Raw genomic sequence first — 115,343 nt, forward strand, 5'->3', positions numbered from 1 at the left:
CTTCGCCACCGCATACATCGCCACAACCAGATCCACCGACCGACGCAACGCCAGCGCCACCCGCGACTCCGGACCAACACCCAACGAAATCAGGTGCCGCGCAAGACGATTCACCCGCACATCGAGTTCGGCGTAGGTGATCGACTCGCCGTCCTCGGTGACGAGCGCGACTTCCTTCGGCCCGGCCGCCACGGTCGCGTCCAGCAGCGACACCAGCGTGGCGGAGGTGTCCACCGGCTGGTCGGTCGCGTTGCGCGCGGTGAGCAGCTGGGTCCGCTCGGCGGCGTCGAGCAGCTCGAGGTCGCCGACCGGGGTGCGCGGCGCGGCGACGATCTCGCCGAGCAAGCGCGCGAACCGGTCCACGAAGCCCTGCACCGTCGAGCGATCGAACATGTCGGTCGCGTAGGTGAAGAAGCCGGTGATGCCCTCGGGCGCGCCGGCGTCGTCGTATCGGTCGGTCGCGATCAGGTGCAGGTCGAACTGGGACAGCTCGGTGTCGATGTCCAGACCGGACACGCTCAGGCCGGGCAGTTCCAGCGCCGACTGCGCCAGGTTCTGGAACGACAGACCCACCTGGAACAGCGGGTGCCGCGCGGTCGAACGCACCGGGTTGAGCACCTCGACCAAGCGCTCGAACGGCACGTCGGCGTTGGCGAACGCCTGGATGTCGATCTCGCGCTGACGGCCGAGCAGATCGGTGAACGCCTCGCCCGCGTCCACCCGGGTGCGGAACACCAGGGTGTTGACGAACATGCCGATCAGATCGTCCAGCGCGGCCTCGCCACGGCCCGCCATCGGCGTGCCGATCGCGATGTCGTCGGTGCCGGACAACCTGGCCAGCAGGACCGCCAGCGCGGTGTGCACGACCATGAACAGCGTCGCGCCCTCGGCACGCGCCAGTTCGATCAGCGCCTGATGGGTCTGCGCGTCCACCCGCAGTTCGACCTTGCCGCCCGCGAACGACTGCACCGCGGGGCGCGGCCGATCCGAGGGCAGGTCCAGCTGATCGGGCAGATCGGCCAACGCCTGCTTCCAGTAGGCGACCTGCTTGGCGGCCAGCGATTCCGGATCGTTCTCGTCGCCGAGCAGTTCGCGCTGCCAGATGCTGTAGTCCGCGTACTGGACCTCCAGCGGCGCCCAGTTCGGCGCCTCGCCGGCCGACCTGGCGGCGTAGGCGATCATCAGGTCCCTGGTCAGCGGGCCGACCGAGGAGCCGTCACCGGAGATGTGGTGCACGACCATGGCCAGCACGTAGTCCACCGACCCGTCCGCCGGAGTCTGCGCGCCCTCCCCGGCGACCTGGAACAGCGCGACCTTCACTGGCACCTCGGTGGTGACGTCGAAGATCGTCGAGGTCAGCGCCACCACGGCGGCCTCGATCTGCGACGGCGCGACCACCCGCACCTCCAGCCGCGGCACGGCCTGGGCGGGCGGGAGGATGACCTGCACCGGCCCCGCCTCGGTCTGCGGGTAGACCGTCCGCAAGATCTCGTGCCTGCTCACCAGGTCCGCGATCGCGGCACGCAGCGCGGCCACGTCCAGCGCGCCGGACAAGCGCACCGCGATCGGCACGTTGTAGGCCGCCGACTGGGTATCGAACCGGTTGAGGAACCACATGCGCTGCTGCGCCAGCGACAGCGGGATGTGCTCCGGACGCGGTCCCGCGGTCAGCGCGCGGCGACCGCCCATGTCGGCGTGCTGCTCCACCCGCACCGCCAGCGCGGCCACGGTGGACGCCTCGAACAGCAGGCGCACCGGCACCCGCGTGTTGAGCGCCTCGCCCAGCCGGGCGGCGACCTGCGTGGCCAGCAGCGAGTTGCCGCCCCACGCGAAGAAGTCGTCGTCCAGACCGAGCCGCTTGGACCCGCCGGAGCCGCCGTCGCGATCGGAGATCCGCAGCACCTCGGCGAAGGTGTTCGCCACGATCTGCTCGATCGGCGTGACCGGCGCGCGGAACACCGCCTTCTCGAAGGTGGGCTCAGGCAGCGCCTTGCGGTCCAGCTTGCCGTTGGCGTTGAGCGGCAACGCGTCCAGCTGGATCAGCATCGACGGCACCATGTACGACGGCAGCTCGGCCGACAGGGCGGACTGCAGCGCGCGCTTGTCGAGCGCGCCCGTGCGGGTCACCACGTAGGCGACCAGCCGGTCACCGATGTTCGGATCGGTGTGCGCGACGACGGCAGCGGCGCTCACCGCGTCCTGCCGCAGCAGCGCGGCCTCGATCTCGCCGAGTTCGATGCGGAAACCACGGATCTTCACCTGGAAGTCGGTGCGGCCGCGGTAGTCCAGCTCGCCGGTGGCGCTCCAGGCCACCAGGTCGCCGGTGCGGTACATCCGCTGGCCCGGCGCGCCGAACGGGTCGGCGACGAACCGGTCCGCGGTCAGGTCCGGGCGGCCGAAGTATCCACGCGCCAGCTGCGCACCGGCCAGGTACAGCTCACCCGACACGCCGACCGGAACCGGCCGTAGGCGCGAGTCGAGCACGTAGACGCGGCTGTTCCACTCCGGCGCGCCGATCGACACCGACGCCTCGTCGGCGTCGGTGACCAGGTGGCTGGTGATCGACACCGCCGCCTCGGTCGGGCCGTAGAGGTTGTGCAGTTCGGCGGCGTTGTTGCGGCGCAACCGCTGGGCGGTCGCCGCGGGCAGCGCCTCGCCGATGGCCAGCACTCGCCGCAGCGAATCCGACAGGCGGCCACCGGATTCGGTGAGCAGCGCGTCCAGCATGGACGGCACCACATGCAGGGTGGTGACGCCGGTGGCACGCATCAGCTCGTTCAGGTACGCCGGGTCGCGGTGTCCGTCGGCGGAGGCGATCACCAGGCGGCCACCGGAGACCGCGGCCGACCAGAACTCCCAGACCGAGAGGTCGAAGGTCGCCGCCGTCTTCAGCAGCACCGCGTCGGCCGCGCCGAGCTCGAAGACGGAGGTCTCCCACTGCAACTGGTTGGCGATCGCGGCGTGCGGGACCGCGACGCCCTTCGGCTGGCCGGTGGAACCGGACGTGAAGATCACGTACGCGGTGTTCGCCGGGGTCAGCGCGCCCCTGCGCTCGGCAGCGGTCACCGGGGCGGTCGGGTGGTCGGTCAGGTCGATGGCGTCGATCTGCACGACGTCGGCCGCCGCGGTGTGGAACCCGTCGCGGCCGGTGGTCAGCACGCACACCGGCGCGGCGGTGCCGAGGATGTAGTCGGTGCGCTCCGCGGGCTGATCCGGATCGATCGGCACGTAGGCAGCACCGGCCTTGGCGACCGCGTACATGGCGATCACGAGATCGCTGCTGCGGCGGATCGCCAGCGCGACCCGGTCCTCCGGGCCGACGCCGCGGCCGATCAGGTACCGGGCCAGGCGGTTGACCCGGGCGTCCAGCCCGGCGTAGGTCAGCTCGCGGCGGCCGGTCGGCTCGTCGGCGACCAGCGCCACCGCCGCCGGGGTCGCGGCCACCGTGGCATCCAGCAGGGACACCAGCGTCGCGGTCGTGTCCACCTCGTGCTCGGTGGCGTTCCACGCGGTGAGGATGCGCTCGCTCTCCTCGGCCGCGAGCAGATCGATCTCGCCGACCCGCACCGTGGCGTCGGCCAGCACGGCGTCGAGCACCCGCAGGAACCGGTCGGCGAAGCCCTGCACCGTGTCCTCGTCGAACAGGTCGGTGGCGTAGCCGAATTCGGTGATGATCTCGGCGGGCGTGCCGTCCTCGGCGTACCGGTCGTAGAGCGTGACGTGCAGGTCGGTCTTGGCCAGCTGTGAGTCGAAGTTGACCGCGCTCACCGTCAGGCCGGGCAGCTCGAAGGTGGTCTCGGCCAGGTTCTGGAACGACAGGCCCACCTGGAAAAGCGGGTTGCGCGCGGTCGAGCGCACCGGGTTGAGCACCTCGACCAGGCGCTCGAACGGCACGTCGGCGTTGGCGAACGCCTCCAGGTCGCGTTCCTTGACGTCGCCGAGCAGAGCGGCGAACGAGTCACCGGCCTTCACTTCGGTCCGGAACACCAGGGTGTTGACGAACATGCCGATCAGGTCGTCGAGTTCGCGCTCGCCGCGACCGGCGATCGGGGTGCCGACCGCGATGTCGTCGGTACCCGACAACCGCGACAGCAGCACCGCGAGCGCCGCGTGCACCACCATGAACAGCGACGCGTTGTGCGCGCGCGCCAGCTCGTGCAGGCGGGCGTGCCGCTGCGGGTCGATCTCGAAGCGGATCGCCTTGCCCTGGAACGACTGCGCGGGCGGGCGCGGCCGGTCGGCGGGCAGTTCCAGTTGATCGGGCAGGCCGGCCAGCGCCTGCTTCCAGTACGCCACCTGCTGGGCGGCCAGCGATTCCGGATCGTCCTCCGACCCGAGCACCGCGCGCTGCCACAGCGCGTAGTCGGCGTACTGCACCGGCAGCGGCTGCCACTGCGGCGCCTCGCCCTGCACGCGGGCCACGTACGCGGCCATCACGTCGCGGGCCAGCGGGCCCATCGACGAGCCGTCGGCCGCTACGTGATGCACGGTGAACGCCAGCACATGTTCGTTGTCGGCGATCCGGAACAGCGCCACCGCCAACGGCACCTCCACGGTGACGTCGAAGGTGGTGAGCGCGAACCCGATGACGGCGCCGAGCAGGTCGTCCTCGGTGACGTCGATCGGGGTGAGCGCCGCCGCGGACCGGTCGGCCGGGCGGATCACCTGGTGCGGGCCCTCCGCCGAGCGCGGGTAGGTGGTGCGCAGCACCTCGTGGCGGGCGAACACGTCGCCGATGGCCTGCTCCAGCGCGGCCACGTCGAGCGTGCCGGACAACCGGACGGCCAGCGGGATGTTGTCCACCGCCGAGGTGGCCGTGTCGAACTGGTTGAGGAACCAGTACCGCTGCTGCGCGGGCGACAGCGGGATGCGCTCCGGGCGCTCCCCCGCCTCCAGGCGCGGCCGGGCCCGGCCGGACCCGGCGTTGCGCTCCACCCGGGCGGCCAGCGCCGTCACGGTGGACGCCTCGAACAGGTCGCGCACCGCCAGCTGGGTGTCCAGCGCGGCGCCGAGCCGCGCGGTCACCTGGGTGGCCAGCAGCGAGTTGCCGCCGAGTTCGAAGAAGTCGTCGTCCAGGCCGACCCGCGCGACGCCGAGCACGTCGCCGAAGGTGCCCGCCACGATCTCCTCGATCGGGGTGGACGGCGCCCGGAACACCTTGGCCTCGAACACCGGAGCGGGCAGCGCCTTGCGGTCCAGCTTGCCGGAGGCGTTCAACGGGAACGCGTCCAGCACGACGAACGCCGACGGCACCATGTACGCGGGCAGTTCGCCGCCGAGTTCCGCGCGCACGCCCTCGATGTCCACCGAGCGTCCCGCCGTCGCGATGACGTACGCGACCAGCTGATCGCCAAGCCGCTCGTCCGAACGCACCACCACCACGGCCTGGGCGATCGAGTCCAGCGCGGTGAGCGCCGACTCGATCTCGCCGAGCTCGATGCGCAGACCGCGCAGCTTCACCTGGAAGTCGGTGCGGCCCAGATATTCCAGCTCGCCCTTGTCGGTCCAGGAGACGAGGTCGCCGGTGCGGTACATCCGCTCGCCCGGCCGGCCGAACGGGTTGGCCACGAACCGGTCGGCGGTCAGGTCGGGGCGCGCGACGTAGCCGCGGGCCAGTTGGACGCCCGCGAGATACAGCTCACCCGCGACACCCACCGGCACCGGGTGCAGGCGCGAATCCAGCACGTACACCTGCGTGTTGAACACCGGAGCGCCGATCGGCACCGACACCGCGTCGTCCTCGGTCACCTCGTGATAGGTGACGTCGACGGCGGCCTCGGTCGGGCCGTACAGGTTGTGCAGGCGCGCGCCGGTCAGCTCGACGAGCTTCTGCGCCGTCTGCGCGGGCAGCGCCTCACCGGAGGCGAAGACGTTGCGCAGGCTGGTGCACTCGTCGGCGCGTTCCTCGGCGACGAACACCGACAGCATCGACGGCACGAAGTGCGCCGTGGTGACCCGCTCGCCGGTGATGACCTGCACGAGGTAGGCCGGGTCGCGATGCCCGTCCGGCTTCGCGACCACCAGGCGCGCGCCGACCTGCAACGGCCAGAAGAATTCCCACACCGACACGTCGAACGTGGCCGGGGTCTTCTGCAACACCACGTCGGTGTCGTCCAAGCCGTATTCGTCCTGCATCCACACCAGGCGGTTGACGATCGCGGCGTGCGAGACCGCCACGCCCTTCGGGCGGCCGGTCGAACCGGAGGTGAAGATCACGTAGGCGGTGTTCGACGGGCGCAGCGGCGCACGGCGGTCCGCGTCGGTGACCGGTTCGTCGGAGTAGCCGGCCAGCGAGACCACATCGATCTCGACGGCCTTGGTCGCGCCCGCGTCGAACCCGTCGCGCGAGGTGGTGAGCACGCACACCGGCTGTGCGGTGTCGAGCACGTAGCGGGTGCGGTCGGCCGGATGGTCCGGATCCAGCGGCACGTACGCGCCACCGGCGACGCTCACCGCGTACATGCCGACCACCAGGTCGATCGAGCGGCGCATGCCGAGCGCGACCATCGAGTCCGGGCCGACGCCCAGCGAGATCAGATGGCGGGCGAGGCGGTTCACCCTGGCAGCGAACTCGGCGTAGGACAGACTCGTCCCCTCGAACGTCACCGCGGTCGCGTCCGGAGTCCGCGCCAGCTGCGCGGCGAACATCGACACCAGGGTGGCGTCCGGGTCGACCAGGTGCGCGGTGTCGTTCCACCGCTCCAGCACCTCGGTGCGCTCGACGCTGTCGAGCAGCTCGACATCGCCGATGGCCACCGACGGATCGGCGGCGATCGCGGTCAGCAGCCGCACCAGCCGCGCCGCGACGCCCGCGATGGTGTCGGGGTCGAACATGTCGGTGGCGTAGGCGAATTCGGCGGTCATGCCGTCGGCCGAGCCCGAGGCGTCGAACCGGTCGGCGAGGTTGAGGTGCAGGTCGAACTTGGCGGTCACCACGTCCAGCGGCACCCCGGCCACTTCCAGGCCGGGCAGCTCGAAGGTGGCCTCGCCGGTGTTCTGGAACGACAGCATCACCTGGAACAGCGGATGCCGCGCCTGCGAACGCGCCGGGTTCAGGATCTCCACCAGCCGCTCGAACGGCAGGTCCGCGTGCGCGAACGCCGCGAGGTCGGTGTCCTTGGTGCGCGCGAGCAGTTCGGTGAACGCGAGGGCGGGATCGACCGCGCTGCGCAGCACCAGAGTGTTGACGAACATGCCGATGGCGTCGTCGAGCACCGCCTCGCCGCGGCCGGCGACCGCGGTGCCGATGGCGATGTCGTCGCTGCCGGACAACCGCGCCAGCAGCGCGGCGAACGCGGCGTGCACCACCATGAACAGGCTGGCGCCGTTCGCGCGGGCCAGCGCGTTCAGCTCCCGCAACAGCTGCGCGTCGAGCGAGAACTCGTACACGCCGCCGCGGTTGGACGCCACCGCCGGACGCGAGCGGTCCGACGGCAGGTCCAGCTGGTCGGGCAGCCCGGCCAGGGTGTCGGACCAGAACGCGACCTGCTGGGCGATCAGCGAGGCGGGATCGCCCTCGGAGCCGAGGGTTTCGCGCTGCCACAGCGCGTAGTCGGCGTACTGCACCGGCAGCGGAGCCCACGCGGGCGCCTCGCCGCGCGAACGCGCCGAGTAGGCCACCATCACGTCGCGCGCCAGCGGGCGCACCGACCAGCCGTCGCCGGAGATGTGGTGCACCACGAACACCAGCACGTGGGTGTCGGGCTGGGAGCCGTCCATCGAGCCCGCGATGCGGAACAGCTGTGCGCGCACCGGGACCTCGGCGGTGACGTCGAAGCCGGTCAGCACCAGTTCGCTGATCCGATCGGAGATCTCGGCCTCGGACACCTCGATCGGGGTGAGATCGATGGCGCTGTGCCCGGCGGGCAGCACCACCTGCACGCCTTGGCCGTCGGCGGTCTCCGGGTAGACCGTCCGCAGCACCTCGTGCCGGTCGACCACGTCGGCGACAGCTTGGCGCAGCGCCTCGGTGTCCAGGGTGCCGGTGAGCCGGACCGCGAGCGGGATGTTGTTCACCGCGGTCTGGTTGTCGAACCGGTTCAGGAACCACATGCGCTGCTGGGCCAGCGACAGCGGGATCTTCGGCGGGCGCGGTCCGGCGACCAGCTCGCGGCGGCGGCCGGTGCCCTGGTGCGTCTCCACCCGCGCGGCCAGCGCGGCCACGGTCGGCGCCTCGAACAGCGTGCGCACCGGGATCCTGGTGTCCAGCGCGGCGCCGAGGCGGGCCACCACCTGGGTGGCGATCAGCGAATTGCCGCCCAGGTCGAAGAAGTCGTCGTCCAGGCCGACGGCGCGTTCGGCCGTTGCCAGGCCGAGCACTTCGGCGAAGACGTCGGCGACGATCTCCTCCACCGGCGTCGAAGGCGCGCGGAATTCCCGCGCCTCGAAGACCGGTTCGGGCAGCGCGCGGCGATCCAGCTTGCCGTTCGGGCTCAGCGGCATGGCGTCGAGCACCACGATCGCGGCGGGCACCATGTACGACGGCAGCTGCGCGGCCAAGTGCGCGCGCAACGCCTCGACGTCCACGGTCGCGCCGTTCGCGGGCACCACGTAACCCACCAACTGGTCGCCGGTGCGCGCGTCGGAACGCACCAGCGCGACCGACTGGGCGACCGATTCGTGCGCCGTGAGCGCGGTCTCGATCTCGCCGAGTTCGATGCGCAGACCGCGCAGCTTCACCTGGAAGTCGGTGCGGCCCAAGTACTCGATGGCGCCAGTTGCGTCCCGGCGCACCAAGTCGCCGGTGCGGTACATCCGCGCACCCGGCGCGCCGTACGGGTTGGCCACGAAGCGGTCGGCGGTCAGGTCGGCGCGGCCGAAGTAGCCGCGCGCCAGCTGGTCGCCCGCGAGGTACAGCTCGCCCGCGACGTTCGCCGGTACAGGGTGCAGCCGCGAATCCAGCACGTACGCCTGCGCGTTCCACACCGGAAGGCCGATCGGGACAGCACCGTCCACCTGGTCGGCGACCGGACCGTGCGTGGCGTGCACGGTGAACTCGGTGGGGCCGTACAGGTTGTACAGCGCGGCGTCGCTGACGCGGCGGATCGCGACCACTGCGTCGGCGGTGAACGCCTCACCGGCGACGAACAGCGTGCGCAGCGAGGCGAGCACGTCGGCGTCGGCCGGGTCGATGGCGCCGGCGAAGACGGTCAGCATCGACGGCACGAACGAGGTCATGGTGACCCGCTCGGCCGCGATCACCTCGGCCAGGTACTGCGGGTCGCGGTGCCCGTCCGGGCTCGCGACCACGATCCGCCCGCCGGTGCTCAGCGGGCCGAACAGCTCCCACACCGACACGTCGAAGGTGGCGGGGGTCTTGAACAGCACCACGTCACCCGAGCCGATGCCGTATTCACCGGTGATCCAGCGGATCTGGTTGACGACCGCCGAATGCGGCACCGCGACGCCCTTGGGGCGTCCGGTGGAGCCGGAGGTGAAGATCACGTACGCCGGGTGCTGCGGGCGCAACGGCGCGATGCGCTCGGCGTCGGTGACCGGGGCGTCCGCGTAGCCGGACAGCTCCAGCTCGTCGATGCGCAGCGTCGGGCGGCCAGCGCCGTCGAACGCGTCGCGCGCGGTGGTCAGCACGCAGACCGGGTCGGCCGAGTCGAGCACGTAGTGCACGCGGTCGGCGGGCTGGTCCAGATCCAGCGGCACATAACCGCCGCCCGCCGCGTGCACCGCGTAGGCGGCCACGACCAGGTCCACCGAGCGGCGCAGGCCCAGGGCGACCAGGGTCTCCGGGCCGACGCCCGCCTCGATGAGGCGACGCGCGAGCCGCCGCACGCGGGCGGCGAATTCGGCGTAGGTCAGGTGCGTCCCGGTGGCCGGGTCGATCACCGCGACCGCGTCCGGCGTGGCCGCGGCCTGCGCGGCGAACTCGTCGACCAGCGTGCTCGCCGGGCCGAGGTCGCGCGCGGTGTCGTTCCAGCCGCGCAGCGCCTGCTCGGTCTCCGGCTCGTCCAGCAGGACGATATCGCCGATCGGCCGGTCCGGCGCGGCGACGACGGCCTTCAGCAGCCGGCCGAAGCGCCGCCCGAACTCGGCCATGGTGGCCGGGTCGAACAGGTCGGTGGCGTAGATCAGCTCGGCCGCGATGCCCGCGGGAGCCGAGCCTGCGCCGGTTTCGGCGTCGCGTTCGGAGAGCACCAGTTGCAGGTCGAACTTGGCGACGTCGATGGGCAGCTCGACACCGCTCACCGTCAGGCCGGGCAGCTCCAAGCTGTTCTGGCCGGTGTTCTGGAACGACAGCATCACCTGGAACAGCGGATGCCGCGCCTGCGAACGCGCCGGGTTCAGGATCTCCACCAGCCGCTCGAACGGCAGGTCCGCGTGCCCGAAGGCGGCGATGTCGGTGGCGCGCACCGCACGCAGCAGTTCGGTGAACGTCGCACCGGACTCGATCGGGGTCCGCAGCACGAGGGTGTTGACGAACATGCCGATCAGATCGTCGAGCGCGCGCTCACCGCGTCCGGCGACCGGCGTGCCGATCGCGATGTCCTCCTCGCCGGACAGCCGCGACAGCAGCACGGCCAGCGCGGTGTGCGCGACCATGAACAGCGTCGCGCCCCTGGTGCGGGCGAGTTCGGTGAGCTGGGCGTGGGTCTGCGCGTCGATCTCGAAGACGTGCGTGGCGCCGCGGCCGGAGGCCACCGCGGGACGCGGCCGGTCCGACGGCAGGTCCAGCTGCTCGGGCACCCCGCGCAGCGTGTCCGACCAGAACGAGATCTGTTCGGAGATCACCGAAGCCGGATCGTCCTCGGCGCCGAGCACTTGGCGCTGCCACAGCGCGAAGTCGGCGTACTGGACCTCCAGCGGACGCCAGGCCGGTTCGCCGCCGTCGACGCGGGCGCCGTAGGCGGTCATCACGTCGCGGGTCAGCGGGCCCATGGAGAAACCGTCGGCCGAGATGTGGTGCACCACCAGGGCGAGCACGTGCTCGGTGGGGCTGATCTCGAACAGCCTGGCGCGGAAGGGCACCTCGGCGGTGACGTCGAAGGCCGTGCCGATCAGCTGCGAAAGGCGCTCGGGCAGTTCGGCTTCGGTGACGTCGATCGGCGTCAGGTCCGGGATGACCTTGGCCGTGGCCACGATCTGCTGATGCGCGGCGCCGTCCACCTCGGGGTAGAAGGTGCGCAGCGACTCGTGGCGGGCCAGCACGTCGGCGACGGCGATCTGCAGCGCCTGCCGGTCCAGCAGGCCCGACAGCCGCACCGCGGCCGGGATGTTGTCCACCGCCGAGTCGGGGTCGAAGCGGTTGAGGAACCACATGCGCTGCTGGGCAAGCGACAGCGGCACCAGCTCGGGCCGCTGCTGCGGCGCCAGCGGCGCACGGCCGCCCGCGCCCGCCTTGGTCTCCGCGCGCGCCGCCAGCGCGACCACGGTGGAGGCCTCGAACAGCTCGCGCACGCCGAGATCGGTGTCCAGCGCGGCCGACAGCCTGGCCGCGACCTGGGTGGCCGACAGCGAGTTGCCGCCGAGGGCGAAGAAATCGTCGTCCAGGCCGACCCGCTCGAGGCCGAGCACGTCGGCGAAGGTGGCGGCGACGATCTCCTCGACCGGCGTGGTCGGGGCGCGGAACACCGCGGCCTCGAACACCGGCGCGGGCAGCGCCTTGCGGTCCAGCTTGCCGGAGGCGTTGAGCGGGAATTCGTCGAGCGTCATCACGATCGACGGCACCATGTAGGCGGGCAGCTGACGGCCCAGGTCCTCGCGGACCAGGTCGGTGTCCAGCGCGGCGTCCGGCGCGGGGATGACGTAGGCCACCAGCTGGTCGCCCGCGTGCGGGTCGGAGCGCACCACGACGACGGCTTGAGCGATTTCGTCCAAGCCGGTCAGCGCCTGTTCGATCTCGCCGAGCTCGATACGCAGACCACGCAACTTCACCTGGAAGTCGGTACGGCCCAAGTACTCGAGCTCACCGTGCTCGGTCCAGACCACCAGGTCGCCGGTGCGGTACATCCGCGCGCCGGGCTCCCCGTAGGGGTTGGCGACGAACCGGTCACCGGTCAGGTCCGGGCGCGCGACATAGCCACGGGCGAGCTGGACGCCCGCGAGGTACAGCTCACCCGCGACACCCACGGGAACCGGGCGCAACCGAGCATCCAGCACGAACACCTGCGTGTTGAACACCGGAGCACCGATCGGCACCGTCTCGACATCGGCATCCACGACCTCGTGGAAGGTGACGTCGACCGCCGCTTCGGTCGGACCGTACAAGTTGTGCAAGGACGCGCCGGTCAACTCCCGCAAACGATGCGCGGGCTTGGGCGGCAACGCCTCACCCGAGGCGAACACCAACCGCAACGAACCACACTGCGCCGCAGCCACATCAGCAACGAACACCGCGAGCATCGACGGCACGAAGTGGGTAACCGTCACCCGCTCGGCGCTGATGACCTCTGCCAGGTAGGCCGGGTCACGATGCCCATCCGGCTTCGCCACCACCAACCGCGCACCGATCTGCAACGGCCAGAAGAACTCCCACACCGACACATCGAACGTCGCGGGCGTCTTCTGCAACACCACATCAGCCGGCGTCAACCGGTAGGCAGTCTGCATCCACACCAGGCGGTTGACGATCGCCGAATGCGGAACCGCCACACCCTTCGGACGACCCGTCGAACCCGACGTGAAGATCACGTAGGCGGTATTCGACGGACGCAGCGGCGCACGACGGTCCGCGTCGGTGACCGGCGCCTCGGACAGGCCCTTCAGATCGAGCAGATCGATCCGCACCTGCGCGGTATCGATGTCCAGATCGCTGCCGGAGGTCAGCACACACACCGGATCGGCCGTGGCGAGGATGTACTCGGTGCGCTCGGCCGGGTGATCCGGGTCCAGCGGCACGTACGAGCCACCGGCCACGGCGACGGCGTACATGCCGACCACCAGATCGATCGAGCGGCGCATACCCAGCGCCACATACGATTCCGCGCCGACGCCGCGCGCGATCAGCCAGCGCGCCAGCTGGTTCACCCGCCAAGAGAACTCGGCGTAGGACAAACTTGTCCCCTCGAACGTGATCGCGGTCGCGTCCGGAGTGCGTTCGACCTGGTCGTAGAACATCGAGACCAGAGTCGCGCCGGTGTTGTCCACCGGGTGCGCGGTGTCGTTCCAGCCCGACACCACCAGCTCGCGCTCGGCGGCATCCAGCAACTCGATGTCGCCGACCACCGCGTCGGGCTCGGCGGTGATCGCGGTCAGCACCCGGATCAGGCGGTCGGCGATGCGGCGCACCGTTTGCTCGTCGAACAGGTCGCGCAGGTAGCCCGCGCGCACCCGCAACCGCGAATCCAGCTGCGCGATCAAGGTCAGCGGGTAGTGCGTGGCGTCGGCCGCGTCCAGGCCGACCACGGCCATGCCGTCGATGTCCGCCGCCTGCGCCTGCAAGCCCGCGGCGTCGACCGGGTAGGACTCGAACACCACCAGGGTGTCGAACAGGCCGCCGATGCCCGCGACCGCTTGGATGTCGGCCAGGCCCACGTAGTGGTGGTCGAGCAGATCGGCCTGCTCGCCCTGGGTCCGCGTCAGCAGGTCGCGCACCGACTCCGACGAGTCGAAACGCACCCGCACCGGCACGGTGTTGATGAACAGGCCGACCATCGCCTCCACGCCGGACAGCTGCGCGGGACGACCGGAGACGGTGGTGCCGAACAGCACGTCGTCACGGCTGGTCATGCGGCCGACGAGGATGCCCCAGGCGGTCTGCAGCACCGTGTTCGGCGTGACGCCCAGCGAGCCGGCCAGCGCGGTCAGCCGCGCGGTGGTCGCCTCGTCCAGCTCGAAGAAGTACTCGCCGGACAGCGAGGTGATCTCGCGACCGGCGTCCGGCCGCGCCAGCAGGGTCGGCTCGCCGACGCCACGCAGCGCGCGCGCCCACGCGGCCAGCGACGCCGCGTGATCCTGCTGCCGGGTCCAGTCCAGGAAGTGGCGGTAGGACCGCACCGCGGGCAGCGCGGAGACGTCCGCGTGCGCGGCGTAGAGCACCAGCAGATCCCGCATGAGCAGCGGCATCGACCAGCCGTCGAGCAGGATGTGGTGGTTGGACACCACGAACTGCCAGCGGGCCCCTCCTTCCGCCGAAGAGTCTGCCACCTGGATCAGCGTGAAGCGGATCAGCGGCGGCTCGGCCAGGTCGAACCGGCGCATGCGGTCGGCCTCGATCAGGTCTTCGGCCGAACCGGATTCGATCCGGTCGTGCTCGGCCCACGCCACCCGGACGCTGTCCAGCACGATCTGCACCGGGTTGCCGTCGTGGTCGGTGACGAACGCGGTGCGTAGGTTCTCATAGCGGTCCACCAGCGCCTGCGCGGCCGCGCGCAACCGGGCGGCGTCCACCCGGCCGGTGAGCGTCAGCACCGCCTGGGCGGTGTACACATCCACCGAGCTCGCCGCGAGGCGGGCGTGGAACAGCAGACCGGCCTGCAGCGCCGACAGCGGCCACACGTCGGCCAGCGCCGGGAAGCGCCGCTCCCAGACGTCGATATCCCGCTGGGTGCTGCGCACGAGCGTGAAGTCCGACGGGGTGTGCCCACCCACGCCCGCCGAATTGGCATGCCGGGCCACGGCTTCCAGCGCGGCGGTCCACAGCTCGCCGAACTCGCGCACGTCGTCGGCCGACAGCAGGGTGGACGGGTAGCCGATGTTCGCGGTCAGCTTGTCGCCCACCACGATCGCGTTCACGTCCAGCGGCGCCATCGCGGGCATGTCCGCGTCGTAGGCGCCGCCCAGCGCGCCGAGTTCCGGCGCGGGAATCCAGCCGAAGCCGCGCAGCGACTCCGGCACGTCGCCCTCGGAGACGCGACCGAGGTAGTTGAAGCTCACCTGACCGGGCAGTTCGCGCGGCAGCTCGGCCGCGGTCTCGGCGTTCAGGTAGCGCAGCAGTCCGTAGCCGATGCCTTTGTCCGGCACCGCGAGCAGTTGTTCCTTGACCGCCTTCAGGGTCGCGCCCAGCGCGGGGCCGCCGGTGAACGCGGCGTCCACGTCGATGCCGGACAGGTCGAAGGCGACCGGGTAGATCGCGGTGAACCAGCCGACGGTGCGCGACAGATCCGCACCGGGCACCACGTCTTCCTCGCGGCCGTGACCCTCTAGGCGCAGCAGCAGCGCGTCCCCGGCGTCCGCGGCCACCCGGCGCGCCCGCCACTTGGCGGTGGCCAGCGCCAGCGCGGTGAGCAGACCGTCGTTCACACCGCCGTGGAACAGCGCCGGAACCGTGGTGAGCAGCGCCTTGGTGACCTCGGCGGACACCTCGACCTGATGCTTGGCGATGACGCCGGAGGTGTCGACGGCCGGGTCCATCGGACGCTCGGTCAGCAGCGGATCGGCGGTAGCGACCACCGAACGCCAGTAGTCGAGTTCGGCCACCCGCTCCGGGCTGGCCGCCTCGCGCTCCAGCGCGTGCGCCCAGGCGCGCATCGACGTGGCCGGAGCCACCAGCTCGGGCGTCTGCCCGGCGGTGCGCTGCCCCCACGCGGTGACGAAGTCCGGCACCAGGATGCGCCAGGAGACGCCGTCCACCACCAAGTGGTGGGCGACGACGATCAGGCGTCCGGCGCGCTCGGCGGAGTCGGGCTCGAGCCAGACGAACCGGATGACCACGCCGGCGGCCGGATCGAGCCGGTCCAGCGACTCGTCCAGCGCGGCCGAGGCGATCTCGACCAGTTCGACGTCGGTGACGCCCGCGGCGAACTCGGTGCGGTCGATCAGCGCATCCACCTCGACCGTGCCCGGCGCGGCGGTCTCGACGACCCAGTCGTCACCGTCGCGGCGCAGGCTCGCGCGCAGCATGTCGTGGCGATCGATGACAGCGCCGACCGTCGCGGCGATGCCCGCGCGGTCGATGCCGACCGGCAGTTCCAGCGCCAGCGTCTGGTTGAACCGGCCGAACGAGCCGCGCCGCTCGGCCATGAACCGCACCACCGGCGTCAGCGGCATGACGCCGACGCCTCCGCCCGGCGGCTCGGCCAGCGTCGTCGCCGACGCCTCGGCCGCCTCGGTGGTCTCGGCGACCGACGCCAGACCCGCCACCGTGCGCTGCTCGAAGACGTGCCGCGGGGTGAACACCACGCCGCGCGCCTTGGCCCGCGACACCAGCTGGATGGAGACGATGCTGTCGCCGCCGAGCGCGAAGAAGGAGTCGTCCACGCCGACCCGCTCCACGCCAAGCACCTCGGCGAACACTTCCGCGATGGTCTGCTCGAGCGGGGTGCGCGCCGCGCGGAACACGACCTCGGTCGCGAACACCGGCTCCGGCAACGCCTTTCGGTCCAGCTTGCCCACCGGGGTGAGCGGCACGTGGTCGATCACCATGATCGACGAGGGCACCATGTAGGCGGGCAGGCGCTCCTCGACGTGCGCGGTCAGCGCCGCCACGTCGATCGACTGTCCTTGCGCGGCAACGACGTACGACACCAGCGACACCGCGCCCGCGGCGCTCTTGTGGCCGACGGTGACGGCGAAGTCGACGGTCTCGTGCGAGGCCAGCGCGGCGTCGATCTCGCCGAGTTCGATGCGGAAACCGCGGACCTTCACCTGGAAGTCGGAGCGGCCTACGTATTCGACGACAAGCGACTCGACTCCTCCAACGGGCGCGGAGCCTGCGGAGTGCCCGACCCGGGTCCAGCGCACCACGTCACCGGTGCGGTACATCCGCGCTCCGGGCACGTACGGGTTGGCGACGAAACGCTCCGCCGACAGGCCGGGGCGGGCGTGGTAGCCGCGCGCCAGCTGGACGCCCGACAGATACAGCTCACCTGCGACACCCACCGGAACGGGCCTGAGCTGGGCGTCCAGGATCAGCGACTGCATGCCACGGGTCGGGCCACCGATGGTGACCCGGTCGCCCGGCGTGAGCGCGTCGCTGATGTTGGTCATGATCGTGGTCTCGGTCGGACCGTAACCGTTGTGGAAACGGCGGCCAGAACCGTCGGGAGCGCCACCCCACTTGGCGACCAGATCGGCGGGCACCGCCTCGCCGCCCGCAACGATCACCCGCATCCCGGCCAGCGCGGCCGAATCCAGCGAGGCGAGCACCGATGGGGTGATGAAGGCGTGCGTGACCCGCTCGGCGCGGATCAGCTCGGACAGTTCCTCGCCGCCGTACACGCCGGGCGGGCAGACCACGAGCGCGCCGCCGCGACCGATCGCCAGCAGGAATTCCAGGATCGATGCGTCGAAGCTGGGCGAGGCGAAATGCAGTGCGCGCGTGTCGGAATCGACGTCGTAGCGCTCGTTCTGCTCGTCGCGGAAGTTGGCAAGGCCCGCGTGGGTGACCACGACGCCCTTGGGCACGCCGGTGGAACCGGAGGTGTAGATGACGTAGGCCGGGTGCTCCGGCCGCACCGGGCGCACCCGGTCGGCGTCGGTGATCGCGGCGGCGTCGAACCCGTCGAGATCCAGCTCGTCGAGCACCAGCCACTCGACCGACTCGGGCAGCTCGGCGCGCACCGACGCCACGGTCAGACCGATCGGGGAGCCGGAGTCGGTGACCATGTGCGCGATGCGGTCGGCCGGATAGGTCGGGTCGATCGGCACGAACGCGCCACCGGACTTCGACACCGCCCACTCGGCGAAGTACGACTCGTCCGATCGCGGCACGGCGACCGCCACCAGATCCTCGGTGCCGATGCCGCGCTCGATCAGCAAGCGGGCCAGGCGGTTCGACCGCGCGTCCAGCTCGCCGTAGGACACACTTCTCCCCTGGAACACCACGGCGGGCGCTTCGGGATTCATGGCGGCGGCCTCGGCGATCAGGTCGGGCAGCGTCCGCGCGGGTGTGGCGGGGGCGCCGGTGCGCGCGACCAGGTCGGCGCGCTCGGCGGCGTCGAGCACGTCGATCGCGCCGACGGTCACCGACGGATCGGCCGCCACCGCCGCGAGCACACGCTCCCAGCGGTCCACGATGGCCGCCGCTGTGGTCTCGTCGAACAGCTCGGTGGCGTAGGTCAGCGCCAGCGCCATGGCGCCGGAACCGGTTTCGCCGCGCTCGGCGAGGGTGAACTGCAAGTCGAAGCGCGCGACGTTCTCTTCCAGGTCCAGCGCGGACACCGAGAGGCCGGGCAGCTCGAGGGTGGTGCGCTCCAGGTTCTGGAACGCCAGCATCACCTGGAACAGCGGGTTGCGGGCCTGCGAGCGCTCCGGCGCGAGCAGTTCCACCAGCCGCTCGAACGGCACGTCGGCGTTGCCGTAGGCGTCCAGGTCGGTGCGGCGCACCCGGTCGAGCAGATCGGCGAACGACTCGCCCGGCGCGATGCCCGTGCGCAGTACCAGCGTGTTGACGAACATGCCGACCAGGTCGTCCAGCGCGGCCTCGCCACGTCCTGCGACCGGCGTGCCGACCGCGACGTCGTCGCTGCCGGACAGCCGCGCCAGCAGCACCGCCAGCGCGCCGTGCATCACCATGAACAGCGACGCGCCGCGCTGCCGCGCGATCTCCTCCAGCGCGGCGACCAGGTCACCGGACAGCTCGCGGTGCAGCGTCGCGCCGCGGTGCGAGGCGACGGCAGGCCGCGGGCGGTCGGTGGGCAGGGCCAGCTCGTCGGGGATGTCGTCGAGGGCGTGCCGCCAGTAGGCGACCTGCTTCGCCAGCAGCGAATCGGGATCGTCTTCCGAGCCCAGGATCTCGCGCTGCCAGACCGCGAAGTCGGCGTACTGCACCGCCAGTGGCGCCCAACCGGGGGCGCTGCCGGTGCTGCGCGCGGTGTAGGCGGCCATCACGTCGCGGGTCAGCGGGCCCATCGAGAAGCCGTCGGCCGCGATGTGGTGCACCACGACGACGAGCACGTGCTCGTCCGGGCCGGCCGCGTAGAGCCGGGTGCGCAGCGGAACCTGTTCGGCCACATCGAAACCGGTGGTGACGAACTCGGTGACGGTCTCGATCAGCCGCGCCGGATCGACCGGCTCGGGATGCAGATCCAGCGCGATGTCCTCGGCGGGCACGATCACCTGGACCGGGGTGCCGCCGTGCTCGGGGTAGCGGGTGCGCAGCGATTCGTGCCTGCGCACCACATCGGCCACCGCCAACCGCAGCGCCTCCACGTCCAGCGCGCCGGTGAGCCGGATGGCGATCGGCAGGTTGTAGGCCGCCGAGGAGGTGTCGTACTTGTTCAGGAACCACATGCGCTGCTGCGCGAACGACAGCGGCACCAGTTCGCCCGCCGCGCGCTCGCGGGCGACGAGACGAGCCCGCGCCGCGCCGTCGGCGTGCGATTCCACCCGCGCGGCGAGCGCTTCCACCGTCGAGGCCTCGAACAGGGTGCGCACCGCCACGGTCGTGCCGAGCGCGGAGCCGATGCGGGCGACGACCCTGGTGGCGATCAGCGAGTTGCCGCCGAGGTCGAAGAAGTCGTCGTCCACGCCGACCCGGTCCAGGCCGAGCACGTCGGCGAACACCGCCGCCACGGTCTCCTGCACCGGGGTGACCGGCGCGCGGAACGCACGGGACTGCGCGGTCGGGGCGGGCAGCGCACGACGGTCCAGTTTCCCGTTGACCGTCAGCGGGATCCACTCCAGCCGCACCACGGCCGAGGGCACCATGTAGGCGGGCAGCTGCGCGGCCGCGCCGTCGCGCACCGCGTCCAGCGCGGGCTCGGCGCCCGGCTCGGACACCACGTACGCGACGATCCGCTGATCGCCGGGCTGGTCCTCGCGCACGATGACCGCGGCCTGGGCGATGCCGGGCTGGGCCAGGATCGCGGATTCGATCTCGCCGAGCTCGATGCGGAAACCGCGCACCTTCACCTGATCGTCGGCGCGGCCCAGGTACTCGAGCTCGCCGAAGCGGTTCCAGCGGGCGAGGTCGCCGGAGCGATACAGTCGCCCACCCGGCGTGTCGCCCATCGGGTCGGCGACGAAACGGGTCGCCGACAGGTCGGGGCGTCCGAGGTAGCCGCGCGCCAATTGCGGGCCTGCCACGTACATCTCACCCGCGACGCCGACCGGCACCGGGCGCAGCCTGCTGTCGAGCACGTACACCCGCAGCCCGGCGATGGCGCGGCCGACCACGCTGCCGGAGGCGGCGGCGATGGTCGCGGCGTCCAGCGCGCGGTAGGACACGTGCACCGTGGTCTCGGTGATGCCGTACATGTTGACCAGAAGCGGCCCGGTGGAGGCACCGGTGCCGTCGCCGTGGCGCGCCACCCACTCCGACAGCCTGCGCAGCTCCAGCGCCTCACCGCCGAACACCACGTACCGCAGCGCCAGCGGCGCGGCGTCGGCCGCGGCGTTCCGGTCGGCTTCGGCCAGCTGGTAGAACGCCGACGGGGTCTGGTTGAGCACCGTGACGCGTTCGGCGCGCAGCAGTTCCAGGAACTGCTCCGGCGAGCGCGAGGTGTAGTAGTCGACCACCACGAGGGTGCCGCCGAACAGCAGCGGACCCCACAGCTCCCACACCGAGAAGTCGAAGGCGTAGCTGTGGAACAGCGTCCACACGTCCTCGGGGCCGAAACCGAAGTCGCGGTCGGTGTTGGCGAACAGCCGCACCACGTTCCGGTGCGCGACCGCGACGCCCTTCGGGCGGCCGGTCGAGCCGGAGGTGTAGATCACGTACGCGACGTTGTCCGGCGTGAGCGCGGAGTTGCGGTCGGCGTTGGTGATCGGGGCGTCGTCGGCGTCCTCGATGTTGCCGGTCTCCACCGCGAACCCGTCCAGCACGACCGACGGCAGCCCGGCGGGCACCTCGACCTGCACCGTGGAGTCGAGCACCACGCTGGTCGGCCGGGAATCGGCGAGCACGTAGGCGATGCGCTCGGCCGGGTAGGTCGGGTCGACCGGCACGTAACCCGCGCCGGTCTTCACCACGGCCAGCAGCGCGACCACCAGGTCCAGCGAGCGCGGCAGGATCACCGCGACCAGCGTCTCCGGCCCGGCGCCGTCGCTGATCAGCCTGCGCGCCAGCACATTCGCGCGCCGGTCCAGCTCGGCGTAGGTCAGCGTCTCCACGCCGAAGCGGGCGGCCACGCGGTGCGGGTGCGCGGCCACGGCCGCGTCGAACAATCCGACCAGGGTGATGTCCGGATCGGCGAACAGGCCCGCGACGCTCTCGGAGCCCGACGACACCCAGCGCTGGGCGACGTCCAGCCGCTCGCCCTCGCCGAGCAGATCGATGTCGCCGATCACGACTCGCGGATCCTCGGCGACGCCGCGCAGGATGCGCACGAAACGATCGGCGAACGCGGCCACCGTCTCGGGATCGAACAGTTCGGTGGCGTAGTTCCACGACAGCGTCAGCCCGCCGTCGGCGGCCTCGCCCACGGTGAGCTGCACATCGAATTTCGCGGTCCCGGGGTCGAATTCGACCGCGGCGACCTCGAGGCCGCCGGGCAGCGCGACCGCACCCAGATCGGCCGCCGAGGCCGCCTCGAAGGTCAGCGCGACCTGGAACAGCGGATGGTGCGCCTGCGAGCGCGCCGGGCTGAGCACGTCCACCAGCCGCTCGAACGGCACGTCGGCGTTGGCGAACGCGGCCAGATCGGTGCGGCGCACCTGCTCGAGCAGCTCGTCGAAGCCCGCGCCCGGCTCCACCTGGCTGCGCAGCACGAGCGTGTTGACGAACATGCCCACCACGTCGTCGAGCGCGCGTTCACCACGGCCCGCGATCGGCGTGCCGATCGCGATGTCGGTGCTGCCCGACAACCGGCCCGCCCACACCGCCAGCGCGGCGTGCACCACCATGAACAGCGTCACGCCGCGAGCGCGCGCCAGCTCCGCCAGCGCTTCGTGCACCTGCGCGTCCACCGCGAAGTCGTGCGTGCCGCCTGCGTTCGAGGCGATCTCGGGCCGGGGCCGATCGGCGGGCAGCTCGATCTGGTCGGGCAGGTCACGCAGCTGCTCGGTCCAGTAGGCGATCTGCCTGGCTGCCACGGAGTCCGCGTCGTCCTCGGCGCCGAGCACCTCGCGCTGCCACAGCGCGTAGTCGGCGTACTGCACCTCGAGCGGGGCCCACGAGGGAACCTCGCCGCGAGCGCGCTCGGTGTAGGCGAGCACGACATCGCGCAGCAGCGGCCGCAGCGAGAAGCCGTCCGCGCTGATGTGATGCATCACCAGCACCGCGACGTGCTCGGTCGCCGACAGCGACAGCAGGCTCGCCCGGAACGGGATCTCGGCGGTCACGTCGAAACCGACGCTCGCCAGCTCGACGATCCGCGCGGGCAGTTCCTCCGCGGCGACCGGCTCGGCGACCAGGTCGAAGCCGACCTCGCCTGCCGGGAGCACGCGCTGATACCCGGTGCCCTCCACCTCGGGGTAGATGGTGCGCAGCGCCTCGTGCCGCGCGAGCACGTCACCGATGGCCGCGCCCAGCGCGGCGACGTCCAGCGCACCGGTCAGCCGCAGCGCGACCGGGATGTTGTTCACCGCGGTGCGGTTGTCGAACCGGTTGAGGAACCACATCCGCTGCTGCGCGAGCGACAACGGCACCAGCTCGGGCCGCTCCCGCGCCACCAGCGGCGTGCGGCCGCCCTCGTCCGCGACGGATTCCACCTTCGCCGCCAGCGCGGCCACGGTCGACGCCTCGAACAGTGTGCGCACCGGGACCTGCGTGTTCAGCGCCTCGCCCAGCCGCGCCGCCACCTGGGTGGCGACCAGCGAGTTGCCGCCGAGTTCGAAGAAGTCGTCGTCCAGGCCGACCCGCTCCACGCCGAGCACCTCGGCGAAGGTCTCGGCCACGATCTCCTGCACCGGCGTCGTGGCCGCGCGGAACACCTTGGCCTCGAACACCGGCTCCGGCAGCGCCTTGCGATCCAGCTTGCCGGAAGCGTTCAGCGGGAACTCGTCGAGCACCACGTAGGCCGCGGGCACCATGTACCCGGGCAGCCGCGCGCCGAGTTCGGCCTTGACCGACTCGACGTCCACCACCCGGTCCGGGTCCGTCACCAAGTAGGCGACCAGTTGGTCACCCGTCCGCTCGTCGGTGCGCACCACGACCACCGCTTGCGCCACCGAATCCAGCGCCGTGAGCGCCGACTCGATCTCGCCCAGCTCGATGCGCAGACCGCGCACCTTCACCTGGAAGTCGGTGCGGCCCAGGTACTCCAGCTCACCGTCTTCGGTCCAGGCCACCAGGTCGCCGGTGCGGTACATCCGCTCCGCGTCGCCGAAGGGGTTGGCCACGAAACGTTCGGTGGTCAGGTCGGGGCGGCCCACATAGCCGTGCGCCAGCTGCGCGCCCGCGAGGTACAGCTCGCCGGGCACGCCGACCGGAACCGGCCGCAGCCGCGAATCCAGCACGTACGCCTGGGTGTTGAACACCGGGGCGCCGATCGGCACCGACACGGTGTCGTGGTCGGTCACCTCGTGGAAGGTGACATCGACCGCGGCCTCGGTGGGGCCGTACAGGTTGTGCAGCCGCGCGCCGGTCAGCTCGCGCAGCTTCTGCGCGGTCACCGCGGGCAGCGCCTCACCGGAGGCGAAAACGTTGCGCAGGCTGGTGCATTCGGCCGCACGCTCCTCGGCGACGAACACCGACAGCATCGACGGCACGAAGTGCACCGTGGTGACCTGCTCGTCGACGATCAGCCGCGCCAGGTACGCGGGATCGCGATGCCCGTCCGGCTTGGCCACCACCAGGCGCGCGCCGACCTGCAACGGCCAGAAGAACTCCCACACCGACACGTCGAAGGTCGCGGGCGTCTTCTGCAACACCACGTCGTAGGCCGCCAAGCCGTACTCGGCGTGCATCCACACCAGACGGTTGACGATCGCGGCGTGCGAGACCGCGACGCCCTTCGGGCGGCCGGTCGAACCGGAGGTGAAGATCACGTACGCGGTGTTGGCCGGACGCAGCGGCTTGTGCCGGTCGGCGTCGGTCAGCGGCTGGTCGGAGAACTCCGACAGGTCGAGCTGATCGATGCGCACCTGGCGGGAGACGGTGGTCTCCAGATCGGAACCGGAGGTCAGCACGCACACCGGGCGCGCGGTCTCCAGGATGTAGTCGATGCGCTCGGCCGGATGGTCCGGATCCAGCGGCACGTACGCGCCGCCCGCGGCGTTCACCGCGTACATGCCGACCACCAGGTCGATCGAGCGGCGCATCCCCAGCGCCACATACGATTCCGGCCCGACGCCGTTGACCTTCAGCCAGCGCGCCAGCTGGTGGACCCGGCGGGCGAACTCGGCGTAGGAGAGACTTGTCCCCTCGAACGTCACGGCGGGACTGTCCGGGGTCCGCGCGACCTGGGCTTCGAACAGCGAGACCAGCGTCGCGGCGGCGTCGCCGACCGGCGAGGTGAGCGCGGCGTCGACCGCGAATTCGGTGGCGTTCCACCGCTCGATGACCAGGGCCCGCTCGGCGTCGTCGAGCAGATCGATGTCGCCGACGGTGACCGACGGATCGGCGGCGATGCCGCGCAGCACGCGCACGAAGCGCTCGGCGAACGTCCCGGCGAACACCCCGTCGAAAAGATCGGTGGCGTAGACGAGTTCGGCGTCCATCGCCGTCTCCGCGCCGGGGACCTCGCTGAGCGTGAGCTGCAGGTCGAACTTCGCCGTCGGCTGGTCGATGCCCAGCTCGGAGACGGTGAGGCCGGGCAGCTCCAGCGCGGTGCGGCCGAGGTTCTGGAACGACAGCATCACCTGGAACAGCGGGTGGCGCGCCTGCGAGCGCGCCGGGTTGAGCACCTCGACCAGCCGCTCGAACGGCACGTCGGCGTGCGCGAACGCCTGCAGGTCGCGTTCGCGGACCCGGCCGAGCAGCTCGGCGAACGACTCGGCGGTGTCCACCTGAGCGCGCAGCACCAAGGTGTTGACGAACATGCCGACCAGATCGTCGAGCGCCTGCTCGCCACGACCGGCGACCGGGATGCCGATGGCGATGTCCTCGGAGCCGCTCAACCGCGCCAGCAGGGCGGCGAACGCGCCGTGCACCACCATGAACAGCGTGCTGCCGTGCGTCTGCGCGACCCGGTTCAGGTCCTCGATCAGCTCGCCCGGCACGCGGAACCGGTAGGTGCCCGCACCGTAGGAGGCGACCGCGGGGCGCGGGCGACCGGCCAGGCGCAGTTCGTCGGGCAGTCCGGCCAGCGTTTCGCGCCAGTAGTCGAGCTGCTCGGAGATCAGCGAGGTCGGGTCCTCCTCGGAGCCGAGCGTGTCGCGCTGCCACAGCGCGAAGTCCACGTACTGCACCGCCAGCGGCGGCCAGCCGGGCTCGGCCGCGGAGGTGCGCGCCACGTAGGCGGTCATCAGGTCGCGGACCAGCGGACGCATGGAGAAGCCGTCCGCGGCGATGTGGTGCACCACGACGACCAGCACGTAGTCGTCGGGGGCGAGCCGGTAGGCGCGCAGGCGCACCGGCGGCTGGGTGGTCACGTCGAAACCGCGCTCGACGAACTCGTAGAGCACGCCCAGCAATTGGCCCTCGGCCACCTCGACCACGTCGAGTTCGGGGATCGCCCTGGTGGCGTTCAGCACGCGCTGGTAGGCCACACCGTCGCGGGACGGGTAGATGGTCCGCAGCGATTCGTGGCGGCCGACCACGTCGGCGATCGCTCCGCGCAGCGCGTCCAGATCCAGCGCGCCTTCCAGCCGCACCGCGGCCGGGATGTTGTTCGCGGCGGAGTCGGCGTCGAAGCGGTTGAGGAACCACATGCGCTGCTGCGCCAGCGACAGCGGCGGGTGCTCGGGACGCACCTGTGCCGTGAGCGCCTGGCGCGCACCGCTTCCCGCGTGCGACTCGATCCGCGCGGCGAGCGCGCCGACGGTCGGCGCCTCGAACAGCACACGCACGCCGACCTCGGTGTTCAGCGCGGCGCTGACCCGGGCGACCACCTGCGTTGCGACCAGCGAGTTGCCGCCGAGCTCGAAGAAGTCGTCGTCCACGCCGACGCGCGGCACGCCGAGCAGGTCGGCGAAGATCTCCGCGACGATCTCCTCGATCGGAGTCGACGGCGCGCGGAACACCCTGGCCTCGAACACCGGCGCGGGCAGCGCCTTGCGATCCAGCTTGCCGGAGGCGTTGACCGGGAAGGCGTCCAGCACGACCAGCGCGGCCGGGACCATGTAGCCGGGCAGCGCCCCGGCCAGCGCGGTCTTCACCTCGTCGATGTCGACGGCCACATACGGTTCGCAGACCAGGTAACCCACCAGCTGGTCGCCGGCGTGCGCGTCGGAGCGCAGCACGACCACCGCCTGCGCGATCCCGGGCTGCGCCAGCAGCGCGGCCTCGATCTCGCCCAGCTCGATGCGCAGACCGCGCAGCTTCACCTGGAAGTCGGTGCGGCCCAGGTAGTCCAGCTCGCCGTGCGGCGTCCAGGCCACCAGGTCGCCGGTGCGGTACATCCGCTCGCCCGGCGCGCCGTAGGGGTTGGCCACGAACCGGTCGGCGGTCAGGTCGGTGCGGCCGAGGTAGCCCAGCGCCAGCTGTTCGCCCGCGAGATACAGCTCACCCGCGACACCCGGCGCGACCGGGTGCAGGCGGCTGTCGAGCACGAAGACGCGGGTGTTCCACACCGGGCGTCCGATCGGCACCGACACCGTGTCGGCGTCCGTCGCCTCGTGATAGGTCACGTCGACGGCGGCCTCGGTCGGGCCGTACAAGTTGTGCAGGCGCGCGCCGGTCAGCTCGCGCAAACGCTGCGCGGTCTGCGCGGGCAGCGCCTCGCCGGAGGCGAAGACCTGCCGCAGCCGCGGCGACGGCAGTCCGTCGCCGTTCTCGTTGCCCAGCGTGGAGACGAACACCGACAGCATGGACGGCACGAAATGCGCCGTGGTGATCTGCTTCTCGGCGATGATCTGGGACAGGTACACCGGGTCGCGGTGACCGTCCGGGCGCGCGACGACCAGCCTTGCGCCGGTCTGCAACGGCCAGAAGAACTCCCACACCGACACGTCGAACGTGGCGGGCGTCTTCTGCAGCACCGCGTCGTCGCGGCCGATCGGGTACTCGTGCTGCATCCACAGCAGCCGGTTCACGATCGCGGCGTGGCTGACCGCCACGCCCTTCGGACGACCGGTGGAACCGGAGGTGAAGATCACGTACGCGGTGTTCTCCGGCCGCAGCGGGCGCGTGCGCTCGGCGTCGGTGATCGGCGCGCCGCTGGTCTCGGCGAACCCGGGCACGCCCTCGATGCCCTCCACCGACAGCGCGGTCACTTCCGGCTGCGGGTCGAGGCCGAATCCGTCCGCCGAGCGGTACAGGATCATCCGCGGGCGCGCGGTCTCGATGATGTAGTTGATCCGCTCGGCGGGCTGGTCCGGGTCCAGCGGCACATAGGCCGCGCCGGTCTGCACCACCGCGTACATCGCGACCACCAGTTCGGTGGAACGCCGCAGCGCCAGCGCCACCAGCGATTCCGGGCCGACGCCCGCGCCGATGAGCTGGCGGGCGATGCGGTTGGCCCGCTCCTGGAACTGACGGTAGGTCAGCCGCTCGCCCTCGAAGTCCAGCGCGATCGCGTCCGGCGTCGCCGCCGCCTGCGCGTCGAACAGCGAGACCAGCGTCGCGACCTGATCCACCGGGTGTCCGGTGTCGTTCCAATCGACCAGCACCCGAGCGCGTTCCTCGGACGCCAGCAACTCGATGTCGCCGATCGGGACGTCCGGGTCGGCGGTCACGGCCGCGAGGATGCGGTCGAGGCGCCGGGCGAACGCCGCGACGGTGGGCTCGTCGAAAAGATCGAGGGCGTAGGAGAACTCGGCCGACATGCCCGCCGAATCGCCTTGCTCGTCCTGGGTCTCCGACAGCGTCAGCTGCAGGTCGAACTTGGCCAGCCGCGCGTCGTAGTCGATGCCGTTGACGGAGAGACCGGGCAGCTCCAGGCTGGCCTGCCTGGTGTTCTGGAAGGTCAGCATGACCTGGAACAGCGGGTGGCGCGCCTGCGAGCGCGCCGGGTTGAGCACCTCGACCAGACGCTCGAACGGCACGTCGGCGTGCGCGAACGCGTGCAGGTCGGTCTCGCGGGCGCGGGCGAGCAGGTCGGCGAAGCTCATCGCGCCGTCCACCTCGGTGCGCAGCACCAGGGTGTTGACGAACATGCCGATCAGGTCGTCCAGCGCGGCTTCACCGCGACCGGCGACCGGGGTGCCGATCGCGATGTCGCTGGTGCCGCTCGCGCGCGCCAGCAGCACCGCCAGCGCGCTGTGCAGCACCATGAACAGCGAGGCGTTGTGCTTGCGGCCCAGCTCGATCAGCGCGCGCTGGGTCTCGCCGGAGATCACGAACGGGTAGGTGCCGCCGCGGTAGGACGCCACGGCGGGGCGCGGCCGATCCGACGGCAGCGTCAATTCGTCGGGCAGGTCGGCCAGTTCGCGCGTCCAGTACCGGATCTGATTGGAGATCAGCGAACTCGGGTCGTCCTCGGAGCCGAGCACCTCGCGCTGCCACAGCGCGTAGTCGGCGTACTGCACCGGCAGCGCCGACCAGGCGGGCGCCTCCCACGACGTGCGCGCGGCGTAGGCCACCATCACGTCGCGGGCCAGCGGGCCCATCGACCAGCCGTCGGCCGAGATGTGGTGCACCACCATGCCGAGCACGTACTCGGTCTCGCTGATCTCGAACAGCCGCGCGTGCAGCGGCACTTCGCTGGTCACGTCGAACGCCATCGACGCCAGCTCGACCAAGTGATCGATCAGGTTGTGCTCGGTCACCGGCACCGGGGTCAGGTCCGGCACGATCTGCGCCGCGTCCAGCACCACCTGCACCGGGCCGGTCTTGGTCTCCGGGAACACCGTCCGCAGCGACTCGTGCCTGTCGATCACGTCGATGACCGCGACCTGCAACGCGGCGATGTCCAGATCGCCGGACAACCGGATCGCGACCGGGATGTTGTTGACCGCCGACGAGGTGTCGAACCGGTTGAGGAACCACATGCGCTGCTGCGCCAGCGACAGCGGCACCTGCTCCGGGCGCTGCCTGGCGACCAGCGCCTTGCGCGCGCCGTCACCGGCGTGCGACTCCACCCGCGCGGCCAGCGCCTCGACCGTGGACGCCTCGAACAGCATGCGCACCGGCACCCTGGTGTCCAGCGCGATGCCGAGGCGGGAGGCCACCTGGGTGGCGATCAGCGAGTTGCCGCCCAGCTCGAAGAAGTCGTCGTCGACGCCGACGCGGGAGATGCCGAGCACCTCGCCGAAGATCTGCGCGACGATCTCCTCGATCGGCGTGGTGGGCGCGCGGAATTCGCGCACCTCGAACACCGGCGCGGGCAGCGCCTTGCGGTCCAGCTTGCCGGAGGCGTTCAGCGGGAACGCCTCGAGCACCACGATGGCCGAGGGCACCATGTACGCGGGCAGCGTGCGGTGCAGGGCGTTCTTGATGTTGTCGATGTCGACCGGGCCGCCGGTGCTCACCACGTAGGCGACCAGCTGATCACCCGCGACGGTCTCCATGACCAGCACCACGGCCTGGGTGACGGCCGGGTGGTCGAGCAGGGCGGTCTCGATCTCGCCGAGCTCGATGCGCTGACCGCGGAACTTCACCTGGAAGTCGGTGCGGCCGATGTACTCCAGCACACCGGCGCTGCCCACTTCGGGATCGCGCGGCCGCACCCAGCGCACCAGGTCGCCGGTGCGGTACAGGCGGGAGCCGGGCGGGCCGAACGGGTCGGCGACGAAGCGTTCCGCGGACAGGTCGGCGCGGCCGTGGTAACCGCGGGCGGTCTGCACGCCGCCGAGGTACAACTCGCCGGGCACGCCGACCGGCACCGGAGCAAGGCCCTCGTCGAGCACGTAGGTCTGCGCGTTCCACACCGGGCGGCCGATCGGCACCGACGTCGGCGCGACCTCGTTGAGGTGCCAGGCGGTGGCGTGCACGGTGAACTCGGTCGGACCGTACAGGTTGTGCACCGCGGCGGTGGAGAACTGCCGGAACGCGGTGACGGTCGCGGGCGGCAGCGCCTCACCGGCGACCAGAACCGCACGCAGCGAAGCGCATTCGGCGGTGTCCGCGGCCCCCGCGAACACCGAGAGCATGGACGGCACGAACGAGGTCATGGTGACCCGGTGCCGACCGATGATCTCCGACAGGTAGATCGGATCGCGATGACCGTCCGGCGCGGCGATCAGCATGCGGGCGCCGACGGCCAGCGTGCCGAACAACTCCCACACCGACACGTCGAAGGTGACCGGCGTCTTCTGCAGAATCACGTCGGCCGGGCCGATCCGGTATTCGGCGGTGATCCAGGCGATCTGGTTGACCACCGACGCGTGGCTGACCGCGACGCCCTTGGGGCGGCCGGTGGAACCGGAGGTGTAGAGCACGTACGCGGTGTTCGCCGGGCGCAGCGGGGCGCGGCGCTCCGCGTCGGTGACCGGGCCCTCGTCGAACCCGCTCAGGTCGAGGGTGTCCAGCGTCAGCACCGGGATGTCCGCGGCGGTGATGTTGTCGGCGGTGGTGGTAAGCACGCACACCGGCGAGGAACTGTCGAGCACGTACTCGGTGCGCTCGGCCGGGTGGTCGGGGTCGATCGGCACGTAGCCGCCGCCCGCGGTCAGCGTGGCGTAGATCGCCACCAGCATGTCCACCGAGCGGCGGATGCCGACGGCGACCAACGTCTCCGGGCCGACGCCCGCTTCGATCAGCTTGCGCGCCAGGCTGTTCACTCGCGCGGCGAACTCGGCGTAGGTCAGCTCGACCGGCGCGCCGAACTCCTCCGCGCCGCGGGAGCCGCCGTCGAACACCACGGCCGGATCGTCCGGCCTGCCCCGCACCTGCTCTTCGAACAGGTCGAGCACGGTGGCGGCGGGCACGTCGTGGCGAGTGTGGTTCCACTCGGTCAGCACCCGGGCGCGCTCGGCCTCGTCGAGGATCTCGATGTCGCGCACCGTGGTTCCCGGCGCGGCGACCGCGGCTTCCAGCACACGCAGGTAGCGGCGGCCGAATTCGGCGACGGTGGGCGCGTCGAACAGGTCGGTGGCGAAGGAGATGACCGCGCCCATGCCCGCGGGCTCGCCGTTCGCGCCGCGCTCCTCGGTGACCGTCCACTGCAGGTCGAATTTGGCGATGTCCACCTCGAGCTCGTCGGCGGTGACCGAGAGACCGGGCAGTTCCAGCGTCGCGTGCGACATCTCCTGGAACGACAGCATCACCTGGAACAGCGGGTGGCGCGCCTGCGAGCGGGTCGGGTTGAGCACCTCGACCAGCCGCTCGAACGGCACGTCCGCGAACGCGAACGCGGCGAGGTCGGTTTCCCTGGTGCGGCCGAGGAATTCGGCGAACGACTCGCTGCCGTCCACCTCCGAGCGCAGCACGAGGGTGTTGACGAACATGCCGATCAGGTCGTCGAGCGCCTGCTCGCCGCGCCCGGCCACCGGGGTGCCGATCGCGATGTCGCTGGTGCCGGACAACCGGGCCAGCAGCACGGCCAGCGAGGCGTGCATGACCATGAACAGGCTGACGCCCTGCGCGCGGGCCAGCGCGACCAGCCGCCGGTGCAGCTCGGCGTCGATGTCGAAGCTCACCCGGCTGCCGTGGAAGCTCTGCACCGGCGGACGCGGGCGGTCCGCGGGCAGGTCGAGCTGATCCGGCAGGCCCGCCAGCGCCCTGCGCCAGTAGGCGATCTCGCGCGCCGCCATGGACGCGGGATCGGATTCCGCGCCGAGCAGTTCACGCTGCCAGACGCTGAAGTCCTGGTACTGCACCGGCAGCGGCGCCCAGCTCGGCGCCTCGCCCGCGGCGCGGGACAGGTAGGCGGCGGCCACGTCGCGCGCGAGCGGTCCGAAGGAGAAGCCGTCGGCCGCGATGTGGTGCACCACGAACGCCACCGCGTAGTCGGCCGCGCCGTTGCCGCGCCCGCCGGTGACCGCGAAGACCCGCACCCGGATCGGCAGCTCGCGCGAGACGTCGAACCCGCGCGCGGCGAATTCGGCCAGCGCGCCGTGCAGTTCGGCCTCGTCGATCGGCTGCACCTCGATGCCGAGATCGACCTGATCCACCGGCAGCACCTGCTGGTAGCCGCCGTCGCCGGACTCGGGGAAGACCGTGCGCAGCGACTGCTGTCGCTCCACCACGTCCAGCAGCGCCGACTGCAACGCGTCCAGGTCCACCTGGCCGCGCAACCGCACCACGAACGGCAGGTTGTAGGTCGGCACGGTCGGGTCGAACTGGTTGATGAACCACATGCGCTGCTGCGCCAGCGACAGCGGCACCCGCTCCGGCAACTGCTGGGCCACCAGCGGCGGACGCGATTCGCCCACGGGAGCGGCGTTCTCGGCGCGCGCGGCGATACCGGCGACGGTCGGGGTCTCGAACAGCGCGCGCACCCCGATCTGGGTGCCGAACGCGGCGCCGATGCGCGCCACCACCTGGGTGGCGACCAGCGAGTTGCCGCCGAGGTCGAAGAAGTTGTCGTCGATGCCGATGCGGTCCTGGCTGAGCACGTCGGCGAAGATGCCCGCCACGATCTGCTCGGCCTGGGTGCGCGGCGCGCGGAAGTCACCGGCGTCGGCGCTGAACACCGGCTCCGGCAGGGCCTTGCGGTCCAGCTTGCCGCTGGTGTTGAGCGGGAAGGCGTCCAGCACCATGATCGATGCGGGCACCATGTAGCTGGGCAGCTGCTCGGCGGCGAACCTGGTCAGCTCGACCGGCTCGACGGTGTGGCCGGGAGCGGGCACGACGTAGGCCACCAACTGCTGACCGGTCGCGGTGTCCACCACCAGCACCACGGCCTGGCTGACCGCGGGATGGGCGAGCAGATCGGTCTCGATCTCGCCGAGCTCGATGCGCTGGCCGCGGAACTTCACCTGGAAGTCGGTGCGGCCGATGTATTCCAGCGTGCCCGCCTCGTTCCAGCGCACGAGGTCGCCGGTGCGGTACATCCGCTCACCGGTGGTCGACAGCGGGTTCGCGACGAAGCGGTCGGAAGTCAGGTCGGGACGGCCGCGGTAACCCCGCGCGAGCTGACGCCCGCCGAGGTACAGTTCGCCCGGCGCGCCGATCGCGGCCGGGCGCAGCCGCGAATCCAGCACGTAGACCTGGACGTTCCACTCCGGGATACCGATCGGCACGGTCACCGTGTCGGCGGCCGTCGCCTCCCAGTAGGTCACCGAGACCGCGGCCTCGGTCGGGCCGTACAGGTTGTGCAGCCCCGCGTCGGTGATCGCGCGGAAACCAGCCGCGGTCTCCGGCGGCAACGCCTCGCCGATCACGAAAACCGCCCGCAGCGTGGCGCATTGGGCCCGCGTGGCGTGCGCGACGAACACCGTGAGCATGGACGGGACGAAGTCGGTGACGGTCACCCCGTGCCGCTGGATCATCTCCGCCACGTACAGCGGGTCGCGGTGCCCGTCGGGCGAGGCGATGACCAGCTTCGCGCCCACCAGCAACGGCAGGAAGTAGCCCCACAGCGACACGTCGAACGTGGTCGCGGTCTTCTGCAGATACACGTCCGCCGCGGTCAGCCGGTACTCGTCGAGCATCCACAGCTGCTGGTTGACGATCGCGTGATGGGTGACCGCGACGCCCTTGGGGCGACCGGTCGAACCCGAGGTGTAGATGACGTAGGCGGTGTTGTCCGGGCGCAACGGCGCGAGGCGGTCGGCGTCGGTCACCGGGTCGGCGGAGTACGCCGAGGTGTCCAGGGTGTCGATCTCCACCCGTCGCACCGAATCCGGCAGCTCCAGCTCGTCGGCCGACAGCGTCAGCACGCACACCGGCGCGGCGCTGTCGAGGATGTAGGCGGTGCGCTCGGCCGGATGGTCCGGATCGATCGGCACGTACGCGCCACCGGCCTTCAGCACGGCGTGCATGCCGATCACCAGTTCCAGCGAACGGCGCATGCCCAGCGCGACCAGCGACTCCGGGCCGACGCCGTCGGCGATCAGGAAGCGGGCCAGCCGGTTGACCCGCGCGTCGAACTCCGCGTAGGTGAGCGTGGCGCCCTCGAAATCGAGCGCGACGTTGTCCGGGGTCAGCGCCATCTGCGCGTCCAGCAGCGCGGCGAGCGTGGTGTCCGGGACATCCTGCTCGGAGTCGTTCCACTCCAGCAGCGTCCGCTCGCGCTCGTCGGCGGTGGTGACCGGAAGCGCCCATACCGTGGCGTCCGCTTCCGCGGCGAGGAAGCGATCGAAGAACTCCAGGAAGCGGCCGTGGTGACGACGCGCCTCGTCCTCGGTGTAGAGGTTGGGGTTGGTCTCGAAATCGATGTGCGAGCGGGTGCCCGCGACCGACTGGTAGAAGTTGACGCCCAGATCCTCGATGCTGCCGGTGGACAGCACGTGCATCTGGCCGACCACCGAGCCGAGCGCGATCTCGTCGTGGAACAGCATGATGTTGACCCACGGACCGAAGAACTCCGTGGTCACCACGCCGTCACCGGCCGCGTCGCGGCGGATGTCCTCGTGCCGGTAGCGCTGGTGCCGCAGCGCGCCGGACACCTCGACCTGCACCTGCTTGAGCAGCTCAGCCACCGTCGTGTCGTGGCCGACGCGCAACCGCAACGGCACGATGTTCGACGACGCGCCACCCGAGCGGCGCATCGCCGCGGTGGTGCGCGCGGTCACCGGCAGGCTCAGGATGACGTCCTCGACGCCGTTCCACTGCGCCAGATACGCCGCGAAGCCGGCCAGCAGCAGCCCGGCGGGCGAGGAATCGTGTCGCGCGACCGCCGCGTCCAGCGCGGCGTTCTGCTCGTCCGACAGCGCCGCGCTGGCGATGCCGTTGATCGCCGCGGGCGGCGCGGAGCGGCCGGTCAGGCTGGTGCCTTCCTCCAGCCCCGCCACCCGCTGGGCCCAGTACTCCTTGTCGGAGGTGAAGCGCGAGCTCTCCCGGTAGGCGATCTCCTGCTCGAACAGCGTGCGCAGGTCCGTCGCCTTCGACGGCGCGGGCTCGACGCCTTCGGCGTACGCGGTGTACAGCTCGGCGATCCGGTTGACGTTCGTCATGGCGCCGAAGCCGTCGAGCGCGATGTGGTGCGAGCGGCTGTACCAGTACCAGTGATCGTCGGCCAGTTGCAGCGCGGCCGCCTTGATCAGGCGGTCGGTGGTCAGATCGAGCGGGCGGCTGTATTCCGCGCGCATCCACGCCAGCGCGGCGGCCTCCGGATCGGCCTCCGCGCGCAGATCGACGTACTCGACCCGGTCGTAGTCGGCGATCGAGTGGTCGACGAACTGCAACGGCTCGCCGTCACGCTCGACGATCCGCAGGAAACCCGAACCCAGCTCGTGCGAGGCGTCGATGCTGGCCCGGTTGAGCAGCTCGACGTCCAGCTCCCCGCGCAGGTCGACGTACTGCGCGATGTTGACCGGCACCTGCGGGTCGACATGCTGCGCGTACCAGATACCCAGCTGAGCAGGGGACAACGGGAAAGCGCCGGACAAGCCGGGGTCAACCCCTGCACCAGCGTCCGTCCGTTCGCCACCAGTTTCGCCGTTTCCGCCGAAATCCAGCCGGTCCAACCGTAACCTCGCTTCCGGAACACCACGCAAGCGCTCCCCGACCACACCCGGAGAGGGCGCCCACCTATCCGAGCGTGGCGCCTGCGTCTCCAGGTTCAGTTCTCACATCAAATCAGGCAAAAAATGTTCATTTGAACTATCTGTCCAACCGGCCGGGCTCGTTACATGGGCTCGACCGCGCCCAGAACCCACCGACCGGCTCCGCCGGGACCTTCTTTGCGAATCACCGGATCAATCTACCGTCGCCCCCGGCGGGCAACCAACCAACGGTCATAGCTGATAAACATCAGTGCTGGTTACCGCCCTGGAAAAGGTTTGCCAGGAGGATGTTGCGGTTCTCACATGAGTCACCCGCGTATCAAACCGGCACTTTCGCGCCGAGGGAGGCGGGCGCCTACGGCAGCTGCCGTCACCGGACGGGGGCACCGTGGACCAGGATCGCCGCGCGCCGCCGCCTGGGTTCCCGAGCCACGCCTACCCAGCCGATCCCGCGACGACCCCCTGCCCACCGACCACGCTGTCCGCCCTGCCCGCCGACCGCACTACTCCGACCGCCCTGCCCGCCGACCGCACTACTCCGACCGCACTGCCCCGCCGACCGCACTACTCCGACCGCACTGCCCCGCCGACTGCTGCCCGCCGACCAGGGCAGATGGGCGGCCGCCACGACTAATCGCGCGATGCGCCCGCCGGCCCACGCACGCGCGCCGGGTCGTAGAGGTGGGACTGCGCGCACGACACCGCGGGCGTGAGCGCGCGGCCCACCAGGATCACCGCGGCCTGCCGCAGTCCGGCGGCCTCGACCTGGTCGGCGATGTCGTTCAGGGTGCCGCGCAGTATCAGCTGCTCGGGCTGGCTGGCCCGGTAGACGACGGCGACCGGGCAGTCCGGCCCGTAATCGGCGGCCAGTTCGGCGGCCAAGACGCGGATGCGGGTGATAGCCAGGTGCAGCGCGAGCGTGGCGCCGGTGGCCGCGAAGTTCGCCAGCGCTTCGGACTCGGGCATCGCGGTGGAGCGTGCCTGCGCGCGGGTCAGCACGACCGACTGGACCAGCTCCGGCACCGTCAGCTCCGCACCGAGCACCGCCGCCGCGGCGGCATAGGCGGGCACGCCCGGTGTGACGTCCCAAGGAACCCCGAGCGCGTCCAGCCTGCGGGTCTGCTCGGTCAGCGCCGAATACAGCGACGGGTCGCCCGAGCACAGGCGGGCCGCGTCCCGGCCGTCCCGGTGCGCCCGCAGCAGATGCTCGGTGATCTGGTCGAGGTCCAAGTGCTGGGTATCCACCAGCTCTGCGTCCGGCGCGCAGTGCGCCAGCACGTCCGGATCCAGATACGTCCCCGCGTACAGGCACACCGGCGACGCGCGCAGCAACTCGACCGCGCGCACCGTCAACAAATCGGCCGCGCCCGGCCCGGCCCCGATGAAGTGCACGGTCATGGGCGCGAGTGTATTGACCACCGGGCATCGCTCCTTCGGCGACCGAGCGCCGGAGTGCGCCCGATCCCTCCGGAGCGGCGGGAACACCGGAAGCCGATGTCCGGTGGGCGCGGCGGTCTCACCCGCAGCCCAGTCGATCTTCTCGCCCCACCCCGTTCCAGCGCGTCAGCGCTCAGGAGGCCCGGCAATCGAGCGGCGCGCGGACGCGCCGGTCAGGCGGTGGCGTCGAAGTGGGCGATCACCTTGTCCGGGCGGAGGCGGACGACGAGTTCGCCCGGCACGCCGTTGCGCTTGCCGAATTCCTCGGCGCGGTCGGCACCCATGTAGCGGCCGCCGATCTCGGTGGCGGTGCGCAGCAGTTCGTCCGGGTCTTCCGAGAGGGTGACCGTGCCCCGCAGCTGGACCGACGCGTAGGGCGGCTCTTCCAGGTCGACACACACCGCGACGCGCCCGTCCCTGGCGAACGCCTTGCCCTTCACGGTGGACTTGCCGGTGTTGAAGACCAGGTCGTCCCCCTCGACGACGAACCACACCGGCGTCACCATCGGCGTGCCGTCGGCGGCCACGAACGCCACCTTGCCGGTGCGGGTGCCGTGGGTGAGAAACTCGCGCACTTCGGGATCGGAAAGAGAAGCCATCCGCTCACCCTAGGTGTCGCTTCGCGATCGCTCGGCACGGTTGATCAGATCGGCACCGTTCGGCTGATGGGGGTCGTTCGATCCGCCGCGGACCGCGGATGAGCTGCCTCGACGCGGTAAGGGCCCGTAGGCGAAGCCTGGCGGTCGATGCGCGGGATGCCTCGGTGTCGCGCGTACGCCGGGTCAGCGCTGCCAATTGGTGTCGGTCGGGTTGGGGGCCGGCGGCTGGGGCCACTGCGCGCCCGGAGCGGGGTGCTGGTACTGGGCGTTCTCGGCGCCTGCGCGGGCGAGCAGGTCGGCGACCTGCGGTCCTGCGATCGGCGACGACGCGCCGCACCAGGTGCAATCCAAGTGGTGCTTGGTGCTGATCGGGAAGAGCGGGATGAAGAAGAGCGTGAACTTGGTGACGAGTTTGCGCAGCGCGTGTGCGGCGGGATTGCCGCAGCGACCGCAGATCAAGGTGATCATGGCGAGCGTGTGGACACGCTTCTGCCAGCCCCAGATCAGCATGTGAAACCCCCAGAGATAGAGAATCCGATGCCGGTCACAGTAGTTGATCGGGCACGCGACGAGTGGCCGAGTGATGACCTCTTCGCGCGGCGATCCGCCCGAACGGTGGCATGGCGAACTCGGTCGCGCTCGGCCTCACAGCATGCCGCGCTCACGGGCCCGCGCCACCGCGGAGGTGCGCGAGCGCACGCCGAGTTTTCCGTATATATGCACCAGGTGGGACTTGACGGTGGTCTCGCTGAGGAACAGCTGTCTGGCGATCTCGCGGTTGGAGCGTCCGTCGGAGACCAGCCGCAAAACCTCGATCTCGCGCCTGCTCAGTGTGGTGTCGGCGCGGCGAACCCTGGTCATGAGCTTGGAGGCCACCGCGGGCGAGAGCACGCTGTCCCCCGCCGCGGCCGCCCGGACCGCGGCCAGCAGTTCGGCGGGCGGCGTGTCCTTGAGGATGTAACCGCACGCGCCCGCCTCGACGGCGCCGAGGATGTCGGCGTCGGTGTCGTAGTTGGTCACCACGAGGACGTTCGGCGGCATCGCCAGTTCACGCAGCCGCGCGGTCGCCTCGACTCCCGACCGGCCCGACCCGAAACTCAGGTCCATCAGCACGAGATCGACCGGCGTGGTCGCGCAGAACGCGACGGCGGCTTCCGCGGTGGCCGCCGCACCCACGACGGTGATGTCGTCGGCGACATCCAGCAGTGCGCGCAACCCGGCGCGGACGATCGCGTGGTCATCGGCGAGCAGCAGGCGGATCACTCCTGCTCCTCCGTGCCCAGGTCGCGCGGCTGCGTGTCCGGCCTGCCCTGGTCGGCAGCGGATTCGGATCTACCGTGATTGCCGGAGACCGGCCCGCCGGGGTTCGGCGCAGCCGATTCCGTCCAGGCGGCCGGTTCCGTGCGCGGCGGCTGCGCCAAGCCGGGCGGCACCGCGCCGCGTTCGCCCGCCGGGACCGTGTCGAGCGGGAACGACACGGTGACCGCCGTGTGCCCCGGCTCGGACTCGACCGCCATGGCGCCGCCCTGCTCGTGTACCCGCGACCGCATGGCAGCCAGCCCGAACGATCCCGACGCGCTGCGCTCGAGCAGTTCGGGAGCGATGCCCACGCCGTCGTCGACCACGTCGAGATGGATCGCGTCGTGCGCGTAGGTGAGCGTCACGCGCATCCGGCTCGCACCGGCGTGCCGGACCACGTTCGAGACCGCGCCCTGCGCGATTCGGACCAGCGCGGCCTCGATCGGCATGGGCAGCCGCTCCGGCCGACCCTCCACCGCGAACCGGGCGTCCAGACCGGGCGGTGCGGCGCGCTGGGTGATCCGCTCCAGCGCATCGGCCAGCGACTGCCCGTCCAGCGCGACGGGAGCCAGTTCGGCGACCAGGCGCCTGGTCTCGGCGAGGTTCTCCGCGGCCGCCTCTCTGGCCAGCCGGATCCGTCGCAGCGCGGGGTGATCCGGCGCTTCCTGTTCGACGGCGTGCAGCAGCAGTTGAATGGAGCTGAGCCCCTGCGCCACCGTGTCGTGGATCTCGGCGGCCAGCCGCTCCCGCTCGGCGAGCTTGCCCGCCGTGCGTTCCCGTTCGGCCAATACCGCTCTGGTGCTGAGCAATTCGTCGATCAGGCGTTGCCGGTCGGCGGCCTCGCGGAACAACGCCTGATAACCGAGCCCGATGCCGACGGCGACGGCCGCACCGATGACCGGCCCGACGACACCGGCCGCCGACCAGCCCCGATGCAGGCCGAAGCCCACTACCGCAACGGCGGTCGCGGCGGCGACGGCGCAGAGGTTCCACACGCGCGGCAACAAGTGCAGGTACAGGAAGAACAGGCCGAACGCGAGGTAGCCGGCGTCGGGCGCGAGCACGACGAGCCCGAGCCACAGCGCCGTCAGCGCGCCGAGCCACGCCGGGATCGCGCGTCGTTCTCCGGCGAACGCGGCGCCCGCGAAGTAGGTCGCGAGGAAGGCCGCGGCGAGACTCACGGTCGCCGCCGGATGCGCGGCCCCCGGCAGCACCGCGCGCACCCCGACCACCGCCGCCAAGCCGGTCATCAGCACGTGCAGCCCGAGCCGCAACGTGGTGAAAACCGGGGTCAGCGGGGACGAATGCACGGTGCCAGCTTATGGACCGCTATCGCACGGGCATCCATCGAAAGGTGGAAAACTGTCGCCGACTTTCGCTCATCCGCACTTCCTCCCCCGGCGCGATGGAGACGCCCCGGCGCGGCGCGAAGGTGGGAACATGTTCGTCGCACTCCGAGACCTTCGCGCCGCCCGCGGCCGGTTCGCACTGATCACACTCGTCGTCACGCTGGTGGCGGTGCTGGTCAGCTTCCTCAGCGGGCTCACGGCCGGGCTCGCGCATCAGAACGTCTCGGCCGTCGAGTCGATGCCCGGCGACACCGTGGTCTTCGCCGACACCGGCGGCGCTCCCTCGTTCGACGGCTCGGTGCTGACCGAGGACCAGCTCGCGGCCTGGCGCGCCGCCGCCGACGGCGTGACACCGGTCGGCATAGCCCGCGGCAAAGCGGCCGGTGACGGCCGCGCGCCCGCGCAGGTCGCTCTGTTCGGCACGGACACGGCATTCGGCGATCACTCGGCGACCGAAGCGGGCACGGTGCTGCTCAGTACCGGCGCGGCCGCCGGTCTCGGTGCCGTGCCGGGTGATTCCGTCGCGATCGGCGGACGCGCCTTCACCGTGTCGGCGGTGCGCGGCGACGACTGGTACAGCCACACGCCCGTGGTCTGGATGACGCTCGCGGATTGGCAGGCGCTCAACCCTCGTTCCGGCGCGGCCACCGTGCTCGCCGTGTCGGGCGCGACCGATCCGGACGCGGTGAACGCCACCGCGCACACCCGGACCACCGACGTGCCCGGAGCGCGTTCGGCGATCGGCTCCTACCGCGCTGAGAACGGCTCGCTCACCATGATGACCGTGCTGCTGTTCGCCGTGTCGGCGCTTGTGATCGGCGCGTTCTTCACCGTGTGGACGATTCAGCGGATGCCCGACATCGCCATTCTGAAAGCGTTGGGGGCGACTTCGGGCTCACTCGTGCGCGACGCACTCGGCCAAGCCGCGATCGTGCTCGCGGCCGGTATAGCGACCGGCCTCGGGATCACCACCGCGACGGCGGCGTTGCTCGGCGACGCGGTGCCGTTCGTGCTGAGCCCGGCCACCACGCTGCTCCCTTCGGCCGCTCTCATCCTCCTCGGCCTGCTCGGCGCGGCATTCGCCCTGCGCTTCGTGTTCACCGCCGACCCACTCACCGCACTCGGTGTGAACCGCTGAACTACGCCGTCCGACCGTCGACCGCGGCCGTAACACTCGCCCTGCGAGCACCCGCGCCGCCTGCCCGCCCACGCCACCGGAGTTGCCCATGACCACACTCACCCTCGCGGACGTAACGCTCACCTACCCGGACGGCGCGGGCCGCCTCACCGCACTGGACCGAGTGAATCTGCGGGTCGCCGGCGGCGAGATCGCCGCCATCACCGGCCCTTCCGGCTCGGGCAAATCCAGCCTGCTGGCCGTGACCGCCACCCTGATCCGCCCGGACGCCGGACGGATCGGACTTCAAACGCCTTATTTCTCAGTCGATCTAGCCACCGCGAGCCGTCGCGAAGCCGCGGCGCTGCGCCGCTCGTCGATCGGCGTGGTCTTCCAGCAACCGAACCTGATCCCGGCGCTCACCGCCGTCGAGCACCTCGAGGCGATGGCCCACCTCGGGCAGCGAATCACCACGTCACGCCGGCAGCGCCGCACGACGCGCGCCCGCGCCCTGGCCCTGCTGGACTCGGTCGGGCTCGCCGAGCAGCGGAACAAACGCCCCGCACAACTGTCCGGCGGCCAGCGCCAACGAGTGAACATCGCCCGCGCCCTGATGAACGACCCGGCCCTGCTGCTGATCGACGAACCCACCAGCGCACTGGACACTGAACGCGGCGCGGCGGTGATCGACCTGATCCTGTCGGTCGCCCGCGACCACGCGACCGCCACCCTCTTGGTCACCCATGACCGCTCCCATCTACACCGGATGGACGCCGTCTACCGCATGGTCGACGGGCGCCTCGCACCCGAAACCGCTCCGACCGATAATCCGCCGTTCGACCCCGATCGCGGCGTTTTACCGGTGGGGTGAATGCCGCCGCTACAACGTGATCGGCGGGCGGGAGTTAATTTCCGACCGAAATTCCGAAATTTACCCATACCGATTACCTATCGACAATGTCCAGGGCAAAGGAGAAGGATCAACTATTGACGGTCGATGTCGCCCGTCCGGGGGAATTCCAACACCATCGTCCGATGATTGGACTTCCGATGTTTATCAAGAAATTGGTGGCTACCGCCCTGTTGGCCGTCGCGTCGACGGGCATAGCGATGGCCACGGCACACGGTGAGGGCACCCTGGCAGACCTCACGATGAACGGGGTGGATGGACCGATCTCGTACACGACGACCCTCGCGGCGGATCACCGCACCGCTACGGTCGATCTTGCTTCGGGACGGTTCGAGGTGACACCGGCAGCGGTCGACGTGCTGTCCGAGGACGGCGCGATCGTCGGTACGATCCCGACGACGCTGCGTATGGAGACCGGCCAGAACTTCAGCGTCATACCGTCGGTAGACCCGTCGGCAAGGACGCTGACGCTCACGCCGGCGGCAGGTGTTCCGTCGCCCGCCGCGGTCACACCCGAATTGCAGGGCCTGATGCATGATGCCCTGTTCGGTGGCGCCTTGGTAGGCGCGGCGATCGGTTGCGCGATCGGCATCGCCATCGGCATCTGGTTCTTCGTGGTCGGCGCCGTCATCGGCTGCGCGGTCGGCGCTGCCGTCGGAGCCTGGTTCGGCTTCTTCTTCACACCGTTCTGATCGATCGGGGAGGAATCCCATCCAAGTGTCGGCACAGGCCGGGCGGATCACGAATCCGCCCGGCCTTATCAGTCATCGCCTGCCGTACCCGGCCACACGGCCATGCCGCGCGAGGCCCTGTAGCGACGGACAAGGGTGGCTATTCGATAAGCGAGCGCATATCATCTGCGGATGATTACCAATAGCCTGGACAACCGATCCGACGACAACCCCAGCGAGCCTGTTCAGCAGCCCTTTTCCGACGGGACCGTGCTGATGCCCTGGCAAGCGGGGCCGCTGCATGACACCGGAGGCGCGGTGTTCGTCAGCGTGACCGACTTCCTGGCCGCCTCGGAAGCGGACGTGCAGGCGATCTACAAGACCGGGATGCGCCTGGGACGGAACTGGCCGGTGATGCAGGGCGCGGTCGGCCTGTGGCTGTGGGCTCGGCCGTCGGAGGCGCGCGGCGGCTCGATCTCGGTGTGGGAGACCGAGCACGACATGCGACGGTTCGTGCGCTGGCCGGTGCACGCCGACATCATGCGGAAATGGCGCGGCCGAGTCGGTCTGGCCACCGACTCGTGGCAGGCCGCGAAGTTCGAAGCGGAGGAAGTGTGGGCACGGGCGCGGAACACGATCGAACGGCGCCCGCACCCACAGGCCGGATAGATCCGAACGGCCGGATCTCACCCGGCGGCCGCTGTATCCGGCACGGGTGTCAGCGCTGCCAGGGCAGGCAACCCGCGAGGCGCAAGCGGGTCGCCAGACCGGAGCCGATGGTGGTGCTGGAACCGTTGCCTGCGGTGAGGGCCAGCAGGAGGTCGAGGCCGAGTCCGGCTCCGAGCGAGCAGCCGAGCAGGTTGATATCGACCGAGATGATCTCGTCCTCGGGTGCGCCGGGCAGGGTGTCCTCGGCATGCGCCGCGCTCGCGCCGACCACGGTGGCGGCGGCGAGTGTGACGGCGATGAGACCGGCTCGGATGGAACGCACTTCTGTCCTCCTTCTGCGCCATGATCCGGCGCACTTGGAATGCCGGGCAACGAGACCTGCTCCTCGGCGCCCGCGCTCCCGGCCCGCGGTCCGCCGCCTCGTTAGTTGACCGATCGGCAGCGCGGGAAACCCCATCCTCCAGCGCTACTCGGGACCCGGTGGGCACGATCGGCGACGGCATCCATGCGCTCGGCCGATCCAGCGGCCAAGTCACGGTGACCACCTCAGTCGTCCGTCCGATCGCCGGTGCGGGCCCGAAGGATCACGCGGCGGGCCGGGTGTCGTCCCCCGCGGCGGGATGTGCCGGGATCCGAGCGTGATCAGCGCACATACCGCCATGATCTCGTCCGCTCGGAATTCCACATGTTCCAGCGTCGGCGTGATCACCGCGACCGCGCCGACGCGAACCACGACGGTGCGCAGCGCCGTGAGCGAAGCGGGCGCGGTCGGCCCGGCGACCAGGGTCCGCGCCGGATCGAACCCCGACGCCTTCGCCAGCGCGCGAATTTCCATTTCATGCCTGCGCGCGCGGCGTCCGGAGATATCGCGGCGCAGATATCCGACCACTTTCGGCTTCATCATCACCTCTCGTTCGATGGGAGCGCCCGCCGCCGGGGGCTCTCGCCCCCGTCCGCGGCTCACCGCGTCCGAAGTGCCGTGCCCGGCACGGCATCACCCCGGCGGCGCGCGCACGACACAGCCTCGAGCAACGAAGGGTCCACCGCGACGCTGTCAAGTGCGCGCGACCAGGTGTGCGACATCTGCGGTTGTCCGTCGGGGCCAGAGCCATGGCGCTAAAGTGCGGCGGCACAATGACTTCGACGCAGGGGGCGGATGTGGCGAACAGCGAAATCGACCGCGTATGGCAGTCGCCGCACTTTCGTAAGTTGCTCGGCGAGGGACGTCCAGGTCAGGCCCTCGCGCTCGTTCGCAAGAAAATGGGACTGTCTCAAGCCGATTTCGGCGCGCTCCTGCACTGGGACCGAACCCACGCCGGGCGCGTGGAGCGTGGGGAAGTCGGGACCATCTTCGACATCCGTGAACTGGTCCGCGCCGCCGACGCACTCGGGGTGCCACGCACGGCATTGCTGCCCCTCTTGCTCGCGACCCCCGAGACGGGGACCATCGACAACGGAGCCTGCGAAGGAGTCGATGACGTGGACCGCAGACAATTCGGCCTGGCAGCGACGATGACGGCGTTTACGGGCGTCTCCATACCGCCGACCAGGGCCGCGGAACCGATTCGAGTCGGCTCCGGGCACGTCACATATATCCGCATGCTCACAGAGCGGCTGTGGGAGCATGACCATCATCGCGGCAGCGGCGCGATATTCGATTACGCGGCAAGGCAATACGCGTCCATACGGCGGCTACTCGACTCCCGAACCTACGGCGACCGCATCGGCGTCGAATTGGTCAGCGCCACCGGGTGGCTGTCGAATACCGTCGCATGGCTGGCGCGGGACAGTAATCGCCCTGGCACATCCCGGCGGCACCTCACAGAATCGATCCTGCTTGCCGAACAATGCGGTGACACCACCTTATTGGCCGCCGCCCTCGGAGATCTCGCGAACCTCGCCGCCTCCTCACCTGCTTCCTCAGCCGAGCCCGTGCGCCTCGCCCGGCGCTCGACAGAACTCGTCAGGGGAATGCCGTCGGCGCGCATGAACGCGTTGAAGGCCGCGGAGGAAGCAACGGCTTATGCGGCCGTCGGCGACGAGCGGGAATTCACCCGCGCGATGGCGCGCGTCTGGCGTGAAGCCGACCGCGGCCTCGACGACCCGGACGACCCGGCATGGTTGGAGCACGTCAACGAGGCCGAGTTGCGCGCCCACGAGGCGCGCGGACTCCGCATGCTGGGCCACCACAACCGGGCGGTTCAGCTGTACAGCGAGAGCGTCGGCCAGCGGAACTGCTTCCCCCGCGACGAAGCGTCCTACCGCGCCTACTACGCCGCCGCCCTCACCGGCCTCGGCGATACCCCCTCCGCCATCACCGAAGCCCACACCGCAATCACCCTGCTGGAAGGGCCGGTAAACTCCCCACGCCTCCTGGCCGAACTACGCCCTGTCCGCGTCGCCGCCACCCACACCCGAGGCGACGACGCCGAACACTTCCGCCACCGCTTCGACGCGCTCGCCCACACGGCGTGACCTGGGTTCGACCGGTCCGTGAGGTTGCGGCGCAGCCGGCACTGCCTTCGCGGTGCTGAACAACGAACTCGGCTAGAAGCCGTAACGGAGTATGCGGTTGGCTTGCCGGGACAGTGCTGGGCTGAGGGCTGTGGCGCGGGTCATGGCGCGTAGCGGTTGGGGGAAGAGGGCGACTTCGGGGGCTCGGGTGAGGAGTTGTTCTTCGATCAATTTCAGGCCAGCGCCCCAGGTTTCGGGTTCGTGGGGGTCGTCGAATCCTTGGGCGGCGCTGATGCCGAGGGCTTTGATCGAGGGGTGGTACTTCATGGCCCAGGCGGCGAAACGGGTGTAGCCGTTGAGGGCGAGTTCACCGGTCGGGAAATGCGTGGTCGCCTCGCGGATCAGGGTGTGGAAGGTGTCGCCGGGCAGGAAAGGCAGCAGGCCCTCGGCGACGATCATGGCTGGTCGATCGGCGGGCAGCTGCTCGGTCCAGCCCGGCTGGGTGAGATCGACGCCCAACAGATGGGAGCTGTGCGGAAGCAATTGCCCGCGCATTTCGACGACTTCCGGGTAATCGATGTCGTACCAGTCGACATCGGCGGAGGGATCGCATCGCAGCATGCGGGTGTCCAGGCCGCAGCCGAGATCGATTACCACCGCATTTCGGTGCGTCGCGGTGAACGCCCGCACCGCGTCGTCGAGTTTCTTCGCGCGTAGCGCCGTTCCGCAGATGAGGCTGGGTTTCAGCTTCAGTTTGGTGTAGTCGTAGTCGATCCGGTCGGCCAGCTCGGCCTGGTGGGTGTCGCCCAGGATCGGGGTGCGCGTGGTCGCGTCCAGCGCTCGGGCTCGCAGGGTGAGCAGCAGGGTTTCCTGGATCGGGTTCAGGTCGGGTCGGATTCGAAGCACGATCGGTCCTTCATGTGGTGGTGTCCCTGGGTCGGGCGGCGAGGTCGCGCAGCCAGGTCAATGCCTGCTGAGCGGCCCGGATGCGCTCGGTGAGCGCGGGATCGGCGCCCCCGACCAAGGCGAGTCCGTCCTCGGCGATGTCGCCGAAGGCGCCGAGGCCGGCGATCTTGCGCTCGATGACCTTCTCCCAGGCGTCGTCCTCGATGCGGTAGTAGGCGGTGCGGTCACCGGGGATCCGCACCTTGCGGACGAGGCCGATCGTGGTCAGCAGGCGCATGTTGGAGGTCAGCGAGGCGCGGCTGGCACGGATCGCCTCGGCGATCCGGCCTGCGGACTGCTCCGGCGGATCGCAGATCATCAGGAGTCCGAGGATGCGGCCGGTGATGGGGGGCAGTCCCCATTCCTCGACGCAGAAGGTAGCGACTCGCTCGACCCACTTCAGCGTGGCGTCCTGTCGGTCCGTGTCCGGCATGCTGTGTCCTCCTGCGCTGTGTTCGGCTGGATTACTGTGGCACAGCGGTCACCGACTCCCAGGTAGGCGCCGGGGTGGGAGCGACGAGGCGGGTCCGGCGCAGATACCGGTCGAACCACTCGACGGCCAGAGCCATGGCCTCATCGAGCCCGGGACCGGTGTAGAGACCGAGCACGTCGTAAGGCAGGATCTCGAGGCGTTTCGGCTCACCGGCCTTGGCGAAGGCGCTCTGTGCTTCCTCGAGCATGTGGTATGGGTCCCAGCCGCCGTTGGCGATCATCAGCAGCGGGGTCGGCGCCAGGCGGTGAATGAGGTCCTCCGGCGCGAAGGTCAGGAGATGTTCGGCGGAATCGAGGGTCTTCTCGTTCCGATAGTTCGGGAACATCTCGGCGGCGAGATCCGGTGTGCTCTCTACGTTTTCGCCTTGCAGCGTCAGGTGCGGCACCCGAGCGCTCTCGTGGCCGGCATATCGGCGCTGCCAGTCCTCGTCCAACCGATCCCGCAGCCCGCCCACGCCCCCCCTGCCGAGCAGCCGCTCCAGATACCGCCACCCGTTCCACACGCTCGGGCTCTGCACCACAACACATTTCACGCGCCGGTCCAAGACCGCGGCCTGCGTCGCCACCGACCCCCCGATGCTGACCCCCCAGACTCCGATTCGATCCGGGTCCACCTCCGGGCGGGTTTGCAGATACGACACCGCGCTACGGAAATCCTCTGTCTGTCGCTGTGGGTAGTCCTGGCCGCGAGGTTCCCCCGCGCTGGCACCGACCGTGCGATAGTCGATCGCCAATACCGCGAACCCCGCCCGCACGAAATACGGTGCGAAGACCCGCAACGCCTCCTTCACCATCACCCCCGAGTGCCCCAGCACCAGACCGGGGGCCGGGCCGTCCGCCGCGGGCAGATACAGATCGCCCGCACACGCGGTGCCAAGGCTGTTGAACGTCACATGCTCGATCTCGAGATCCATCAAAGCTCCCGTCGTTGCTAGTCATTTCAGTCTTCACTGAAATCACTAGCAATGTCAATATCGCGGCTGAAACCCGACTCAGCCGAAGCAGCTGGGATCACAGACGACCGAGGAGGATGTCGCGCTGATCGGCGACCACGGCCCGGATCGCCGTCACGACGGCGGCCACTTCCGGGCGGCGCAACGTTTCGGTGCGGGCGACGAGCCAATAGCCGAGGGTGACGGTCACCGAATCGGCCAGCACCCGAACGAGATCGGGGTGGCGATCGGCCATGAAGCAGGGCAGCAGCCCAAGGCCCGCTGACGCGCGGGTGGCTTCCACGTGTACGAAAACGTTGGTGGACGTGACCGATTCCCGCATCGCGGGCACGAAGCTGGAGGCCAGGTCGAGGTCGTCCACTTGGAGCATGGAATCGATGAAGTAGACCAGCGGATACCGGGACAGGTCGTCGATCGTCGCGGGCGCGCCGTGCTCACGCAGGTATTCGCGGGAACCGTAGAGGCCGAGACAGTAGTCGGCCAGGTGGGTGGCGGTGGCGCGGTGCACTTGCGGCTCGCCCACCACGATCTCGAGATCGAGCCCCGAGCGCTGTTGCGAGGCGCGCCGGGTGATCGCCACGATCTCCACCGAGATCTTCGGATGCCGCCGCTGCACCTCCGCCGCCGCTGGCGCGGCGATGTAGGCGCTGAAGCCGTCGGTCGCCGAGAGCCGGACCACCCCCTCCAGCACCCGGTTGCCGTCGGCGTCCGCGGCCAGTGATTTCACCGCCGCCTCCACCGCCTCGGCCGCGGCCAGCGCCTCCCTGCCGAGATCGGTCAGTTCCCAGCCGCCGGTCACCCGGGTGAGCACCCGGCCGCCGAGCGTGTGTTCCAAGGCGGCGATGCGCCGGGAGATGGTGGTGTGGTTGATCCCGAGTTCCTCGGCCGCCGTCACGAATCGGCCGGAGCGCCCGACGGCCAGGAGGACGAGAAGGTCGTCCGCGCTGGGACGACCGGGAGAGGCCGGGCGCATATCTGCATCTTTGCAGAGACGCACTGCGCAAATGGTCATTGCGGCACGATTCCTCTGCACCAATACTCGGTGCAGCCAAGCATTGTGGGGGCCGTCACATCGGGATCCGAAGTGTGGCCCCGGGCACGAAGGAGAAGTGCGATGAGGGAGCACGACGCCGTAGCGGCGGATTCGGGCGCGACGACCAGCGGTCTACGCCGCGTGGTGGCCGCGTCGATGGCGGGCACGGTGGTGGAGTGGTACGAGTTCTTCCTGTACGGCACCGCCGCCACGCTGGTGTTCAGCAAGGTGTTCTTCGCCAAGGGCACCAGCGACCTGGACGCCATTCTGGCCGCGTTCGTCACCTATGCGGTCGGTTTCGCGGCGCGGCCGCTCGGCGGCGTGGTGTTCGGGCATTTCGGTGACAAGTACGGCCGCAAGAAGCTGCTCCAGTTCAGCCTGGTACTGGTGGGCAGCGCGACGTTCCTGATGGGCTGCCTGCCCACCTTCGGGCAGATCGGCTACTGGGCGCCCGCGCTGCTGGTCGCCCTGCGATTCATCCAGGGCTTCGCCGTCGGCGGCGAGTGGGGCGGCGCGGTGCTGCTGGTGGCCGAGCACAGTCCGAGTCGCGGTCGCGGCTTCTGGGCGAGCTGGCCGCAGGCAGGCGTGCCCGCGGGCAACCTGCTGGCGACGGTGGTGCTGCTGGTGCTCACCTCTACGCTGTCGGACGAGGCGTTCCTCGGCTGGGGCTGGCGGGTGGCGTTCTGGCTGTCCGCGGTGGTGGTGCTGATCGGCTACTACATCCGCACCAAGATCACCGACGCGCCCATCTTCGTCGCGGCGCAGCGGGAGGCCGAGCAGATCAAGGCGACCTCACTGAGCGTGGTCGAGGTGCTGCGCCGCTACCCGCGCGGCGTGTTCACCGCGATGGGGCTGCGCTTCGGCGAGAACGTCATGTACTACCTGGTGGTCACGTTCACCATCACCTACTTGAAGACGCAGGTGCACGCCGACACCCAAGTGATCCTGTGGTGGCTGCTGGCCGCGCACGCCGTGCACTTCGCGGTGATCCCGCTGGTGGGAGGCCTGTCCGACCGCATCGGCAGGCGACCGGTCTATCTGATCGGCGCGCTCACCGCAGGCACCTGGGGCTTCTTCGCCTTCCCGATGATGGACAGCGGCCACAACGCGGTCATCATGTCCGCCATCATCATCGGCCTGATCTTCCACGCCTTCATGTACGCCGGGCAGCCCGCCATCATGGCCGAGATGTTCCCCACCCGGATGCGCTATTCCGGTGTGTCCCTGGGCTATCAGGTGACCTCGATCGTGGCCGGTTCGCTGGCGCCGATCATCGCCGTCCGGCTGCTGAACACCTACCACTCCGCGGTGCCGATCGCCTGGTACCTGGCGGGCGCGGCGGCGGTGAGCGCGATCGCCGTGCTCGTCGCACGAGAGACGAAGGGGCTGACCTTGGAGAGCATCGACCACGCCGACGCCGAGACCGTCGGCGCGCGCGCCGAAGTGACCGTGCGATGAGCGATCTGGCGGGGCGCAGCGCCCTGGTCACCGGCGGCGCGAGCGGCATCGGCGCGGCATGCGCCCGCGCGCTCGCGGCGCGCGGCGCCACCGTCACGGTGGCCGACGTCGACGAGGCCGGCGCGAAGACCGTGGCCGGGGAACTGGGCGGGAAATCGTGGGCGGTGGACCTGCTCGACGTCGCGGCGCTGGAGACGCTGGAACTCGAGGCCGACATCCTGGTGAACAACGCCGGGGTGCAGCACGTCAGCCCGATCCAGGACTTCGCGCCGCAGCGCTTCCGCGATCTGCTCACGCTGATGGTCGAAGCCCCGTTCCTGCTGGTGCGCGCGGCGCTGCCGCACATGTACCGGCAGGGCTGGGGACGGATCGTCAACATCTCCTCGATCCACGGCCTGCGCGCCTCCGAATACAAAGTCGCCTACGTGACGGCCAAGCACGGGCTCGAGGGCCTGTCGAAGGTCACCGCGCTGGAGGGCGGCCCGCACGGCGTCACCAGCAATTGCGTGAACCCGGGCTATGTGCGCACGCCGCTGGTGGACAAGCAGATCGCCGATCAGGCCAGGGCGCACGGCGTGCCCGAGCAGGAGGTGGTGGAGAAGATCCTGCTCACCGAGAGCGCGATCAAGCGGCTCGTCGAGCCGGAGGAGGTCGCCTCGCTGGTGGCCTGGCTCGCGTCGACGGAGGCGGGCATGGTGAACGGCGCGGCCTACACGATGGACGGCGGGTGGAGCGCGCGATGAGGGCGCGCTCACCCCAGCGCGGTCAGCGCCATCCTGCGCAGCACCGGCCGGGCCCGCGCCGCGGTCGCCTCGCTAGCGCTGTGCGGGGTGGAGTTGATCAGTCCGAAGGCGGCGTGGGCCTGCACCCGCGCCGCCTCCTCGGGTAGGTCCGGATGCAGCTCGCGCAGCACGCCCACCCAGATCTCCACGTATTGGCGCTGGGTGCGGCGGATCTCGCGGCGGGCGGGGGCGGGCACGTTGTCCAGGTCGCGGTCCTGGATGCGGATCAGCTCCGGCTCGCCGAGCGCGAAGTCCAGGTGGTGATCGACCAGTCCGGCCAGCGCCTGCTCGGCGGAATCGGTGCCCGCGACCACCTTCTTGCCGCCGTCGAGCAGGCGCTGGCTCACCCCTACCAGCAGCTCGACCAGCAGCGCCTCCTTGTTCGGGAAGTGCCGGTAGACGGCGGGACCGCTGATGCCGACGGCGGCGCCGAGGTCGTCCAGGCGCATGCCGAGGAAGCCGCGGTCGGCGATCAAGCGCGCTCCCGCTTCCAGCAGTTGCGCCCTTCGCTGCGCCTTCAACTGCTCACGACGCGTGGGCGCGACGGATTCGGCACTGGTCACACGCGGTCCTTTCCGCCGATCTGGACAACTCGGTTAATCAACACTAACCTGAATTCCAGTTATCGTCGACTAACTGGACGACAGGATGGCGTGATGACCGTTACCGAAGAGGCCGTCGGGAACCGCGCCGCGCACGCGGCGTTGGTCGACGACCTGCGCGCCCGGCTGGCCGCCGCGGCGTTGGGCGGACCCCAGAAGGCGCGCGATCGGCACGTCGCGCGCGGCAAGCTGCTGCCGAGGCAGCGCGTGGACCAACTGCTGGACCCGGGAAGCCCGTTCCTCGAACTGTCCCCGCTGGCCGCGACCGGGATGTACGGCGACGAGTCCCCCGGCGCCGGGATCATCACCGGGATCGGCCGGGTCTCCGGGCGGGAATGCGTGATCGTGGCCAACGACGCGACGGTCAAGGGCGGCACCTACTACCCCATGACGGTGAAGAAGCATCTGCGCGCGCAGGAGATCGCGTTGCAGAACCAGCTGCCGTGCGTCTACCTGGTCGACTCGGGCGGCGCGTACCTGCCGCATCAGGACGAAGTGTTCCCCGACCGGGAGCATTTCGGGCGCATCTTCTACAACCAGGCGACCATGAGCGCCAAGGGGATTCCGCAGATCGCCGCGGTGCTCGGCTCGTGCACGGCGGGCGGCGCCTACGTGCCCGCGATGAGCGACGAGGCCGTGATCGTCCGTAACCAGGGCACCATCTTCCTCGGCGGCCCGCCGCTGGTGAAGGCCGCGACCGGCGAGGTGGTCACGGCCGAGGAACTCGGCGGCGGCGAGCTGCACTCGCGCACCTCCGGCGTCACCGACCACTTGGCCGAGGACGATCAGGACGCGCTGCGCATCGTGCGCCGGATCGTGGCCACGCTCGGCCCGCGCACCCCCGTTCCGTGGGACGTGCGGCCGGTCATCGCGCCCGCCGCGCCGGAATCCGAGCTCTACGACGTGGTTCCTGTCGACCTGCGCACCCCCTACGACGTGCGCGAAGTGATCCACCGCCTGGTCGACGGCACGGCCGAGGGCGAGAGCGGTTTCCACGAGTTCAAGGCCGGATACGGCAAGACCTTGGTCACCGGGTTCGCGCGCATCCACGGACATCCGGTCGGCATCGTCGCCAACAACGGCGTGCTGTTCAGCGAATCCGCCATGAAGGGCGCGCATTTCATCGAGCTGTGCGACAAGCGCAGCATCCCCCTGCTGTTCCTGCAGAACATCACAGGCTTCATGGTCGGCCGCGACTACGAAGCGGGCGGCATCGCCAAGCACGGCGCGAAGATGGTCACCGCGGTCGCCTGCGCGCGGGTGCCCAAGCTCACCGTCGTCATCGGCGGTTCCTACGGCGCGGGCAACTACTCGATGTGCGGGCGCGCGTATTCGCCGCGGTTTCTGTGGATGTGGCCGAACGCGCGGATCTCGGTGATGGGCGGCGAGCAGGCGGCGTCGGTGCTGGCGACGGTGCGCGGCGACCAGCTCGACAGCAGCGGGCGGCCCTGGTCGCCCGAGGACGAGGAGGCGTTCAAGGCACCGATCCGGGAGCAATACGAGAGCCAGGGCAATCCCTATTACTCGACGGCCAGGTTGTGGGACGACGGAGTGATCGATCCCGCCGACACCAGAACCGTGCTCGGGCTGGCGCTGTCGGTGTGCGCGCAAGCTCCGCTCGAACCCGTCTCCTACGGCGTTTTCCGGATGTGATGACGATGCTGAACAAATCCGTTCCCGTGGGGTTCGACACCGTGCTCGTCGCCAACCGCGGCGAGATCGCGGTGCGGGTGATCCGCACATTGCGCGCGTTGGGCATCCGCTCGGTGGCCGTCTACAGCGACGCCGACGCCGACGCCCGCCACGTCCACGAAGCCGACACGGCGGTGCGCCTCGGCCCGGCCCCGGCACGGGAGAGCTACCTCGACATCGACCGGGTGGTGGCCGCCGCCGTGCGCACCGGCGCGCAAGCGGTGCACCCCGGCTACGGATTCCTCTCGGAGAACGCCGCTTTCGCCGCCGCGCTGGCCGAGGCGGGGATCGTGTTCCTCGGCCCGCCCGCCCGCGCCATCGAGGTGATGGGCGACAAGATCACCGCGAAGAACACCGTGGCCGCGTTCGGCGTCCCGGTGGTGCCAGGCATCGCCACACCCGGCCTGACCGATGACGACCTGATCGCCGCGGCCGCCGAAGTCGGTTATCCGGTGCTGGTCAAGCCGTCCGCGGGCGGCGGAGGCAAGGGCATGCGCCGGGTGGACGATCCGGCCCGGCTGCCGGAGGCGCTGCGCAGCGCCCGGCGCGAGGCCGCCGCCGCGTTCGGCGACGACACGCTGTTTCTGGAACGGTTCGTCACCCAGCCGCGCCACATCGAAGTGCAGATCCTCGCCGACCAGTTCGGCAACGTGCTGCACCTGGGCGAGCGCGAATGCAGCTTGCAGCGCCGCCACCAGAAGGTGATCGAAGAAGCGCCGTCACCGTTGCTGGACGCGGCCACCAGGGCCAGGATCGGCGCGGCCGCCTGCAACACCGCGCGCAGCGTGGACTACGTCGGCGCGGGCACCGTGGAGTTCATCGTCTCCGCCGACCGGCCCGACGAGTTCTTCTTCATGGAGATGAACACCCGCCTGCAGGTCGAGCATCCGGTCACCGAGCTGGTCACCGGCGTCGACCTGGTGGAATGCCAGGTCCGGGTGGCGGCGGGGCAGAAACTGGCGGTGGCGCAGGACGACATCCGCATGGTCGGGCACGCGATCGAGGCCAGGGTGTACGCCGAGGATCCCGGTCGCGGGTTCCTGCCCACCGGCGGTACGGTGCTCGACCTCGACGAGCCGGACGGTCCCGGCGTCCGGGTCGATTCCGGTCTGCGGATCGGCACGCGCGTCGGCAGCGACTACGACCCGATGCTGTCGAAGGTCATCGCGCACGCCGCCGACCGCTCGGCCGCGCTCGCGAAACTCGATCGGGCGCTGGCCGACACCGTGCTGCTCGGCGTGACCAGCAACATCGAATTCCTGCGCTTCCTGCTCGACGACCAGGACGTGGCCGAGGGACGGCTGGACACCGGCCTGCTGGACCGGCGCGTCACCGACTTCCGGCCCTCCGCAGTAGGCGACGACGAGTTCGCCGCCGCGGCGGCCTGGCACTGGCTGCGCCGCTGGCCCGCCGCGCCGCGCGATCCGTGGGAGATCCCGTCCGGCTGGCGGATCGGGGCCGACGCGCCCACGCCGATCCGGCTCGCGGGCGGCGAACGGATCGAGCACGTCTATCTCTCCGGCACCCCGGACGACGGCACGGTACGGGTCGACGACGGCGAAAGTCGTTCGCTGACCGCATCGTTCACCGCATCCGGCGATCGGGGCGCGGGCGTTCTCACGCTCACGCTGGACGGCCTGCGCCGCACCTACCGGGTCGCCGAGCAGGACGGTCTGCTGTGGGTGGCGGGGCCCTCCGGCATCGCGGCGCTGCGCGAAGTGGCGGAAGTCAACGTGCGTGGCGGCGACGAGCACGTGGGCGACGCCGAGATCCGCTCCCCCATGCCCGGCTCGGTGATCGCGGCGCCGGTCGCCTCCGGCGCCACCGTCGCCGCGGGTGATCCGGTGGTCATCGTGGAGGCGATGAAGATGGAGCACTCGCTCACCGCGCCGGTCGCGGGAACCGTCGAACTACTGGTCGAACCGGGCGCCCAAGTGCGCCTGGACCAAGTGCTGGCGCGCATCGTCGCGCAGGACGCAACGAATCACCCCGAACGAGAAGGAATTTCCGCATGACCGACTTCCTGTCCACCGGCACGCTGCCGGAGGAATACCGCGATCTCGCGCTGACCGTGCGCGACTTCGCGCGGTCGGTGGTCGCTCCGGTGGCGGCCGAGCACGACGCGAACCACACCTTCCCGTACGAGGTGGTCGCGGGGATGGCCGAGATGGGCCTGTTCGGGCTGCCGTTCCCGGAGGAGTACGGCGGCATGGGCGGCGACTACTTCGCGCTGTGCCTGGCGCTGGAGGAACTGGGCAAGGTCGACCAGAGCGTGGCGATCACGCTGGAGGCGGGCGTTTCGCTGGGCGCGATGCCGATCTATCGCTTCGGCAACGACAAGCAGAAGCAGGAATGGCTGCCGCAGCTGACCAGCGGCCGCAACCTCGCCGCGTTCGGGCTCACCGAGCCGGGCGCAGGCAGCGACGCGGGCGGCACCAGGACCACCGCGGTCGCCGACGGCGGCGAATGGATCATCAACGGCAGCAAGCAGTTCATCACCAACTCCGGCACCGACATCACCAAGCTGGTCACGGTGACCGCGGTGACCGGGACCACCGGCGGCAAGAAGGAGATCTCGACCATCCTGGTGCCCACCGACACGCCCGGTTTCGTCGCCGAGCCCGCCTACAACAAGGTCGGCTGGAACGCCTCCGACACCCATCCGCTCAGCTTCACCGACGTTCGCGTGCCCGAGGAGAACCTGCTCGGTGAACGCGGGCGCGGCTACGCGAACTTCCTGCGCATCCTCGACGAGGGCCGCATCGCCATCGCCGCGCTCGCGGTCGGGGCCGCGCAGGGCTGCGTCGACGAGAGCGTGCGCTACGCCAAGGAGCGCGAGGCGTTCGGCCAGGTCATCGGGCGCAATCAGGCCATCGCGTTCAAGATCGCCAGGATGGAGGCGCGGGCGCACGCGGCGCGCACGGCCTACTACGACGCGGCGGCGCTGATGCTGGCGGGCAAACCGTTCAAGAAGCAGGCGTCGATCGCCAAGCTGGTGGCCAGCGAGGCCGCCATGGACAACGCCCGCGACGCGACACAGATCTTCGGCGGCTACGGGTTCATGAACGAGTACGCCGTCGCCCGGCACTATCGCGACAGCAAGATCCTGGAAATCGGCGAGGGGACGACGGAGGTGCAGCTGATGCTGATCGGACGGGAGCTGGGCCTGTGACCCGGCGGACGGTCGTGCAGCGCGGCCTGTGGTTCGAGGAGTTCGACACCGAGGTGGTCTACGAGCACCGGCCCGGCCGCACCATCACCGAGGCGGACAACGTCCTGTTCACCACGCTGACCATGAACACCCAGGCGCTGCATCTGGACGCGGCGTTCAGCGAGCGGTTGCCCCCGTTCAACCAGCGGCTGGTGAACTCGATGTTCACCCTGTCCACCTTGATCGGGCTCTCGGTGGCGCAGCTGACCCAGGGCACCATCGTGGCCAATCTCGGCTTCTCGGAAGTCGCGTTCCCCAAGCCGCTGTTCCACGGCGACACCATGTACGCCGAGACCGTGGTCACCGGCAAGCGCGAGTCGAAGAGCCGTCCCGGCGAGGGCATCGTGACCTTCGCGCACACGGCGCGCAACCAGCACGGCGACATCGTCGCGACCGCGGTGCGCAAGACGCTGGTGCGCAAGGCGCCGGAGGGCGGCGCATGAGGGGGCCGGGTGGGCGACAGCGCGGCGTCGGCACGGGCTGCGCACGTACCCATGATCAACCTGGCATGAGCGGTCGGACCTCGGGATGGCAGTGCCGCGCGCATGCCGGAGATGATGCCGCGTGAGCTGGGAGATGGCGGGCCCGGCGTGGTTGTTCTGCCCCGCCGACCGCCCCGAGCGCTTCGCGAAGGCAGCGGACGCGGCCGATGTGGTGATCCTCGATTTGGAGGACGGCGTCGCCGCGCACGACAAGGCCGCGGCACGGAAGGCGCTGCTGGATACCCCCATGGATCCGGAGACCACGGTGGTGCGGGTCAACGCCGCGGGCACCGATGACCACGCGCTCGATCTGGCGGCCATCGCCGAAACCTCCTATCGAAGGCTCATGCTGCCGAAATGCGAAGCCGCCGAACAGGTGACGACGTTGGCGGACTACGAGGTGATCGCGCTGATCGAGTCGCCGCTCGGCGCGCTCGCCGTCGGCGCGGCGATGACGGCGCGCAACGCGATCGGCGTCATGTGGGGCGCGGAGGATCTGGTCGCCGGGCTCGGCGGCACCGCGAGCAGGCACGCCGACGGCGGCTATCGAGACGTGGCCCGGCACGTGCGCTCCACCGCGCTGCTGGCCGCCAAGGCGTACGGCAAGTTCGCGCTCGACTCGGTGTACCTGGACATTCGCGATCTGGACGGGCTGCGCACCGAAGCCGAGGACGCGGTCGCCGTCGGATTCGACGCCAAGGTCGCGATCCACCCGCGCCAGGTGCCGGTGTTGCGGGCCGCCTACGCACCCTCCGAAGAAGAGGTCGCCTGGGCCCGCCGGGTGCTGGCGGAAGCGCCGAACCACCGCGGCGTCTTCGCCTTCGAGGGCAGGATGGTCGATGGCCCCGTGTTCCGGCACGCCGAGCAGATCGTGCGGCGCGCCGACCGCGCCTGAGCACCGAGTTTCCACAGTCAGGAGGACCGCGATGCAACCACAATGGGTGCCGACCGAAGCGGACATCGCCGCGGCGAGGATCACCGACTTCGCACGATTCGTGGCCGAGCGCACCGGTGTGCGCGCGGCCGACTATCACGCGCTGTGGCAGTGGTCGGTCGATGATCTCGCCGGGTTCTGGCACGCGCTGTGGGACTACTTCGAACTCGGCGACATCGCGGGCGAAGTGCTGGCGAGCGCGCGGATGCCCGGCGCGCAGTGGTTCCCCGGCACCCGGCTGAACTATGTGGACCAGGTGATCCGGCAGCTGCGCACCGACCGGCCCGCGATCAAGGCGGTCAGCGAGGACGCACCGATCCGGGAGGTGTCCTGGGCCGAACTGATCGACCACACCGCCGCTTTCGCGCGCACGCTGCGTTCGCTGGGCGTGCGGCCGGGCGACCGGGTGGCGGGTTACCTGCCCAACATCCCGGAGGCGGTGATCGCGTTCCTCGCCACCGCGAGCATCGGCGCGGTCTGGAGCGCCTGCGGACAGGACTACTCGCCGAAAGCCGCGCTGGACCGGCTCGGACAGCTGGAGCCCACCGTCCTGGTCACCGCCGACGGCTACCGCTTCGGCGGCAAGGCGCACGACAAGCGCGACGACATCGCCGCGTTGCGAGCGGGCCTGGACTCGCTGAAGGGCACGATCGCGGTCTCCCGGCTCGGGCTCGACGTGCCGGACACGACCTCCTGGGACGAGGCGGTGACCACCACGGACTCGCCGCCTCCGGTGATCACCACGGAGTCGGTCGACTTCGACCATCCGCTGTGGATCGTGTTCTCCTCCGGCACGACGGGCCTGCCGAAGGGCATCGTGCACGGCCACGGCGGCGTGCTGCTGGAACACCTCAAAGCCGTTGCCCTGCAATCGGACATCGGCCCCGAGGACACCTTCTTCTGGTACACCAGCCCGAGCTGGATGATGTGGAACTTCCAGATCGCGGGCCTGCTGACCGGGGCGACCATCGTGACCTACGACGGCAGCCCCACCGCGCCGGCGCCGGACGCGCTGTGGCGGATCGCCGCCGAGGTCGGCGCCACCGTGCTCGGCGCGAGTCCCGGCTACGTCCTGGCCTGCATCAAGGCGGGCTCGGCGCCGCGTGCCGACCACGACCTGTCGGCGCTGCGCACCGTCGGCATCACCGGTTCCTCGCTGCCCACCTCATCGGCGCTGTGGCTGGGCGAGAACGTCGGCGAGCACGTCCAGGTCTCGTCCATCAGCGGCGGCACCGACGTGGTGTCGGCGTTCATCGGCGGCGTGCGCACCGTGCCCGTGTGGCCGGGCGAGCTGTCCGCGCCCTACCTCGGCGTCGCGCTGGACGCCTACGACCCGGCGGGGCAGCCGGTGCGCGGCGAGGTGGGCGAACTCGTCGTCACCGCGCCGATGCCGTCCATGCCGGTCTCCTTCTGGCGCGACGAGGACGGCAAGCGTTATCACGACGCGTATTTCGACATGTTCCCCGGCGTGTGGCGGCACGGCGACTGGATCACCATCACCGACCACCACAGCGTGATCGTGCACGGACGCTCGGACTCCACGCTCAACCGGCACGGCATCCGGATGGGCAGCGCCGACATCTACCAGTCCGTCGAACGGCTCCCGGAGATCGCCGAAGCGCTGGTGATCGGCGCCGAGCAACCCGACGGCGGATATTGGATGCCGCTGTTCGTCACCCTGGCGCCCGGCGCGGAACTCACCGACGAGCTGAAAGCGCGCGTCGCCGGCACGATTCGCACCGAGGTATCCCCCCGCCACGTGCCCGACGAGATAATCCTGGCCCCCGGCATCCCGCACACCCGCACCGGCAAGAAGCTCGAGGTACCGATCAAGAAACTGTTCCAGGGCGCCGACCCGAGCCGCGTCGTCGAACGCAGCGCCGTGGACAACCCGGACCTGCTCGACTGGTACGCCACCATCCGGCCCAGCGTGCGCGGGTGACTACGACGGCGCGCGTCCGGGACCACGTACGGCGACTTCCTGGTTGAGGCTGCCCTGTGGCACCACCCAGACATGGGGCTGCCTCGTCACCGACGCGATGTGTTCGAAATCCGCGTCATAGTGGACCAGTACGGCCCCGTGGAACTCGGCCACCGCGGCGGTGAGCAGATCCACGATCCCCGCGGCTCGATGGTGACCTTTGCGCGCCATCAATTGTTGAACTTCGCGCGCACGGTCGGCGATCGTCTCATTGATCGGGAGGTTGACGTAGAGGGAGCGCCGTCGTTGTGCGACGTTCTGCACGTCGGCGAGGTTGCGCCCCGAGTAACCGGCCTCCAAGTCCACCGTCACGCAGGTCGCGGCCGCACGGTCGGCGATCAGGCCGGCGATGACCGTGCGTACCGGCTCATACGCGAGCCTGGCGCTCGCGGAGGTGTCCACCAGATGCAAACGGAGCGGAGTGGTCTCGGTCAACGGCGGGCCTCGCGCATGACGTCCGCGTCACCTATGTCAGGGCCGACTCCGAACCCGTACGGGTCGGTCAACACTTGCTCGATCCGGCGGCGCCGGTCGGCGACGAATTCCAGCGCCGCGTTGACCGTGTCCTTCTTGGTGGTGGTGCCCAACTCCTTGGCGGCTAAGGCTAGAGCTTCGTCGTTGAGATCGATCATCGTCTTCATATATGCAAGGATATATCCAGCGAAACCTTGGCAGCAATACTTTCGCACCGGCGTGGTCGCACCCGGCGCGGGAAGTGCACGGTCACGGTGCGTGCGGGTGGGCTGCGCACGACTACCCGCCCGACCTGGACCGAATTGGGATGCCGAACGTGAGGCTTCCGGGCTGTTACGAGTTCGGCTGCGGCGCAGGGTCTTATCCGCGGTAGGCGCGGCCGCCGATGGACGCGGTGAAGACCGCCGCACGTGCGCCGCGAGCGGCTTCCAGGTTGCGCTTCTCCTGCGGGGTGAGCCGATAGCGCGCCGTGATCCGCCGTACCGCGGCGATCACGGCGCCGAGCACCGGTATGGGGTCCACCGGGCGCAAAGCCAACGCCATGACGAACTCCTTACCAGAAAGACGCACCGGTACAGGCGAATTCGACTGAATCGAAGCGGTGGCGCTCCGGCACGGGCATCTGATTCGCCGCGTCCGGACGCACGAGAGCGCCGGATGGCGATCCGGCTTTCGCAGGTGGCATGGACCGGCGTCGGGGTTTCTCCTAGCGTGGAAGCGACAGATGGTTCGACATCCGCGTGGAGGTGGCATCGTGGCCGCACAGGACGTCCGAGAACGCACCGGGCCCGCGGGCTTTCCGCCGGGACCGGCGCTGCCGCCGCTCGTGCAGAGCGCGTTGTTCCAGCGGGACCGGGCCCGCTTCCTCACCGCGATGACCCGCCGCTACGGTGACGTCTTCACGCTGCGGATCCCGCCGTTCGCCGACCACGTCGTGGTGTACTCGCGGCCGGAACACATCAAGGAGATCTTCGCGGGCGATCCGCGCGACTTGCACGCGGGCGAGGGCAACCAGATCCTCGGAACGATCATGGGTCCGCACTCGCTCTTGCTGACCGACGAGGCCGAGCACGCGCGGGCGCGCAGGTTGCTCATGCCCGCGTTCAACGGTGCGGCGCTGCGCGGCTACCGGGCGCTGATCACCGAGATCGCGGCCGCGGAGGCCGGCAGCTGGGCGGCCGGATCCACGGTGCGCATGCTGGACCGGATGAACGCGCTCACCCTCGAGGTGATCACCCGGGTGGTCTTCGGCGTCACCGACGAGCGGATCAGGGCCGAGCTGAACCCGCGCCTGAACCGGATCGTCCACCTGAACCCGCTGGTCTTCCTCGGGTTCAAAAGCGACCGATTGCGCCGGATCGGGCCATGGAAGAGCTTCGCCGAGAACCTCGCGGCGGTGGACGCCTTGCTCTACGCGGAAATCGCCGATCGGCGGCGGGCGGCCGATCTGGCCGGGCGTACCGACGTGCTCTCGCGCCTGCTCCAAGTCGACGACGGCGACGCGCCGCTCACCGACGCCGAACTCCGCGATCAGCTCATCACCTTGCTGCTGGCCGGGCACGAGACCACCGCGTCGGCGCTGTCCTGGGCACTCTACGAACTCGCCGCCGATCCCGGGATCCAGCGGCAGGCGGCGGAGGCGGCGCGCACCGGCGACGAGCGATATCTGGACGCGGTGCTCAAGGAGGCCATGCGGCTGCGCACCATCATCTCCGGCACCAATCGAAAACTGACCAGAGACATGACGATCGGCGGGCAGCGGCTTCCGGCCGGCACCGTGGTCGCCACCTCGATAGTCCTCGCACACCGGCGTACCGAGGCCTACCCCGACGTCGCCGTCTTCCGCCCGGCCCGTTTCCTCGACGGCGAAGTGGCGCCGAACACCTGGCTACCGTTCGGCGGCGGCGTGCGGCGGTGCATCGGCGCGGGGTTCTCACTGCTCGAAGGCACCACGGTGCTGCGGGAAATCCTCGTCCGCCACAACCTTTCGCTCCCCGCGGGAAGCGCGCCGGAGCGCGGCAAGATCCGCAACATCACCACCGTGCCGCGCGGCAGGGCGCGGGTGGTGGTCGACCGGCAGCCAACCAGTATGTGAACAATGATTCTTTGCCAGTGCAGCTCTTGTACTGGATCTATATTCGTGTAAGTTGGTCTCTGTTCGACAGACCGAACCACGGCACGGCGCGCACGGTGCCCCGCGCTTCGGCCGAGTCCGGTCGTCGACCTCCGGACGCGCCGGCGCGCGCATCCCGCCTTGTCGCGCGCCGGCGCACACCGGAGAACAGGTACAGCTCCCGGGGGCCGCTCATCCCCGGGAGCCGTATCCCGTGACACGGCGGGCCCGGCCATACGGCCAGGTCGTTACGATGTTCGTCATGAGTGTCGACAATCGCCGTACGGCGCGGAAGGCGAGCACCGGCGACTCGGCACCCCGCGAGATCCGGCGCAGGCCGAAGAACCGCCGTGCCCAGATCGCCGCGGCGTCGGCCGCCGCGTTCGGCGCGCTCGGCTACCACGGCGTGAGCATGGACGACATCGCCTCCGGGCTCGGCATCAGCTCGGCGGCGTTGTATCGCCACTATCCGAGCAAGTACGCGCTGTTCCGGGAGGAACTGCTGCGCGTCGGCCAGGCGATGACCGAATCGGTCGAGTTGCCCGAGGCGGCGGCCGAGTGGACTGCCGAGCAGCGGTTGCGGCACGTGCTCGACGCGCTCATCGCGGTCACCATCGACAACCGCCCCACCGTCACGCTGGTGCGCTGGGAGGTCAGGTACCTCGAGCCCGACGACCAGGTCACGCTCAACGAACAGCAGGCAACGGTGCTCGGCGCGCTGGGCGGCCAGCTGGCCGCGCTGCGCCCGGAACTCTCCGACGAAGACGTGCGCGTGCTGCGCGCCGCGCTGCTCAGCACGATCACCAGCATCGCCGACCACCATGCCGCCCTCCCGGCGAAAGCCCTTGCGCGCCTGCTGCATTCGGCATGCTGGGCGGTGGCGCACGCGAAGCTGCCCGCGACGGGCGCGGTGGAGCCGGTCGCGGTGGTGGAGATTCCGAATTCGTTCAAACACGAACTGCTGCTGCGCAAAGCGGTCGAGTTGTTCCACGAGCGCGGCTATCCCAACGTCAGCGTGGAGGACATCGCCACCGCCGCAGGGCTTTCGGCGGCCTCGGCGGTGTACCGGTTCTACCGGGGCAAGAGCGACATCCTGGCCGCCGCGTTCCGCCGTGCCGCCGAACGGGTGTCCGGCGCCGTCGGCCCGGCCGTGGCAGCCGCCACCGATTCCGAGGACGCGCTCACCGCGCTGATCACGCAATACGTCGCGGGGTCGTTCGCCGAGCGCGCTCTGACCTTCGTGTATTACACCGAATTCCAGCACGTGCCCGCCGAAGAACGCACGGTGCTGCGCAATATCCAGCGGCTCAGCGTCGAGGAGTGGGCCCGGTTGCTGCGCGAGGTGCGTCCGGAACTGGCTCCGGCGGAGGCGCGCATCCTCGTGCACGCGGCCTTCGCGGTGGTCGTCGACCTGGGCCGCGCGTTCGGCGACGAACCACTGGCCGCCCAGGACCGGGTGCGCCTGCTGATGCAGCTGGTGCTGTTCGGACGGCCCGCGCGATAGCGCTATAAGTTAGCCGATATTCACATTCTTCTGGCCGCATAGTGCGACCTGGCAAGCTGATCACAGGATTTTTGTGATCTACCATTCATTTCTTCTCGGCACAGGGTAGCGTTGGCGTACCGAACGCTGTGGTGGGCTACCATCGCGGCATGGGTGCCCAGGATCGCCACGCGGCGGACAAGGCGGCCGACGGGACACCGGCACGGGTGATCCGGCGCCGACCACGCGACCGCCGAGCCCAGATCGCGGCGGCGTCGGCCGAGGCGTTCGGGGCTCTGGGCTACCACGGCGTCAGCATGGACGACATCGCCTCGCGGCTCGACATCAGCTCCGCGGCGCTGTACCGCCACTATCCGAGCAAATACGCGCTGTTCCGCGAGGAAGTGCTCCGGTTGGGCACGGTCAGCGCGGAAGCGGTCCGGCTGCCCGATGCCACCGAGCTGCCCGCCGAGCAACGCCTTGCGCGGGTGCTCGACGCCCTGATCGAGGCCGCGATCGCCAACCGGCGCAGCGCCGCACTGCTGCGCTGGCAGCGGCGCTACCTGGAGGAACAGGACGCGGCGACGCTGGCCGATCAGCTCGCGGGCGTGAACGCGACGCTCACCTCCCTGCTCGCCGAGACCAGGCCCGCGCTGTCCAAGGCCGACCGCGCCGTGCTCGCCGCGGCGGAGCTGAGCGTGCTCAGCAGCATCGGCGATCACCACGTGTCGATCCCGGTACGGACACTCACCACACGACTGACCGCGGCCTGCCAGGCGCTTGCCGCGTGCGAGCTGCCGCCGCCCGGCAGCGCCGAAGCCGAGCGCTTCACCGCGACCGAGATCCCGCTGACCTTCAAACACGAGCTGCTGCTGATGCGCGCGGTCGAACTGTTCCACCAGCGCGGGTACCCGAACGTCAGCGTGGAGGACATCGCCACCGCAGCCGGACTGCCCGCCTCCTCGGCGGTGTACCGGTTCTACCGGGGCAAGGGCGACATCCTCACGGCGGCGTTCCGCCGCGCGGCGGAACGGGTGTCGGCCGCCATCGGCCCTGCCGTCTCCGCGGCCGAGACGCCCGAACAAGCGCTCGACACGCTGATCGAGTTGTATGTGGCGGGCTCGTTCGCCGAGCGCGAGCTCACCTTCGTCTACTACGCCGAGATCAGCAACGTGCCGCCGGATGAGCGCACCGTCCTGCGCAATATCCAGCGCCTCAACGTGGAGGAATGGGCCAAACTACTGGCCGATGTGCGGCCCGAGCTGTCCGCCGCCGAGGCGCGGCTACTGGTCCACGCCGCCTTCGCCCTGGTAGTCGACCTGGGCGAACGCTTCGGCTCCACCGACCCGGCCTGCTCCCCCCGGCGCGTCATCCGCCTGATGCAAGTGATCCTCTTCGGCCGCCCAGCGCACTAGCGCGACGCTCCACGGCGACGTCCACCGATCCACGGACGGAGGCGGTGACGCACCGGCTGAGCCCATCACAGCGCGTCCACCGCGAGTGGCACATGGATGCGGCGAATCGCGAGTGCGGCCCGCGACGGTGTGTCACTCCACCGACGTCGACCAGCCCGGCGCACGGGAGGCCGGACGTACCCGCCGGGAGGCGGTCCGGGTGGGGTCGCGGCGTTCAGGTGCCGGTCGCTCGGGGTGCTCGGTCATCGCGTCCGAAGTACGGTGGGACTCGTGCCGGCTACTTGGGCGTTGCCGGTAGGCCGGACTTCGGGCGCAGGCCCTCGGCCGGCTCGAGGATGCGGGCGGTTTACGCCGCCGGCGAACAGCGCGGCGGGAATCGAGCCGCCGACAGCGCTGTTGGGGCAGGAAGAGCGCGCGGCCCGACCGGCGCGGCGTTCGTAGAGCATCGATGTAGTTTTCCGACTTCGGAAGGACGAATCCATGAGCACAGATCTCGACGCGCAACCCGCCGCGGCCTCCGGAACCTTCGCCATCGGCGGCGATCTACCGGTGCATCGGCTGGGGTACGGCGCGATGCAGCTGACCGGCCCCGGCGTATGGGGTGATCCCAAGGACCCCGACGAGGCGGTGCGGGTGCTGCGCCGCGCGGTGGAACTCGGCGTCAATTTCATCGATACCGCCGACTCCTACGGCCCGTTCGTCAGCGAGAAACTGATCCGCAAGGCCCTGCACCCGTATCCGGAGGGCCTGGTGATCGCCACCAAGGCCGGTCTCACCCGGCAGGGTCCCAACGAGTGGCGTCCGGTCGCGCGACCCGAATACCTGCGTCAGCAAGCCGAACTCAGCCTGCGCCATCTCGGCGTCGACCGGATCGACCTCTACCAGCTGCACCGCATCGACCCGCAGGTGCCGCTGGCCGATCAGCTCGGTGAACTCGTGGCGCTCCAGCAGGAGGGCAAGATCCGGCACATCGGCCTCTCCCAGGTGACCGTCGAACAGCTGCGGCAGGCGCGCGAACTCGCCACCATCGTCTCGGTGCAGAACCTGTACAACCTCGCCAACCGCGCCGACGAGGATGTGCTGAACTACGCCGAGCGGGAGAACATCGGCTTCATCCCGTGGTTCCCCATCGCCACGGGCGAACTCGCCGCCCCAGGCGGTCCGCTGGCGGCCATCTCCGCCGGGCACGGCGCGACCCCCGCCCAGCTCGCCCTGGCCTGGCTGCTGCGCCGCTCCCCCGTCGTGCTGCCGATCCCGGGCACCTCCAGCGTCGCGCACGTCGAAGAGAACATCGCCGCCGCGCGAATCGAATTGACCGACAAGGAATTCGAGGCACTGTCGGCCGCCACCGGGTCGGCCGGGAAATAGTCGGCACGGCCGTCGGAGGGGCACCCGCTGTGTGCGGGCGCCGCCGAACGCGACCACTTGGTGGTTCGCGTGTGGTTTCAGGAATCGAAGCCGGTGTTCAACCCGAGCTCGGCGGTCGCATCCAGCTCGGCGGCGACTCGAGCCAGCTTGCCCCGGATGCCTTGGACGGCATCCGGGCCAAGTGCCAGGCGCAGCGGTGCGCCGGGCCGGCCGACGGTGGCCAAGACCGCGGCGGCGGCTTTGTCGGGGTCGCCTTCCTGCTGCTGATCGGACTCGGGCAACCCGTCGCGGACCACGCCGGCGGTGGCGGCGTAGTCGGGGATCGCGGCGCTGACGGCCAGCGCGGCGGGTTTGGCGAAACCGGTGCGGAACGCGCCGGGCTCGACGATGAGCACCTGAATGCCCAGCGGCTCGACCTCCTGGGCAAGGGCTTCGCTGGCCAGTTCCAGCGCGCCCTTGGCGGCGCTGTAGATGCCGACGCCCGCGAAGGACATGAACCCGCCCATGCTCGTCACCTGCACGATCGCGCCCGATCGGCGTTCCCGCATCTGGGGCAGCACCAAGCGGGTCAGTCGCAGCGGGGCGTGGAACATGACATCCATGGCGGCGCGCTCATCGGCCTCATCGGTTTCCTCGATCGCGCCGACGACGCCGTAACCGGCGTTGTTGACCAGCACGTCCACGCGCCCGGCCTCCTTCACCGCGCGCTCGGCGGCCGCCGGATCCCGCACGTCCAGCGGCACGACCCGCACCCGGTCCGGCTGTGCGGCAGCGAGCTCGGCCATCGTCTCGGGTCGGCGCACAGCCGCGACCACCTCGTCGCCGGCCGCGAGCACGGCGCGGGTGAACGCCGCACCGAAGCCGCTGTTGGCACCGGTGATCAACCAGCGCCGCACCGTGTTCTCCGTAGTCATGATGCTCCTTCTCACTTTGCCGCCCGTTGAGCGCGGTCGATTCAAAATATCGATGCCGCCGCCGGATTCGGTCGGCGGACTACAGCCGCACGCCGCGTTCTCCCTGAAACGCCTGCGGCCAGAGCTTCGCCGGATTCACAGCCGGCCTTTGTATGTGGCGAGAGGCGGCCCGAGAACCGCACAGGATCAGGCAGCCGGATCGAGGCGGCGCCGCCTCATCGGGGAAACCGTCGCGGGGCCGGGTCGCCGGTCCAGCCACCATTGCGCGATCAGCAGCGACAAGGTCCAGCCCAGCCAGGTGCCGATGCCGGCGATGGTCTGGATGAGCAGCGTCTCGTCCCCATGAAAGGTGGTGTCCAGCAGCGGGTTCAGCATCAGGAACAAGATCGCCCCCAGCACGCGGTTGAGCATGATCGACAGAGTCAGCGCGAAACTGCGGATCATCCACCGCCGGTGGTCGCCGAACCGGCGCTCACGGGCCGCCCGCAGACCGGCGAGCGTCGTGACCAGCCACAGCAGCGACAGCATCACATTGCTCACCCGAGCGACCGGACCGAACGGGCTGGTCGCGCCGATCACCAACCCGGCGAGCCCGGCCGGAAGCACGCCCGCGAAAACATAGGCGCGGCCGAGGATCCGATGCAGCCGCGGATGCCGCGCGCGAAACCACGGCCAGACCTGGAAGCCGCAGCTCAGAATGGCCGCCGACGCACAGATCACGTGCACCACCAGCAGGGGATAGTGCAGGGCGAGACCCGGGTCGGGCACTCGCGACAGGGAACGATCGAAAGTCAGGTAGGGCGGAAGGGAGAACGCGACGAAAGCGAACACCAGTACCAGCAGCGGCCCCGTCCACGGGCGTCGCCACCAGGACGTGGGGGCGGGACGAGGCGATTGCCGGGGCGGAACACTCATGAGGGACCATCCGGGAGTAACCGAGAAGCATGACTGCGTATAACATACGCAGATGCGTATGTCATACGCAATGCCCATGAGGAGTGACTTGTGAGCGATGAGCTACCCGCGGTCGCGCGGTTGTTGTGGTCGGGACAGCGGGGATCCGGGCGCGGGCCGCGCCCCGCGCTGACGCTCGACGGCATCGTCGCCGAAGCGATCGCGCTGGCCGACGCGGACGGCATCGGAGCACTGTCGATGCAGCGGGTCGCCAAGCAACTCGGTGCCGCGACCATGTCGCTCTACCGGCACGTGCCCAGCAAAGACGACCTGATCTCGCTCATGCTCGACGCGGCGATGGCAACGCCCCCGGAGCTGCCGTCCGGTGACTGGCGGCGGGCGATCGAACAATGGACCCGCGCGATGCGGCAGCTGTATCTGCGCCACCCCTGGGTGCTTGCCGTCGGCACGGGCAACCGCTACCTGGGACCGAACGAAGCCTTGTGGGGGGAAGTCGCCACGCGCGCATTGCTCGACGGAGGCCTGCCGCCGAGTCTGGTGACCGAGACCTTGCTGTCGATGAGCGCGTTCACCGCGGGAGTGACCCGCCTCGAGATCGACCCGACCAAGGGGCGTGGCGCTCCCCGCCACGCGGGGCCGGTCCTGGATCCGGCGGTGATGACCGAGTTCGGTGGCGCCGAACGCTTTCCGGCCCTCATCGCCGTCGCCGCCGAGGGCGCACCGGAGCGGGAAGGTGCGCACGCCGCTGCGGCAGCGGTATTCGAGTTCGGGCTGACCGCCCTCATCGATGGCGTCGCCAACCGCATGCGCGGATGATGCTCGGCGCCGAGCGATGGCGGCATGTCACGCCCGCGCGGCGATGCGCACGTCATCGCTCCCGCCAGGGGCACGCACTCAGCGACCGCCGATGAAAAACCGTGCGGGAACGAACAGTTCGTGTCCGGATTCGAAGCGGACGGAAACCCCGTCGGCCCGCCATTGCGCCTCCAGTATCACTAGATCCGGCGTGCCCGTGATTCGTACTTCGACCGCATGCCCGTAGCTCATATCCGGTTGCCGGCTCACCCATACCTCGTCGGGAGACCGCCGCCGTAGCAGCGCGCTTTCGCGACGGACCACGCCGACGTGATATGTGGCCCCGTCGTATTCGACGGTCTCCGGCTGGGTATGGACCTTACGTACCTCGGTATGACCGAAGGTGGTATCCACGAAGACCGCCCCGAGCAGGACCAGAACGACGATCCCCCCGAGCAGCCATCGCACCGTACGTGACTGTGGCACAGGACCAACCTTAGGCGCGCGGCCGGTGGTTGAGGGTTCTGGGACGAGGAACCCTCGAAGTCGCACCGTCTCCCCGATTCGGAACGCCCGAGGCGGCGCCCGGCGCTCCGGATACGTGGTCGCCCAGTGCGGACAGTGCCGATTCCGGCAGCGAAATGTGCAACGCGATCAATATCGACGCTGGACGATCCACAGCAAGAAGCAGCGCGATCACCGCGGACCGCGAGGACCTATCGATGCCGAACTGAGCCTGGCGGACTCGATGGCCGGAAAGCGAATGTGGGTGAGGCGCTCGGAGACCCGCCAGATGCGCTCGGCGTCGTCCTCGCTGCGAAGGCGGGAGTAGACGGCCTGCTCGGCGGGCGGGCCGGACAGGTGCCCGAGACCGCTCGGACCGTACATGCGGCCGCCGCGCGCTTCGGGTGCGGTGGCGGCCAGCAGGGCAGGTAGCAGCGCGGTCTCGACCGTCCCGAAAACGATGCCGCGGCGAGAGAGAGCACGGATGGCACGCACGGCGGCGGTGTCATGCGCCCGGCCGACCTCGGGGCGCGCGGCCAGGAGGCTGGTGGGAGCCACACCGGGATGGGCGAGGTTGCTGGTGATCTCCCAGCCTCCGGCCGCACTGCGCCGATCCAGTTCGAGCCCGAACAAGCCGAACGCGATTTTGGACTGACTGTAGGCGCGGCGGCCGTGGTAGGACCGTTCCCAGTTCAGATCGTCCCAGTTGATGGCGTTCTCGTTCGCGGCGATACTGATCTGCGAGGTCACGCGCGCCCGTCCCGCGCGCAGCAGGGGCAGTAGGTGGGCGACGAGAGCGAAATGCCCGAGGTGGTTGCTGCCGAATTGCAGCTCGAAGCCGTCGGTGGTGGTCTTCCGGTCCGGTGGAGTCATCACGCCCGCGTTGTTCACCAGGATGTGGATCGGTCGGCCCTCCTCGCGCAGCGTGGTTCCCAGCGCGGCGACCGAGTCCAACGACGACAGGTCGAGGTCCCGCAGGGACACCACGGCTTCCGGGTGCCGCTGCCTGATCTTCGCGATCGCCGCCTCGCCCTTGCGAGAGTTGCGGACGGGCATGACGACCTCGGCACCGGCGGCGGCGAGGCGAGCCGCCAGGCCCAGGCCGACCCCGTCGCTGGCTCCGGTGACGACGGCGAGCTTCCCGGACAGGTCGGGAACGGTGACGTCCGGTCGGGTGCGTGCCATGTGCTGCTCCTGGTTCCCTGGAAAGTGGATGCGCTCTCAGGCTGCGGCCGATCAACCGGGATATCCACGGCCTCTCGATCCCAGGCTCGCTCAGGCAGCCATCCGGCAACGAAGGCAGACTGAACAGCAGCGGACCGAAAGGGAGGAAGCAGCCGTGATCGATCGAGCGGGGCTCGCCGAGTTCCTGCGCCGCCGGCGGGAGTCACTGCAACCCGAAGACGTCGGTCTCCCCCGCGGGCGACGGCGCAGGACCGCCGGTCTGCGGCGGGAGGAAGTCGCCACGCTCTGCCACATCTCCACCGACTACTACAGCCGGCTCGAGCGGGAACGCGGACCGCACCCGTCCGAGCAGATGATCGCCTCGATCGCGCAGGGTCTGCATCTGTCCCTGGAAGAACGCGATCACCTGTTCCGCCTCGCCGGGCACAATCCGCCCGCGAGAGGTGCGACCAGCGAACACATCAGTCCCGGACTGCTCCGCATCTTCGACCGGCTCGGCGACACCCCCGCCGAGATCGTCACCGAACTCGGCGAGACACTCCGGCAGACCCCGCTCGGCGTCGCGCTCACCGGCGACACCACCCGATACACCGGTCCGTCCCGCAGCATCGGCTACCGGTGGTTCACCGACCCGGCCACCCGGGCGATGTACCACCCGGACGACCACGCGCTGCACTCCCGCGTCTTCGCCGCCGGACTACGCAAGATGGTCACACTCCGCGGACCGGGCTCACGGGCCGCTCACCTCATGGACCTGCTGCTCGACCGCAGCGAGGAATTCCGCGCCGTCTGGAACGAGCACGAAATCGGCGTCCACTACAACGGCGTCAAACGCTACACACACCCCGAGGTCGGCTCCTTGGAGCTGACCTGCCAGACACTGGTCGACCCGGAGCAGTCGCATCTCCTGCTCGTCTACACCGCCGCCCCCGGCAGTGAGAGCTACGAGAAACTGAGGCTTCTCTCCGTCATCGGCCCTCGGACCCCTCCCGGTGCGTGACCCGGCGGCGGGCACGCGGCGACTCGCGTCGGCGGGCACCGGGGCGTCCTCGTAGCCCCGCGGTACGGGGATACGAGGACGCCGGCGCTGCCGGGGCTCCCTCGCCGTAGTCCCGGGCAGCGGTGAATCTCGTTGGCGGGCGGATCACGCCGGACGGCAACGAGTTCGGCACGCCGACGCTCGGTCAGCGCGAGTATCCGTCGGCCCGGTTGTCCGGGACGACGCGGCCGGAGGCGACCAGGGCGCGGAAGGCCGCTCGCTTGCGCGGGCAGACGTCGGCGCGGCACGGCCGGTGGCCCTGCATCACCCGGTGCGCCTGTTCGACGGTGAACGGCTCATCGGGCGGCCGGTGCGCGTCCTCGGCGCCGCCGCGCGGCAGGCAGGAGCCGACGCCGAGGATCGCGGCCACCAGCAAGGTGCACGCGCCGAGCATGCTCAGCAGCGGATTCACGACCGCTCACTGGCCCGCGGCCTGCCGGGAACAGAATGCCGACGCGGATAGGTACTGCCTGCACTGCGCGCCGTGCCCGGCGTGGACAGCACACAGGAAACGCGCGCGGTCATAGGTCAGACCGAGCGGCTCCTGCGTGCAGTCGCGGCTCTGGATCAACCACAGCTCGCGGACATCCGAGTGCAACACGTCCATCGTCAACCTCCATCAGCGCAGTGCACCCGGCATCGAGAAGGCGCCGCCGGAGCCGCGCTCGACACGGATGGATCGGGCCGTGTCGGGACCGTGCGCCGGGCTCCGGGCAACGGGCGCCCTCGACAGGGTTTGGGCGGACCCCCGATGCCGGGTGCGATTCAACAGTGCGCGTTGCGATTCGGTAGATAACAGACCCGAATGCGGTAATTGCGAGTACTTTCCGTTTGTAGCGGCCTGGAGCGAGGAAGAGAGACCTATGGTGGAGGTCGACTGGACGGGCGAAGCTGTACATGCGCTTCGCACGGCGATGAAGCGAAGCCGTTACGAATTCGCGCGTCTGGTGGGCGTCACACCGCGCACCGTGGTCCTGTGGGAGAACGGCCGAACAACCCGGATGCACGCCGCTAGCCAGCGTCTCCTGGACAGGGTCCTGTCGGGCGTCGATTCCGTCGTCGCCGAACGATTCGAACGCGCGATCACCACGCGCCAGGAGACGGCCCCCGACTACGAAAGCGCCGATTCGGCGCCCGAAAGGCACACCAAGCTCGGTAGGGAAATCGGGCTCGACAAGGAAGTCGAGGAAGACGACGTGAGAAGGCGAGAACTGCTGGCCTGCATCGGCGCGGGCCTGGCAGGCCAGGCGGCGGACCTGGTGGCGAGTGAACCCGAACGGATGCTGGCAACCCTCGACGCGGGGTCCATCAGCGAACGGCGGCTGGCGTTCCTGGAGCAGTCGGCCGAGGTCCTGGGCACGCGGGTGGTGCAGGTCCCGCCGCACGAGCTGTTGCAGACGGGGCTGGAGCAATTCCGTTTGGTGCGTGGCTGTCTCGGCGAACGGCAGCCGACCCATCATCAGGTCCGGTTGGTGCGCACGGCGGGGCGGCTGGCGAACGTGGTCGGCGAGATCCTGTTCAACGAGGGGCACTTCGGTCAGGCCCGCATGTGGTACGCCACCGCCATCCACGCCGCGCAGGACATCGGCGACCGCTATTCGGAGGACATCGCCCTGGCCGGGCTCGCGTATTTGCCGACGTATAGCGATAAACCGAAGGAAGTTTTGCAGTTACTCGACGGGCGCTTGCAAGAAAATCCGTCCTACGGCCCGGCCGCCGCGTGGTTGTGGGGAATGGCGGCGCGTGCGCACGCCAGTCTCGGCCACGCCGATGAATTCGCACGGTGTATAACCCGATCGGCATCGGCGTTGGAGGACGTCGGCACAGAAGACCTTTCGGTCGGTATCTTCTCTTTCCGCCCGGAGAAACTCGCTTTTTATCAGGCGATCGGATATTCCCGCCTCGGCCGCGCCGAGGAGACCGCCGTGGCGGCCGCGCGCGCGATGGCGCTGTACGACCCGTCGGAGACCATGGAACCGGCCTTGGTGCGCTTCGAGCACGCCACGGCGCTGCTGGCCTCGGGCGAAGTCGAGGAGGCGTGCGCGGTGGCGACCGGCGCCATCACCAACGCGCACACCTACGTCGGGCTCACGGTCACCAAGCGCGCCAAACAGTTCGACTCGGCGCTCGGCGGCCTGCGCACCAAAGCCGTCGCGGAATGGCGGCAGCACGCGCACGCGGTGATCGACGCGGCGCACGTCGAGGTCTGAGCCGGCGGACGAGGCGGGGCGCACCGGTCGGCAGGGGGGATGTGGACCGGCGCGCCCCGCGCATTCAGGTGGTCACTTCCCCTCGGTGGACATGGCCTCGATGAGCGACTTGGGACGCATGTCCACCCAGTGCGTCTCGACGTACTCCAGGCAGGCCTTGCGGTTGGCGGCGCCGTAGGCGATGGACCAGCCGCCGGGGACGGCGGCGAAGACCGGCCAGAGCGAGTGTTCGCCCTCCTGGTTGATCAGGACGTAGAACTTGGCGTTGTCGTCGTCGAACGGGTTGGTCATTTCGGATTTCCTTCCTGAGTCGGTTCGTGGGGGCTAGGGGCGGTCGGTGTCGGCCAGCGCGGCGGTGAGGACGTGGCCGATGCGCGCCAGCGCGGATTCGGAGGTCATCCGCCAGTGCGAGGCGTGCACCGCGTGGTTGTGCACGGTGCCGTCCACGGCGTCCGCCCAGCTCGCCGCGCCCGCGGCGCCGGTGGGATCGTCCAGCGCGGCGGTGAAGTACACGAGGTTGCCCTTGTAGGGGCGGGGGCGGTAGCGCCGGATCAACTCGAGTGACCTGGCGCCCGCGCCGAGCACACGGTCGAGGCGGTCGGCGCCGAAGGAGGCGAACGGCTCGGGCAGGTCGGCGATCCTGCGGGCCAAGCGGGGCAGGTCGAGTTCGGCGTCCTGGTCGTCGGCCGCCTCGCCGAGCAACCCGCCGAGCAGGTCGGCGAGCGGCAATGCCGCTGCCGTGTCCATGGGGACGCGCAGCGAGCTGTCCATCATGGCCAGCACCGCGACCCGCTGGCCCTGCTCTTGCAGCCGCACCGCGACCGCGTGCGCGAGTACGCCGCCGAGCGACCAGCCGAGCAGGTGATACGGGCCATCGGGCTGCACGGCGCGGATCTCGCGCACGTAGCGGCTCGCCCAGTCGTCGATGGATTCCGGCAGCGCCGCCGCCGAGTTCAGCACCGGCGACTGGATGCCGTACACGTCGCGGTCCTGCTCCAAGTGCGCCGCGAGACCCGCGAACGACCACGCGACACCGCCTGCCGGATGGATGCAGAACAGCGGTTCGCGCGCGCCGCCGGTCCGCAGCGGAAGCACGACGTCGAACGCGGCTGCCGCGTCCACCCGGCCGCGACCGGACCGGTGCTGCTCCAGCTGGGCGATCAGGCGGGCGGGCGTCGGCGCGGCGAACAGCCACAGCACCGGGATCTGTTCGCCGAGCGCCGCGCTCAGCCGGGCGGCCGAGCGGGTGGCCAGCAGCGAGTTGCCGCCGAGCTCGAAGAAGTTGTCGTCCAGGCCGACTCGCTCGGCGGCGAGCACTTCGGCGAAGCCCGCGCACACGGCACGCTCCAAGTCGGTACCGGGGGCGCGGAATTCCCTGGCGTGCGTTTCGGGCCGTGGCAGGGCGGCGCGGTCGACCTTGCCGTTCGCGGTGAGCGGCAAGGTCTCCAATTGCCGCAGCGCGGCGGGCACCATGTAGCTGGGCAGGACATCGGCCAGCGCGGCGCGCAACGCGCTCGGCTCGAGCCGCTGCGCGGCGGTGAAATAGCCTGCCAGCACGGCGTTCGCGCCGTCGGTGGCGTAGGCGACGACGATCGCGTCGCCGATCTCCGGCAGCGAGCGCATGGCGTGCTCGATCTCGGCGAGTTCGATGCGGTAGCCCCGGATCTTCACCTGGAAGTCGCGCCGCTCGACGTACTCGAGGTTGCCGTCGGCGGACCAGCGCACCATGTCGCCGGTGCGGTACAGGCGGGCGCCCTGCGGTCCGAACGGGTCGGCCACGAACCGCTCCGCGGTGAGCGCGGCGCCGCCGTGGTAGCCGCGAGCCAGTTGCGCGCCGCCGAGATACAGCTCGCCGGTCACCCCGGCGGGCACCGGGTGCAAACGGTCGTCGAGGACGTAGACCCGATTGCCGGATTGCGGTGTGCCGATGGGTGCCAGCGCTTGCCGGACGCCCGCGGCGGTACGGAACCGGGTCACCGACACCGCGGCCTCGGTGGGGCCGTAGAGGTTGTCGATCCTGGCCGCGGTGCGCGCCTCGGCCCGCCGCAGGGTCGCGGCGGGCAACGCCTCGCCGATGACCAGCAGCCGGCGCAGCGAACGCGGCAGGCGGCGCTCGCCGGGCGCTTCGGCCAGCATCGCCAGCAGCGAAGGCACCAGCGTCAGCGTCGTCACCGACGCGCGGCGCACCAGATCGAGCAACCCCGCCGGATCACGCTGCGCGTCCTGGGGCGCGAGCACGAGCCGGGCTCCGGTGCGCGGCGCCCACCAGTACTCCCACACCGACAGGTCGAAGGCGGCGGAGGTCAGCACCAGCACCGCGTCGTCCTTGCCGAGCGCGTACTCCGACTGCATCCAGTCCAGCTGGTGCGCGACCGCAGCGTGCGGCACCGCGACGCCCTTCGGCGCGCCGGTCGAACCGGAAGTGAAGATGACGTAGGCGGTATCGGCGGGCGAGAGCGCGGCGATCCGTTCGGCATCGCGCACCGGGCCGTCGGGCACGGTGTCGGCGACGGCCGAGATGTCGAGCACCACGCTGTGCTCCGACGCCGTCGCGGGCAGCATCGGCGCCCGCGCCGAGGTGAGCACCAGCTGCGGCGCGGCGGCGGCCAGCACGCTCGCGGTGCGTTCCAGCGGATGCGCCGGATCCAGCGGCACGTACGCGCCACCGGCAGTCACCACCGCGTACATCGCGACGAGCAGGTCTACGCTGCGCGGAATGGCCAGCGCCACCAGCTTTTCCGGGCCGATGCCGCGATCGATGAGGACGCGCGCCAGGCGATTGACCCGCGCGCCGAACTCCTGGTAGGTGACCGTGACGTCGTCGTCGACGATCGCGACGGCCCCCGGCGACCGGGCCGCCCGCTCCTCGAACGCGGTGACCAGCGTGGCCGGGGCGAAGGCGAGCTCGGCCCGGTTCCAGGTGACCAGCACGCGCTCGGTCTCCGCCGGGTCCAGCAGCGCGAGATCGCCGACCGGCAGCCGTGGGTCCGCGCAGACCGCGTCCAGCAGCCGGTGCAGGCGAGTGGCGAAACCGGCCACCGTGGACTCGTCGAACAGGGCGGTGGCGTAGGTGATCGATGCCGCCATGCCCGCCGGAGTTCCGTCGGGGCCGTAACGATCGGTGACGATCAAGTGCAGGTCGAACTGAGCGACCTCGGAATCGAAATCGGCCGCGTGGGCGGTCAATCCGTCCAGGGAGAAGTCGGCCTCCGCCTGGTTGTGGAAGGAGAAGCCGACCTGGAACAGCGGGTGGCGGGCGGTGGAGCGCTCCGGGTTGAGCACCTCGACCAGACGCTCGAACGGCACGTCGGCGTGCGCGAAGGCCGCGACGTCGGCGGCGCGCACGCGAGCGAGCAGGCCGGTGAAGTCCTCGCCCGCGTCCACGCGGGCGCGCAGCACCAGCGTGTTGACGAACATGCCTACCACGTCGTCGAGTTCGGCCGCGCCGCGTCCGGCGACCGGGGTGCCCACCGCGATGTCCGAGGCGCCCGACAGGCGAGCCAGCAGCACCGTGAACGCCGCGTGCAGCACCATGAACAGCGTCGCACCGCAGGCGCGGCCGAGATCGGCCAGGCGCGTGTGCACCTCGGGCGCGATCGCGAAATCGACATGCCTGCCGCGCGTGGAGACGACGGCGGGGCGCGGCCGATCGGCGGGCAGGCTCAGTTGCGCGGGCAAACCGGCCAGCGTCTCGGTCCAGAACCGGATCTGCCGCGCCAGCGGCGAATCGGGATCGTCCTCCGCGCCGAGTGATTCGCGCTGCCACACGCTGAAATCGGTGTACTGCACCGGAAGCGGTGACCAGTCCGGGGCGACGCCGCGTTTGCGTGCGGCGTAGGCGGTCATGACATCGCGGGCCAACGGCGCCAGCGACGAGCCGTCCGCGGCGATGTGATGGACCACCACCACAAGCACGTGCTCGGTGCCCGCCGCGTCGCCGTCGACCGGAGCGAACAAGCGGGCGCGGACCGGGACGGTCTCGGTGACGTCGAAGCCGCCGCCGACGAAGTCGGCCACCGCCGCGGCCAGGTCGTCGGCCTGCACCGCGATCGGCGCGAGCACGGGCGTGCAGTCCGCGACGGGCAGGACGACCTGCACCGGGCCGGACGCGTGCAGCGGATACACGGTGCGCAGCACGTCGTGGCGGGCGACCACGTCCCCGATCGCCGCGTTCAGCGCCGCCACGTCCAGTTCGCCGGTCAGCCGCACCGCCAGCGGGATGTTGTAGGCGGTGGACTGCCGATCGAGGCGGTTGAGGAACCACATGCGCTGCTGGGCGAGCGACAGCGGCACGGGGCCGGTCACCGCGCGCCGGGTGAGCGCGGCGCGGGCGGAGGCGCCGGAGCCGTCCAGCGCGCGGGCCAGCGCTTCGACCGTCGAGTGCTCGAACACCGCACGGACGCCGACGGCGACCGAGAGCCGGTCACCGAGCCGTGCGGCCACCTGGGTGGCGGTCAGCGAGTTGCCGCCGCGGGCGAAGAAGTCGTCGTCCAGCCCGACGCCGCCGTCGAGCCCGAGCACCTCGGCGATCGTCCGCGCCACCGCCCGCTCGGTCGCGGTGCGGGGGGCGCGGAACTCGGCGGCGCGGAACTCGGGTCGCGGCAGGGCTTTCCGGTCCAGCTTGCCTACCGGGGTCAGGGGCAGCTCGTCGAGCACCAGCACGCTGCTCGGCACCATGTACCCGGCGAGCGAGCGGGCGGCATGCGCCAGCAGGTCGGCGGTGTCGATCGTGTGACCCTCCGCCGGAACCACATAGGCGACCAGCGACACCGCGCCCGCAGCGTCGGTGTGTCCGACCGTGACGGCCGTGCGCACCGTCTCGTGCGCCGCGAGCACGGCGTCGATCTCACCGAGTTCGACGCGCAGGCCGCGCACCTTCACCTGGTGGTCGGAACGCCCGACATAGCGCAGGGCGCCGGAACTGGTCCAGCGCGCCAGATCTCCGGTGCGATACAGCCGCCCGCCCTCGGGACCATAGGGATCGGCGACGAACCGGGACGCCGAAAGCCCCGGCCGCGCATGATATCCGCGGGCAAGACCGGGACCGCGCAGATACAGCTCCCCGGTGACGCCCACCGGGACGGGTCGCAATCCGCCGTCCAGCACCACGGCGGACATGCCGTGGATCGCCGTGCCGAGATCGAGCGGATCGCCGGGCCGCATCGCCGCGCTGATCGTCGCGATGACGGTGGTCTCGGTCGGGCCGTAGGTGTTGTGGAACGACCGGCCGGGCGCCCAGCGGCGCACCGTGTCCTGGCCGTAGGACTCGCCGCCGACGGTGAGCCGCCGCAGGCAGTCCAGCTCGGCCGGGTCGAGCGTGGGCAGGACGGCCGGGGTGAGGAACGCGTGCGTCACCCGCTGATCGCGGATGAGCGCGGTGAGTTCCGCGCCGCCGTAGACACCGGGAGGCGCGATCACCAGCGCCGCCCCCGCGGAGACGGCCAGCAGCAGTTCCAGCATGGACGCGTCGAAGCTGGGCGAGGCCACGTGCAGCACGCGCGCGTCCGCGGTGACCAGGTACCGGTCCCGCTGGGCGAGGGCGACGCCGGCCAGGCCGGTGTGCGTGGCGACCACGCCCTTGGGCGTCCCGGTCGAGCCGGAGGTGTAGATCATCCAGGCCGGGTTCTCGCACCGGACGGGACGGATCTGTTCGGCGGCGGTGATCGGCGCTCCGCTGTTGCGGCGCATCCGCGCGGCGGTGGACGGGGCGTCGAGCACCAGCCAGTCCACGTCGCTGGGCAGCGCCGCGCGGCAGGTGGCGATCGTCAGGCCGAGCGCGGCGCCGGAATCGGTCAGCATGTGCGCGATCCGCTCGGCCGGATAGGTCGGGTCGACCGGGACGAACGCGGCGCCGGTCTTGGCCACCGCCCACACCGCGAGCACGGAGGTGATCGAGCGCGGCACCGCGACGGCCACCACGTCCTCGGCGCCGAGTCCGTGCCCGATCAGCATGCGCGCCAGCCGCGACGACTGCTCGTCCAGCATCCGGTAGGTCAGCTGCCGCTCGCCCGCGACCAGCGCGACCGCGCCCGGATCGACCGCGACCGCTGCGGCCAGCAGTTCGGCCAGGGTGCGCGGCGGCACCGGCGCGTCGCCGCCGCGGCCGAGCAGGTCGGCGCGCTCGGCGGGCGCGAGCAGGTCGGCGGCGGCGATCGGCGCGTCCGGGCGCGCCGTGAGCGCGCCGAGCAGTCTGCCGAACCGGCGCAGCAGAGCGCGCGCGGTGGCGCCGTCGAACAGGTCGGTGGCGTAGTCCAGCTCGACCGCGAGGTGACCGTCGGCATCCGGCTCGGCGGACACGGTGAATTGCAGGTCGAAACGGGCCACCGGCTCGTCGAATGCGACGGCGGTGAGGTCGAGACCGGGCACGGTGAAGGCGTCCGCGGCCGCGTTCGGGTAGCTCAGCGCCACGGTGAACAGCGGATGCCGCGCCGGGGAACGCTCGACGCCGAGCGAGTCCACCACCCGATCGAACGGCACGCCCGCGTGCTCGAACGCCGCGAGGTCGACGGCCCTGATCCGGGTGAGCAGTTCGGTGAAGGACTCGTCGGCGCGCACGTCGGCGCGCAGCACCACGGTGTTGACGAACATGCCGACCAGGTCGTCCAGAGGCGCGGCGCCGCGTCCGGCCACCGGAGTGCCGATCGGGACGTCGCCGGAGCCCGACAGCCGCGACAGCAGGACGGCGAGGGCGGCGTGCACCACCATGAACGGCGTCGCCTCGTGGCGCAGCGCCAGCTCGCGCACCCGCCCCACGACGCCGCCGCCGATCCTGGCCCGCACGTTCGCGCCGCGCTTGCTCGCGATCGCCGGACGCGGACGGTCGGTGGGCAGTTCCAGCTCGCCCGGCAGGTCGCGCAGCGTCTCGGCCCAATACGAGAGCTGGGGCGCGGCAGTGGTTTCCAGCTCGGCGGCCCGCCACAGGGCGTAGTCGGCGTACTGGGCGGCGAGCGCGGGCCAGGCCGGTTCCGTGCCGAGCACGCGGGAGAGATAGGCCGTCAGCAGATCGCGCAGCAGCGGACTCATCGAGTAACCGTCGGCGGCGATGTGGTGCACCACCGCGACGAGCACGTGACTGGTGGCGTGTTCCCGCAGCAGCGCCGCGCGCACCGGAACGGCGGCGGTGAGGTCGAAGCCCGCGTCGAGGAATTCGGCGATCCGGTCCTCGGCGGCGCGACCGTCCAGCGCCTCGACCGTCAAGCGCACCGCCGCGGCGTCCACGGGCAGGATCACCTGGTGACCCGCGCCGGTAGCGTCGGCCGGGTACACCGTGCGCAAGGTCTCGTGCCTGGCCACGACGTCGGCGAACGCGCCGATCATGGCGTCGGCGTTCAGTTCCCCTTCGATGCGCAGCGCGACCGGGATGTTGTGTGCGGCGGACGCCGGATCGAGCCGGTTGAGGAACCACATGCCGCGCTGGACCGGCGCGAGCGGAATCCGGTCCGGTCGCGGACCGGCCACCAAGGGCACCGCCTGTTCGGTCGCGGCGGCCTGCGCGCCGAGCAGCGCGGCCAGCGTTCCCACCGTCGGCGCTTCGAACAGCAGCCGCACCGGGACACGGCGACCGAGCCGGTCGGCCAGCCTGGCCGCGACGCGGGTGGCGCTGAGCGAGTTGCCGCCCAGGGCGAAGAAGTGGTCGTCCACACCGATCGGCCCGGCGCCGAGCACTGTTTTGAATGCCTCGGCCACCAGCCGTTCGGCCAGGGTGACGGGGGCGAGATAGGCGACGCGATCGAAGACCGGGTCCGGCAACGCTTTCCGGTCCAGTTTGCCGGAGGCGTTGAGCGGGAATGCGTCCAGCGTGACCAACGCCGAGGGGAGCATGTACGACGGCAGCGTGCGCTCGGCGGCACGCAGCACCTCGGCGTCCGGAACCACCGTTCCCGGTTCGGCGGTGACGTAACCGACCAGGTGGTCCTCGCCGGTGACGGTGGTGACCACCCGTGCCGCCGCCTGCGCCACCCCTGGCGCGGCCGCGAGCGCGGCCTCGATCTCGCCGAGCTCGACGCGCTGGCCGCGGAACTTCACCTGGAAGTCGGTGCGGCCCAGGTACACCAATTCGGCGGTGTCCCCCCGGATCTGCCAGCGCACCAGGTCGCCGGTGCGGTACATCCGCCGGCCCGGCGCGCCGAACGGGTTGGCCACGAACCGTTCCGCGGTGAGGTCCGGCCTGCCGTGATAGCCGCGCGCGAGCTGGACACCCGCGAGGTACAGCTCTCCCGCCACGCCGGGCAATGTCGGGCGCAATCGCGAATCCAGCACGTAGACCCGGCTGTTCCATTCCGGATTGCCGATCGGCACGGCGGTGTGGCCGCTGTCGCCCGTGACGTCGCGGTGGGTGATGCTCACCGCCGCTTCGGTGGGTCCGTACAGGTTGTGCAGCCGCGCGGCGCTCACCGCGCCGAATGCCCGCACGGTCTCGGCGGGCAGCGCCTCGCCGATCAGGAACACCGTCCGCAGCGACGCGAGCGCGGCGCCGCACCCTGCGGAGGCGACGTACCCGGCGAAGACGCTCAGCATCGACGGCACGAAATCGGTGACGGTGACCCGTCTTTCGCCGATCACCGAGGCGAGGTAGGCCGGGTCGCGATGGCCGTCGGGGGCGGCCAGCACGAGGGTGGCGCCGACGCGCAGCGGCAGGAAGTAGCCCCACAGCGACACGTCGAAGGTGGTTGCCGTCTTCTGCAGGTACACGTCCTCGGCGGTGAGCCCGTACCGCGCCTGCATCCAGGTCATCTGGTTGACGATCGCGGCGTGCGACACGCTGACGCCCTTGGGTTTCCCGGTGGAGCCGCTGGTGAAGATCACGTACGCCGGGTTGTCCGGGTGGATCGGCGCGCGACGCTCCTCGGCGGTGATCGGGTCGTCGGAGTAGCCGTCCAGGGCGACGGCGTCGACCAGGACGGTGACGACGGATTCGCCGACATCGATCCGGTCGGCCGTCGTGGTGAGCACGGCCGCGGGCGTGGCGGTGCCGAGAATGTGGGCGATGCGCTGGGCGGGGTGATCCGGGTCGATCGGCACGTACGCGCCGCCCGCCTTGAGCACCGCGTACATCGCGATCACCAGCTCCGGTGCGCGCCGGATCGCCAGCGCCACCAGCGTTTCCGGGCCGGCGCCCGTCGCGATCAGGTGGCGAGCCAGCCGGTTGGCGCGCCGGTCGAGTTCGCCGTAGGTCACGGTGACCGCAGACGTCGCGCTGTCGGGCACGAACACCAGCGCCGGGTCGTCCGGCGTCGCGGCGGCCTGCGCCTCGAACTCGTCGAGCAGCAGTTCGTCGGCCAGCGCGGTGTGCGCGGAGTCGTTCCACTCGGTGACCACGCGATGCAGTTCCCCCGCGCCGAACAGATCGATGTCGCCGACCAGCTGTTCCGGGTCGGCGGCGACCGCGCCGAGCAGGCGGGTGAAGCGCGCGCCGAAGGTCGCCACGGTGGCCGCGTCGAACAGGTCGGTGGCGTAGGTGAAGCGCAGCGCGTCACCGGTGACGGTGAGCTGGAGGTCGAACGGCGTGGTCTCGTAGTCGATGTCGTGCTCGGTCACGGTGACACCGGCCATGTCCAGGGTGACCGGCGCGAGATTCTGGAAGAACAGCGCGATCTGGAACAGCGGGTGCCTGGCCTGCGAGCGCGGCGGGTCCAGCACCTCGACCAAGCGCTCGAACGGCACGTCGGCGTGGGCGAAGGCGTCCAGGTCGCGTTCGCGCACCCGGCGCAGCACGGCGGCGAAGGTGTCCGAGCCGGGAACCTCCGCGCGCAGCACCAGCGTGTTGACGAACATGCCCACCAGATCGTCCAGCGCCGCGTCGCCTCGGCCCGCGACGGGCGCGCCGATCGCGATGTCGGCCGTGCCGGACAGCCTGGCCAGCAGGGTGGCCAGCGCGGCGTGCACGACCATGAACGGTGTGGCCTCGTAGCGCGCGGCCAGGTCGGCGATGCCTGCACCGATTTCCGGCGGAAGCGCCACGGTGGTGCTCGCCGCGGCGTGCGAGGCGACGGCGGGGCGCGGTCGGTCGGCGGGCAGGTCGAGCTGGGCGGGCAGTGCGCGCAGCGTCTCGCGCCAGTACGCCAGCTGGCGCGCGGCCACGGAGCCGGGGTCGTCCTCGGCGCCGAGCACCTCGCGCTGCCAGAGCGCGTAGTCGGCGTACTGCAGGTCGAGTTCGGTCCAGTCCGGGGCGGTGCGGGTCGCGCGGGCCGCGTAGGCGGCGGCGAGATCGCGGGCCAGCGGGCCCATCGAGAAGCCGTCTGCCGCGATGTGGTGCACCACCAGGGCCAGCAGGTGGTCGCGATCCGACCGCGTCACCAGGCCGATGCGCAGCGGCACCTCGGCGGTCGGGTCGAACGGGACCGCGACGAATTCGCGCAGCGCGCCGGCCTCCAGCGCTTGGATCGCGGGCACCTGATCGACGTCGAGAACGCGCTGGTAGCCGATGCCCTCGTGGTCGGGGTAGACGGTGCGCAGCGTCTCGTGCCTGGCGACCACGTCGCCGACGGCGGCGGCGAGGGTGTCCTGGTCCAGGTAGCCGGCGAGCCGCACCACCACCGCTATGTTGTGCACGGTCTCGGCGGGATCGAAGCGGTTGAGGAACCACATGCGCTGCTGCGCGGGCGAGAGCGGAACGCGCTCCGGGCGCGGCCGCGGCGCGAGCGCGGGCTTGCCGCCGGTCCCCGCGAGCCGTTCGGCGCGCGCGGCCAGCGCGGTCACCGTCGGCGCCTCGAACAGCAGGCGCACCGGGATCTCGGCGTCCAGCTCGGCGCCGAGCCGGGCGGCGACCTGGGTCGCGATCAGGGAGTTTCCGCCGAGGGCGAAGAAGTCGTCGTCCGCTCCGACCCGCTCGACGCCCAGCAGCGCCACGACGATCCGCGCGACGGTCGCCTCGGTGCGCGTGGCCGGAGCCCGGTAACCAGCGGTCGCGACCTGCGGTGCGGGCAGCGCCGCGCGGTCCAGCTTGCCGGACGCGTTGACCGGGAACCGCTCGAGCACCACGAACGAGGTGGGCACCATATAGGCGGGCAACTCGGCGCTAAGCGCGGCGCGCACGTCATCGGTGTCGATCGCGTGGCGGTCCGACGCCACCAGGTAGGCCACGAGCCGATCGCCCAGCCGCCCGTCGGAACGGACCAGCACCACCGCCTGCGCGACCGCGTCCAGCGCCAGCAGCGCCGACTCCACCTCGCCGGGCTCGATGCGCAGGCCGCGCAGCTTCACCTGGAAGTCCGTCCGGCCCAGGTACTCCAGCTCCCCTCGGCCCGTCCAGCGGACCAGATCACCCGTGCGGTACATCCGCGCACCGGCGGGCCCGTACGGATCGGCCACGAACCGGTCGGCGGTCAGCTCCGGGCGCGCCACATACCCCTGGGCCAGTTGCGCGCCCGCGAGGTACAGCTCCCCCGCGACGCCGACGGGCACCGGCCGCATCCGGGCGTCCAGCACCAGCAGGCGGGTGTTGGCCACCGGCCTGCCGATCGGCACGGACACCACGTCCCGATCGGTCACCTCGTGATAGGTGACGTCGACGGCGGCCTCGGTAGGGCCGTACAGGTTGTGCACCCGCGCTCCGATCACCTCTCGCGCCCGCTGCGCGGCGACCGCGGGCAATGCCTCGCCCGATGCGAAGACGTTGCGCAGCGTAATGCACTTTTCTGTGTGCGGATCGGCCAGGAAAACCGCCAGCATGGCGGGTACGAAGTGCGCGATCGTGACGCGTTGCCCGACGATCAGCCGGGCCAGATACGCCGGGTCGCGATGCCCATCTGGACGTGCGACCACCAAGCGTGCGCCGAAAGCCAACGGCCAGAAAAATTCCCAGACGGAGACATCGAAGGTGGCCGGGGTCTTCTGTAGCACCACATCGTCGGCGGCCAGCGGATAGGCCGACTGCATCCAGGTGAGGCGATTCACGATCGCCGCGTGGGTGACGGCCACGCCTTTGGGGCGGCCGGTCGATCCTGAGGTGAAGATCACATACGCGGTGTGGCCGGGGGCGGGCGTGCCGAGCCGGTCGGTGGCGGTGAGCGGGTCGTCGCAGTAGCGGGACAGATCGAGCCGGTCGATGCGGACCTGCCGCGCCGCTCCCGTGTCCAGATCGAGGCCGGAGGTGAGCACACACACCGGCCTGGCGGTCGACAGCACGTACTCCAGCCGCTCGGCCGGATGGTCGGGGTCGAGCGGGACGTACGCGCCGCCCGCGACGATCACCGCGTAGACGCCGACCACCAGGTCCAGCGACCGTCGCATGCCGAGCGCGACCGGCGTGTCCGGGCCGACGCCATGGGCGGCCAGCCAGCGCGCCAGCCGCCGCGCCCGCGCCGCGAACTCGGCGTAGGACAGGGTGCGCCCCTCCACCGTCACCGCCGGCGCGTCCGGAGTCCTGGCCACCTGGGCTTCGAACAGCGAGATCAGCGTGGCGGCCGGGTCGGCGGGGACCGCGGTGTCGTTCCAGTGGTCGAGCACCAGCGCCCGTTCGGCGTCGTCCATGAGTTCGAGGTCGCCGACGCGCGCCGACGGGTCGGCCACCGCGGCCCGCAGCACGCGCGTGAAACGAGCCCCGAACGTCTCGACGGTGGCGCGGTCGAACAGGTCCGTGGCGTATCGCAGCACGCCGCGCAGCGCGTAGCCGGTCTCGACGCGGTGTTCGGTCAGTTCCACCGCCAAGTCGAACTGCGCGACGCGGTTGTCCAGCGGATAGGCCGACACCGTCAGACCGGGCAGGCGCAGCGCGGTGTCGTCGTGCTGCTCGAAGGTGAGCAACGTCTGCACCAGCGGCGAATGCGCTTGCGAGCGCACCGGGTTCAGCTCCTCGACCAGACGCTCGAACGGCAGGTCGGCGTGGGCGAAGGCCCGCACGTCGACCTCGCGCACCCGGCCGAGCAACGCGGCGAACGACGCGTCCGCCGCGATCGGCGTGCGCAGCACCAGGGTGTTGACGAACATGCCGACGAGGTCGTCGAGTTCGGCCTCGCCTCGGCCCGCGACGGGAGTGCCGATCGCGACATCGCCGACCCCGGTGAGGCGGGCGAGCAGCGCGGCGTAGGCCGCGTGCAGCACCATGAACGTCGAGACGCCGTGCCGACGGGCGAGTTCGGCGATCGAGCCGGTGAGATCGGCGGGGATCGCGAACTCGACGGTGGCGCCGCGCCCAGAGGCCACCGCTGGGCGGGGACGGTCGGCGGGCAGTTCCAGCACCGGCGCGAGGCCGTCGAGTTCGGCTCTCCAGTAGGCGATCTGGCGCGACAGCGGCGAATCCGGGTCGTCGGCGGAACCGAGCGCCTCGCGCTGCCAAAGGGTGAAGTCGGCGTACTGCACGGGCAGCGGCGGCCACGACGGCGCATCACCCGCGACGCGCGCGGTGTAGGCCGTCATGAGGTCGCGGGCCAGCGGCGCGGCGGAGACGCCGTCGGCGGCGATGTGGTGCACCACCACGGCAAGCACATGATCTTCGGGGGCGACGCGGAACAGGCTCGCGCGCACCGGAACAGCGGTGCGCAGGTCGAAACTCGCGCCGATCGCCGTGAGCACCGCCTCCCGCAGGTTCGGCTCGTCCACCTCGATCGGCGGCAACGGCAGTTCGGGCACATCCGCGCCGCCGCGAACGACCTGGGCGGGCCCGTCGGCATCCGCGGGGAAGACGGTGCGCAGCGATTCGTGCCGCTCGATCACGTCGCGCACGGCCGCGCGCAATGCCGCGAGGTCCAACGCGCCGGTGAGCCGGATGGTGATCGGGATGTGGTAGACCGCCGAGTCGGGATCGAGCCGGTGCAGCAGCCACATCCGGGTCTGCGCCAGCGACAACGGGATGCGCTCGGGCCGCTCTCGCGGAACGAGCGCGGGCCGGTCGACGTCCACCCGTTCCGATCCCGTCACTCGCGAGGCCAGCCCGGCGACGGTCGGCGTTTCGAACACCTCGCGCACGGTCAGCGCGCACCCGAAAGCCGCGTTGACCCGCGCGATCAGCCGCATGGCCAGCAGCGAATTCCCGCCGCGGGCGAAGAAGTCGTCGTCCGCGCCGACCCGCTCCGCGCCGGTCAGGTCGGTGACCAGCGTGGCGAGCACCGCCTCGGTCCCCTCCCGCGGCGCGCGGAACGCCCCCGTCGCGGCGGTGAACTCGACGGCGGGCAGCGCCGACCGATCGAGTTTGCCCACCGTGGTCAACGGCATCTCGTCGAGCACGGCGATGTGGGCGGGCACCATGTAGGCGGGCAGCTGGGCCCGCGCCGCGCCGAGCACCGCCTCGGGCGTCAGGCCCGCACCGGTGACGTAACCGACGAGACATTCCTGTCCCGCGCCGTCGCGGGTGACGAGCACCGCCGCGTTGGTCACGCCGGTCGCGGCGGCGAGGACGGCCTCGATCTCGCCCAGCTCGATCCGCTGGCCGCGCAACTTCACCTGGAAGTCGTTGCGGCCCAGATACACCAGATCGCCGTCGCGGTTCCAGCGCGCCAGGTCGCCGGTCCGGTACATCATTCGGCCGGGCACCCCGAACGGATCGGCGACGAATCGTTGCGCGGTCAGCCCTGGGCGGGCGTGGTAGCCGCGCGCCAACTGGTCGCCCGCGAGATACAGCTCGCCGGTGACGCCGATCGGCACCGGGCGCAGCCGGGCGTCCAGCACGTAGGCCCTGGTGTTCCAGCACGGGCGGCCGATGGCCACGTCCCGCCCGGATTCGGCGTCGGCGTCGGTGAATTCGTGGTAGATCGCCGAGATCGCGGCCTCGGTCGGACCGTAGGCGTTGTGCACCGCGCCGTCGAAACTGCCGCGCAGCGCGGCGAGCAGGTCCGGAGTGAGCGCCTCGCCGCCGCAGTGCAGGTGCCGGAACGACCGCAGCGCGTCGCCCATGCCCTCGCCGAGCAGCGCGGCCAGCACCGAGGGCACGTACTCCGCGATGGTGATCCGGTGTTCGCGCAGCAGATCCGCGAAGTAGGCCAGGTCCAGGTGCCCGCCGGGCCTTGCGAGCACCAGCGGCGCGCCGACCGCGATCGGTAGGAAGCACTCCCACACCGACACGTCGAAGGTCAGCGGGGCCCGTTGCAGGATGCGGTCGGACGCGGTGACCTGGTAGCGGAATTCCAGCCAGCGCAGCTGGTTGGTGATCGCGCGGTGGGTGACCGCGACGCCCTTGGGCCGTCCGGTGGAGCCGGAGGTGAACAACACATAGGCGGTGTTGTCCGGGCGCAGCGCGGCCGTCCGCTCGGCATCGGCCACCGGTCCGTCGGCGATGTCGTCGAGGTCGAGATCGGCGAGATCGAGCACGGGCACCCCGTCGAGCGCGGGCAGCCTCGCCCCACCGGCCGTCAGGATCAGCCGCGGCGCCGCGCTCGCGACGACCTGCGCCGAGCGGTCGGCCGGATGCGCCGGATCGATCGGCAGATACGCCGCCCCCGCGCGCACGATCGCGTACATCGCCACGAGCATGTCGATCGAGCGCGCCGCGGCCAGCCCGACGATGTCCTCCGGGCCGGCACCGGCGTGAATCAGCCTGCGGGCCAAGCGGTTGACGCGGGAGGCGAACTCGGCGTAGGTCACCGCTTCGTGCTCGTAGCGCACGCCGACGCGGTCGGGCGTGGCCGCGACGCGGGCGGTGAGCAGGTCGTCGAGCGTCTCTGCGGGCAGCGGGTGCGCGGTGGCGTTGCGATCCGACAGCAGCAGGCCGCGTTCGGCCGGCGACATCAGCTCGACCGCGCCGACCGGGGTGCGGGCGTCGCGCGCCATGGCGCGCAATACCCGTTCGAAGGCGGCGATGAACCCGGCGACGGTCGGTTCGTCGAACAGGTCGAGCGCGTAGTGCAGGTGCACGTCGATGCCGTCGGGCGCGCCGTCGGCGGTGTAGCGGTCGGTCAGCGTCCAGTCCAGGTCGAGCTGGATCGGCGCGGCGCCCACCTCCAGCGCCGCGATGGCCAGCCGGTGCAGCCGGAACTCCGGCGCGGTCTGGTTCTGCAAGGTCAGCGCGACCTGATACAGCGGGGCGTGCGCCTGCGAGCGGACCGGGTTCACCACCTCGACCAGCTGCTCGAACGGCACCGCGGCGTGGTCGAAGGCGGCCAGGTCGGCCGCGCGCACCGACTCCAGCAACTCGGCCAGGGTCGCACCCGGATCGACCTCGGTGCGCAGCACCAGCGTGTTGACGAACATGCCGACCAGCTCGTCCAGCGCTTCCTCGCCGCGGCCGGCGACCGGAGCGCCGATGACGACGTCGCGGCCAGCGCCGGAGCGGCTCAGCAGCACGGCCAGCGCGGTGTGCAGCACCATGAACGGGGTCGCGCGGTGGGCGGCGGCGAGTTCCTGGATCCGCTCGTGCAGGGCGGCGTCGAGCCGTGCGGTCAGCGCGCCGCCCCGGTTGGTGGCGACCGCGGGGCGGGGCCGGTCGGACGGGAGCGTCAGCACGTCGGGCAGCCCGGCCAGCCGCTCGGTCCAGTAGGCCAGCTGACCTGCCAGCGCCGAAGCCGGATCGTCGGCGGAGCCGAGCGCGGCGCGCTGCCAGATCGCGAAGTCGGCGTACTGCACCGGCAGCGCTCCCGGCGCCGGAGCCGTGCCCGCGCACCGCGCGACGTAAGCGTTGGCCAGGTCCCGGGTGAGCGGCGCGAACGACCACCCGTCGGCGGCGATGTGGTGCACGACGAACAGCAGGACGTGCACTCGATGTGCGCCTGCGGCCGCGTCGTCCTCCACCCGCAGCAGCCGCACGCGCAGCGGCACCTCGGCGGTCACGTCGAACCCGGCTCGCGCCGCGGCGGCGACGATTTCCGGCACCTGCGCGGCGGGCACCGGCCGTGCGACCAGTTCGACCAGCTTGGTCCCGGCGGGGAGCACCAGCTGCGTCGCGCCGCCGTCGTGTTCGGGGTAGATCGTGCGCAGGGTTTCGTGCCGGGCGATCACGTCGGCGATCGCCGCCTCCAGGGCGGGCACGTTCAGCGCTCCCGTAAGGCGCAACGCGAACGGGATGTTGTACGCGCCGCTAGTGGTGTCGAACCGGTTCAAAAACCACATGCGCTGCTGGGCGATCGACAGCGGGATGGACCCGCCGCGCTCCTGCGGGGTGAGCGGCGGTAACGCGACGGGCCCGGTCTCGGCCGGAGCGTCGACGGTGATCCGCCGCGCCAGCGCCCGCACCGTCGGCGCGTCGAAGATCGTGCGTACCGCCACCTCGGCCCCGGTGGCCTTGCCCAGCCGGGCGGCGAGCTGGGTGGCGCTGAGCGAGTTGCCGCCCAGGGCGAAGAAATCGTCGTCCGCTCCGACCTCGGAGCTGCCGAGCAGGGCCGAGAACGTGGCGGCGACCAGCTTTTCCGCTTCCCCGCTCGGCTCCTCGAACGCCGCGGCGGCGACGGTGGGCGCGGGCAGCGCCGATCGGTCCAGCTTGCCGGACGCGTTCACGGGGAACCGGTCCAGCACCACGACCTCTCGCGGCACCATATAGCCGGGAAGCCGCTGGGCCACCGCGTCACGCACCGCCGTCACATCGACCGGCCCGTCCGTCACCACGTAGGCGACCAGGCGCTCGCCCACGCCGCGATCGTCGCGGACCAGGACGACGGCCTGCGTCACGCCCGGCGTCGCGAGCAGCACCGACTCGATCTCACCGAGTTCGACGCGCAGGCCGCGGATCTTGACCTGGAAGTCGCTGCGACCCAGGAACTCCAGCTCGCCCGTCGCGGTCCACCGCACCAGGTCGCCGGTGCGGTACATCCGTTCGCCGGGCGGGCCGAACGGGTCGGCGACGAACCGGTCGCCGGTGAGGTCGGGGCGGCCCAGATAGCCGCGCGCCAGTTGCACGCCCGCGAGGTACAACTCCCCCGGCACACCAGCGGGCACCGGCCGCAGCCGCGCGTCGAGCACATAGGTTCTGGTGTTCCAGATCGGCACGCCCATCGGCACGGTCTCGAAGTCGGTGTCGCGCACTTCGTGGAAGGTCACCTCCACCGCGGCTTCCGTGGGGCCGTAGCCGTTGTGCACCCGCGCACCGGTTTCGCGCATCCGCTGGGCGACGCCGACGGGCAGCGCCTCGCCGGAGCAGAACACCTCGCGCAGCGACGGCACGTCGAACTCGCCCGCGACGAAGACGGCCAGCATGGACGGCACGAAATGCGCGGCGGTGACGCCCTCGGCGCGGATGACGCGCGCCAGGTACGCCGGGTCGCGATGCCCATCCGGCCGTGCCAGCACCATGCGCGCGCCGACCTGCAACGGCCAGAAGAACTCCGGCACCGACACGTCGAAGGTGGCGGGCGTCTTCTGCAACAGCACATCCCCCGGCCCGAGCGGTGCATACGCCGACTGCATCCAGCGCAACCGGTTCACGATGCCCCGGTGGCTCATCGCGACGCCCTTCGGCTTGCCCGTCGAGCCGGAGGTGAACAGCACGTAGGCGGTGTCGGCCGCGCGCAGCGGAGCGCGCCGGTCGGCATCGGTGAGCGGGGTGTCCGGGTAGCCGGACAGGTCCAGCCGGTCGATCCGCGTCTCGGGCAGGCCGCAGTTCAGGTCCGAGCCCGCCGTCAGCACACACACCGGCGCGGCGGTGGCGAGGATGTCGGCGGTGCGTTCGGCCGGGTGGTCGGGGTCGAGCGGCACGTATCCGCCGCCCGCGACGGTCACCGCGTACATGCCGATCACCAGGTCGACAGATCGGCGCATACCCAGCGCCACCAGCGTTTCCGGGCCGACACCCTGCGCGACGAGCCACCGCGCCAGGCGGTTGACCCGGCCCGCGAATTCGGCGTACGTCAGCGTCGCGGAGCGATTGGTCGCGGGGTCGTAGTCGGACGACGGGCGAGCAGGGGGCGCGGAGCCACCCAGCGCACCACGGTCCTCTGGCGACAGATGGGCCAGCGGCGCGGAGCCACCCACCTGGGCGCGGTCGTCGGGCGACAGCTGGGACGGGGTCGTCGCCTCGAAAGTGATGGCGGGCGCGTCCGGTGTGCGGGCGACCTGGTCGGCGAACAGTGAAGCGAGCGTGTCGGAGTCGGGCAAGGGGTGCGCGGTGTCGTTCCACTCCCGCAGTACGCGAGCGCGTTCGGCGTCCGACAGCAATTCGATGTCACCGATCCGCGCGGCGGCGTCGGCCACGACGGCGGCCAGCATCCGCTGGAAGCGCTCGGTGTAGGACTCGGCCGTCGCGGCGTCGAACAGATCGGTCGCGTAGCGCAAGGCGCCCGAAAGCCCCGCGGAATTCCCGTTTTCCGCGATAACCAGGTGCAGGTCGAACTTCGCTCCGGTATCGGGGATCTCGACCGGGCGCACCGACAGCCACGGCACCTCCACCGTGTCGAACGCGGGCGTCGCGCTCTCGAAACTGAACATCACCTGGAACAGCGGGTGCGCGCCCGATGAGCGATCCACCGCCATGGCGTCCACCAGGCGCTCGAACGGCAGGTCGGCGTTGGCGAACGCGGCCAGGTCCGCGTCGCGCACCTCGGTCAGCAGCGCGGCGAACGAGGCGTCGGCGCAAACCCGGGTGCGCAGGGCGAGGGTGTTGACGAACATGCCCACGAGGCCGTCGAGCACCCGCTCCCCGCGTCCGCCGACGGGCGAGCCGATCACGATGTCGGAGCTGCCGCTGAGCCGGGCCAGCGTGGCGGCGAAGGCCGCGTGCAGTGTCATGAACAGCGTCGCGCCGCCGCGCCGGGCCAGCGCACGTAAGCCCGCCGCCACCTCGGGCTCGATCACGAACTCGACGGCCGCGCCCTCGTGCGAAGGGATGGCGGGGCGCGGATGATCGGCCGGGAGGGGCAGTTGCGCGGGCGCGCCGTCGAGCACGTCGCGCCAGAAACGCAACTGCTGAGCGGCGAGGTCGCCGGGAACGTCCTCGGCGCCGAGCAGTTCCCGGTGCCAGAGGCTGTAGTCGGCGTATTGCACCGGCAGCGGCTCCCAGTCCGGCCGTCCGCCGGTCAGGCGCGCTCGGTAGGCCCGCACCAGATCGGTGACCAGCGGGACCATCGACATGGCATCGGCCGCGATGTGGTGCACGACGAACACCAGCAGGTATTCGTCGCCGGTGCGGCCGCGCGCCTCGTCCACCCGGTCCACCGCGAGCAACGCGACCCGGCAGGGCAACTCGGCGGTCACGTCGAATCCGGCGCGGACGATGCCCGCCACGGCGTCCTCCGCCGCGCGGCGGTCGATCGGCACCGGGTGCAGGCTCAGACCGATGTCGGCGGCGTCGCGAACGGACTGGCACGGGCCCTCGTCGGTGTCGGGATAGGTGGTGCGCAGCGTCTCGTGCCTGGCCAGCACGTCGAGCACGGCGCGCTCGAGCGCGGTCACGTCGAGACGGCCGGTCAGCCGCAGCACGATCGGCAGGTTGTAGACGCTGTCGGCGCCGTCCTGGCTCTCGACGCGGTTGAGGAACCACAGGCGCTGCTGCGCTGGCGAGAGCGGCACCCGCTCCGGCCGTGGGCGGCGCGCCAGGGGAAGTCGCGCTGCCCCGGTGTCGCCGAGCCGCTCGACGGCGGCGGCGAAGCCCTCCACCGTCGGCGCGTCGAACAGCGCGCGCACCGGCACGCGCACGCCCGCCGCCTCGCCGGTGCGTGCGCTGACCCGCGTGGCGTCCAGCGAACTGCCGCCGAGAGCGAAGAAGTCGTCGTCGAGCCCGGCCCGTTCGACCCGCAACACCTCCGCGAACACGGCGGCGACCAGACGTTGCGCTGCGCTCACCGGCGGACGGAAGCGCTCGGCCGCGAGCACGGGCGCGGGCAGCGCCGCGCGATCGAGCTTGCCGCTGGTGTTGCGGGGGAACTCGTCCAGCTCGACCAACGCGGTCGGCACCATGTAGTGGGGTATACGTTGAGCTACAGCGCCTTTCACCACGTCGAGATCGAGCGCCGCACCTGGTGCCTGGATCACATAGCCCGCCAGGAACTCGCCCGCCGGTCCGGTGACCAGCCGCGCCGCCGCCTGACCGACCCCGTCCGCCGCCAGCAGCGCGGCCTCGATCTCGGCGAGCTCGATGCGCTGGCCGCGGAATTTCACCTGGAAGTCGGTGCGGCCCAGATAGATCAACTCGCCGTCACGGCTCCAGCGCACCAGGTCGCCGGTGCGGTACATGCGCGCGCCCGGCGCGCCGAAGGGGTTGGCGACGAAACGGTCAGCGGTGAGGTCAACGCGGCCGTGGTAGCCGCGCGCCAGCTGCGCTCCGGCCAGGTACAGCTCGCCCGGCACACCGATCGGCGCGGGCCGCAACCGGCCGTCCAGCACATAGACCTGCGAATTCCACTCCGGCTCGCCGATCGGCACCTGCGGCGAGTCCAGCTCGGTGACCTCGCGATTGGTGATCGACACCGCCGCCTCGGTAGGGCCGTAGAGGTTGTGCAACCCCGCGCCGCACACTCGCCGGAACGCCGCGACCGTCTCCGGCGACAGCGCCTCGCCGATGACGAACACCTCGCGCAGCGAGTCCAGTTCGCCCGGCTCGGCGTGCGCGGCGAACACCGCGAGCATCGACGGCACGAAGTCGGTGAGCGTGACGCGATGGCGGGCGACGGTTTCGGCGAGATAGCGCGGATCGCGGTGCCCGTCCGGCGCGGCCAGCAGCAGGGTCGCGCCCGCCCGCAACGGCAGGAAGTAGCCCCACAGCGAGACGTCGAAAGTGCTCGCGGTCTTCTGCAAGTAGACATCGCCGGCACGCGGACCGTACTCCGCGTGCATCCAGGCCAACTGGTTGGCGATGGCCTGGTGGCTGACCGCCACGCCCTTCGGTTTGCCCGTCGACCCGGAGGTGAAGATCACGTAGGCGGGGTGCTGCGGGTGCAGCGTGCCGTGGCGTTCGCGGGCGCCGATCTTGCCGGAGGGATACGCGGAGAGATCGAGTTCATCGAGGTGATACACCGGCGCGGCAGTTGTCGCGGGCAAGGCGAACCGACTGGTGGTCAGTACCGCGTGCGGGCGCGCGATGGCGAGGATGTGGCCGATGCGTTCGGCCGGGTGCGCGGGGTCCACCGGAACGTACGCGCCGCCCGCCCGCGCCACCGCGTACATGGCGACGACCAGCTCGACCGAGCGCGGCAAGGCCAGCACGACCAGCGCTTCCGGCCCCACGCCGATGCCGATGAGCATCCTGGCCAGCCGGTCGGCGCGGTCGGACAGCTCGGCGTAGGTGAGCTGTTCGCCGTCGGCGACCACCGCGACGGCATCCGGGGTGCGGCGCGCCTGCGCGTCGAAACCCTCGTGCAGGAAGCGATCGGGCACCTTGTGTCCGCTGGCGTTCCAGCTCGCGGTGACGTAGTCGAGTTCGCCCGCGTCCAGCAGCGGCAGGTCGCCCACCGGCGCGTCCGGGTCGTCGACGGCCGCGCTCAGCAGCCGGATGAACTTCGCGGCGAACTCCCGCACCGTCGGCGCGTCGAACAGGTCGGTGGCGTAGGTGAATTCGGCACGGTAGCCGTCGGCGGCGTCCGAGATCGTGAGCTGGAGGTCGAACTTCGCGAAACCGGAGTCGAAGTCCACCTGCTCGGTGTCGAGACCGGCCATGTTCAGCGCGATCGGCCCGATGTTCTGCATGAACAGCGCGACCTGGAACAGCGGATGCCGGGCGGCCGAACGCGGCGGGTTCAGCGCCTCCACCAATTGCTCGAACGGGATGTCGGCATGGGCGAAGGCGCGCAGATCGCGGTCGGCGGCGTGGGCGACCAGGTCTGCGAAGCCGAGCGCCGCGTCCACCTCGGTGCGCAGCACGAGGGTGTTGACGAACATGCCGACCAGGTCGTCCAGCGCGGCCTCGCCCCGGCCCGCGACGGGCGTGCCGATCACGATGTCCGCGGTGCCCGACAGCCGGGCCAGCAGTGCGGCCAGCGCCGCGTGCAGCACCATGAACGGCGTCGCGCGCACCCGTGCCGCCAGCGCCTCGACACCGCAGCGCAGCGTGGCGTCGACGGCGAACTCATAGGTGGCGCCCCGGTACGAGGACGCGGCCGGACGCGGCCGATCGGCGGGCAGATCCAGTTGCGCGCGCAGTCCGGCCAGTTCGGCGCGCCAGAAGGCGAGTTGCCGCGCCGCAACGGAATCGGCGTCGGTCTCCGCACCGAGGACCCGTTGCTGCCACAGCGCGTAGTCGGCGTACTGCACGGGCAGCGGAGCCCACTGCGGGCCGCGGCCGTCCCGGCGCGCGGCATAGGCGGTGGCCAGGTCGCGCATCAGCGGCCCGAGCGAGAAGCCGTCGGCCGCGATGTGGTGGATGACGAGCACGAGCGTGTGGTCCTCGGGCCCGCAGCGCAGCAGGCGCACCCGTACCGGGATCTCCTCGGCGACGTCGAAGCCTTGCGCCGCCGCCCGGCGGATCGCGGCGGCCAACCGCTCCTGCGGCACTTCGGCGGGCGACAGGTCGAACACCGCGTGCACCCGCCGCACCGATTGCGCGGGCCCGTCGGTGGTCTGCGGATACACGGTGCGCAGCACTTCGTGCCTCGCCACCAGATCGGTGATCGCCGCCGACAGCGCCGCGACGTCCAGCGGGCCGCGCAGGCGCAGCGCCACCGGGATGTTGTCCACGGCGGCGGCGCCCAGGTCGCGGGACTGCTCGGTGTCGGCGTCGAACCGGTTGAGCAACCACATGCGCCGCTGCGCTGGCGAGAGCGGAATCCGCTCCGGGCGCGGACCGGCCACCAGCGGCGGACGCGGCGCGACCGGACGCGCCGACGCGGCCACCGCGGCCACGGTCGGACGGTCGAAGAAATCGCGCACGTCCACGGTCGCGCCGATGGCCGCGGCGATCCGGGCGATGGCGCGGGCGGCGAGCAGCGAATTGCCGCCGATGGCGAAGAAATCGTCGTCCGCGCCCACCCGCGGCAGGTCGAGCAGCTCGGCGAAGACCGCGGCGACCGCCTCCTCCGCTTCGGTTTCCGGCGCGCGATAGGCCGGTGCGCGCGAGCCGAATTCCGGTTCGGGCAACGCCCTGCGATCCAGCTTGCCGTTGGCGTTCAAGGGCATCGCCGCCAGCGGGACGAGCAGCGACGGCACCATGTACTCGGGCAGTTCGCGGCGGACGGAGTCCAGTACCTCGGCGGTCACGACCCCCGCACCGACCACGTAACCGACCAGATGATCGCCGCTCGCATGCCGGTGCAGCAGCACCGCCGCCTGGGTGACGCGCGGATGACGCAGCAGCGCCGCCTCCACCTCGCCGAGTTCGATCCGCAGGCCGCGCAACTTCACCTGGAAGTCGGTGCGGCCCAGGTACTCCAGTTCGTCGGGCCCGCCTTCCGCACCGGGCGCCCAGCGCACCAGATCGCCGGTGCGGTACATCCGCTCCCCGGCCGGTCCCTCCGGGTTGGCCACGAAACGCTCGGCGGTCAGACCGGGGCGGGCGACGTAACCGCGGGCCAGTTGCACGCCCGCCAGGTACAGCTCGCCGGCGACGCCGCGCGCCACCGGGCGCAGGCTGTCGTCGAGCACCAGCAGTTCCGTGTCGTCGGCGGCGACGCCGATCGGCACGCCCGTCACGTCAGCGCCGGTCACCTCGTGCCCGGTCACGTCGACCGCCGCCTCGGTGGGCCCGTACAGGTTGTGCAGCGTCGCGCCGCAGACGTCGCGGAAGGCCGCGGCGGTGGCGGCCGGAAGCGCCTCGCCCGAGGCGAAGACCAACCGCAGCGAGTCCACCGCCGCCGCCCCCGGCTCGGCGACGAAGACCGCGAGCATGGACGGCACGAAATGCGCCACCGTGACACCACATTCGGCGATCACGCGCGCCAGGTACGCCGGATCGCGATGACCGTCCGGCTGCGCGACGACCAGCCGGGCGCCGACCTGCAACGGCCAGAAGAACTCCCACACCGACACGTCGAAGGTGAACGGCGTTTTCTGCAACACCACGTCGTCGGCGCGCAACCGGTAGATCCGTTGCCGCCAGCGCAGATTCGCCACGATCGCGCGGTGCGACACGGCGACGCCCTTCGGCCTGCCGGTCGACCCGGAGGTGAAGAGCACATAGGCGAGGTCGTCGGCCGACCGGGCGACCTCGGGTGCCTCAGACGTCGGCGCGCCCGCGAATTCGTCGATCCGCAGCGTCGCGACCGTGCGGCCGAAGTCGGGTTCGTCGCGCGTGGTGGTGAGCACGAGCACCGGTTCGGCGACGGCGAGTACGTACGCGATGCGATCGGCCGGATGGTCCGGGTCGATCGGCACATACGCGCCGCCCGCCCGCAGGATCGCGTACATGCCCACCAGCAGGTCGATCGACCGCCGGACGGCCAAACCCACCAGCGTGTCCCGCCGGACCCCGAGTTCGACCAGGCGGTGGGCAAGCGCGTTCACCCGCCCGTGGAACTCGGCGTAGGTGAGGGCGCCGCCCCCGTATTCGACGGCGATCGCGTCGGGGGTCCGCGCCACCTGCTCTTCGAACAGGCTCACCAACGTCTCGACCGGCGCGGCGGCGACCGGAAGGCCGGGCGCGATCGCGAGCGCGTCGCCGAGCAGCGCGTCCAGCACCGCGCCGAGCGCGCCGTCACCGGATTCCAGCAGCGCGGGCAGGAGACCGGAGATCACCACCGGGACCAGCGCGTCCGCGCCCACCCCCGCGCCCATGGCGTCGGACAGCGCCGCGAGTTCGGCGGCCAGCTCCGCGTAGGTGACGGTGCGTTCCCCGTGCCGCAGCGCCACCCGCCCCGGCGCCGACCCGGCGACGGTCGCGATGAGACCGGGCAGGTCCTCGATGCCGTAGCCGCGGCGCACGGCGTCTGCGTGGGTCATCAGCGGTTTCCTTCCGAATCGATGGCCGCCGCCGAGTCGGCGAGCAGTGCCTCGGCGGCGGCGGGCAGGGTCCGCAGCAAGGCCGCGAGACCGCTGCCGCCGAGGGCGGCGAGCAGGCCGGGCACCAGCCCGGCGAGCGAGACATGGATCATGGCTTCGGGTTTGGCCGCCGCGCCCATCGCTTTGGCGACGGTCGCGAGCTTGGCGTCGAGTTCGCCGAAGGAGATGCGCCGGTCACCGTGCTCGAACGCGATGGCGGCGGGGTCCGCCTGCGCCGCCCGGGCGATCAGCGCGGGCAGTTCCGCCATCGACGCGGCGGGCCGGGGCAGCCGTTCGGCCGCGGATCGGATGTCGATCGCGCGCACGGCCACCGCCGGATCCGCGGCGGCCGTCTCCAGCACCCGCAGCAGCCGGTCTCCGAAGGCGTGCGCCGTCGGCTCGTCGAAGATGTCGGTCGCATAGCCGACGCGCAGTTCCAGACCGGCCCGTGCGCCGTCGGCGGCGAAGCGCTCCAGCACGGTCACCTGCAAGTCGAATTTCGCCTCCGCCGGCGAGAGATCGATCGCCTCCACCGCCAGTCCGGGCAGCTCCACCGCCGCGCGTGGCAGGTTCTGGAAGGTGAGCAGCACCTGGCACAGCGGCGCGTGCGAGCCGGAACGGGTGACGCCGAGCGCCTCGACCACCTGATCGAACGGGGCGTCGGCGTGCGAGAACGCCGCCAGGTCCCGCCGGGTGACCTGCCGCAGCAGCTCGCCGAAACTCGCCCTCGGGTCGAGCTCGGTGCGCAACGCCACGGTGTTGACGAACATGCCGACCAGCTCGTCCAGCTCGCGGACTCCGCGCCCGGCGACCGGTACGCCGACCGTGACCTCCCCCGCGGCGGACAGTTTCGCCAGCAGCACCGCGAGCGCGCTGTGCACGAGGGTGAACAGTGTGCCGCCGTGTTCGCGGGCCAGTCGCTCCAGGCGGGCGGTGCGCTCGGCGTCGATCACGCGGGCAACGCTCGCCCCCCGCGTGTTCCGTCGGGCCGGTCGCGGGCGATCGGTGGGCAGGGCGAGCAGTTCCGGGGCACCGGCCAATTCGGCGCGCCAGAAGGATAGTTGGCGCGTCAGCAGGCTGTCCGGGTCGGCGGCGTCGCCGAGCAGCTCGTGCTGCCAGCGGCTGTAGTCGCGGTACCGGATGGCGAGGGGCGCCCAGTCCGGGGCGTGCCCGGCGGATCTGGCCAGGTAGGCGCGTACCAGATCGGCGGTCAGCGGCGCGATCGAGTACCCGTCCGCGCCGATGTGGTGCAGCACGACCACCAGGACGTATTCGTCGGCGGCGGTGGCGAACAGGGCGGCGCGCACCGGAGGCGCGGCGGCGAGGTCGAAGCCGAGTGACACCAATTCCGCTATGCGCGAGTCGAGTTCGGCGACCGTCACCGGGATAGGCGTCAGCTCGACCGGGGACGCGGGCACGACCTCCTGGACCGGTCCGGCATCGGTGTCGGGGTATCTGGTGCGCAAGGTCTCGTGCCGCTCGAGCACATCGCCGAGCGCCGCCGTCAGCGCCGCCACGTCCAGCTCGCCGCGCAACCGCAGCGCCGTGGGGATGTGGTAGGCCGACGAGTCCGGCGCGAGCCGGTCGACCACCCAGATGCGCTGCTGCGCGGGCGCGAGCGGCGCCGGTCCGGCATGGTCCCTGCGGACCAGGGCGGGCCGCGCCGCGCCGCGCTCGCCGGCCGCGATGCGCTCGGCGAGGGCGGACGGCGTCGGGGCTTCGAAGATCGCGGCCACCGGGACATGGCCGCCGAGTGCCGCGCCGAGCCGGGCCGCGAGCCGGGTGGCCATCAGGGAGTTGCCGCCCCTGGCGAAGAAGTCGTCGTCCGCGCTCACCGACTCCACGCCGATGACCTCCGCGAACGCGTCCGCGACCAGGCGCTCCAGCGCACCGGCCGGTGCGCGGAAGGCCGCCGCCTCGGCGAACACCGGCGCGGGCAGCGCGGCGCGATCGATCTTGCCGTTGGGCGTCAGCGGCAGCGCGGCCAGCACGACGACGGCGGCGGGCGTCATGTACCCGGGTAGCCGGGCGGCCACCGCCGCGCGCAGCGACGCGGCGAAGTCGGCGTAGGTGGACGGATCAGCTTGGGGGACTGCGGCATACGCGATGAGCCGGGCCCCGGCGCGCTCGTCGGCTTTCGCCACCGCCACCGCCGCGGTCACCCCCGGCTGCCGCAGCAGGGCGGCCTCCACCTCACCGAGTTCGATGCGGAAGCCGCCGATCTGCACCTGGAAATCGGCGCGCTCGAGGTATTCCAGGGCGCCGTCGGGACGCCAGCGCACGATGTCGCCGGTGCGGTACATCCGCTTGCCCGCCGCCGCGCCGAGTTCCGCCGCGAACGGATCGGCCACGAAGCGGTCGGCGGTCAGCGCGGCACGGTTCTGGTAGCCGCGCGCCAGCTGTACCCCGGCGAGGTACAGCTCGCCCGGCACCCCGATCGGCGCGGGCCGCAGCCGGCTGTCCAGCACATAGACCCGGCTGTTCCAGGCGGGCGAGCCGATCGGGACGGTGTGCTCCGGCTCGGCGTCGACCGCGAACGCGGTGATCGACACCGCCGCCTCCGTGGGGCCGTAGAGGTTGTCCAGCGCGGTCCGGTCGCGGTGGCGGCGCAGGAAATCGGCGGCCGTTGCCTGGGGCAGCGCTTCGCCGATGGCAAGCACGTGGCGCAGGGTTTCCGGCAGCGCGGCGGCGGGCTCGGCCGCCAGCAGCATGCCGATCAGGGCGGGCACCGCGTGCAGCACGGTCACGCCGTGGCGGCGCAGCAGTGCGCGCAGCAGGTCCGGGTCGCGTTCGGCGCCGGGCGAGGTGACGATCAGCCGGCCGCCGGTGACCAGCGCGGACCAGAACTCCCACACCGACAGATCGAAGGTCGCGGGTGTCTTCAGCAGCACGCGATCATTCGGGCCGAGGCCGTATCGCGCCGCCAGCCAGGCGAGCTGATTGACGATCGCGGCGTGCGGAACCGTCACGCCCTTGGGCAGGCCCGTGGATCCGGAGGTGAAGACGATGTACGCCGGATGCTCCGGACGCAGCGGACGGACCCGTTCCGCGTCGGTGATCGGGGTCGCGGCGAACTCCGTGCCGTCGAGTCGATCGATCTCCATGACGGCGCAGCCGATGTCGAACGGAAAACCATCGCGCGAGGTGGTCAGCACGACAGCGGGCGCAGCGGTGGTCACGATATGGGCGACCCGCTCGGCGGGATGATCCGGATCGACGGGCACATAGGCCCCGCCCGCGCGCACCACGGCGTACATCGCGACCACCAGTTCGAACGAGCGGCGCATCGCCAGCACCACCGTCGACTCCGGTCCGACACCCGATGCGATGAGCCTGCGCGCCAATCGGTTCACCCGGTCGTCGAACTCGGCGTAACGCAGCTGGTCGCCGGTCGTCGCGTCCACCAGCGCGACCGCGTGCGGGCTGCGCGCGGTCCGCGCGTCGATCAGATCCGCCAGCGTGGCCCGTTGGACGGGCTGCCTGGTCCGGTTCCATTCGGCGAGCACCTGTGAACGGTCGGTTCCGAGCAGGTCGATGTCGCCGACCGGCGATTCCGGCCGTACCGCGATCGTTTCGAGCACCCGGCGCAGCTGAGCGGCGAACCGGAGCGCGGTCGCCCGCTCGAACAGATCCGTGGCGTACCCGAGCGACAGCTCGATGCCGTCGGGCTCGCCGTCGGCGTCGTAGGCGTCCACCGCGAACAGGTGCAGGTCGAATTGCGCCACGCCGGTGTCGAAGTCGAACTCGCGGACGTCGAGGCCCGGCAGCCGAAGCTGTCCGCGCTCGTGGTTCTGGAAGGAGTAGCCGACCTGGAACAGCGGGTGCCGTGCGGTGGAGCGCACGGGGTTGAGCACTTCCACCAGACGTTCGAACGGCACGGTCGCGTGTTCCAGCGCCGCCAGGTCGGCGGCCCGGGCCCGGGCCAGGAGTCCGGCGAACGACTCGCCGCCGTCGACGCCGACGCGCAACACGAGGGTGTTGACGAACATCCCGATCACGTCGTCCAGTTCGGCCGCGCCGCGTCCGGCCACCGGCGTGCCGATCGCGATGTCACCGGTGCCCGACCAGCGCGCGAGCAGCACGGCGAACGCGGTGTGCATCACCATGAACAGCGTCGCGCCGTGCCGTCGGCCGAGGGCGGCGAGATCCGCGTGCAGCCGGGCGCCGATGGTCAGCGGAACCTTGTCCCCGCGCAGGGTCTGCTTCGCTGGGCGAGGACGGTCGGTCGGCAGCGCCAGCTGATCCGGCAGTCCGGCCAGCGTCCTGGTCCAGAACCGGATCTCGCGCGCCGCCACCGATTCCGCGTCGTCCTCGGCGCCGAGCAGTTCGCGTTGCCACAGTGCGTAATCGGCGTACTGCACGGTCAGCGGCGTCCAGTCCGGCGCGGCGCCGTCGCGACGCGCGGTGTAGGCGACCATCAGGTCCCGCACGAACGGCGCGATGGAGGAGCCGTCGGCGGCGATGTGGTGCAGCACCGCGGCGAGCACGAACTCACTCCGCGCACCGGTGCGGACCACGCGGAACAGCCGTATCCGCACCGGAATCTCGGCGGTGACGTCGAAGGTCGTCTCCGCCAGCTCCCGCACCCGCCGCGGCAGCTCGTCTGCCGGGACATCGATGGGCGCCGGCGCGGGAGCGACGGCGGGTTCGGCGAGCTGCACCGGTTCCCCGTCGATTTCGGGGTAGCGGGTGCGCAGCGTTTCGTGCCGTGCCACCACGTCGCCGAGCGCGGCCAGCAACGCGGGCACGTCCAGCTCACCGGACAGCCGCAGAGCCACCGGGATGTTGTAGGCGGTGGAGGACCGATCGAACCGGTTGAGGAACCACATGCGCTGCTGCGCCGGCGAGAGCGGCACCCGCTCCGGACGCGCCGCCGCCACCAGCGCGGGCCTGCTGCCTCCCATCGCCACCGCGCTCGCCGCCGCCGCCAGGTCCGCGACCCGGGGCGCTTCGAACAGCGCCCGCACACCGACCGTCCGGCCCAGCGCCGCACCGATCCGGGTGACCGCTTTGGCGGCCAGCAGAGAACTGCCGCCGAGCGCGAAGAAGTCGTCGTCGGCGCCGACACGCTCGGCGCCGAGCACTTCGGCGAACACCTGCGCCACGACCCGTTCGCTCGGTGTGGACGGCGCCCGGTAGGCGGTCGATTCGAACCGTGGCGCGGGTAGCGCGGCGCGGTCCAGCTTCCCGTTGACCGTCAACGGGATATGCGGCACCGGGACGATCGCGGCGGGCACCATGTGCTCGGGCAGGCGGTACACCAGGGCTTGGCGCAGCGCGGCGGGGTCGATCGAGTCGTCCGCGGCGACCACGTACGCGACGATGCGCGGTTCGTCCACCAGATCCGCGCGCACCACAACGGCCACTTCCCGCACCGTTTCGGACGCCTCCAGCAGCGCGGCCTCGATCTCACCGAGTTCGACGCGGAAGCCGCGCAGGTTCACCTGCTGGTCGGCGCGCCCGAGGTACTCCAGTTCCCCGTCGGCGGTCCACCGGGCCAGATCACCGGAGCGGTAGGTGAGCGATCCGTCGCCCGCGTACGGGTCGGCGACGAAGCGGCCCGCGGTGAGGGCCGGACGGTGCAGGTAGCCGCGCGCCAGTTGGCCGCCGGAGACGTAGATCTCGCCGGGCACTCCCACCGGGACCGGCCGCAACCGGTCGTCGAGCAGCCGGACGGTCAGTCCTGGCAGTCCCGCGCCGATCACGCTCGCGGAGCCGGTGCGTCCGTCGATCTCGCGGTAGGACACGTGCACCGTGGTCTCGGTGATGCCGTACATGTTCACCAGGCGGGGCGCGTCCGGGTAGCGGGCGAACCAACCCGCGAGCCGCTGCGGCTCCAGCGCCTCGCCGCCGAAGACGACGGTGCGCAAGGCGAACGCGGCGGGTTCCGGCTCGGCCAGATCGACCGCGACGAGCTGATAGAACGCCGACGGGGTCTGGTTGAGCACGGTGACTCGCTCGGCGATCAGCAGTTCGCGGAACTGCCGCGGCGAGCGGGAGGTGTAGTAGTCGACCACCACCACCGTCGCGCCCGACAGCAGCGGACCCCACAGTTCCCACACCGAGAAGTCGAAGGCGTAGGAGTGGAACATGGTCCACACGTCCGCCGGGCCGAAGCCGAAGCGCCGTCGCGTGTTGTCCAACAGCCGCAGCACGTTGCGATGCGGCACCACAACGCCTTTCGGCCTGCCGGTGGAGCCGGAAGTGTAGATGACGTAGGCCGCGTCGCCGGAGCGCAGCGGGGCGCGACGGTCCGCGTCGGTGATCGGCGCGCCGCTGAATTCGGTGAGATTCGGCGCGTCGACATCGATCACCGGTCCGCCGAACCAGCCGCGCGGCAACTCGGTGGCGGCTCCTGCGATCGCGCAGATCGGTCTCGCGTCGTCCAGGACGTATTCGATGCGGTCGTCCGGGTAGGCCGGATCGATCGGCAGGTACGCGCCGCCCGCTTTGAGGACCGCGAGCAAGGCGACCACCAACTCCGCCGAGCGGGGCAGCGCGACGGCCACCAGCGCTTCCGGCCCGACGCCCGCGGCGACCAGCCGTCGCGCCAACCGGTTGGACCAGTCATCGAGTTCGGCGTAGGCCAGTGACCGCGCGCCGTCGCGCACCGCGACGGCGGCCGGGTCCAGCGCGGCGGCCCGCGCGAAACGCTCGGCCAGGCTGCCGGTGACGTCCACGACGCCCGCCGCACCGACGGGCCATTCGTACAGGGCGCGATGCTGTTCCTCGGCGCTGAGCAACTGGATGTCGCCCACGACCACCGTGGGATCGGCGGCGATGGCGGCCAGCACCTGGGTGAACCGCCTGCCGAGCACGGCGATCGAGGGCGCGTCGAAAAGGTTGACGGCGTAGCGGATCTCGACCTGCATGCCGTCGGCGCGCCCGTCCGGGTCGTTCGACTCGAGCACGGTGAACTGCAGGTCGAATTCGGCGACGGGCGCGTCGAACTCCTGCGCGCGCACCCGCAGGCCGGGCAGTTCCAGGTCGGGCAGGGTGAAGTTCTGGAAGGTCAGCGCCACTTGGAACAGCGGATGACGGTTGCGCGCGCGGGCCGGCGCGAGCAGTTCGACGAGCCGTTCGAACGGCGCGTCGGCGTGCGAGAGCGCGTCGAGGTCTTGATCGCGCACCGCGTCGAGCAAGGTCTCGAACCTGGCTCTGGTGTCGACGGCGGTGCGCAGCACCAGCGTGTTCACGAACATGCCGACGAGCCGGTCCAGCTCCGCGTCACCGCGTCCGGCGACCGGGGTGCCGATCGCGATGTCCGAGCGGCCCGACAGCCGGGCCAGCAGCACCGCCAGCGCCGCGTGCACCGTGCTGAACAGCGTGGTCTCGCGTTTGCGCGCCAGCTCGCCCAGTTCGCTGTGCAGATCGGAATCGATCCGCAGGCGGTGCGTCGCGCCGCGATAGGAGGAGACCGGGGGACGCGGGCGATCGGTCGGCAGTTCGAGTTGCTCGGGCAGGCCGTCCAGGGCGGTGCGCCAGAAGTCGAGCTGCCGCTCGGTGTCGGCGAGGTCGGCCTGCCAGAGCGTGTAGTCGGCGTACTGCACCGGCAGGGGGTCCCACGCGGGCGCGGCGGCGGCCCGGCGCGCCGAGTAGGCGGTCATCAGATCCTCGGCCAGCGGTCCGAGCGAGAATCCGTCCGCGGCGATGTGGTGCAGCACCAGGGCGAGCACGTGCTCCGTGCTCGGCGCGCCGTCGATCGCGAACAGCGCGGCGCGCAGCGGGGTGTCGGTGGTCAGATCGAACGGCGCGGCAGCCAGCTCCCGAAGCCTATCCGGCACAGCGGTTTCGGCCAGTCGAGTGACGGGAAGTCCGGGCGCGGCTTGCGGCAGGACCCGTTGTTCGGGCCCCTCCGGACCGTCCGGGTAGACGGTGCGCAAGATCTCGTGCCGGGCGGCCACGTCGGCGAGAGCGGCGGTCATCGCCGCGATGTCCAGTTCACCGGACAGGCGCAGCGCGACCGGGATGTTGTCGATCGCGTCGGCGGCGGCGGCTTGCTCGGCGGCGTGGAAGCGGTTGACGAACCAGACGCGCTGCTGGGCCGGCGACAGCGGGACGCGCCGCGGCCGCGGGCGGGGGCGCAGCGGGACGCGTCCGCCCTCGCCTCGATGCGTTTCGGCGCGGACGGCCAGCGCGGCGACCGTCGGCGCGTCGAACAGCGCCCGCACCGGTATCCGGGTATCGAGCGCGGAGCCGAGCCGGGCCACCACCCTGGCGGCGGTGAGCGAATTGCCGCCCAGGGCGAAGAAGTCGTCGTCCAGGCCCACCCGTTCGACGCCGAGCAGCTCACCGAACGCGGCGGCGACGAGCCGCTGCACCGGTGTGGCGGGCGCACGGAACCGCGCGGGCTCCGCCGCGGGCGCCGGTAGGGCGCGGCGGTCCAGCTTGCCGGAGGCGTTGACCGGGAACTCGGGCAGGACGACGTATGCCGAGGGAATCATGTACGCCGGTAGTCGCCGGGTCAGCGTCGCTTCGAGCGCCCCGAGCTCGAGGTCCGCGCCGGAGGCGGGCACCAGGTAGGCGACGAGCCGCTCGCCGGTCCCGGCGTCGTCGCGCACGAGCACGACTGCCTGCGCGATTTCGTCCAGACCCGTGAGCGCCTGTTCGATCTCGCCGAGTTCGATACGCAGACCACGCAACTTCACCTGGAAATCGGTACGACCCAGATACTCCAGCTCACCGTGCTCGGTCCACGCCACCAGATCACCCGTGCGGTACATCCGCGCACCCGGCTCACCGAACGGGTTCGCGACGAACCGGTCACTCGTCAGATCCGGACGCGCCACATAACCACGCGCGAGCTGAACACCCGCGAGATACAGCTCACCCGCGACACCGACAGGAACCGGGCGCAACCGAGCATCCAGCACGAACACCTGCGTGTTGAACACCGCAGCACCGATCGGCACCGACTCGACATCGGCATCCACCACCTCGTGGAAAGTGACGTCGACCGCCGCCTCCGTCGGACCGTACAAGTTGTGCAAGGACGCGCCGGTCAACTCCCGCAAACGATGCGCGGGCTTGGGCGGCAACGCCTCACCCGAAGCGAACACCATCCGCAACGAATCACACTGCGCCGCAGCCACATCCGCGACGAACACCGCCAGCATCGACGGCACGAAATGGGTGACCGTCACCTTCTCCGCACTGATGACCTCAGCCAGATAGGCCGGGTCACGATGCCCATCCGGCTTCGCCACCACCAACCGCGCACCGATCTGCAACGGCCAGAAGAACTCCCACACCGACACATCGAACGTCGCGGGCGTCTTCTGCAACACCACATCAGCACCGGTCAGCTGGTAGGCAGTCTGCATCCACACCAGGCGGTTGACGATCGCCGAATGCGGAACCGCGACACCCTTCGGACGACCCGTCGAACCCGACGTGAAAATGACATAAGCGCAGTTCGACGGCGTGAGCGTGCCCAGCCGATCCGCGTCGGTGAGCGGCGCACCGGCGTAATCGCCGGTGTCGAACAGATCGACATCCAGCACCGCCCACATCCCGGCGTCCCGGCCGGACAGGTCGAGCCCGTCCACGGAGCGGGTCAGCACGCAGACCGGACGCACCGTCCGCAGCATGTCGGCGATCCGTTCGGCCGGATGCTCCGGATCGATGGGCACGTAGGCTCCCCCGGCCGCGAGCACCGCGTACAGGGCGATCACGAGATCGGCCGACCGCCGCATGCCCACCGCCACCGGCTGGTCCGGCCGCACGCCGACGGACACCAGCAGCCTGCCCAACCGGTGCACCCGGTCCGCGAACTCGGCGTAGGTGAGCGATGCGCCGTCGCAGGTCACCGCGATCGCTTCCGGCGTCAGCGCCGCCTGCGCCTCGAACAGCGATACGAGCGTCGCGCCCGGATCCACCGGATGCCCGGTGGCGTTCCAGGTGTCCAGGATGCGGGCGCGCTCCCCTGGGCTCAGGACGTCGATCGCGCCGACGGGCACCTGCGGGTCGGCGGCCACCGCGTCCAGCACCCGGCGCAGGCGCAGCGCGAACGACGCGACGGTGGCCGGGTCGAACAGATCGGTCGCGTATTCGAAGACCGCCGCGAGACCGGACTCGTCCTGGGCCACCGACAGGTGCAGATCGAATTTGGCCGTGCCCGTGTCGATGTCGAGCCCGGATGCGGTCAGGCCGGGCAGCTCGAGTTCGGTGCGCGCGGTGTTCCGCAGGTCCAGCATCACCTGGAACAACGGGTGCCTGGCCGCCGACCGCTCCGGCGCGAGCACCTCCACCAAGCGCTCGAACGGCGCGTCGGCGTTCGCGAAAGCGGCCAGGTCGCGATCGCGCACCGCCGCGACCAAGCCGGCGAAGGTCAGCTCGGGACGGACGTCGGCGCGCAGCACGACGGTGTTCACGAACATGCCCACCAGTTCGTCCAGCGCCCGCTCACCGCGACCGGCCACCGGGGTGCCGATCACGATGTCCTGCTGTCCGGACAATCGGGCCAGCAGCGTGGCGAACGCCGCGTGCAGCACCATGAACAGCGAAGCGTTCGCTCCGTCCGCGAGCGCGCGCAACCGGCGCAGCGTCGCGGCATCGACGGTGAACGCATGGCGCGCGCCGCGACCCGACGCGACGGCCGGGCGCGGCCGGTCGGCGGGCAGCGTCGTCAGGTCCGGCAGACCGGCCAGCTCGCCCTGCCAGAACCGGATCTGCTCGGCCAGCATAGAACCGGAGTCGTCCTCGGAACCGAGTGTCTCCCGCTGCCACAGCGCATAGTCGGCGTACTGGACGGCAAGCGGCGTCCATTCGGGTGTGCCGCCCGCGTGGCGCGTGGCGTAGGCGCGCATGAGATCACGGGTGAGCGGTGCGAGCGACCAACCGTCGGCGCCGATGTGGTGCAGAGCGACGACGAGCACATGGTGCTCCGCGCCGACGCGCAGCAGGACGAGGCGCACCGGCGGCTCGCGATCCACCCGGAACGGCGTGGCCACCAGTTCCCGAATCCGCTCGGTCAGCCGCCGCTCGTCGATCGACTCCGCCACCAGCGCGACCCGCGCCTCCCCGACCGGAAGCGCCAGTTGATACGGAATGCCGTCCGCGGCCGGGTAGATCGTGCGCAGGGACTCGTGCCTGGCGAGCACGTCGAGCACCGCGTCGGCCAGCGCCGCTTGGTCGAGCGCGCCGCGCAGCCGGATGGCAGCCACCAGATTGTCGGCCACCGAGTCCGCGTCGAACTGGTTGAGGAACCACATGCGCTGCTGCGCGTAGGACAGCGGGATCAGCGCGGGACGCGGCCCGGCGACCAGCGGCGCCCGTTTGCGCGCCCGGCCGCAGGACAGGTGCGCGGCCAGCGCGGCCACGGTCGGGTGCTCGAACAGCGCCCGCACCGGCACTTCGGCGTCCAGCGCGTCCGCCAGGCGGGCCGCGATCTGCGTGGCGACCAGCGAGTTGCCGCCCAAAGCGAAGAAGTCGTCGTCCGAGCCGACCGGATCGACGCCGAGCATCTGCCCGAACACCGCGGCGACGGCCCGCTCCGCCGGGGTGCCCGGCGCACGGAAGGCCCTGGTGACCGGCACGGGATCGGGCAGCGCCTTGCGGTCCAGCTTGCCGGAGGGAGTCAGCGGCATCGCGGCGAGCGGGACGTACGCGGTGGGCACCATGTACGAGGGCAGCACGGAGCGCAGCCGCCGCTCCAGCTCCGCGGTTAGCCGGTCGGGGGCGATCGCGCCGACCACGTAAGCGGCCAGCGTCTGCCCGGAGGGCTGCGCGACGATCCGGACCGCCGCCGCGCGCACGTCGTCCATGGCGAGCAGGGCGGCCTCGATCTCGCCGAGTTCGATCCGCTGCCCGCGCAGCTTCACCTGGAAATCGCCGCGGCCCAGGTACTCCAGTGCGCCGTCGCGGCGGCGGCGCACCAGATCACCGGTCCGGTACATCCGGCTGCCCGCCGGTCCGTACGGGTCGGCGACGAAACGCTGCGCGCTCAGGTCGGCGCGGCCGTGGTAGCCGCGCGCCAGCTGCACGCCGGACAGGTACAACTCGCCGACCACCGCGTCCGGAACCGGTCGTAACCGATCGTCGAGGACCATGGCCCGGCTGCCCGGCACCGGAAGCCCGATCGGTGCGGGACCGCTCGCGGCCGGGTCGACGGGGGCGTGCGTCGCGTGCACGGTGAATTCGGTGGGGCCGTAGAGGTTGTGCAGCCGCGCGTGACTCACCGCGGCGAACGCGGCGGCGGCCTCACCGGTCAACGCCTCCCCCGCGACCAGCACGGTGCGCAGGGACGCGATCTCCTCCGGCGCGGCGGCGCCGGCGAACACCGTGAGCACGGACGGAACGAACGAGGTCATCGTGACGCGGTGCGCGGCGATGGTCGCGGCGAGATACCGGGGATCGCGGTGCCCGTCGTGGTCGGCCACCACGATCCGCGCGCCCCGGGTGAGCGGCGCGAACAGCTCCCACACCGACACGTCGAAGGTGGCAGGGGTCTTGAACAGCACGACGTCGCCCGCGGCGATCCGGTATTCCTCCGCGATCCACCTGATCTGATTGACCGCCGAATCATGCTGCACCGCTACGCCCTTGGGACGTCCGGTCGATCCGGACGTGAAGATGACGTACGCCGCGCACGCCGCGCGCAACGGGGCGAGGCGATCCGCGTCTCCGACCGGCGCGGCGGAGTATCCGGCCACCGCAGGGGCATCGGCCGTGACGACCGGCGTCGCGGGGAGGCCCGCGAGCGCGCACCGATCGGCGAATTCGGCCGCATCCGCTCGCGAGCGAGTGAGCACGCACGTCGGGCGGGCCGCGGCGATCACCTGGGCGATCCTGGCCGCGGGCTGGTCCGGGTCCACCGGCACGTACCCACCCCCCGCGGTCAGCACCGCGTACGCGGCCACCACGAGATCGACCGAACGCCGCATGCCGAGCACGACCAGCCGCTCGGGGCCGACGCCCGCGGCGATCAGCCGCCGCGCCAGCCGGTTGACCGCGCCCGCGAACTGCGCATAGGTCAGCCGCCGCTCGGCGTCGAGCACCGCGACCGCGTCCGGCGTGCTGCGCACCTGCGCCTCGAACGCGTCCAGCAGAGTCTCCGCCGGGTCGTGCGCAGCCACGGGAGCCCGCCCGGCCTCCAGCGCGCGGGCTTGCTCGTCCGGGTCGAGCAATGGCAGGTCGCGCACCGCGATCGCGGGATCAGCGGTGATCGCCCACAAGAAGCCGATCAGCCCGCGGACGTACCCCGCGATGGTGGCTTCGTCGAACAGATCGGTGGCGTAGGTGAATTCCGCGGGAACGCCCGCCGGTGCCGAACCTTCCCCGAGTCCGGCGCCGGCGGCGTTCTCGGTGACCGTGAGCTGGAGATCCAGCTTGGTCACTCCGGTGTCCAGGGTACTGGTGACGACCGACAGTTCGGGCAGTTCGAAGGCGATTGCCTCGGCATTGTCGAAGGCGAGCAGCACTTGGAAGAGCGGATGGCGCGCCTGCGAGCGCGGCGGATCCACCGCCGCGACCACCCGCTCGAACGGCAGTTCGGCATGGCCGAAGGCGGCGAGGTCGCCCGCGCGCACCCGCGCCAGCAAGGCGGTGAACGGCTCGGCCGCCTCGACCCTGGTCCGCAGCGCGAGGGTGTTGACGAACATGCCGATCAAGTCGTCGAGCGCGCGGTCGCCCCGGCCGCCGACCGGGGTGCCGATCACGATGTCGTCGCCGCCGGACAGCCGCGCCAGCAAGGCGGCCAGCGCGGCGTGGGTCAGCATGAAGGAGGAAACGCCGTGCGCGCGGGCGAGTTCGCGCATCCGGGCGACCAGTTCGCCGGGGAACTCGAAGCCGAACACCGCGCCGCGACCGGAGGCCACCGCGGGGCGGGGCCGGTCGGCGGGCAGGTCGAGCTGGTCGGGCGCGCCCGCGAGCGCATCGGTCCAGAAGGACGACTGAGCGGCCGCGAACGATCCGTCCGCGGAGCCGAGCAGTTCGTGCTGCCACAGGCTGTAGTCGGCGTACTGCATCGGCAGCGGAGCCCATGCGGGCGCGCTGCCGCCGCGCCGCGCCCCGTAGGCGGTCATCACGTCGCGGGCGAGCACGCGCAGCGAGAGCCCGTCGGCGGCGATGTGGTGCAGGACCAGCGCGAGCGCGTGGGTGCCGTCGTCCACCGCGAAGATGCGGGCCCGGATCGGGATCTCACGTTCCACGTCGAAGCCACCGGCGGCGAACGCCCTCAGTCGCCCGTCCAGCTCGGCGGCGGCGATCGCCTCCGGCGCGCCCGCCACCTCCGCCGCGGGCAGCACCACTTGCCGTGCCGCGGGACCGGTGCCGTCGCCCGGCAGCGCGGGGAAGATCGTGCGCAGCACCTCGTGGCGGATGACCAGATCGTCGAGCGCCTGCCGCAGTGCGGTGACGTCCACCGCGCCACGCAACCGCACCACGAACGGCATGTTGTAGCTCGCGCCCGGCTCGAAACGGTTCAGAAACCAGATGCGCTGCTGCGCCGGGGAAAGCGGAACCAGCGGCGGCCGTGGCCGTGCCCGCAGCTGCGCGACCAAGGACGCGCCGCCGGATCCACCGGCCCGCTCGACGACCCCGGCGAGTTCGGCCACCGTGCAGGCGGCGAACACGTCGCGGACTCCGAGCGGGCAGTTCAGGTCGGCGGACAGCCGGGCGGCGACCTGCGTGGCCACCAGACTGTTTCCGCCGAGTGCGAAGAAGTCGTCGTCGCGACCGACCAGCTTGTTACCGAGCACTTCGGCGAACACCCGCGCGATCGCCCGCTCCACAGGGGTCGCGGGCGCGGTGTAACCGGTGGAAGCCCTGCTCGGAGCCGGTAGGGCGGCGCGATCC

The 115,343-nt window shown here is 70.9% G+C and carries 44 protein-coding genes and 1 pseudogene (1 of these 45 running past the window's edge); 20 read left to right on the forward strand and 25 right to left on the reverse strand.

Annotated elements, in window-relative coordinates; all coding sequences use genetic code 11:
• The 6 genes and pseudogenes from U3653_RS19485 to U3653_RS19510 all read right to left on the reverse strand — a co-directional run.
• Nucleotides 1-35,325 (reverse strand): non-ribosomal peptide synthase/polyketide synthase (locus U3653_RS19485; RefSeq protein WP_435406574.1); only part of this gene is annotated, 35,325 nt, incomplete at its 3' end.
• Nucleotides 35,326-35,994: 669 nt separating this feature from the next.
• Nucleotides 35,995-36,762 (reverse strand): precorrin-4 C(11)-methyltransferase, encoded by a 768-nt coding sequence (gene cobM / locus U3653_RS19490; protein ID WP_195078322.1) that lies wholly within the window; start codon nt 36,760-36,762, stop codon nt 35,995-35,997.
• A gap of 212 nt (nt 36,763-36,974) precedes the next feature.
• Entirely contained in the window at nt 36,975-37,400 is a 426-nt protein-coding gene (locus tag U3653_RS19495; RefSeq protein WP_195078321.1) for a PPOX class F420-dependent oxidoreductase, read from the reverse strand.
• A 183-nt stretch (nt 37,401-37,583) separates the two neighbouring features.
• Nucleotides 37,584-37,910, reverse strand: coding sequence for a zinc ribbon domain-containing protein (locus U3653_RS19500; protein WP_195078320.1), 327 nt, complete (start codon nt 37,908-37,910; stop codon nt 37,584-37,586).
• A gap of 135 nt (nt 37,911-38,045) precedes the next feature.
• Complete coding sequence (locus U3653_RS19505; RefSeq protein ID WP_195078319.1) at nt 38,046-38,663, reverse strand: response regulator; 618 nt, start codon at nt 38,661-38,663, stop codon at nt 38,046-38,048.
• Nucleotides 38,664-38,860: 197 nt separating this feature from the next.
• Nucleotides 38,861-40,009: pseudogene (locus U3653_RS19510) on the reverse strand (sensor histidine kinase); the annotation flags it as partial.
• 130 nt (nt 40,010-40,139) lie between these two features.
• Between U3653_RS19510 and U3653_RS19515 the strand changes: the two are divergent.
• From U3653_RS19515 to U3653_RS19530, 4 genes are all read left to right on the forward strand, one after another.
• The gene (locus tag U3653_RS19515; protein ID WP_195078317.1) at nt 40,140-41,186 is read left to right on the forward strand and encodes an ABC transporter permease; all 1,047 of its coding nucleotides are present in this window, start codon (nt 40,140-40,142) and stop codon (nt 41,184-41,186) included.
• An 88-nt stretch (nt 41,187-41,274) separates the two neighbouring features.
• Complete coding sequence (locus tag U3653_RS19520) at nt 41,275-42,036, forward strand: ABC transporter ATP-binding protein (RefSeq protein WP_195078316.1); 762 nt, start codon at nt 41,275-41,277, stop codon at nt 42,034-42,036.
• A 116-nt stretch (nt 42,037-42,152) separates the two neighbouring features.
• Entirely contained in the window at nt 42,153-42,767 is a 615-nt protein-coding gene (locus U3653_RS19525; RefSeq protein WP_323124142.1) for a DUF8020 domain-containing protein, read from the forward strand.
• A gap of 171 nt (nt 42,768-42,938) precedes the next feature.
• Nucleotides 42,939-43,415 (forward strand): hypothetical protein, encoded by a 477-nt coding sequence (locus U3653_RS19530; protein ID WP_195078315.1) that lies wholly within the window; start codon nt 42,939-42,941, stop codon nt 43,413-43,415.
• A gap of 49 nt (nt 43,416-43,464) precedes the next feature.
• Here U3653_RS19530 and U3653_RS19535 read toward each other — a convergent pair whose 3' ends face one another.
• Both U3653_RS19535 and U3653_RS19540 read right to left on the reverse strand, forming a co-directional pair.
• A complete protein-coding gene (locus tag U3653_RS19535) occupies nt 43,465-43,737 on the reverse strand; it encodes a hypothetical protein (RefSeq protein ID WP_195078314.1) in 273 nt (90 codons plus the stop codon).
• Nucleotides 43,738-43,947: 210 nt separating this feature from the next.
• Complete coding sequence (locus U3653_RS19540) at nt 43,948-44,319, reverse strand: hypothetical protein (RefSeq protein ID WP_195078313.1); 372 nt, start codon at nt 44,317-44,319, stop codon at nt 43,948-43,950.
• Nucleotides 44,320-44,549: 230 nt separating this feature from the next.
• Between U3653_RS19540 and U3653_RS19545 the strand changes: the two genes are divergently transcribed.
• On the forward strand, nt 44,550-45,890 hold the full coding sequence (locus U3653_RS19545; protein WP_195078312.1) for a helix-turn-helix domain-containing protein: 1,341 nt from the start codon (nt 44,550-44,552) through the stop codon (nt 45,888-45,890).
• 72 nt (nt 45,891-45,962) lie between these two features.
• On the opposite strand, the gene U3653_RS19550 is transcribed toward U3653_RS19545, so the two are convergent.
• The 4 genes from U3653_RS19550 to U3653_RS19565 form a co-directional block, all read right to left on the reverse strand.
• Nucleotides 45,963-46,775 carry a class I SAM-dependent methyltransferase gene (locus tag U3653_RS19550; protein ID WP_195078311.1) on the reverse strand — a complete coding sequence of 271 codons (813 nt, stop codon included), beginning with the start codon at nt 46,773-46,775 and terminating at the stop codon, nt 45,963-45,965.
• Between the two features lie 10 nt (nt 46,776-46,785).
• Nucleotides 46,786-47,247, reverse strand: coding sequence for a GbsR/MarR family transcriptional regulator (locus tag U3653_RS19555; RefSeq protein ID WP_195078310.1), 462 nt, complete (start codon nt 47,245-47,247; stop codon nt 46,786-46,788).
• Nucleotides 47,248-47,278: 31 nt separating this feature from the next.
• A complete protein-coding gene (locus tag U3653_RS19560) occupies nt 47,279-48,220 on the reverse strand; it encodes an alpha/beta hydrolase (RefSeq protein ID WP_195078309.1) in 942 nt (313 codons plus the stop codon).
• A 97-nt stretch (nt 48,221-48,317) separates the two neighbouring features.
• The gene (locus U3653_RS19565) at nt 48,318-49,232 is read right to left on the reverse strand and encodes a LysR family transcriptional regulator (protein WP_195078308.1); all 915 of its coding nucleotides are present in this window, start codon (nt 49,230-49,232) and stop codon (nt 48,318-48,320) included.
• Nucleotides 49,233-49,373: 141 nt separating this feature from the next.
• Between U3653_RS19565 and U3653_RS19570 the strand changes: the two genes are divergently transcribed.
• Together U3653_RS19570 and U3653_RS19575 are read left to right on the forward strand one after the other, a co-directional pair.
• Entirely contained in the window at nt 49,374-50,750 is a 1,377-nt protein-coding gene (locus U3653_RS19570; RefSeq protein ID WP_195078307.1) for an MFS transporter, read from the forward strand.
• A complete protein-coding gene (locus U3653_RS19575) occupies nt 50,747-51,493 on the forward strand; it encodes a 3-hydroxybutyrate dehydrogenase (RefSeq protein ID WP_195078306.1) in 747 nt (248 codons plus the stop codon). Before U3653_RS19570 ends, U3653_RS19575 begins: the two co-directional genes overlap by 4 nt.
• 8 nt (nt 51,494-51,501) lie before the next feature.
• Here the strand turns inward: U3653_RS19575 and U3653_RS19580 are convergent, their stop codons facing one another.
• Nucleotides 51,502-52,095 (reverse strand): SACE_7040 family transcriptional regulator, encoded by a 594-nt coding sequence (locus U3653_RS19580; protein WP_195078305.1) that lies wholly within the window; start codon nt 52,093-52,095, stop codon nt 51,502-51,504.
• Nucleotides 52,096-52,188: 93 nt separating this feature from the next.
• Between U3653_RS19580 and U3653_RS19585 the strand changes: the two genes are divergently transcribed.
• From U3653_RS19585 to U3653_RS19610, 6 genes are all read left to right on the forward strand, one after another.
• The gene (locus U3653_RS19585) at nt 52,189-53,787 is read left to right on the forward strand and encodes a carboxyl transferase domain-containing protein (protein ID WP_195078304.1); all 1,599 of its coding nucleotides are present in this window, start codon (nt 52,189-52,191) and stop codon (nt 53,785-53,787) included.
• Between the two features lie 5 nt (nt 53,788-53,792).
• Entirely contained in the window at nt 53,793-55,841 is a 2,049-nt protein-coding gene (locus U3653_RS19590; RefSeq protein WP_195078303.1) for an acetyl/propionyl/methylcrotonyl-CoA carboxylase subunit alpha, read from the forward strand.
• A complete protein-coding gene (locus U3653_RS19595) occupies nt 55,838-56,998 on the forward strand; it encodes an acyl-CoA dehydrogenase family protein (RefSeq protein WP_195078302.1) in 1,161 nt (386 codons plus the stop codon). Before U3653_RS19590 ends, U3653_RS19595 begins: the two co-directional genes overlap by 4 nt.
• Nucleotides 56,995-57,480 carry a MaoC family dehydratase gene (locus U3653_RS19600; protein WP_195078301.1) on the forward strand — a complete coding sequence of 162 codons (486 nt, stop codon included), beginning with the start codon at nt 56,995-56,997 and terminating at the stop codon, nt 57,478-57,480. Before U3653_RS19595 ends, U3653_RS19600 begins: the two co-directional genes overlap by 4 nt.
• A gap of 121 nt (nt 57,481-57,601) precedes the next feature.
• Nucleotides 57,602-58,414, forward strand: a complete 813-nt coding sequence (locus U3653_RS19605) for an HpcH/HpaI aldolase/citrate lyase family protein (RefSeq protein ID WP_195078300.1) — start codon at nt 57,602-57,604, stop codon at nt 58,412-58,414.
• Nucleotides 58,415-58,445: 31 nt separating this feature from the next.
• Nucleotides 58,446-60,395, forward strand: coding sequence for an acetoacetate--CoA ligase (locus U3653_RS19610; protein ID WP_195078299.1), 1,950 nt, complete (start codon nt 58,446-58,448; stop codon nt 60,393-60,395).
• Here the strand turns inward: U3653_RS19610 and U3653_RS19615 are convergent, their stop codons facing one another.
• The 3 genes from U3653_RS19615 to U3653_RS19625 all read right to left on the reverse strand — a co-directional run bounded on the left by U3653_RS19615 (nt 60,396) and on the right by U3653_RS19625 (nt 61,451).
• Entirely contained in the window at nt 60,396-60,869 is a 474-nt protein-coding gene (locus tag U3653_RS19615; protein WP_323124141.1) for a PIN domain nuclease, read from the reverse strand. It abuts the gene before it with no gap.
• Complete coding sequence (locus U3653_RS19620) at nt 60,866-61,075, reverse strand: type II toxin-antitoxin system VapB family antitoxin (protein ID WP_084485632.1); 210 nt, start codon at nt 61,073-61,075, stop codon at nt 60,866-60,868. The genes U3653_RS19615 and U3653_RS19620 overlap by 4 nt, the downstream gene beginning before the upstream one ends.
• A 193-nt stretch (nt 61,076-61,268) precedes the next feature.
• Nucleotides 61,269-61,451: a hypothetical protein gene (locus U3653_RS19625; RefSeq protein ID WP_195078298.1), complete on the reverse strand. Its 183-nt coding sequence runs from the start codon at nt 61,449-61,451 to the stop codon at nt 61,269-61,271.
• 211 nt (nt 61,452-61,662) lie between these two features.
• Here U3653_RS19625 and U3653_RS19630 point away from each other — a divergent pair, with 211 nt between their 5' ends.
• From U3653_RS19630 to U3653_RS19645, 4 genes are all read left to right on the forward strand, one after another.
• Nucleotides 61,663-63,003 carry a cytochrome P450 gene (locus U3653_RS19630; protein ID WP_323124140.1) on the forward strand — a complete coding sequence of 447 codons (1,341 nt, stop codon included), beginning with the start codon at nt 61,663-61,665 and terminating at the stop codon, nt 63,001-63,003.
• A 280-nt stretch (nt 63,004-63,283) separates the two neighbouring features.
• A complete protein-coding gene (locus tag U3653_RS19635; protein ID WP_195078296.1) occupies nt 63,284-64,525 on the forward strand; it encodes a TetR/AcrR family transcriptional regulator in 1,242 nt (413 codons plus the stop codon).
• 149 nt (nt 64,526-64,674) lie between these two features.
• The gene (locus tag U3653_RS19640; protein WP_195078295.1) at nt 64,675-65,919 is read left to right on the forward strand and encodes a TetR/AcrR family transcriptional regulator; all 1,245 of its coding nucleotides are present in this window, start codon (nt 64,675-64,677) and stop codon (nt 65,917-65,919) included.
• Nucleotides 65,920-66,399: 480 nt separating this feature from the next.
• Nucleotides 66,400-67,287 (forward strand): aldo/keto reductase, encoded by an 888-nt coding sequence (locus U3653_RS19645; protein WP_195078294.1) that lies wholly within the window; start codon nt 66,400-66,402, stop codon nt 67,285-67,287.
• Nucleotides 67,288-67,364: 77 nt separating this feature from the next.
• Here U3653_RS19645 and U3653_RS19650 read toward each other — a convergent pair whose 3' ends face one another.
• Complete coding sequence (locus U3653_RS19650) at nt 67,365-68,201, reverse strand: SDR family NAD(P)-dependent oxidoreductase (protein ID WP_195078293.1); 837 nt, start codon at nt 68,199-68,201, stop codon at nt 67,365-67,367.
• A 186-nt stretch (nt 68,202-68,387) separates the two neighbouring features.
• Nucleotides 68,388-69,116, reverse strand: coding sequence for a DUF2306 domain-containing protein (locus tag U3653_RS19655; RefSeq protein WP_195078292.1), 729 nt, complete (start codon nt 69,114-69,116; stop codon nt 68,388-68,390).
• Between the two features lie 90 nt (nt 69,117-69,206).
• On the opposite strand from U3653_RS19655, the gene U3653_RS19660 reads away from it, so the two are divergent.
• A complete protein-coding gene (locus U3653_RS19660) occupies nt 69,207-69,932 on the forward strand; it encodes a TetR/AcrR family transcriptional regulator (protein ID WP_195078291.1) in 726 nt (241 codons plus the stop codon).
• 78 nt (nt 69,933-70,010) lie between these two features.
• Here the strand turns inward: U3653_RS19660 and U3653_RS19665 are convergent, their stop codons facing one another.
• Nucleotides 70,011-70,379, reverse strand: coding sequence for a hypothetical protein (locus U3653_RS19665; RefSeq protein ID WP_195078290.1), 369 nt, complete (start codon nt 70,377-70,379; stop codon nt 70,011-70,013).
• A gap of 228 nt (nt 70,380-70,607) precedes the next feature.
• Nucleotides 70,608-71,600 (reverse strand): SDR family oxidoreductase, encoded by a 993-nt coding sequence (locus tag U3653_RS19670; protein ID WP_195078289.1) that lies wholly within the window; start codon nt 71,598-71,600, stop codon nt 70,608-70,610.
• Nucleotides 71,601-71,754: 154 nt separating this feature from the next.
• On the opposite strand from U3653_RS19670, the gene U3653_RS19675 reads away from it, so the two are divergent.
• Nucleotides 71,755-72,600 carry a helix-turn-helix transcriptional regulator gene (locus U3653_RS19675; protein WP_195078288.1) on the forward strand — a complete coding sequence of 282 codons (846 nt, stop codon included), beginning with the start codon at nt 71,755-71,757 and terminating at the stop codon, nt 72,598-72,600.
• A 184-nt stretch (nt 72,601-72,784) separates the two neighbouring features.
• On the opposite strand, the gene U3653_RS19680 is transcribed toward U3653_RS19675, so the two are convergent.
• Nucleotides 72,785-73,051, reverse strand: coding sequence for a hypothetical protein (locus U3653_RS19680; RefSeq protein WP_323124139.1), 267 nt, complete (start codon nt 73,049-73,051; stop codon nt 72,785-72,787).
• A gap of 6 nt (nt 73,052-73,057) precedes the next feature.
• On the reverse strand, nt 73,058-73,246 hold the full coding sequence (locus U3653_RS19685) for a hypothetical protein (RefSeq protein WP_195078438.1): 189 nt from the start codon (nt 73,244-73,246) through the stop codon (nt 73,058-73,060).
• Nucleotides 73,247-73,397: 151 nt separating this feature from the next.
• On the opposite strand from U3653_RS19685, the gene U3653_RS19690 reads away from it, so the two are divergent.
• Nucleotides 73,398-74,849: a helix-turn-helix domain-containing protein gene (locus U3653_RS19690; protein ID WP_195078287.1), complete on the forward strand. Its 1,452-nt coding sequence runs from the start codon at nt 73,398-73,400 to the stop codon at nt 74,847-74,849.
• 72 nt (nt 74,850-74,921) lie between these two features.
• Here U3653_RS19690 and U3653_RS19695 read toward each other — a convergent pair whose 3' ends face one another.
• The 3 genes in view from U3653_RS19695 to U3653_RS19705 are tightly spaced (at most 33 nt apart) and all read right to left on the reverse strand, a layout consistent with a single transcriptional unit that may run on beyond the window.
• Nucleotides 74,922-75,140: an MbtH family protein gene (locus tag U3653_RS19695; protein WP_195078286.1), complete on the reverse strand. Its 219-nt coding sequence runs from the start codon at nt 75,138-75,140 to the stop codon at nt 74,922-74,924.
• 33 nt (nt 75,141-75,173) lie between these two features.
• Nucleotides 75,174-100,508 (reverse strand): non-ribosomal peptide synthetase, encoded by a 25,335-nt coding sequence (locus U3653_RS19700; RefSeq protein WP_195078285.1) that lies wholly within the window; start codon nt 100,506-100,508, stop codon nt 75,174-75,176.
• On the reverse strand, nt 100,508-115,343 hold the 3' portion of the coding sequence (locus U3653_RS19705) for a non-ribosomal peptide synthase/polyketide synthase (protein WP_323124138.1). Its footprint extends 2,948 nt past the window's final position; only the last 14,836 of its 17,784 coding nucleotides appear in the window; its start codon lies off the right edge, out of view — the gene reads right to left on this strand; it ends in the stop codon at nt 100,508-100,510. The genes U3653_RS19700 and U3653_RS19705 overlap by 1 nt, the downstream gene beginning before the upstream one ends.

The sequence above is a fragment of the Nocardia implantans genome, assembly GCF_035544775.1.
In the GTDB taxonomy this organism is placed as follows: domain Bacteria; phylum Actinomycetota; class Actinomycetes; order Mycobacteriales; family Mycobacteriaceae; genus Nocardia; species Nocardia implantans.

Excerpts from the sequence above, each read along its gene's own strand:
- U3653_RS19625 (WP_195078298.1), bottom strand. The coding sequence starts at position 61,451 with ATGGCGTTGGCTTTGCGCCCGGTGGACCCCATACCGGTGCTCGGCGCC.
- U3653_RS19610 (WP_195078299.1), top strand. The coding sequence starts at position 58,446 with ATGCAACCACAATGGGTGCCGACCGAAGCGGACATCGCCGCGGCGAGG.
- U3653_RS19555 (WP_195078310.1), bottom strand. The coding sequence starts at position 47,247 with ATGCCGGACACGGACCGACAGGACGCCACGCTGAAGTGGGTCGAGCGA.
- U3653_RS19560 (WP_195078309.1), bottom strand. The coding sequence starts at position 48,220 with ATGGATCTCGAGATCGAGCATGTGACGTTCAACAGCCTTGGCACCGCG.
- U3653_RS19540 (WP_195078313.1), bottom strand. The coding sequence starts at position 44,319 with ATGATGAAGCCGAAAGTGGTCGGATATCTGCGCCGCGATATCTCCGGA.
- U3653_RS19695 (WP_195078286.1), bottom strand. The coding sequence starts at position 75,140 with ATGACCAACCCGTTCGACGACGACAACGCCAAGTTCTACGTCCTGATC.
- U3653_RS19670 (WP_195078289.1), bottom strand. The coding sequence starts at position 71,600 with ATGGCACGCACCCGACCGGACGTCACCGTTCCCGACCTGTCCGGGAAG.
- U3653_RS19595 (WP_195078302.1), top strand. The coding sequence starts at position 55,838 with ATGACCGACTTCCTGTCCACCGGCACGCTGCCGGAGGAATACCGCGAT.
- U3653_RS19590 (WP_195078303.1), top strand. The coding sequence starts at position 53,793 with ATGCTGAACAAATCCGTTCCCGTGGGGTTCGACACCGTGCTCGTCGCC.
- U3653_RS19565 (WP_195078308.1), bottom strand. The coding sequence starts at position 49,232 with ATGCGCCCGGCCTCTCCCGGTCGTCCCAGCGCGGACGACCTTCTCGTC.
- U3653_RS19530 (WP_195078315.1), top strand. The coding sequence starts at position 42,939 with ATGATTACCAATAGCCTGGACAACCGATCCGACGACAACCCCAGCGAG.
- U3653_RS19575 (WP_195078306.1), top strand. The coding sequence starts at position 50,747 with ATGAGCGATCTGGCGGGGCGCAGCGCCCTGGTCACCGGCGGCGCGAGC.
- U3653_RS19640 (WP_195078295.1), top strand. The coding sequence starts at position 64,675 with ATGGGTGCCCAGGATCGCCACGCGGCGGACAAGGCGGCCGACGGGACA.
- U3653_RS19500 (WP_195078320.1), bottom strand. The coding sequence starts at position 37,910 with ATGCTGATCTGGGGCTGGCAGAAGCGTGTCCACACGCTCGCCATGATC.
- U3653_RS19620 (WP_084485632.1), bottom strand. The coding sequence starts at position 61,075 with ATGAAGACGATGATCGATCTCAACGACGAAGCTCTAGCCTTAGCCGCC.
- U3653_RS19545 (WP_195078312.1), top strand. The coding sequence starts at position 44,550 with ATGACTTCGACGCAGGGGGCGGATGTGGCGAACAGCGAAATCGACCGC.
- U3653_RS19495 (WP_195078321.1), bottom strand. The coding sequence starts at position 37,400 with ATGGCTTCTCTTTCCGATCCCGAAGTGCGCGAGTTTCTCACCCACGGC.
- U3653_RS19570 (WP_195078307.1), top strand. The coding sequence starts at position 49,374 with ATGAGGGAGCACGACGCCGTAGCGGCGGATTCGGGCGCGACGACCAGC.
- U3653_RS19520 (WP_195078316.1), top strand. The coding sequence starts at position 41,275 with ATGACCACACTCACCCTCGCGGACGTAACGCTCACCTACCCGGACGGC.
- U3653_RS19585 (WP_195078304.1), top strand. The coding sequence starts at position 52,189 with ATGACCGTTACCGAAGAGGCCGTCGGGAACCGCGCCGCGCACGCGGCG.
- U3653_RS19645 (WP_195078294.1), top strand. The coding sequence starts at position 66,400 with ATGAGCACAGATCTCGACGCGCAACCCGCCGCGGCCTCCGGAACCTTC.
- U3653_RS19685 (WP_195078438.1), bottom strand. The coding sequence starts at position 73,246 with ATGGACGTGTTGCACTCGGATGTCCGCGAGCTGTGGTTGATCCAGAGC.
- U3653_RS19700 (WP_195078285.1), bottom strand. The coding sequence starts at position 100,508 with ATGACCCACGCAGACGCCGTGCGCCGCGGCTACGGCATCGAGGACCTG.
- U3653_RS19650 (WP_195078293.1), bottom strand. The coding sequence starts at position 68,201 with ATGACTACGGAGAACACGGTGCGGCGCTGGTTGATCACCGGTGCCAAC.
- U3653_RS19655 (WP_195078292.1), bottom strand. The coding sequence starts at position 69,116 with ATGAGTGTTCCGCCCCGGCAATCGCCTCGTCCCGCCCCCACGTCCTGG.
- U3653_RS19635 (WP_195078296.1), top strand. The coding sequence starts at position 63,284 with ATGAGTGTCGACAATCGCCGTACGGCGCGGAAGGCGAGCACCGGCGAC.
- U3653_RS19515 (WP_195078317.1), top strand. The coding sequence starts at position 40,140 with ATGTTCGTCGCACTCCGAGACCTTCGCGCCGCCCGCGGCCGGTTCGCA.
- cobM (WP_195078322.1), bottom strand. The coding sequence starts at position 36,762 with ATGACCGTGCACTTCATCGGGGCCGGGCCGGGCGCGGCCGATTTGTTG.